Raw genomic sequence first — 111,867 nt, 5'->3', positions numbered from 1 at the left:
AACAACGAGGGCTTCGAGGCCCGCCGTTACGACGAGCAGCTGGAGCGCTACCGTCGCGCCGCCGTGCGCAGCCAGACCACGCTCTCGCTGCTCAACACCGGCCAGCAGATGCTGATCGCCATCAGCCTGGTGGCCATGCTGTGGCGCGCCACGCAGGGCGTGGTGGACGGGCGCATGACGCTGGGTGACCTGGTCATGGTCAATGCCTTCATGATCCAGCTGTACATCCCGCTCAACTTCCTGGGTGTGCTCTACCGCGAGATCAAGCAGAGCCTGGTGGACCTGGAGAAGATGTTCGCCCTGCTGGAGCGCGAGCGCGAGGTGGCCGACGCACCCGGCGCCCGGCCGCTGCGCCATCCGGAGGGCGACGTGCAGTTCGACGACGTGCACTTCGCCTACGAGGCGGCACGGCCCATCCTGCGTGGCCTGAGCTTCACCATCCCGGCCGGCAAAACGGTGGCGGTGGTCGGCCCCTCGGGCGCGGGCAAGTCCACGCTGGCGCGGCTGCTCTACCGCTTCTATGACGTGGATCCGGCCTCGGCCGGCACCGGCGGTGGCGCCATCCGCATCGGCGGGCAGGACATCCGCGAAGTGACCCAGCACAGCCTGCGCGCGGCCATCGGCATCGTGCCGCAGGACACGGTGCTCTTCAACGACACCATCGGCTACAACATCGCCTACGGTCGGCCCGATGCCAGCCAGGCCGAAGTGGAGGCCGCCGCCCGCGCGGCGCGCATTCACGGCTTCATCGCCGCCACGCCCAAGGGTTACGACACCACGGTGGGCGAGCGCGGCCTCAAGCTCTCGGGTGGCGAGAAGCAGCGCGTGGCCATCGCCCGCACGCTGCTCAAGAACCCACCCATCCTGATCTTCGACGAGGCCACCTCGGCACTCGACTCCGCCAACGAGCGCGCCATCCAGGCCGAGCTGGCCAGCGCAGCGCGCGGCAAGACCACGCTGGTGATCGCGCACCGCCTGTCGACGGTGGTCGACGCGCACGAGATCCTGGTGCTCGACGCCGGCCAGTTGGTCGAGCGCGGCACCCATGCCGAGCTGCTGGCGCGCGGCGGCGTGTACGCGCGCATGTGGTCGCTGCAGCAGAACGAGCGCCCGCCCGAGGCCGTGTCCGCCCCGTTGATCGCCTCGCCCGACGGCGCCGCGCAGCCCGCCTGACCCGTTTCTTGCTTCCCTTCGTTTCCATGTCCGCCAAGATCCCCCTTCTCGTCCTCAACCAGCAGACGCCCACGCATGTGCAGCAGATCGGCGCCGTCTACGACCTCGTCTACGCACCCACGCCGGCAGAGCGCGCTGCCGCCATCGCCAGCCGAGGCCGCGACTTCCGCGCCGTGCTCACCATTGGCACCGTGGGCCTGACGCCCCAGGAGGTCGCGGCGATGCCGGCGCTGGAGCTGGTGTGCTGCATGGGCGTGGGCTACGAGGGCCTGCCGATGGACGCGCTGCGGGCGCGCGGCATCGTCACGGCCAACGGCGCCGGCACCAACGACAGCACGGTGGCCGACCATGCCTTCGGCCTGATCCTGGCCATCGTGCGCCGCATCCCGGAGCGCGACCGGCTGTGCCGTGAGGGCGTGTGGCGCGACGTGCTCACCATGCCGCCGCAGCTCGAAGGCCGGCGCCTGGGCATCTTCGGCATGGGCGCGATCGGTGCCAAGCTGGCGCGTCGCGCCGCCGGTTTCGACATGCCGGTGGGCTACCACAACCGCAAGCCGGTCGAAGGCTCGCCACACCGCTACTTCGACGACCTGGCCGAGCTCGCACGCTGGTGCGACGTGCTGGTGTGCGCGGCACCGGGTGGTGCGGCCACGCGGCACAAGGTGAATGCGCAGGTGCTGCAGGCGCTGGGTCCGCAGGGCTACCTGGTCAACGTGGGCCGCGGCAGCCTGGTCGATACCGAGGCGCTGGCCGAGGCCTTGCGCAGTGAGACCATCGCCGGTGCCGCGCTCGACGTGTACGAGAGCGAACCCAGGCGGCCCGAGCCGCTGGTGGGCCTCGCCAACATCGTGCTTTCGCCCCACATGGCCGGCTGGTCGCCCGAGGCCGTGCAATGCAGCGTGGACCGCTTCATGGCCAATGCCGAAGGCCACTTCGCCGGCCGTGGCGTGGTGTCGCCGATCTGAGTGCCTGAATCGCCGAGCACTGCACCCCGCACCCGATTCCTTCGCAGCACCGCCCCATGAACGTCTTCATCGCCGGCTTCCAGCACGAGACCAACACCTTCGCGCCCACCCTGGCCGACTGGGCCGCCTTCGAGGCGGGCTCGGGCTTTCCGGCCTACCGGCGCGGACCGGTGGTCATCGAGGCCTACCGCGGCAAGGCCATCCCCATCGGCGGCTTCATCGAGGCGGCCGAGCGCTGGGGCTGGACGCTCACCGCCTCGGGCTGGGCCGGCGCCAATCCCTCGGCCCACGTCACGCGCGAAGCCTTCGAGCGGATCGCCGGCGACATCGATGCCGATCTGCGCGCGGCCCTGGCCGGGCCGGGCGTCGATGCGGTCTACCTCGACCTGCACGGCGCCGCCGTGGCCCAGCACCTCGACGACCCCGAGGGCGAGTTGCTGGCGCGCATCCGTGCCGTGGTCGGCCCGCGGGTGCCCATCGTCGCCAGCCTGGATCTGCATGCCAACGTGACCCAGGCCATGCTCACGGTGGCCGATGCGCTCGTGGCCTACCGCACCTATCCGCACGTGGACATGAAGGACACCGGCGCCCTGGCGGCCACGCTGCTGGAACGTCGCCTGGCCCGCGGCAGCCGCGAGTCGCTGGCCGTGCGCCGGCTCGACTTCCTGCTGCCGCTCAATGCGCAGAGCACCATGACCGCCCCGGCCGACGCCGTCTACGACGAACTGCTGCACCTGGACGCCGCGCAGGGCACGGTCCTCAGCTTCGCCATGGGCTTTCCGGCGGCGGACATCGCCGAATGCGGCCCGGTGATCTGGGCCCATGGCGAGCAGGCCCAGGCGGCCGTCGACGCGCTCTTCGCGCGCGTGGACCAGCCGCGCAGCCAATGGCGGCTGGACCTGAAGACGCCCGAAGCCGCGGTGACCGAGGCCCTGGCGCTGGCCGCGGACGTCTCGGCACCGGTGGTCATCGCCGATACGCAGGACAACCCTGGCGCCGGGGGCGACAGCAACACCACCGGCATGCTCCATGCGCTGCTGGCCGCGGGCGCAGGCCGGCGCTTTCCGGGCCAGGTGGCGCTGGGCCTGCTGGCCGACCCTGAAGCGGCCGCCGCGGCCCATGCGGCGGGGGAGGGCGCGCAGATTGAGGTGCAACTGGGCCGGCGCGTGCCCACCTGGGGTGGCCAGTTCAGCGATGAGCCGGTGCGCGCGCGGGCCACGGTGCGTGCGCTGCGGGACGGCCATGTGGTCCTCAAGGGGCCGATGGGCATGGGCGGCGAGGTCCGTCTCGGCCCCTGCGCCTGCCTGGAAGTGGAGGGCGTGCTGGTCGGTGTCTGCACGCTCAAGACGCAGATGCTGGACCGCGAGCTCTACCGCTTCCTGGGCATCGAACCCGAGGCGATGAAGCTGCTGGTCAACAAGAGCTCGGTGCACTTCCGCGCCGACTTCGCGCCCATCGCCAGCCACATCCTGGTGGCCAAGGCGCCGGGCCCCATGGCCGCCGACCCGGCCGACCTGCCGTGGACCCAATTGCCTGCCGGCATGTCGCTGCGGCCCTGACGTCGCCGCTTCAGCGCACGAGCACTTGGCGTTGCATGCGCCTCAGCGCGATCAGCCCTGCGCCAGCACCGGTGGCCGCAAGGCCGACCACGGGCACGCCTGGTCGTAGGCATGGCCGAACTGCAGCACCGCGAGGTCCGCATTGGCCGGGCCCGCCAACTGCAGTCCCATCGGCAGACCCTGCGGCCCGAAGCCCGCGCGCACATTGAGTGTGGGCAGCCCGGCCAGCGTGAAGGGCGTGACGATCTCCATCCAGTGGTGGTAGGTCTGGCTCTTCACGCCGGCCACCTCGCCGGGCCACTGCAGGTCGGCATCGAAGGGAAAGACCTGGGCCGTTGGCGCCACCACCGCGTCGAAGCGCTCGAAGAGCCGCACGAAGGCGCGGTAGACGTTCGAGCGCCAGATCGAGGCCTGGTAGAGCGAGCCGGCATCGAGGTGGCGGGCCTGTTCGATCTCCCACAGCGCCTCGGGCTTGATGCGCGCATGGTTGCGCGGGTCGGCCGCCAGCGCGCCCAGCTTGCCGCCCACCAGCAGTTGGCGCAGGCGCAGCCAGGCCTGCCAGTTCTGCTCGCGCGGGACGTCGAGCTGACATGGCTCGACCTCGCAGCCCAGCGTGCGGAACACGCCCAGCGCCCGCTCGCAGGTGGCCATCACGGCCGGGTCCACCGGCAGGTCGGGCCAGAGGCTGCCCAGCCAGCCGATGCGCTTGCCCTTCACCTCGGTGTGCAGGTCGACCGCATCGGCGTCCGGCAGCGCCTGCGGCAGCGAGAGCGGCACGCGGGCATCGACGCCGGCCTGCACGCACAGCAGCCGGGCGGCGTCCTCCACCGTGCGCGCCATGGGGCCTTCGGTGCCCAGCTGCTGGAAGAACAGGTCCTCGTCCGGCGAGCCCGGCACGCGTCCGCGCGAAGGCCGGAAGCCGATCACGTTGTTGAAGGCCGCGGGGTTGCGCAGCGAGCCCATCATGTCGCTGCCGTCGGCCACCGGCAGCATGCCGAGGGCCAGCGCCACGGCCGCGCCGCCGCTGCTGCCCCCGGCCGACTTGCTGTCGTCCCAGGCGTTGCGCGTGGTGCCGAAGACCGTGTTGTAGGTGTGCGAGCCCAGGCCGAACTCGGGTGTGTTGCTCTTGCCGATGACGATGGCGCCCGCGGCCTTCGCGCGGGCCACATGCAGGCTGTCGTGGGGGGCAGGACTTTTCGGCGCCAGTGGCGAGCCCATGGAGGTGGGCAGGCCGGCCGCATGGCTCAGGTCCTTCACCGCGAGGGGAAAGCCATGCATCCAGCCCAGGCGTTCGCCGCGGGCCAGCTGGGCGTCGCGCGCGTCGGCCTCGGCCAGCACGGCGTCGGCATCGCGCAGCGAGACCAGGGCGTTGAAGCGCGGGTTGAGGGCGGCAATGCGGGCGAGCGTGGCCTGCATCAGTTCGCGGCAGGAGATGCTGCGGTCGGCGATGCGGCGCGAGAGGGTGGTGGCATCGAGGGCGAGCAGGTCGGAAGACGTCATGGGCAGGTGAGGAGAGGGCGGGAAAGCAAGGCCGGGGCGCAAGCGTACCCAGGACCATAATCGCGCGCCATGGAAACCAAATGGCTCGAGGACTTCGTGAGCCTCGCCGAGACCCGCAGCTTCAGCCGCTCGGCCCAGTTGCGGCATGTGACCCAGCCGGCCTTCTCGCGCCGCATCCAGGCCCTGGAGAGCTGGGCTGGCACCGACTTGGTGGACCGCAGCAGCTATCCCACGCGGCTCACGGCCGCCGGCCAGACCCTCTACTCCCAGGCGCTGGAGATCCTGCAATCGCTGCAGAGTACCCGGGCCATGCTGCGCGGCCATTCGGCCGTGGCGCAGGACGTGATCGAGTTCGCCGTGCCGCACACGCTGGCCTTCACCTTCTTCCCGAGCTGGGTCACGCGCCTGCGGCAGGAGTTCGGCCCGCTCAAGAGCCGGCTGATCGCCCTGAACGTGCACGACGCCATGATGCGGCTGGTGGAAGGCAACTGCGACCTGCTGATCGCCTACCAGCATCCCTCGCAGCCGCTGCAGCTGGACACGCACCGCTACGAGATGGTCCACCTGGGAGAGGAGGTGGTCGCACCGTGGGTACGGCCCGACGCGGAAGGCCAGCCGCGGCACCGCCTGCCGGGCCAGCCCGGCTGGCCGCTGCCCTACCTGGGCTATGCGCCGGGCGCCTACCTGGGCGGCGTGGTCGACCAGCTACTCAAGTCGTCCTCCGTGCCCATCCACCTGGACCGCGTCTACGAGACCGACATGGCCGAAGGCCTGAAGGTCATGGCCCTCGAAGGCCATGGCATCGCCTTCCTGCCGCAGAGCGCCGTGCGCAACGAGGTGCGCTCGCGCAAGCTGGTTAGCGCCAACGGGCCGGACATGGCGCCGCTGGAGGCCACGATGGAGATCCGCGCCTATCGCGAGCGGCCCGCTGCCCCGGCACGCGGCGGCGACGGCGGCTCTACGCCCAAGCGCGCGGCCGACCTGCTCTGGGCCTACCTGACCAACGCGCAACCGGCCGCCGATTGACCGGTGCGGCGCCTTCACGCAGCGCTGCGTAGCGCATCTGTCCCCGCCTTCAGCGCGCCGGTCGCTGCGAGCCATGCATTTGCGATGCCGTGTATGCATGTCTCCATCACTGATGCACATGGGCCTGCCACAGCTTGGGCATGGAGACTGCTAATCCTTGCAAAGCCCTGACACAGAGGGCGCACGCCTCACTTCGTGGTGCGCAGCGCGCTGTTTTAATGCCCAATGTGGGTGGGTTCTGCACCCTCTTGGTTCGGGTTATCCCGAAAAAGGTGTGTGTCTAGAATTTCGCCCGTCCCCGACCCCTCCCAAGGAACATTCATGAAGAAGCAACTCACGCTCATCGCCATCGCGGCGCTCGCCACCAGCGCAGCGTTCGCGCAGGCCACCGACACCCTGGCCAAGATCAAGGAGCGCGGCGCGGTCAACCTCGGCGTGCGCGATTCGTCCGGCCTGGCCTTCACGCTGGGCGGCGGCAAGTACGTCGGCTTCCACACCGAAATGGCCGAGAACATCATCAAGGACATCGGCAAGGACCTGGGCAAGCCCCTGACCATCAACTACCAGGTCATCACCTCGCAGAACCGCGTGCCGCTGGTGCAGAACGGCACCATCGACTTCGAGTGCGGCTCCACCACCAACAACACCGCGCGTCAGAAGGACGTCGACTTCGCCTACACGACCTACGTGGAAGAAGTCCGCATCCTGACCAAGGCGAATTCGGGCATCAATGGCATCGCCGACCTGAAGGGCAAGACCGTTGCCACGACCACGGGCACCACCTCGGTTCAGACGCTGCGCAAGAACAAGCGCGCCGAAGGCATCGACTTCAAGGAAGTCATGGGCAAGGACCACGCCGACAGCTTCCTGCTGCTCGAATCCGGCCGCGCCGATGCCTTCGTGATGGATGGCTCGATCCTGGCCTCCAATGCCGCCAAGTCGAAGAACCCCAAGGACTTCAAAATCGTCGGCGAAGTGCTGTCGGTCGAGCCGATCGCCTGCATGCTGCCCAAGGGCGATGCCAAGCTGAAGAAGGCTGTCGACGACAGCATCGTCCGCCAGATCAAGGATGGCTCGCTGGCCAAGCTGTACGACAAGTGGTTCATGCAGCCGATCCCGCCGAACAACGTCAACCTGAACATGCCCGCTTCCGAGAGCACCAAGGACGCCTGGGCCCATCCGAACGACAAGCCGATGGAAGCCTACGCCAACAAGTAAGGTCTCTGTCGACCTCAATAGCCAAGCCCGCGCGGCACGCCAGCCGACGCGGGCTTTTCGATGGAATGAGCGCGGGGCCTGACCCGCGGAGGAGGATGGATGCTGAGCCTGGATATGTCGGTTTTCTGCCAGGACACGCTCACCAATGAGGCGGTCGCCAGCTGTTTTGCACACGGGCGCGACCAGACCTATCTGCAGTGGATGCTCAATGCCTGGGGCTGGACCGTGAGCGTCGCGCTCGCGGCCCTGCTGCTGGCGCTGGTGGTCGGCTCGATCATCGGCACCTTGCGTACCCTGCCGGACAGTCCCTGGCTGGTGCGCTTCGGCAATGCGTGGGTGGAGCTGTTCCGCAACATCCCGCTGCTGGTGCAGGTGTTCATCTGGTACTTCGTGCTGCCCAAGATGATTCCGGCGATGCGTGACCTGCCGCCGCTGGTGCTGGTGGTGTGCGCCCTCGGTTTCTTCACCTCGGCGCGGATCGCCGAGCAATTGCGCTCGGGCATCCAGGCGCTGCCGCGCGGTCAGCGCTACGCGGGCATGGCGGTGGGCTTCACCACCTTCCAGTACTACCGCTTCGTGCTGCTGCCGATGGCCTACCGGATCATCATGCCGCCGCTGACCAGCGAGTCGATGAACATCTTCAAGAACTCCTCCGTCGCCTTCGCGGTGTCGATCCCCGAGCTCACGCAGTTCTACCTGCAGGCCGGCGAGGAGACCTCGGCCCAGATCCCGATCTACATCGGGGTCGTCATCCTCTATGTCATCAGCGCCATGCTGATCAACCGCATCATGACCTTCATCGAGCGCAGGATCCGCGTGCCGGGCTTCGTGGCCGCGGGCGGGACGGGAGGCCACTGACATGTTGGGCCTCGACTTTTCCTTCTACAGCTGGAACCTCATCAGCACCTATGTGCTGAAGGGCCTGTACTTCAGCGTGATGCTCACCGTGGTGGCCACGCTGGGCGGCATCTTCTTCGGCACGCTGCTGGCGCTCATGCGGCTGTCGGGCAAGAAGTGGCTGGACTTCCCGGCGGCGGTGTACGTCAACGGCATGCGTTCGGTGCCGCTGGTGATGGTGATCCTGGGCTTCTTCCTGCTGGTGCCTTTCGTCATCGGCCGGCCCATCGGTGCCGAGACCTCGGCCATCGTCACCTTCATCTGCTTCGAGGCCGCCTACTTCTCGGAGATCATGCGCGCCGGCATCCAGTCGATCCCGCGCGGCCAAGTGTTCGCGGGCATGGCGGTGGGCATGACCTACAAGCAGAACATGACACTGGTGATCCTGCCGCAGGCCTTCCGCAACATGCTGCCGGTGCTGCTCACGCAGACCATCATCCTGTTCCAGGACACCTCGCTGGTCTATGCCATCGGCGCCTACGACCTGCTCAAGGGCTTCGAGACGGCGGGCAAGAACTTCGGCCGTCCCGAGGAGGCCTACCTGCTGGCCGCCGTCGTCTATTTCGTCCTCTGCTATTCGCTGTCCTACATGGTCAAGCGACTGCACAAGAAAATCGCCATCATCCGATGAAGGGTTCCAGCCATGGCTGAAAAAATGATCGAAATCAAGAACGTCTCGAAGTGGTACGGTCCCGTCCAGGTGCTGCACGACTGCTCGGTGAGCATCGACAAGGGCGATGTGGTGGTGGTGTGCGGCCCGTCGGGCTCGGGCAAGTCCACGCTGATCAAGACGGTGAACGCGCTGGAGCCGATCCAGAAGGGCGAGATCGTCGTCAACGGCATCAAGGTCAACGACCCCAAGACCAACCTGCCCAAGCTGCGCTCCAAGGTGGGCATGGTGTTCCAGCACTTCGAGCTGTTCCCGCACCTGTCGGTGACCGAGAACCTCACCATCGCGCAGATGAAGGTGCTGGGCCGCAGTGCGGACGAGGCCAAGACCCGCGGCCTCAAGATGCTCGACCGCGTGGGCCTGATGGCGCACAAGGACAAGTTCCCCGGCCAGCTTTCCGGTGGCCAGCAGCAGCGCGTGGCCATCGCCCGCGCGCTGTCGATGGACCCGATCGTCATGCTCTTCGACGAGCCCACCTCGGCGCTCGACCCCGAGATGGTCGGCGAGGTGCTCGACGTGATGGTGAGCCTGGCCAAGGAAGGCATGACCATGATGTGCGTGACCCACGAGATGGGCTTCGCGCGCAAGGTAGCCAGCCGCGTGATCTTCATCGACGTGGGCGGCCGCATCCTCGAGGACTGCTCCAAGGAGGAGTTCTTCGGCCATCCCGAGAACCGCCAGCCGCGCACCAAGGACTTCCTCAACAAGATCCTGCAGCACTGATTTCAGGCTGATACCTCACCGACCGGCCACGCATGTTCCGCTCCAGTCCCTTCGCCTTGCACCGTCCCGCCTCGCGGGCGGGCATGTGCGCGGGCGTCCAGCGGCGCCTGCGCGGCCAGTGCCTGGCCGCACCCTCCTGAGCCCGGCGAGCACGCATCCATCCTCCTCGCCAATCGCATCGCCGGGCTTGCACCCGGCGATTGTTTTTTCAGGAGTCGTGCGATGCCTTTTTCTTCTTCCTCTTCTTCCCTGTCCGCGCCGGCTACGGCCTCGCCGGTGCGTGTGCTGACCGAGCTGGACCATGTGCGTCTCGGCAAATGGCTGCAGGCCCCGTCCGCGGCGGCCGAGGCGTTGCAGGACGTGCTCGACAACGCCGAGCTGGTGCCCTCCGCGCAGGTGGCGCCCGACGTCGTCACGATGCGTTCGCGCCTGCGTGTGGCCGAGGCCGGCGCCTCCGCCGCCCGCGAGATCGCACTGGTCTATCCGGACGAGGCCGATGCGGGCCAGGGCCGCATCTCGGTGCTGTCGCCCGTCGGCACCGCCCTGCTGGGCCTGCGCGCCGGGCAGCAGGCCCGCTGGTGTGCCCCCGACGGCCGCGCGGCCGTGCTGCAGGTGGAGGCCATCACCTTCCAGCCCGAGGCCAGCGGCGAGTTGCTGCGCTGACCCGGCCTGTGCCTGCTTAAGAACCTTCTAAGCGCCCATTCCTAGGATGAACCCATCGCCCTTCGACACCTGTGGTGTCCGGGCGATAGGCCGTGGAAGTGGCTGGTCCCAAGTGACCGGCCATGCCCTCACCCATGTTCTTGCCCCAGGAGTGTCACCATGAAAGTTCTTGCAGCCCTCTCCGTCCTGACCCTGTCGACCCTGGCCGCTTCGGCCGCGATGGCGCAGACGCCGCCTCCGGCACCGGCCGCAGCCGCTCCGGTGCAGGCTGCGGCCACCGCCAAGCCCATCGTCAAGATGCGCTGTTCCGACTACGTCGCGCTCGACGAGACCGTCAAGCCGAAGTTCATCTACTACGTCGTGGGCCACGGCACGCACGGCAAGAAGGACGCGGTGTTCGACGAGGTGGCGGTCGAGAAGATCAAGCCGCAGCTCGACGAATACTGCAAGATCAACCTCACCAAGTCGGCCTACAAGCAGGTGATGGCCAGCAGCATGGCCTCCGACCCCGTGCATGGGGCCGGCATGCACAAGGCCAAGTAAGCCGCCTTACTTCTGCCGCGCCGCGATGGCCTTCTCGGCCTTGTCGACCAGCCCGGCGCCGATGGTGCCCTTCCACTTGGCGTAGACCGGCCGCGTGGCCTTCACGAAGGCGTCCCGCTCGGCCGGCGTGAGCTGGGTCACCGTCACGCCCATGCCGGCGATCTCCTTGAGCAGGGGCTTGTCGGCTTCGGTCAGGCCCTTGCGGGCCAGGGCGATTTCCTGCTTGCCCGCATCGATGGCGGCCTGACGCACGATGGCCTGGTCGGCGGGCGTCCAGCTGGCCCAGATCTCCTTGTTGACCACGAAGATCAGCGGGTCGGCCACGTAGCCCCAGGTGGTCACGTACTTCTGGCCCACGGTGTGCATCTTCAGCACCGTGAACAGGAACAGCGGGTTCTCCTGCCCGTCCACCGCGCCGCTGGCCAGTGCCGGCTGCGCATCGGCCCAGCTCATCTGCGTGGGGTTGGCGCCCAGGGCGCTGAAGGTGTCGGAATAGATGGGTGAACCCACCACGCGCAGCTTCATGCCCTTGAGGTCTTCGGGCGTCTTGATCGGGCGCTTGGAATTGGTCACCTCGCGGAAGCCGTTCTCGCCCCAGGCCAGCGGCACGACGCCGGCCTTGTCCAGGCGCGCGAAGATGTCCTTGCCCACCTCGCCCTGCGTCAGCGCGTCGATGGCCGCGTAGTCGGGCATCAGGAAGGGCATCGAGAAGAGGTTGAGCTCCTTCACCTGCGGCGACCAGTTGATGGTCGAGCCCACGGCCATGTCGATCACGCCCTGGCGCAGCGCGCTGAACTCGCGCGTCTGGTCGCCCTGGATCAGCGACACGCCGGGATAGAGCTTGATGTTGATGCGGCCCTGCGTGCGCTCCTTGACCATGTCCGCCCACAGCTTGCCGGCCATGCCCCAGGGCGTGGGCGGGCCCAGCACCAGGGACATCTTGTACTCGGCCTTGTAGGCGGCCTGCGCGACCGCGCCGGTCGAGAAGGTGGCCAGGGCCACGGCGGCGGCGGCCAGGCCGATGAGGCTGCGGCGGAAGGGTGAGGTCATGCTTCGTCTCCTTGGGTTGTCTTGTCGGTGCACGGGCTCAGTAGCCCAGTTGCTGCGGCAGCCACAGCGCCAGCTGCGGCCAGATGATCACGGCCACCATCACCAGGAACATGGCGAACAGCATCCAGCCCACCCAGCGCACGGTGGACTCCATGCGCACGCCGGCGATGCGGCAGGACACCATCAGGTTCACCGCCAGCGGCGGCGTGAACTGGCCCAGCGCCACCTTGAGCGTGAGCAGCACGCCGAACCACACCGGGTCCCACTTGTAGTGCTGCACGATGGGCCACAGCAGCGGCACGAAGATCAGGAAGATCGACACGCCGTCCAGGAACATGCCCACCGTGATCAGCATGAGGATGACCAGCGACAGCACGCCGTATTCGCCCAGCCCCGAATTGACGATGGCCTTGGCCACCGGGTCGATCACGCCCAGCGTCGAGAGCGAGTAGGCAAAGATCCCCGCCAGCGACACCACGATGAGGATCACGGCCGAGAGCTCGCCCGACTCGCGCAGGATGGGGAACAGGTCGCGGACCGTGATCGTGCGGTGGATCGCCATGCCCACGAAGAGGCCGTAGAACACGGCCACCACGGCCGCCTCGGTGGGTGTGAACCAGCCGGCGCGCATGCCGCCCAGGATCAGCACCGGCGCCGCCAGGCCCCACACCGCCTCGCGCAGGCTCTGCCAGAAGGGTGGGCGGGGCAGCGTGGCCTCCAGCGCGCCCATGTTGTGGCGCCGGGCCATCCACACCGCTGGCACGATCAGCGCCAGACCGGCCAGGATGCCCGGCACCATGCCGGCCGCGAACAGCGCCGGCACCGAGGCGCCCGGCACCAGCACCGAATACACGATGAAGGCCACCGAGGGCGGGATCAGGATGTCGGTGGCCGCCGCCGCGCCGACCACGCTGGCCGAATAGGCCGCCGGGTATCCGGCGCGCGACATGGCCGCGATCATCACGGCCCCCACGGCCGCGGCATTGGCGGGGCCCGAGCCCGAGATGCCGCCCAGGAACATGGCCACCACGATGGCCACCAGCGGCAGCATGCCGGGCCCGCGGCCCACGATGGCGATGGCGAAGTTCACCAGCCGTAGCGCCACGCCCGAACGGTCGAAGATGGAGCCCACCAGCACGAACATCGGAATCGCCAGCAGCGGGTACTTGCCCAGGCCCGCATAGAAGTTCTGGGGTACGGCCAACAGGCCGAACCACTGCGCGTCGGCATTGGCCAGCGCGATGCAGGCCGCGCCGGCCAAGCCCAGCGCCGCGCCGATCGGCACGCCGATCAGCATCATGGCCACGAAGCCGACGAAGAGCAGGGTGGCGATCATGCGTCGCTCCCTTCGCCATTGGCCGAGCGCCGGCCGCGGCGGATGAACAGGCCCACGGCGCGCAGCCCGATGCCGGTGCACACGATGGGCAGCCAGATCGAATACCACCACTGCGGCACGCCGATGCCGGGCGAGGTCTCCTCGAAGCGCCAGTCGTCCCACACCACGCGCACCGACAGCGCGGCGATCAGGAAGAACAGCAGTGCCACCATGGCCGCGCCGAACTGCGCGAGGCGCCGACGGCGGGTCAGGGAGCCGGCCTCGCTGAAGTATTCGATGCGGATGTGCCGGTCGCGCGCCACGGCGGCGCAGCCGCCCACCATGGCCAGCAGGATCATCAGGAAGACCGAGAACTCCTCGGTCCAGGCGAAGGAGGTGTCGGTGAAATAGCGCACCAGCACATTGGCGAAGGTGATGCAGGCCAGCAGGCCCATGATGACCACGGTGGCCCAGTCCTCGATGGCCAGCGGCACCTTCACGGGCTCGTCGGCAGCGGCGATGTCGGGGGGGAGGGGACTGGCGGCGTCCAGCTGGGCGCCGGGCTCGGGGGCGGAGGACATGGCGGGCGGGGGCGGCCAGGCCTTGCGCGGGCCGCACCGGGGGAGAAAAACGAGGTCGGATCGTAGGGGCCGACGTCCCTGGGGCCCATGGGGGCTTTCCATGAACGGCGCGGGCGACACGCACATTGGCGACAGTCGGGCCATGCCCCGCATTGCCCTCATCTCCGACACCCACAACCTGCTGCGTCCCGAAGCGCTCGAATGGCTGCATGGCAGCGACGCCATCGTGCATGCCGGCGACATCTGCGGCGCCGAGGTGCTGCAGACGCTGGACGCCATCGCGCCCACGCTGGCTGTGCGCGGCAACAACGACATCGGCCCCTGGGCCGAGGCGCTGCCCACGCGGCTGGACTGCGAGCTGCATGGCGTGCGGCTGTGCGTGGTTCACGACATCGCCGACCTGGTGGCCCAGCCGCCCGCCATCGGCACGCAGGTGGTGGTCACCGGCCATTCGCACAAGCCGCATGTGGAGATGCGCGGAACGGTGCTCTACGTGAACCCGGGCAGCGCCGGCCCGCGACGCTTCAAGCTGCCGGTGTCCGCGGCCGAGTTGCAGGTGCGAGAGGGGCGGGCTCAGGCGCGGGTCAAGATGCTGTTGGAGGTGTGAGGGTATTCGCAGCCTGCCGAAGCAAGATTGGTGCTTTGAGGCGGGGAGAGTCCAGTACGCCCGGCTCCTGACCGTGTGCGCTTCGGCCTGCCGCGGGACTAATACACATCTTCTAGGAAAAAAAGCGCGGGTTTGGTGCGTGGTCTCTCCCGCACGACCAGACGCCACTAACCTCCAGGTCGCTGTCGGCTGCCCACGCTAGGGGGCCGTTTGGGAGGCCCATCGAATGGTTTTGTCGTGGCGCATGACTTGGCACTTGCGCGCTTGTCTTGTGGCGTTCAGCGCCAGCTCTCGTACTGGGCCATCGCCTGCCCTGCTCTCTGAATGGGGCTCTGACGAGCCGCGTGCACGTGGCGTATTTCGCCGGTTGGCGAGCCTTCTGTTTTATTGCGATGGTGATTTGCTGCGGATGGCCATTGAGGTACGAGTTCGTCGCCTGATTGCGACCGCATGGGTACTGGCAACCGTGGGTCTGTTGACCGGATGTCAGTCATTGGTGCCCCAGGCGCGCACCGAATACAGCGCGGGTATCACGGGCTACAACTTCACGAGCGAGGGCGTCCAGAGCTTCTATGTGCAAGGCATGCGGGGTTCGAACCTGCCGCCCTATGGTGGAGGTGGGGCGACTTCATGCTGCGTGCAATTGCCGTGGCAATGGACGCCGGACCTGAAGGTGAAGGTGGATTGGACGATCGGCCACTACACGCGGCCGTGGGAGCAGAGAAAGGACATGAGCATCGAGCAAGAGAGGGCGTGCTGCTGGACGCAGCGCACCCTGAGCAAAGTTGTGCCGATTCAGCCTTATGAAGCAGAAGGCGGGCGGCTGCAGGTGCTCTTCCTCCCTAACGATGAAATCGAGGTGTGGGTCTCCATGTGGGCTCTTGGTGCACCTCAGCACCCGTCCAGGAGGACCTATCCCACACGACCCTCTCAGAGCGATTAACTCCGCTCTTATGTCATTGCTGGGGGCGACCCCTCGAATAGCAGGAGCTTCGATGGTTGTGTCAAAACCTTCGTCCTGCCTGGCCGGTCAATTCGCTCTTGACTTTGCAGTTGGACCTCAGTCGCCAACGGCTTTTGCGGTCGCGTGGTTCCAACGAGCAGATCACGGGGGCGCGCGGGGCCTTTTGGCGGACCTGCGTTGGCGCGCCACGGTTCTGGTGCTTGCGGTTTTGTTTTTCGGCTTGCTCACCGCCTGTCGGCCGTTAGTGACGCCGGAGCCCGCTAACTACAACTCGGGTATCACAGGCTACAACTTCACGAGCGAGGGCGTCCAGAGCTTCTATGTGCAAGGCATGCGGGGTTCGAACCTGCCGCCCTATGGCGGAGGTGGAGCGACTTCATGCTGCGTGCAGTTGCCGCATCAATGGACGCCGGACCTGAAAGTGAAGGTGGATTGGACGATCGGCCACTACACGCGGCCGTGGGAGCAGAGAAAGGACATGAGCATCGAGCAAGAGAGGGCGTGCTGCTGGACGCAGCGCACGCTGAGCAAGGTTGTGCCGATTCAGCCTTACGGCGCAGAGGGTGGCGGCTTGCAGGTGTTCTTCCTGCCGGACGACCAGCTTGAAGTCTGGGTGTTCGATGCAGGTCCACAGAATCCCCAACATCCTTCCGGCAGGAGCTATCCGAGGCGACCTGCGCACAGCGATTGATCCCGCTTTAGCTCGGAACGCGATCTGCACTTCTCAACTACACGAGCCTGTATGTCTGTCACACCTCTGCCCCTTGCCCAGCCAGCCGATCAACCCTTGAATGTGCAGAGGGGCCTCCATCGCAAATGGCGTTCCCTGCCGCGTGGCTCCACCGATCAGATCCACATGTGCGGGTGCAGCCTTTGGGTACATCTGTGGCGGCGTGCCTCGGTTCTAGTGCTTGCGTTCTTGTCTGTTGGCTTGCTCACTGGCTGTCAGTCATTAGTGACGCCAGCGTCAGCAACTTACGAGTCGAGTGTGTCCGGCTACAACTTCACGAGCGAAGGCGTTCAGGCGTTTTATGTGAATGGTCAATGGGGTTCCAACCTCGCACCTTATGTTGGCGGTGGAGTGGTCTGTTGCGTCCGGCTTCCTATGAAATGGACGCCGGACCTGAAGGTGAAGGTGGACTGGACGATCGGCCACTACACGCGGCCGTGGGAGCAGAGAAAGGACATGAGCATCGAGCAAGAGAGGGCGTGCTGCTGGACGCAGCGCACCCTGAGCAAGGTTGTGCCGATTCAGCCTTATGGCGCTGAGGGTGGCGGGTTGCAGGTGTTCTTCCTGCCTGATGACGAGATTGAAATTTGGGTTAGCGAGTGGGACCTAGGGGCCGATCAGCATCCCTCTGGCAGGCGCTATCCGAGGCGACCTGCGCACAGCGATTGATCCCGCTTTAGCTCGGAACGCGATCTTCACTTCTCAACAACACGAGCCTGTATGTCTGTCACACCTCTGCCTCTCGCCCAGCCAGCCGATCGACCCTTGACTGTGCTGGAAACAATGAAGCGCATCGAGTCCATGCCGTATGCGCCGGATTTCACCAAGCGCCCTGATTGCTCCACGGTGATTCATGTGGGCATCTTCTTCGATGGCACCAACAACAACAAGCAGCGGGACCAGGTGGACGTTCTCGCGCAAACTGGCGATGCGAACAGGTGCAGTCACAGCAACGTTGTAGTGCTGCATGACGCCTTCAAACTTGACCCGGAGAACGGCTACTACCGGTTCTACATTCCGGGCGTGGGAACGCCTTGTCCTGAGGTCAATGAAAGAGCGGAAACGCCTTCCGGAAAATCGCAGGCCACAGGGGGCGATGCGCGCATCAACTGGGCGTTATTGCAGGTGCTGAATGCGATGCATCGCTCCCTAACTCGGCGGGTCATGTTTGAAAACAAGGATTTGACGCGTCACGCGACGACCTATCCCCTGCATGCCGGCCTTGTTCCCCACGCCAACATGGACGGCAAGCGATTGTTCTTTCAGGGCGCTCCCTCCTCGCCTCCCGGTGAGGGCAACTACCCCCCGACCGCCCCGCAGGTTGGAAAGCTGCAGCAGCTTCAGCGAGCCCTGGAGGACCAGGGGCCGCAACGTCGCCTTGCACAAGTCAACCTGCATGTGTTCGGCTTCTCGCGTGGTGCCGCGCAGGCGCGAGCCTTCTGCCACTTCGTTCACCATATCCTGCTGCAGTCCACACCACAGGGCTACACCCTCGCAGGGGTGCCATTGCGCATTGCCTTTCTCGGTCTTTTCGACACCGTCGCCTCCGTGGGGCTGGCGGACTCGTCGCCTTTCTGGCGCGGCCTAGGGGGGTGGGCGAACGGCACGCTGGCCGTTCCGCCGAGCGTGGCGCGGACAGTGCACCTTTGCGCCGCGCACGAGATTCGCATGAACTTTCCGCTCTCCACGGCGCGCGAGGGCGAGGTCTATCCCTCGAACTGCATCGAGCGCGTCTATCCCGGGGCGCATTCGAACGTCGGCGGGGGTTACGACCCGGGCTGCCAGGGCAAGGCGAGTGGATCTCGCGCCAAGCTGCTGTCCCAGGTTCCTCTGCTCGACATGTATCGTCAGGCCATCCTGTCGAGCGTGCCCCTGCAATCAGTCCGGCAGTTGCGCCAGACGGCCAACGGCGATGCCGTGGCCGCAGACCTTGAAGTTCACCCGGATTGCCTGTCGCTCTTCAATGCCTATCGTGCCTATACCGCGGAGGTGAATGGCAGCGTGGAAGATCAATTGAGGGCCCACATGCGCATCTACTGGCGTTGGCGACTGCAGTACATGGGAGCTATCGACCACTTGCCAAGTTATCAGCAGGCAGGCGCTCAAGACAAGATCGACATGTGGGAGAGCGAAGGCGATTTCACCTCGGATGTCTTCAAGGCACTGGCTGCCGAGCGGCTCGAGGCGGACCCGCCGCCAGATAACGGCCGGCCTCTACCGCGTATGTTGCCCGAGCAGCGGGACTTTCTGAAGGTGAGGGCAGACATGCTGCAGCGCCGCGATCGGCCCCTACCACCGGATATCTGCCGATTTTTCGATGAGATGGTGCACGATTCGCATGCGTCCTTCTACATGCTCGGGCCTCTGACGCAAGCGGACCGTCGTGAAAAGATCGCGCAGGTGGCGCGGAAGGTCGACAGTGCCCAGCATCGCCTGCAGGAGCTGGTCAAGCAGGGCCGCATGGCACTGACGCCTGAGCAGATCGAGGCGGCGGCTGTCGAGTCGCTCTCCCAGCTCGAATTGCGTATTCACGCCTACCAGCAGGAACATCCCGGCGAGTACCCCCTGGTCAAGGATGCCGACCGCAAGCAATTGCTCGCAATGGAAGACCTGGTGACCAGCGGCGCGGTGCGCCTGGTCACCAACGATACGCGTCGTGAGCTCGGCGGGCATGTGCGCTATCGGCGGGTGTTCGACAGAAGCTGACTGATGCCCGTGCGGCGATGCTTGCGTGCCGAGACGACGCCTTGCAGCGCTACCGGAAGCCGGTCACTTGTGCGTGCTGCAGGGCCAGTTTCACGCCAGCCCCCGGCTCTTCCGCCAGCCCCTGACCCACCGCGCCCTGGCGTCTACCGCTGCGCGACGCCCGCCTGCGCCAGCATCGCATGCAGCAGCACGTTGCAGCCGGCGGCCAGGTGCTCGGGGCGCGCGTCCTCGATCTCGTTGTGCGAGATGCCGTCCTTGCAGGGCACGAAGATCATGGCGGCCGGCGCCACGCGGGCGACGTAGACCGCGTCGTGGCCGGCGCCGCTCACGATGTCCTGGTGCGGCAGGCCGGCGCGTTCGGCGCCCTCGCGCACGGCCGCCACCAGTTGGGGCGTGAACTGCACGGGCGGGAAGTACACGGTCTGTTCCACCGACACGCTCACGCGCCCCTCGGCCTGCAGCGCGGCGCAGGCGGCGCGCAGGCGTGCGTCCATGCGGCTCAGGCCTTCATCGTCGCCATGGCGCAGGTCCACCGTGAAGGTCACGCGGCCGGGAATGACGTTGCGCGAGTTGGGGTGCACCTGCACATAGCCCACGGTGCCGCGGCCGTGCGGCTGCTCCTCCATGGCGATGGCGACCACCTCCTGCATCAGGCCGGTGGCGGCCTGCAGCGCGTCACGGCGCAGGCGCATGGGGGTGGGGCCGGCATGGGCCTCCTGGCCGGTCACGATCACGTCGTACCAGCGCTGGCCCAGCGCGCCGGTGACCACGCCCAGCGGCACATCGGCGTCTTCGAGCACCGGGCCCTGCTCGATGTGGGCCTCGAAGTAGGCGCCGAAGCGCGGCGCGCCGGCGCTCACGGCGGCCGGTGCCGGTCCGGCGAAGCCGGTGGACGCCAGGGCCTGGGCCACGGAGATGCCGTCGCGGTCACAAGCCGACAGCGCATGGTCGAGCGTGAAGGCATCGGCATACACGCCCGAGCCCATCATCACGGGGACGAAACGCGAGCCTTCCTCGTTGGTCCACACGCACACCTCCAGCGGCGCCACGGTGCGGATGCCGGCATCCTGCAGCGTGCGCAGCACCTCCAGCCCGGCCAGCACGCCATAGTTGCCGTCGAACTTGCCGCCCGTGGGCTGCGTGTCGATGTGGCTGCCGGTGGCCACGGCGGGCCGCGTGGGGTCGCTGCCTTCGCGGCGCACGAAGAGGTTGCCGATGGCATCGACGCGCACGCTGCAGCCCAGCTCCTGCGCCCAGCGCAGGAAGAGCTGGCGGCCCTGCCGGTCGAGGTCGGTGAGAGCCAGGCGGCAGACGCCGCCCTTGTCGGTGGCGCCGATGCGCGCCAGCGTCATCAGCGATTGCCAGAGGCGTTCGCCGTCGATGGCGAGCGGGCGGTCCAGGGTCGGGGTGGCGGTGGTCATGGTGGTTCGGTGGGGCCGCAGGCGTGCTCAGCGTGCGGACAGTTGTTCGGCCAGCGCAACGAGGCTGCGGTCGCTGCCGGCCGGACCCAGCAGCGACAGGCCCAGCGGCGCATCGTCTCGCCGCGCGAGCGGCAGCGACAGCTGCGGGAATCCCGCAAGGCCGGCCAGGCACAGCAGGCGGATCGCGCGGTTGCGGTAGTCCTCCAGCGCCGCGTCGGGGTCGCTGCGCAGCGGCGCGATGTCGGGCATGCAGGGCATCACCAGCACGCCGTCCTCGCCCAGCAGCGCGGCCAGGTGGGCGCGGAAGCGGGTGCGGAAGGCCTGGGCCTCGGCCACCTGCGCATCGGTCACGGCGCGCGAGAAGGCGAAGCGCTCCTTCACGCCCGGGCCCAGGGGCGGGGCAAAGCGTTCGATCAGTGGGCCGTCGGTCATCCAGGCTTCGCGGCCCTGGATGTGGCGGAAGTGCCAGTACATGGCGTCGAAGCTCTCCAGCGCGGCGTCGACCGGCGCGGCGGTGCCGAAGACCTTTTCCACCTGCGCCGTTGCCGGCTGCAGCGCTTCGGCGGCTTCGGGCGTGGCCAGCGCCCAGACGTCGGTGGGCCGCAGCAGGCGGGGCGCGGCGGGCAGCGGGGCCGCGTCGTCGCCGAGCAGCACGTCGGCCACGCGGGCGAAGGTGCCGATGTCGCGCGCGAACCAGCCACAGGTGTCCAGGCTGGGGGCGAGGTCCAGCGCGCCTTCCAGGCTGACACGGCCGTGGGTGGGGCGAAGGCCGACCAGGCCGCAATGATTGGCCGGGGCGCGCACCGAGCCGCCGGTGTCGGTGCCCAGCGCGAAGTCGCACAGGCCGTTGGACACGGCGGAGGCCGAGCCTGATGACGAGCCGCCGCTGATGCGCCCCGGCACCGCGCCGTTGACCGGCGCGCCGAAATGCGCGTTGTCACCGTTCATCGAGAAGGCGAGTTCGTCGGTCACCGTCTTGCCGGCCAAGGCCGCGCCGGCATCGAGCAGCTTCTGCACCGTGGGTGCGGTGCGGGTCTTGATGCCCGACATCGCCAGCACGATGGGGCTGCCGCCGCCGGTGGGGTAGCCCGCGACGTCGAACAGGTCCTTCACCCCGAAGGTCAGGCCCGCCAGCGGCCCGGTGGCGGCATGCGGCACCGGCGTGTCGGGGTAGGGAACGAAGGCGTGGGCGGGATCGTGCAGGGGCATGGAAGACGCGAGGGTTCAGGCGAGTGCGGGCGCGAGGCCGGCGGTCTCGTCGGTGCGGTTGCAGCGGGCGCGGTGGCCCGGGTCGAACTGGACGACGCGCGGCTGGCCGTCCAGGCAGGCCTCGGTGGCCAGCGTGCAGCGGGGCGCGAAGGCGCAGCCCGGCGGCAATGCGGCCAGGTCTGGCGGTGCGCCGGCGATGGTGCCCAGCGGCGTGCCGCGGTCCATGGCGCCATGGGCCCGGCTGCGCAGCAGGGCGATGGTGTAGGGGTGGCGCGGCCGGTGGATCAGCTCGCGCGCCGTGCCTTCCTCCACGATGCGGCCGGCATACATCACGGCGATGCGGTCGGCCACCTCGACGGCGGCGCCGATGTCGTGGGTGACGAAGATGGCGGCCAGGCCCAGGTCGCGCTGCAGCTCGCGCAGCAGCAGCAGGATCTGGATCTGCACCGTGGCGTCGAGTGCGGTGGTGGGCTCGTCGGCCAGCAGCAGCTGCGGGTTGCAGGCCAGGGCCAGCGCGATCATGGCGCGCTGGCGCATGCCGCCGGACATCTCGTGTGGATAGGCGGCCAGCCGCCGCTCGGGGCTGGGGATGCGCACGCGCTCGAACAGGGCCAGCGCACGCGCATGGGCGGCGGCCTTGTCCAGACCTTCGTGACGGCGCAGCGATTCGACGATCTGCGCGCCGACGGGGTAGACCGGGTCGAGCGCCAGCAGGGGCTCCTGGAAGATCATCGACGCCACCTTGCCGCGGTACGCCGACAGTTCGCGGCCCGACATGGCCAGCACGTCGCGCCCTGCCACCTGCACCTGGCCGCCGATGCGGGTGCGCCGCTCGGGATGAAGGCGCAGCAGCGTGCGCAGCGTGACGCTCTTGCCCGAGCCCGACTCGCCGATCAGCGCCACCACCTCGCCGCGGCGCACCTCCAGGCTCACGCCGCTGACGGCCTGCACCGGCTTGCGGCCGCCGGTGAAGGTGACGCTCAGGTCGTGCACGCGGACGAGCGGATGCTGGGTGTCTTGGAGGTCGGTCATGGAACTCATTGGCTTCATGCAGCCAGTGCCGGCGCCAGCGGATGGCCGCTGCCGGCTTCGTGCACCAGACAACGCGCGACGCGCAGCGGCGCCACCGGCAGCAGCACGGGCGCGCGCTGGCTGCACACGGGCGCGGCATGGGCGCAGCGCGGATGGAAGCGGCAACCCGAGGGCGGGTCGATGGGATTGGGCGGGTCGCCGGCCAGCGGCGCCTCCTCGGTGCGGCGGTCCGGGTCCATGGAGGGCATGGAGGACAGCAGCGCCTGCGTGTACGGGTGTGCCGGCTCATCGTAGAGCGCATCGGCCGGGCCGACCTCGGCCACCTGGCCCAGGTACATCACCATCACGCGGTCGCTCATGTAGCGCACCACGTGCAGGTCGTGGCTGATGAAGACATAGGTGAGGCCGAACTCGGCCTTGAGCTGCTGCAGCAGGTTGATGACTTGCGCCTCCACCGACTTGTCCAGCGCCGAGACGGCCTCGTCCAGGATCACCAGCCGCGGCTGCAGCGCCAGCGCGCGGGCGATGTTGACCCGCTGGCGCTGCCCGCCCGACAGCTCATGCGGCCAGCGCTCGGCAAAGCGCGAGGGCTCCAGCCCCACGCGGGCCAGCAGGTCGCGGGCGCGCTCCACCGCCTCGCGTCGGCGCACGCCGTGCACCTGCGGGCCGAAGGCGATGGAGTCCTCGATGGTCAGCCGCGGATTGAGCGAGGCATAGCTGTCCTGGAACACCATCTGCACCTGGCGCCGGAAGTCCTTGAGCGGCAGGTCGCGCGAGCCGACCACGCGTCCGTCGAACACCACCTCGCCGGCCGTCGGCGCGATCAGGTGCATCAGCAGCCGGGCCGTGGTGCTCTTGCCGCAGCCGGATTCGCCCACCACGCCCAGCGTCTCGCCCTTGAGGACCTCGAAGTCCACCCCGTCCACCGCGCGCACCACGCCGCCCGCGCGGCCCAGCAGGTCCTTTTTGAGCGGGAAGTGCTTCTGCAGCCCGCGGATGGTGAGCAGCGGCTGCGCCGGGCCGCCCACGTCGTCGTCGTGCATCGTCATGCCTTGTTGTCCATGGCGGAGCGCAGCCCGTCGGAAAGGAGGTTGAAGGCGATGGAGGTGATGAAGATCATCACGCCCGGCAGCGCCGCCACCAGCGGCTGGGTGTAGATGGCGGTGCGCAGCGTGTTGAGCATCAGGCCCCACTCGGGCTCCGGCGGCTTCACGCCCAGGCCCAGGAAGGACAGGCCCGAGGCCAGGATCATCGACACCGCCACCAGGCTGGTGGCGTACACGAAGATGGGCCCGAGCACATTGCCCAGCACATGCACCCGCACGATGGTGAAGCCGCTGGCGCCCGAGGCGCGCGCCGCCTCCACGTAGTCGCGGCCGCGCACCTGCGTGGTCACCGACTCGGCGACGCGCGCGATCTGCGGGATGAACACGATGGTCAGGGAGATCAGCGAGTTGGTGATGCCCGCGCCCAGCGTGCCCGACAGTGCGATGGCCAGCAGCACCGAGGGAAAGGCATAGAACACGTCGATGGTGCGCATGATGGCCGTGTTGACCAGCCCGCCCGCATAGCCGGCCAGGATGCCGATGCCCGAGCCGACCACGAACGCGCACAGCACCGGCGCGATGCCCATGAACAGCGACAGCCGCGCGCCCACGATCAGGCGCGACAGCAGGTCGCGGCCCAGCTCGTCGCTGCCCAGCGGCAGGCCGGGCGTGCCGACCGGCTTGAGGCGCTTGAACATCGAGGACTGGTACGGGTCGGCCGGCGCGAGCCAGGGGCCGAAGATCGCCATCAGCACCAGAAGCAGCACCACGATGGCGGCGGCCATGGCCACCGGGTCGCGCACGAAGCGCGCACCCACCGAGGCCCAGTAGCCGCGCGTGCGCTGCGCCGGCAGCGGCTGCACGTCGGTGGCAGAGGAAAGAACGGCGGACATCGATCAGCTCCGGGCGATGCGCGGGTCGAGCAGCGTCTGCAGCACGTCCACCGCCAGGTTGAGCAGCACGAAGAACAGCGCCAGCACCAGGATCGTGCCCTGCAGCAGCGGCAGGTCGCGCTGGAAGATCGCGGTGTTGAGCAGGAAGCCCGTGCCGGGCCAGGAGAACACCGTCTCGATCAGGATCGAGCCGCCCAGCAGGTAGCCCAGCTGCAGGCCCATCACCGCCAGCGCGGTGGGCGCTGCGTTCTTGACCACATGGCGGAAGACGCCCAACTGCGTCAGCCCCTTGGCCTTGAGGCCGACGATGAATTCCTGCGCCAGCAGCTCGGCCACCAGCGCCCGCACCGTGCGCGCGATGATGCCCATGGGGATCACCGACATGGTCAGCGCCGGCAGCAGCATGAACTGCACATGGGCCCAGTCCCAGGCCCACTGGTCCGAGCCGCCCGGGCCGGCGCCGGTCGCGGGCAGCCACATCAGCTGCGACGAGAACACGATCACCATCACCATGCCCAGCCAGTAGTGCGGCGTGCTCACGCCCAGCACCGAGAGCAGCGAGGCCAGGCGGTCGATGACGGAGTTGCGGAAGTAGCCGGCGACGAAGCCGAACAGCGAGCCGAGCAGGAAGCCGATGGCCGTGGCCAGCACCGCCAGCCGCAGCGTGTTGACCACGGCGCGCAGCACCTCGCCCGCCACCGGTCGGCTGGTGCCGATGGACAGGCCCAGGTCGCCATGCAGCGCCCGCCACACCCAGCGCACGAACTGCTCGGGCAGCGGCCGGTCGAAGCCGTAGACCGAGCGCAGCTGCGCCTGCAGCTCGGCCGAAGCATCGGCCGGCAGCACCGACACCAGCGGATCGCCCGGTGCGATGTGCACCAGGGCGAAGCACACCAGCGTCACGCCCAGCATGATGGGCACGGTGTAGAGGATGCGTCGGAGCAGGTAGGCGAGCATGGCGGGTTCGTTCAGGCCGTCTCGGTGAAGCGGCTGCGGGCCGTCACTGCATCTTCATCGTCGCGATGTCGATGAACCAGCTCTTGGGTTGCACCACGTTCTGCACCTTGGGCGAAATGGCACGCGGGCCCACGTCGTGCGCGACGAAGAGGAAGGGCGCCTCGTCCACCACGCGGGCATGCAACTCGGCCAGGGCGGCGTCGCGCGACTTGTCGTCGAAGCTGGTGCGGGCCTTCTCGACCAGGGCGTCGGTCTTGGGATCGCTGTAGTAGCCCCAGTTCTGCGCCACCGGCGGCTGCGCCTTGGTGCTCACGAAGCGCACCATGGCGAAGAAGGGGTCCATGGTGGCGGCGCTCACGTTGGTGGCATGGGCACCGTGTGCGCCCGGGTCCTTGGCGCCCAGGCGCCAGCCGGAGAACAGCGTATTCCACTCCACCACGTCGAAGTCGACGTCGAAATAACAGTCCTTCAGGTTCTGCTGGATGAACTCGTTCATGGGCAGCGGCTGCATCTGGCCCGAGCCCGAGGCCGAGGTCTGCACCTTCACCTTTGCCGGCTTGGCGGCCGAGTAGCCGGCCTGTTGCATCAGCTTCTGGCCGGCGGGCACGTCGTACTTGATCTGGAAGGTGGGGTGGCCGCGCCACGGATCGCCCGGCTCGGCGATGCCGGTGGCCTCGACCATCATGCCGCCCAGCAACTCCTTGAGCGCGGCGCGGTTGAGGCACAGGTTGGCGGCCTGGCGCACCTTCAGGTCCTTGAAGGGCGAATCGGGCAGCAGCGAGAACTGCCAGGGCCACAGGTGCGGCTGCAGGTTGGAATACACCTTGAAGCCGCGCTGCTTGATGGTGGCCAGCGCATCGGGCGCGGGCGCCTCGATCCAGTCCACCTGGCCCGACAGCAGCGCGGCGGTGCGCGAGTTGGCCTCGGGCAGCGGCAGCAGCACCACGCGGTCGATCTGCGGGCGGCGGGCGGCGTCCCAGTACTCGGGGTTCTTTACCATCTCCAGCCGTTCGCGTGGTACGAACTTCGAGGCCTTGAAGGGGCCGGTGCCCGACGGGTCGGCGGCGAAGGCGGTCCAGGCCTGCTTGGCGCGCTCGGCCTTGTCGGTCACGCTGGCGGGTACGGCATCGAACTTCTTCTGCCAATGGGCCGGCGAGGCCATGAACAGATTGGTGAGGTTGATCGGCAGGAAGGAATCCGGCTCGCTGGTGGTCAGCTCCACCGTCAGGTCGTCGACCTTGCGGGCGGTGCGCAGTGTCGGCATGCGCGAGGCGGTGACGCCGATCTGGGCCGGGTCGTACTGCGGTGCGGCCTTGTCCAGCACCTTGCCCACGTTCCACACCACGGCGTCGGCATTGAAGGGCGTGCCGTCGTGGAACTTGACGCCGGGGCGCAGCTTGAAGAGCCACTTGGTCTTGTCCTTGGCGTCCACCGCCCACGACACGGCCAGGTCGGGGATCACCACGCTGGGCTTGGTGGCCGAGCTCAGGTCCCACTGCGTGAGGCTGTCGTACATGGGGATGCCGGTGAAGCGGTTGCCTTCGTAGCCCTGGTCGGGCTGGCCCGAGGTGCGCGGGATGTCGGCAGCCGTCATGGCGATGCGCAGCACCTTCTCCTGCGCGTGTGCAGTGCCCAGACCCAGGGCAAGGGTGACGGCCAGCGCGCTGGCGCGCAGTGCGGAGACACGGAAGGACGGACGGGCGGGGCAGGGCATGGAGCGGCCTCGGAAGATGGAAGATGCCCTGGTATTGCAAAGCGCGTGCCTGCCACGCGTGAATCGGTAATAGCTATTTTTGTATCGATAGTCGATATGTGCCGTCGTCCCGGTGCATGGCCGCACCGCGGCGGGTGCGTGATGGGCGGGTGTGGTGCGCGAGGCTCAATGCGGCAGCGCGCTGGCAATGGCGCGTGCGCACTCGATCACCATGGGCGCCAGCTTCTTCTGCGCCGCCTCCAGCGTCCAGCGGCTGGTGGGCGGCGAGACGTGCACGGCGCCATGCGGCCGGCCGCGCCGGTCCACGATGGGTGCGGCGATGCCCATGTCGCCGAGGAACAGTTCCTCGTCGTTGGTCGCATAGCCCAGCTTGCGGCAAGCCGCGATGCGCGCCTGGATGGCGGCGATGCCGGTCAGCGTGGCGGGCGTGCGGGCCACGCGCGTGGAGCCCTGCAGCAGCGCGCGCACCTGCTCATCGGGCAGGCAGCTCATCCACGCTCGGCCGCTGCTGGTGCAGTACATGGGAATACGCATGCCCACGGGGGTGAGCACCGGGATGAACTGCGTGGTCATGCGCTGCGCCACGTAGAGCATGTCGAAGTCCAGCGGTTCGGTCAGACTGGCCGTCTCGCCGCTGGCGCTGGCCAGCTGCGCCAGGTACGGATTGGCCGCCTGCACCAGCGGATGGCTGGCGATGTAGTTGAAGCCGATGTCCATGCTGCGCGCCAGCAGGCGAAAGCGCCGCGTCTGCCCGTCCTTGCCCACGTAGCCCAGCACCTGCAGCGTGTGCACCGTGCGCTGGGCCGAGGCGCGCGTCATGCCAGTGCGCTCGGCGATCTCGGCGAGCGTCATGGTGCGGTGCGCGGCGTCGAAGCTGCACAGCACCGCCAGGCCCTTTTCGAGCGACTGGTTGTAGAGCGGGTCGGCCGCATCGGCGGCCGGTGCGGCTGCGGCGGGGGTGTGGGGGCGTCGGGCGGGCGGTGCCATCGGGGCGGGGCGGAAAGGAACCATCGATTCTGCGCGAGGCAAGGCCCATGCCGGGCCCGATGGGACAATCCCGCGCCATGACCGACACCCTCACGATCACCCGACCCGATGACTGGCACCTGCATGTGCGCGACGGCGCCGCCCTGCGCGACGTGGTGCCGCACACCGCGCGCCAGATGGGCCGCGCGCTGATCATGCCCAACCTGCGCCCGCCGGTGACCACCGCCGAGCAGGCCCTGGCCTACCGCGACCGCATCCTGGCCGCCGTGCCCGCGGGCGAGCAGTTCGAGCCGGTGATGTCGCTCTACCTCACCGACAAGCTGCCGCCCGACGAGATCGCCCGCGCCGCCGCCGCGGGCGTGCGCGCCCTCAAGCTCTACCCGGCCGGCGCCACCACCAACAGCGATGCGGGCGTCACCGACATCCGCAAGACCTACGCCACGCTCGAGGCCATGCAGAAGCATGGCCTGCTGTTGCTGGTGCACGGCGAGGTGACCGATCCGGCCATCGACCTGTTCGACCGCGAGGCCGTCTTCATCGACCGCGTGCTGCGCCCGCTGCGCGCCGACTTCCCCGAACTGCGCATCGTCTTCGAGCACCTGACCACGCGCGAGGGTGCGCATTACGTGCGCGATGAAGGCGGTGCGCACACGGCCGCCACCATCACGGCCCACCACCTGCTCTACAACCGCAATGCCATCTTCACCGGTGGCATCCGGCCGCACTACTACTGCCTGCCCGTGCTCAAGCGCGAGGAGCATCGCCAGGCGCTGGTGCAGGCCGCCACCAGCGGCAGTCCGCGCTTCTTCCTGGGCACCGACAGCGCGCCGCACCCCGCCCACCTGAAGGAGCACGCCACCGGCTGCGCCGGCTGCTATACGGCGCTGTCTGCCATCGAGCTCTATGCCGAGGCCTTCGACAACGCCGGCGCGCTGGACAAGCTGGAAGGCTTCGCCAGCTTCCACGGCCCCGACTTCTACGGCATGCCGCGCAACACCGGCACCATCACCCTGCGCCGCGAGGCCTGGACGCTGCCCGAGACGGTGCCCTTCGGCGAGGCCACGCTCAAGCCGCTGCGCGGTGGCGAGACGGTCGGCTGGAGGCTGGCATGAGCACGGCGCCGCTGTCCGGCGGCAAGGTGATGCTGCTGGTCGACGCGGACAACGTGTCGGCCGACGTCATGGAGCAGGCCGTGCGCAGCGTCATGGCCGAGCATGGCCACCTGCATGTGCGCCGTGCCTACTGCACGGCTGAAGTGGCGCTCAAGCACCAGCAGCTTTTCAAGCGACTGTCGATGCGGCCCATGGTCAACCTCGCGGCCGGCAAGAACAGCACCGACATCGCGCTGGCGGTCGATGCGCTGGATCTTGTGCTCGCCGAGCGGCCGCAGGTGGTGTACCTGGTGTCCTCCGATTCGGACTTCGCGCCGCTGGTGCATCGTCTGCGCGAGAAGGGCTGCCGCGTCTGCGGTATTGGGCAGCAGGGCAAGACGGGCGAGGAGACGCGCGCGGCCTACGACCACTTCGTCGACCTGGTGCACAAGGGCGGCGAGCCGGCTGCCGTGCCCGCGCCCGGCCCGTCGACGACGCAGGCGCGTCCGCCTGCCGCGCGCAAGGCAGCGGCGAAGAAGTCTCCCGCCGCCAAGAAGACGTCGCACCGCGCTGCAGCCACGCTGGCGGCCGATCCTGCGCCTGCGCTGGCGGCTGCACCCGCACCGAACCCCGCGCCGACCCCGGCGCCGGCCAAGAAGAAGGCGACGGCTTCCCCCGCCGCCAAGAAGGTGCAGACGGGCGGCACCCGCACCCGCGGCGAGCGCCCGGTCGAAGCCGCACCGTTGGCCGAGGTGCAAAGCCCCGCCCGCAAGGCGACCTCCGGCCGCGAGGACGCCCTGGTGGACGCCGACGCCATCCTTGGCGCCGTGCCCGCGCTGCGCGGCGGCGCTGAGGTGGCGCTCAACGACGTGGCCCAGGCCCTGCGCGCCGCGCGGGTGCTGGGCAAGAACGCCAGTTCCATCAAGCTCTTCGACAAGCTTCCCGCGGACTTCCAGGTGCTGCACCACCCTGATCGCATCCGCTGGAAGGGCGCGGCCGGCCGTTGAACCCGCTGCCGGCCATCGACTGGACCCACCCGGGGCTGGCCTTCTGGCGCCGTTGGGGCCAGCCTGCGCAGGCCGGCGCCATGGGGACGGTGCACGAGGGGCTGCAGGCGGTGTCGGCCCCGCCCCAGCCCACCTTCGTGCCGCAGTCGGCGCTGCCGCCGGACGAGCCCTACGAAGCCTTCATCCACCGCACCGGCCGCGTGCCGACGCGCGACAACCTGCACGACTTCTTCAACGGCCTGGTCTGGCTGGCCTTTCCACAGGCCAAGCGCCAGATGAACCGGCTGCAGGCGGCGGAGATCGCGGCGCGCGGCATCGGCCCGGTGCGCGGCCGGTTGCGCGATGCCATCACGCTGTTCGACGAGCACGGCGCGGTGTTGCAGGCGCCGCCCGTCCTCTGGGCCGCCCTGCAGGCGCGCGACTGGCGCCGGGCCTTCGTCGACCTGCGGCCGCTGTGGACTGGGGCGCGCCTCACGGTCTTCGGCCATGCGCTGATGGAGAAGCTGGTCGCCGGCCAGAAGTCCGCCACGGCGCACCTGCTGCTGGGCCCGGACCCACACGATCCCTCGCTGCCCGCCGACGACGGATGCCTGTCCGACGCGCTGGCTGCCGACTGGCTCGCGCGCAAGCCCTTCACCCCGCTGCCGGTGGCCGGCGTCCCCGGCTGGCATCCCGGCAACGCGAACTTTTGCTTTTATGATGACTCGGAGGTCTTCCGACCTCGCCGCGCTGCAGACCCAGAACAACCCACAACGGTGCGGCATGCCGTGATGCTTGAAGCGGGCCGGGGGGCCCCCATCTTCACGGCGTCCCTTCCTCCCACGGAGAAACCGACTTGAAACGCATCTTCCTGTTCGTGCTCACGAACGTCCTGGTGGTCGCCGTGCTCGGCGTCGTCGCCAGCCTGCTGGGCGTCAACCGCTACCTGACGTCCAATGGTCTCAACCTCGGCGCGCTGCTCGGCTTCGCGCTCATCATGGGCTTCGGCGGCGCGATCATCTCGCTGCTGATCTCCAAGCCCATGGCCAAGATGAGCGCCGGCGTGCGCATCATCAACGAGCCCCAGTCGCCCGACGAGGCCTGGATCGTCGCCACCGTGCGCAAGTTCGCCGACCAGGCCGGCATCGGCATGCCCGAGGTCGGCATTTTCGAGGGCGAGCCCAACGCCTTCGCGACCGGCGCCTTCAAGAATTCGTCGCTGGTGGCCGTCTCCACCGGCCTGCTGCAGAACATGACGCGCGATGAGGTCGAGGCCGTCATCGGTCACGAGGTGGCGCACGTGGCCAACGGTGACATGGTGACGATGACGCTGATCCAGGGCGTGATGAACACCTTCGTTGTGTTCCTGTCGCGCGTGATCGGCTACTTCGTCGACAGCTTCCTGCGCCGCGGCGACGACCGCGAGAACAGCGGCCCCGGCATCGGCTACATGGTCACGACCATCGTGCTGGACATCGTGCTCGGCTTCGCCGCCGCCATGGTGGTGGCCTGGTTCTCGCGCCAGCGCGAGTTCCGCGCCGATGCCGGCGCCGCCAAGCTGATGGGCCGCAAGCAACCCATGATCAACGCCCTGGCCCGCCTGGGCGGCCTGCCCGCCGGCGAACTGCCCAAGGCGGTCGAGGCCATGGGCATCACCGGCAGCATCGGCAAGCTGTTCGCGACGCACCCGCCGATCGAGGAGCGCATCGCGGCGCTGCAGGCCTCGCAGCAGCAGGCTTGATCGCGGCGCGGCTGCACTGCGGCCGTGGAATGAAGAAAGCGCCCCGCGGGGCGCTTTCTTTCGTCTGGATGTGCGGTGCAGTGCCCGGGGGCGGCACGTGCGCCTAGCCAGCCGCACGTCCTCCGCTCGTGCTTGTCGCTCAGGCCGCGTCGGTTTCGCTGACGGCGGCGTTCGCGGCAGCCGGCGTTCCGTCGACGGCCGCCGCCTTGGGCTGCTTGCCCAGCACCCGGCGGGCTTCGCCCAGATCCATGCCGTACATGGCGGCGAAGGCGTCGACCGTGGGCTGGCCGCTGGCCTCGAAGGCGCGCTGCAGCGCCTCGCGCCGGGCCAGTCGGCGGCCGTGCTCGGTGAAGGCTTCGTCGATCAGGGCCAGGGCATCCGGCTGCGCCACGCGCACCTGCTGCACATAGTCCATGCGCTCCAGGCCGCTGGCGCCAATGGCGTCGGCCAGGCGGGCCACGAGTTGCGGACGCAGGTCCTCCTGCGTGCGGCCCTGCCGGCGCTTGAAGAGTTCGACGATGGCATGGTGCACGTGGTCGGGCGCCAGCTCCTCCACCGGCTGGCCGTCCAGGTCGTGGCGCGGGACGCGGTTGGCGATGGCGTCCAGGTAGCGGGTGGAGCGCGCATGCTGGCCCAGCGCCACCTTCAGCTCGTCGCCCGGCAGCACCTCGGCATGGCGGGCCAGCAGGTCCTCGTAGATGCCGCGCTTGAGCGGCAGGAAGCGCGCGCCGAACAGGTGGGGGTAGAGGCCGGCCAGCGTCTCCAGCAGCGGATGCACCTTGCGGCCGGCGTTGCGCTGGGCCGCGTTCTGGCCCTTGGCCGGGCTCTGGCGCTGTGCCTGCGGCTGGCGCTCGGGCTGGGCGCCGTCGGCGGCGGGTCGGCCCGCACCACCGTTGCCCTGACCACGGCCGCCGCGACGGCGACGCTGGCCGCGTTCGCCACCTTGACCACTTTCGCTGGGCTCGCCGCGTTCGCCCCGTTCGCCCCGTTCGCCTCGCGTGATGCCGGCTTCTGCGGTCGCGCCAGCCTCGGATGCGCCAGCGGCGGTCGTCGGAGCGTCTGCGCCGCCAGCCCCCTGGTCAGGGGCTGGGGCCGATGCTGTGGGGGAAGCTGGCGCGTTCACGGCAGGCGTTTGCGCCGCTGCCGTGGCGGGCCCGGCGCTGGTGTTCAAGGACGCAGCATGCGCGGGCGTGTCGTGGAACGGCGTGTCGTTGTGGTCGTTCATATCGGTCGCAATGGCGCCTGCGCCGGGGCAGGCGTGAAGAAGAGGGTGGAAAAGACTCAGCAGGAGGGGCGCAGCCCGCCCGCCATTTGGCGGGCGATCAGCAGCCGGAAGGGCAGCAGCATGCCGACGCCGACGGCCAGCTTGACCGCCAGATCGCCGACGGCCCAGCTGAGCCACGGATCGGACGTGCCCGCGAAGGCCACGCCCCAGAAGATGGCCGTGTCGAGCACGGCGGCCAGCAGCGTGGCGGCCAGCGGCGCGCGCCACCAGCGTCCGCGCCGCAGGCGGTGGAAGACACCGATGTCCAGCAGCTGCGAGGCGATGAAGGCCAGACCCGAGGCGGCGGCGATGCGCGGCGGCGCGAGCAGCGCCGACATGGCCACCGCCACTGCGAAGCCGACCCAGACCACGCGCCGGGCCAGGGCTGGGCCATGCAGCCGGTTGACCACCTCGCTCACCAGGAAGGCGGCCGGGTAGGTGAAGGCGCCCCAGGTCAGCCAGTCGTTGATCGGGAACTGCACCAGCACGTTCGAGGCAAGCACCACGGCCGCCATGGCGGCGATGGCCGGCGCGAGCGAGCGCCACGGCGTGAAGGCGGTGAGCACATTCATGCCGGCACCCGCTGTGATTCGGCCTCGGCCGCGATGGCCCGCGCCACGGCCTCGGCCACCTTGATGCCGTCCACGCCGGCCGACAGGATCCCGCCCGCATAGCCCGCGCCTTCGCCGGCCGGGTACAGACCGGCCAGGCCCGGGCATTGCAGCGTCTCGCCGTCGCGGGCGATGCGGATGGGCGAGGAGGTGCGCGTCTCCACACCGGTCAGCACCGCGTCGTGCAGGTCGTAGCCGGGCAGCTTGCGGGCGAAGGCCGGGAAGGCCTCGCGCATGGCCTCGATGGCATAGCCGGGCAGGGCCGCATGCAGGTCGCCGGGCAGCACGCCGGGCTTGTAGCTGGGCACCACCTCGCCGAGCGCGGTGGACGGTCGGCCGGCCACGAAGTCGCCCAGCAGCTGGGCCGGCGCGCAGTAGTCGCTGCCGCCGAGCACGAAGGCCTGCGACTCCAGCCGCCGCTGCAGCTCGATGCCCGCCAGCGGATGCGGCTTGCCGCGGGCGGCTTCCTGCAGCTCGGGCGACAGGGGCAGGTGCTGGTAGTCGGTCGGGTAGTCGCGCGGCTCGATGCCCACCACGATGCCCGAGTTGGCATTGCGTTCGGCGCGCGAATACTGGCTCATGCCGTTGGTCACCACGCGGCCGGGTTCGCTGGTGGCGGCCACCACCGTGCCACCGGGGCACATGCAGAAGCTGTAGACGGCTCGGCTGTTGTTGGCATGGTGCACCAGCCGGTACTCGGCTGCGCCCAGCGCCGGATGTCCCGCATGGCGACCCCAGCGGGCGCGGTCGATCAGGCTCTGCGGATGCTCGGCGCGGAAGCCGATGGAAAAAGGCTTGGCCTCGATGGGCGCGCCACGGGTGTGCAGCATGCCGAAGGTGTCGCGGGCGCTGTGGCCCAGGGCGATCACCACGTGGTCGGCGCGCAGCTCGTGCACCTGGCCGCTGGCCTGGTCGATGGCGGTGACGCCGCGCACCCGGCCGCCTTCGACCTGCAGGTCGGTCACGCGGTGCTGGAAGCGGATCTCGCCGCCCAGGGCAATGATCTCGGCGCGCATGGTCTCGACCATCTTCACCAGGCGGAAGGTGCCGATGTGCGGATGCGCCTCCCACAGGATGTCCTCGGGCGCGCCGGCCTTGACGAATTCGTTCAGCACCTTGCGGCCCAGGTGGCGCGGGTCCTTGATCTGGCTGTAGAGCTTGCCGTCGGAGAAGGTGCCGGCGCCGCCCTCGCCGAACTGCACGTTCGACTCCGGATGAAGGTTCTTGCGCCGCCACAGGTCCCAGGTGTCCTGCGTGCGCTCGCGCACGGCCTTGCCGCGTTCCAGGACGATGGGCCGGAAGCCCATCTGCGCCAGCAGCAGCGCCGCGAAGATGCCGCAGGGCCCGAAGCCCACCACGACGGGCCGCAGCCCGCCATCGGGCGCGCGCACTGGCGCCACGTAGCGCATGTCGGGCGCGCTCTGGATGTGGGGGTTCTTGGCGTGGCGCTGCAGCAGCGCAGCCTCGCCGGCCGGATCGGCCAGCGCCACGTCCACGATGTAGACGGTGAGCAGCTCGGCCTTGCGCGCATCGAAGCTGCGCTTGTGCACCGTGTGCGACGCGATGTCGGCAGGCGCGACGCCCAGCGTGGCGGCGATCAGGGCCGGCAGCGCCTCGGGCGCGGGGTCGAGGGGAAGCTTGAGTTCGGAAAGACGGATCATCGGCGCGGGGCCCGTGGTGATCGGGCAGAGGGCGGTGAAGGGCGCGATTGTCGCCGACATGCGATGGCCGGGTGATGCCGTCGCTCGAAGGCCTGCGCATCGGTGGTCGATCAAGGGATGATGGCGGCCCCGTCCCCTTCATCGATGCCCGGTGCGGCAAGGAGCAAACGATGCAGATCAAATGGCTGGAGGATCTGGTCGCGCTGGCGCAGACGCGCAGCTTCACGCGCGCAGCAGAGCTGCGGCATGTCACGCATCCGGCCTTCGGCCGCCGGATCCGCGACCTGGAGCGGTGGGCGGGTGCGCCCCTCGTGGCGCGGGGCGGCTCTCCGGTGACGCTGACGCCGGCCGGAGAAAGGCTTCTGATCCATGCCCGTCAGATGGTGGACGGCCTGGCTGCGGCCCAACGTGAACTCCGAGGTGGCACGAGCGCCGGGCAGCCGGTTTTCACGCTGGGAACCGGCCGCACACTGGCGCGCACCATCGCGGCCGACTGGCTGTGGCGGGTGCGGGGCCTGACCGCCGAGGCGATGGTCCATGTGCGCACGGGGGCGATGGCCGATGCGCTGCATCGGTTGGAGCATGGCGAGATCGACTTCATGCTGAGCTATCACCATCCGCTGATCGCCTTGCGCCTGCGTCCCGCCCAGCACCTCCAGCACACGGTGGCGCACGACCGGCTGGTGGCGGTGTCACGCGCGCAAGCCAGCGGCCAGCCGATGTTTCGCCTGGACGGTAGCCGGCCAGCGCCCTTTCTGGCCTATGCCCGCACGCTGGCGCTGGGCCACCTCGTGTCCGACCACCTGGCCAATCACGCGCAGGCACCTCGGCTGAGGCAGGTCCTCGAGGCCGACTCTGCCGATGCACTGCTGGAGTACGTGCGCAAGGGTCTCGGTGTGGCATGGCTGCCCTGGTCGCTCGCGGTGGGGGCCTGCCAGGAGAAGAAGATCGTGCCGCTGGGGGGCAAGGCGATGGAGATCGGCTTCGAGGTGCGCATGGTTCGCGACAAGCGCCGCCTGTCGGCGCTGGCGGAGCGGTTGTGGGAGGCCGTCGTGCCGGTCTGAGCGGCCTGCTCCGTCCGGATCGCGCGCCCAAAAGGCACGGGGATGTGCCGATTGGGCACGGTCGCGCGGCAGGCCGGCAGAAGAATCCGAGGCTCGACAACAAGACCGGAGACCTCATGCCCCCTCATCGCCGACTTCGGGCGCTGGCGCTGCCCGCCCTTTTCGCCGCACTGCTGCTGCCGACCGCCCAGGCGCAGACCGACCCCTATCCCAACCGGCCCATCACGCTGGTGGTGGGGTATCCGCCCGGGGGAAGCACGGACCTGACCGGCCGGGCGGTCGCGGACCAGTTGGCCAAGGTGCTGGGCGTGCCCGTGGTCGTCGAGAACCTCGGCGGTGCCGGCGGCACCATCGGCGCGCAGAAGGTCGTGCGGGCCACGCCCGACGGCTACACCCTGCTGCTGGGTGCCAACAACGAGATCGCGATCGCGCGGCTCGTCTCGTCCACCGTCAAGTACACCCCCAGCGACTTCACGCCCATCGGGCTGGTGGCCTCGCAGCCGATGGTGCTGGTCGCCTCCGCCTCTAGTGGCATACGCACCGTCGACCAGTTGCTGCAGGCGGTCAAGGCCCGGCCCGGCGACTACAGCTACGGCAGTTCGGGCGTCGGCACGGCGCTGCACCTGGCGGGGGAAATGCTCAAGCAGCAGGCCGGGCTGCAGATGACGCACGTTCCCTACCGCGGCGTCGGGCCGCTGACCACCGATCTGGTCGGCGGCTCGATCGGCCTCGGCGTCTTCGTGCTGTCGAGTGGTTTGCCGCAGATCCGCGGCGGCAAGGTCGTGGCGCTGGGCATCACCGAGAAGAGCCGCTCCGCCGCCGCCCCGGACATCGCGCCGCTCGCCAGCCACCCGGCCTTGAGGGACATGGACATCGGCGTCTGGTTTGCGCTGATGGCGCCGCCTCAATTGCCCGCACCCGTCGCCGCGCGGCTGCGCGCCGCGCTGGCCGAGGCACTGAAAGCGCCCGAGCTTCGCAGGAAGCTGCAGGACAACGGCTCCACGATCGCGGACGACGCCGTGGACATGCCCCGCTTCCTGGACGCTGAGACCGCCAAGTACCAGCGCATCGTCGACTTCGCGAAGATCCGCGAATGAGCGCGGTTCCCTTCGATCTTTCAGCGCCCGAGCTCGGCTCCTGGCGCGCCGGCAACACCGGCGTCGAGGGCGTGTGGCACTTCGATTCCGGCGTGCCGGGCCCCCGCGTCATGGTGAGCGCCCTGGTGCACGGCAACGAGCTGTGCGGGGCCTGGGCGGTGCTCGGCCTGCTGCAGGCCGGCATCCGGCCTGTTCGCGGCGCGCTCACCCTCGCTTGGTGCAACCTCGCGGCGTTCGACCGCTTCGACCCGCGCCAGCACGACGCTTCGCGGTTCGTCGACGAAGACATGAACCGCCAGTGGATGCCCGAGCGGATCGCCGACGGGCGCACGCGCGAACGTCGCCGCGTGGCGGCGCTGCGCCCCTTCGTCGAGGCCTCGGACTGGCTGCTGGACTTGCACTCCATGCACGAGCCCGGCCCCGCGCTGGCGCTGGTCGGCCTGCAGCCGCGCAACCTGGCGCTGGCGCGGCAGATGCGGGCGCCGGCGCATGTGGTGGTGGATGCAGGTCACCAGGACGGTGTGCGCATGCGCGACTTCGGCCGCTTCGGCGCTGCCGATGCGCAGCATCCCGACACCCGTTCCCTGCTCATCGAATGCGGGTTCCATGGCGACCCCGCGAGCGTGGTGGTGGCGCGTGACCAGTGCGTGCGCTTTCTGGACCTGGCCGGCACGCTGCCGCGCGACGCGGCGGCGCCGCTGCTGCGGGGCTGGCGCCAGCCGGATGCGCAGCAGCAGTGGGCCCTGCATGTCACCGGCCCGGTCGTGGCGCGCAGTGAGCGCTTCCGGTTCATCGGCGACTTCGCCGGCCTGCCCCTCGTTCCCGTGGCGGGTACCGTGATCGGTGACAACGAGGGGGAGCTCGTGCGCACCCCCTATGACGATTGCGTGCTGGTCATGCCCACGGCCCGCCAGGCGCGGGCGGGGGTGACCGTGGTGCGCTTCGCCCGCCGCGAGCGCCTGGCGCCGGCCTGACGGACCGGACGGCCACCTGGCGCTCAGGCCGGCAGGAAGCCCTCCACCGACAGGTAGCGCTCGCCGGTGTCGTAGTTGAAGCCCAGCACCACCGCATCGGCCGGCAGCTCGGGCAGCTTCTGGGCGATGGCGGCCAGCGTGGCGCCGGAGGAGATGCCGACCAGCATGCCTTCCTCGCGCGCGCAGCGGCGGGCCATCTCGCGCGCCGGCTCGGCGTCGACCTGGATGATGCCGTCGAGCAGGTCGGTCTTCATGATCTGCGGCACGAAGCCGGCGCCGATGCCCTGGATCGGGTGCGGCGCCGGGCTGCCGCCGGACAGCACGGGCGAGGCCACCGGCTCCACGGCGAAGACCTTGAGCTTCGGCCACTTCTTCTTGAGCACCTGCGCGCAGCCGGTGATGTGGCCGCCGGTGCCCACGCCGGTGATGATGGCGTCGATGCCCTCTGGGAAGTCGGCCGCGATCTCCTCGGCCGTGGTGCGCACGTGCACGTCGACGTTGGCGGGGTTGTTGAACTGCTGCGGCATCCAGGCGCCGGGCGTGCTGGCCACCAGCTCCTCGGCCCGGGCGATGGCGCCTTTCATGCCCTTTTCCTTGGGCGTCAGGTCGAAGCTGGCGCCGTAGGCCAGCATCAGGCGGCGGCGCTCGATGGACATGCTCTCGGGCATCACCAGCACCAGCTTGTAGCCCTTGACGGCCGCCACCATGGCCAGGCCGACGCCGGTGTTGCCGGAGGTGGGCTCGATGATGGTGGCGCCGGGCTTGAGGGCGCCGGACTTCTCGGCGTCCTCGATCATGGCCAGGGCGATGCGGTCCTTGATGGAGCCGCCCGGGTTGCCGCGTTCGGACTTGATCCACACCTGCTGCGTGGCGTTGCCGAAGAGCTTGTTGATGCGCACGTGCGGCGTGCGGCCGATGGTGTCGAGGATGCTGCTGGCTTTCATGGCGTCGTCATCTCCTTGGAAGTTCGGGCGGATGGGAACGGAACGGCCATTGTGGCGAGATTCGGCGGCAGGCTGCTGTCGGCGGCTTTGCCGCCGCGGCGATCACGGATAATCGCGGCCGTGAAGCACGCCAGACCGCCGCTGGTGCAATCGCCGAAAGGCGGCACTGGAGGAACGTCCGGACTGCACAGGGCAGCGCAGGAGCTAACGGCTCCCCATCGTGAGGTGAGGATCAGAGCAACAGAGACGAGCCGATTCAGTTCGGGTGAAACGGGCAATCTCTGCGCGCAGCAATACCAAGTAGGTGAACGTCGAGGCGGCCCGCTGAGTTCACGGGTAGGTAGCATCGAGCCGTCCGGGTGACCGGCGGCCCAGACAGATGGCGGTCACACCGCGGGCAACCGCGGTGCACAGAATCCGGCGTATCGGCGCGCTTCACAACTTACACCCTCACGAAACGCCAGCTTGCTGGCGTTTCGTCTTTGTGGCGGCCGTGGGGCGCGCTAGAAGCGCTCGCTGGCCCGCAGCAGCCGCCACTGTCCCGGTGCCAGTCCTGCCAGCGGCACGCGGCCGATGCGCAGCCGGCGCAGGCCGACCAGCCGCAGTCCCGCGCGGTCGCACAGCTCGGCGACGCGGTGGGCGTCGGCGCCGCCGATCACCAGCCGCAGCCCGGTCGTGCCGCCGCCCTGGCGCGCGAGGCTGGCCGCGGCCGGGCGCAGCGCCGCCAGTTGCGCCGGCTGCGGCTCGCCCTGCACTTCGGCCAGGAACTCGTGCTCCACCAACCCCGCCTCGTCCACCAGCCGGCGCCAGACGCCGCGCACCTGCGTGTGCACGACCAGGCCGCTGGCCGCATCGCCCAGCGCGGCGGCGCAGTGCTGCTGCATGAAGAGGCCCGGCACCGTGGGCGCCTGCGGATGGGCATCGACACGCTGGTCCACGGCCCAGTCCTGGGCATCGGCTGGCACGCCCGCCGGCTTGTGCCACAGCAGCGTGGCCGGAGGAAGGGGGCGCGGCTGCGCGCGTTCGTCGACTTCGACCTGCTGGCCGCGCGTGACGCGCTGCTGCGGCGCCACGGCCGGCTGGCCATCCACGCGCACGGCGCCCTGGGCGATCAGCATTTCGGCATCGCGCCGCGAGCAGCCGCGCAGGGCGGCCACGCGCTTGGCCAGGCGCTCGCCGTCTTCGGGGGCCGGGGGAGCGGAAGCGGCCGCGCTGCGGGCTGCGTCCCTGCGTGGCGGCGCATCGTCCGGCCGGCGCGTGGCGCGCACGCGCGGTGGGCGATCGGGCGGGTTGTTCATTCGGGTGCGAAGCTGGAGGGCTGCGGCGCCGGCTCGGAGGCGCGCACCAGGATGCGCTCGATGTGCGCCTCCAGCGAGCGCGCGGCCACCGGCCACAGGTGGCGCGGCGTGTCGGCGTAGGCCATCTCCAGCCAGTCCTGCGGCGTGCCGCTGGGCTTCTTGCGCATGGCGGCGGCGATCTTCGCCTCGCGCTGCAGCCGGTGGGCCTTGAGCCGGGCGATGGCGGTTCGGGCCGCGCCCAGCACGTAGCCGTGGGCCGGCAGGATGTGCTCGACGTGGAAGGCCGCGCAGGCTTCGTCCAGCCGGTCCAGCGACTCGAGGTAGTCGCTCATGTTGCCGTCCGGCGGATCGATGACGGTGGTGCTGCCGTTGAGGATGTGGTCGCCCGAGAAGAGCAGGCCGTCCTCCTCCAGCACCACGCAGAGGTGGTTGGCCGCATGCCCGGGCGTGTGCAGGACGCGCAGCGTGTGTGCAATGCGCTGGCCGCTGCCGTCGTCGGCCGGGCCGCCTTCGAGCTTGAGGCTCTCGCCGTCCGCCAGGGCGCGGTCGGGCGTGAAGCGCGCGGTGGGCCGGGCGGTGGGCGCCGAGGGCAGGCCGAGGATGGGCGGGCGCCTCTCGCACAGCGCCTGCAGCGGCAGCGCGCCAGGCGAATGGTCCGCGTGCGAATGGGTGCAGACAATGGCGCGGATGTCGCCCTGGGTGGCGCGCCAGAGCCGGCCGATGTGGTCGAAGTCGTTCGGGCCCGGGTCGATCACGATGTAGCCGCTGTCCCGGTCGCCCACGAGGTAGCTGTTGGTGCCGGGGCCGGTCATCACGCTGCCATTGGGCGCCGTGAGGCGCTGCACGTTGTGCAGCAGCGGCACGGGCACCTCGTGCTGCCAGTCGAGCGCATGGCCGATCTGGCCGTCGGGGCAGACCAGGGCCAGCTCGCCGTAGGGCGACTCGTGCTCCATGTAGCGCGCCTCCTCCCCCTTGAGCAGGCCGGCGCGGGGGCAGCTGCTCCACAGCGGCCGCTCGCTGGCGCAGGCTTCGAGCACGGCATGCACGTTGGGAAAGGTGGCCAGCCGCTGCAGCGTGCGGATGGTGGGAAAGATGATGTCGAAGCGGCCGGCGGCATGGCGCTCCAGCGCGTCGGCCGGGCGGACCCAGCTGGGCTCGAATTGCTCGGACTCGTCGGCCTGCGGCGTCTGGCCGGGCGGCATGCGGGCCACCAGAAAGAGCACGTCGAAGCGCTTGGGCAGGTCGCGGTCGGTGATCCAGTGGGCGAAGGCGAACACGCGGTCGGTGGCCAGCCGCAGGCCGCGCTGCGCGCATTGCTGCGCGAAGGGCACGGCCGGCGGCGTGCTGCGGTCCATGGCGGCGACCTCGGCGGCGCTCACGGGGCGGCCATCGGCATGCTCGGCCAGCAGCACGCCCAGTTCCTCGAAGGCCTCGCGCACCGCGGCGATGGCGTGGGTGAGCTGCACCCGGGGCTGGGTGCGACGGCGCAGGGCGATGCGGCGGGTGTCGGTGTCCTCCTCGTCCACGCGCCCGCCGGGGAAGACGTAGGCGCCGGGGGCGAAGCTGGCCGTGGCGGAGCGCCGGGTCATCAGCACCTCCATGCCCAGCTCGGTGTCGCGCAACAGCAGCACGGTGGCGGCCGCCCGTGCAGGGGCCGGTTCGCGCGGGGGATGGAGTTGCTGGGAGAGCCGGGGCATCGCCGCATTATCAGCAGCGCGGTCGATGCGCGCATGGCGGTCGCCGCGGCCTTGTCGGCGCGATGGCATGATGGTCGCTTTGCCCCGAAGCCGGGCGGCGCGCCCCGCTGTCGCCCGGATCGGCCGACGGGCCCCGAGGAGAGCCGGATGGATCTGACCCGCGCCACGGACGCGCCCTGGTTGCTGCGCCGCGTGCGGCCGATGGGGGGCGCTGCAATCGATGTGCTGGTGCAGGCGGGACGGATCGCCGCGGTCGGCCCTGAACTCACCCCCCCCGCCGGCACGCCGGAAGAGGAGGGCGGTGGCGCCCTGCTGCTGCCGGGCCTGGTGGAGTCGCACACCCACCTCGACAAGACGCTCTGGGGCCTGCCCTGGTACCGGAATGCGGTGGGCCACCGGCTGATCGACCGCATCGACAACGAGCGCGGATTCCGCGCCGCCAGCGGCCACGATGCCGCCACGCAGTCGATGCGGCTGGCGCGCGCCTTCCTGGCGGCCGGCACCACGCGGCTGCGCAGCCATGTGGACATCGACACCCAGGCCGGCCTGCGCCACCTGGCGGGCGTGCAGCGCACCGCCGCGGCGCTCGCACCCTGGCTGCAGATCCAGACCGTGGCCTTTCCGCAGTCCGGCCTACTCGGGCGACCGGGCACCGCCGAGCTGCTGGGCGCCGCACTGGCCGAGGGCGCCGATGTGCTGGGCGGCCTGGACCCCTGCGCCATCGACGGCGACCCGGTGCGTTCGCTCGATGTGCTCTTCGGCCTGGCCGAGCGCCATGGCAAGCCGCTGGACATCCACCTGCACGAGCCGGGCGCCATGGGCGCCTTCTCGCTCGGGCTGATCCTGGAGCGCACCGCCGCGCTGGGCATGCAGGGCCGCGTCGCGGTGAGCCATGCGTTCTGCCTGGGCGATCTGCCCGCGGCCGAGGTGCAGGCCCTGCTGGCGCGCCTGGCCGCGCTGGACGTTTCTCTGGTCACCAGTGCGCCGTCCTCGCGGTCCGTGCCGCCGTTGCTGGCCGCCCGTGCCGCCGGCGTGACGGTGGCCGGCGGCAACGATGGCATCCGCGACACCTGGACGCCCTACGGCAGCCCCGACATGCTGGCGCGCGCCATGCAGATCGGCCTGCGCTACAACCTGCGCCGCGATGACGAGATCGAACAGACGCTGGACTGTGTCACCGCCGTGGGCGCGCGGGCCTGCGGCTTCGGGGCGCATGGCCTGGCGCCCGGCTGCCGGGCAGACCTGGTGCTTGTCGAAGCCGAGACGGTGGCCGAAGCGGTGGTGGCCCGGCCGACGCGCCGGCTGGTGGTGGCCGGCGGACGGATCGTCGCCCGCGACGGCCATCTGCTGCCTGGGCTGCCGGGCGAAGAGGCCCCTCCTTCCATGCCGGCGCCGGTCTCGTGACGCCATCCTGCCGCCGATAATCCGCCGATGCGAATCCGCTTCACCAAGATGCAGGGCGCGGGCAACGACTTCGTCGTGCTCGACGAGACCGCCGGCCCCCTGGGCCTGACGCCCGGCCAGTACCGATTCCTCGCCGACCGTCACTTCGGCGTCGGTGCCGACCAGATCCTCAGCGTGCGGCCCTCGCCGGCCGCGGGCGTGGACTTCCAGTACGTCATCCACAACGCCGACGGTGGCGAGGTCGAGCAGTGCGGCAACGGCGCGCGCTGCTTCATGCGCTTCGTGCGCGAGCGCGGCCTGACCGACAAGGACGTGGTGCGGGTACAGACGCTGTCGGGCGTGATCGCGCCGCGCATGAATGGCGACGGCCGTGTCACCGTGGACATGGGCCCGCCGGTTTTCGAGCCGGCCCGCGTGCCCTTCGACACCGCCGGCCTCGATCCGCAGCCCGACGGCGGCTGGCACACCTGGCACCTCGCCCTCTCCACCGAGGCCGACGAGCCCATCGTGGCGGTGGCCGTGCTCTCCATGGGCAATCCGCATGCCGTGCAGCTGGTGGACGACATCGAGACCGCGCCCGTGGCCGAGCAGGGGCCGCGCATCGAGCACCATCCACGCTTTCCGCAGCGGGTCAACGCCGGGTTTTTGCAAGTGGTCGACCGCACCCATGTCCGCCTGCGCGTGTTCGAGCGCGGCGCGGGCGAGACACTGGCCTGCGGCACCGGCGCCTGCGCCGCCGTGGTGGCCGGCATCCGTCTCGGGCAGCTCGACCACCGCGTCGACGTCGAGACCCGCGGCGGCATCCTCACCATCGAATGGGCCGGCGACGAGGCCGATCCGGTGCTGATGACCGGGCCTGCCGTCACCGTCTTCGCAGGCGAGATCGAGGTGCCGGACGAGCTTTGATGCGCTGCACGCGCCTTCGCACTGCCTGACCCTTCTTCATCCTTCCTCTTTCCGGTGCGCCGCCTTGCGCCCGCATCGGCCGACCGACCGCACGCTGCCGCCGCCATGAACCCCATCACCGAAGACGACATCGCCAACTACCTGGCCAACACGCCCGACTTCTTCGAGCGCCACGCCCAGCTGCTGGCCGAGGTGCAGCTGACCAGCCCGCACGGCCAGCGCGCCGTGAGCCTGCAGGAGCGCCAGGCCGAAATGCTGCGCGAGAAGATCAAGGCGCTGGAGCACCGCATCATGGACATGGTGCGCCACGGCACCGAGAACGTGGTGACGGCCGACCGGCTGCAGCGCTGGACGCTGTCGCTGCTCACCTGGCGCGACCTGCGCGGCCTGCCCTGGGAAATCATCAAGGGCCTGCACCAGCAGTTCATGGTGCCGCAAACGGCCATCAAGCTCTGGGACCTGGACCCGGCCTACGCCGCAGAGGGCTACACCCAGGGCGTGAGCGACGACGTGAAGGCCCTGGCCACCTCGCTGACCACGCCCTACATCGGCCTCAACGCGGGCTTCGAGGCCACGGCCTGGCTCAACGAGCCGCAGCAGGCCCAGTCGCTGGCGCTGATCCCGCTGCGCACCGCGGCCGACGCGCCCGCCTTCGGCCTGCTGGTGCTGGCCTCGCCCGATCCGCAGCGCTACAACGCCGAGATGGGCACCGACTTCCTGGAGCGCATCGCGCAGCTGGCGTCGGCCGCCCTTTCCCGTCTGCGCGCTTGAGGCGTCAGACGCGCATCAGAGGATGGCGTCGGGTGGGGCTCATCCTTGCCGTTCTGGGTCTGATGGCTGGCGCGGCGATCCATGTCATGGTGACGCGGCACGGCGCGCACGTGCTGGCCAACCCGCCCGCGAAGGATGCCGACGCGGCCCTGGTGCTGGGCAACCGGGCCTTCATCGACGGCGCGCCCAACCCCTGCCTCGCGTCGCGTGTCGATGCCGCGGTGGCGCTCGCGCAAGCGGGTCGCGTGAAGCTGCTGGTGATGAGCGGCGGCGTGGACCATGAAGATGGCCGCATCGAGGCCGATGCCATGGAGGGTCTGGCCCGCGCGGCGGGCTACACCGGCCCGGTGCTGCGCGAGTCCGCCTCGCAGTCGACACGCGAAAACCTGCGGCTGTCGCGGCCCCTGCTCGAAGCAGCGGGTGTACGGCGCGTGATCGTCGTCACCGAGCCCTCGCACCTCTGGCGTACCCGCCAATTGGCGCGCGGCAGCGGCTTCGAATCTGCCTTCGACGTGCAGTACGCCGCCGCCCCCGCGCCCTGCCGGCGCTGGGACCGCGCCGCGCGCGCATCGCTGCGCGAGGTGGCGGCGGTCGTCAACAATGCCCTCCGTGGTGACTACTGATCCTTCGTCCGCCGCGGACGCCGACCGCGCCCTGGTCGACCGCTACCTCGCCCATGTGCGAGTGGAGCGCCGGCTGGCCGAGCGCACGGTCGAGCTCTATTCGCTGCACCTGGCCGAGCTGCTGCAGCGCGCGGCCGATGCCGGCCTGCCGCTGCAGCGCGTGGCCACCGCCCACATCCGCCGCTGGATGGCCCAGTTGCATGGCGCCGGACGGGCGCCGCGCGGCATCGCGCTGGTGCTGTCGTGCTGGCGCAGCTTCTACCGCTGGCTGGGCCGCGAGGGCCTGATCCCCGGCAACCCGGTGCAGGACGTGCACGCGCCCAAGGCGCCGCGGCCGCTCCCGAAGGCGCTGGGCGTGGACGATGCCGTGCGCCTGGCCGAGCACCAGCAGCCCGAGGCCGATGCCTGGACCGAGGCGCGCGACCGCGCCATCGTCGAGCTGCTCTACGGCTGCGGCCTGCGCGTGAGCGAACTCACGGGGCTGGACCGCGATCCATCCGCCGAAGCGCGCGGCTGGCTCGACCTGCCCTCGGCCGAGGTGCATGTGCTCGGCAAGGGCGGCAAGCGGCGCAGCGTCCCGATGGGCGGCCCGGCCGTGCAGGCCGTGAGCGCCTGGCTGGAACAGCGCGGGCTGCGGCCGGTCGATTCGTCCGCACTCTTCGTCGGCCTGCGCGGGGGCCGCTTCGGACCGCAGGCCGTGTGGCAGATGCTCCGCGCCCGCGGCATCCAGGCGGGCGTGGCGGCGCCGGTGCATCCGCACATGCTGCGCCACTCCTTCGCGAGCCACCTGCTGCAATCCAGCGGCGACCTGCGCGCCGTGCAGGAGCTGCTGGGCCACGCGAGCATCTCCACCACCCAGATCTACACGCGGCTGGACTTCCAGCACCTGGCCCGCATCTACGACGCCGCGCACCCGCGGGCGCATGCGCGCACCGGCCGCGACGACGACAAGAAACCCGACACCCCATGAAAGTCCTGCGCCTCAAGCCCGGCAAGGAGCGCTCGCTCCAGCGCCGCCATCCCTGGATCTTCGACGCCGCCATCGCCAAAGGCGGCGGCGATGCGGGCGAGACGGTGCGCATCGAATCGCACGAGGGCCGCTTTCTGGCCTGGGCGGCGTGCAGCCCGGCCTCCAAGATCCGCGCCCGCGCCTGGAGCTTCGACGAGGGCCAGCGCATCGACGCCGCCTTCTTCGCCGCCCGCTGCCAGGCCGCCGTGCAGGCGCGCGGGCTGTTCGACATCGCCAGCGACGGCCAGCGTCTCGTCCATGGCGAGGCCGACGGCCTGCCCGGGCTGATCGTGGACCGCTACGGCGACACGCTGGTGGCGCAGTTTCTGTCGGCCGGCGTCGAGCGCTGGAAGGCGGTGCTGGCCGATGCGCTGCTGGCCGCCACCGGCCTGACGAAGCTCTACGAACGCTCGGACGCCAGCGGCCGCGGGCGCGAGGGGCTGCCAGCGGTCACCGGCTGGCTGCGCGGCCAAGGCCCGACCGAGATCACCATCCAGGAACACGGCTGGCGCCTGAGCCTGGACGTGGCCACCGGCCACAAGACCGGCTTCTATCTCGACCAGCGCGACAGCCGCCGGCGCTTCTCCGAACTGGCGCGGCACCGGCGCTTCGCCCGCGTGCTGAACTGCTATTGCTACACCGGCGGCTTCACCGTCGCCGCGGCGCACGGGCTGGCGGCGGCGGGTGCGCTGGAAGGCGCGGAACTGGTTTCCGTCGATTCGTCACAGCCGGCGCTGGACCGGGCGCGGGCGCACCTCGCGCTGAATGGCTTCGAGGCGGCCAACGCGCAGTTCCTGGATGCCGACGTCAACCAGACGCTGCGCCGCTTCATCGACGAGGGCCGGCAGTTCGATGCCATCGTTCTCGACCCGCCCAAGTTCGCGCCCACCGTGGCGCATGCGGACCGCGCCGCCCGCGCCTACAAGGACATCAACCGGCTGGCCCTCAAGCTGCTGCCGCCCGGCGGCGTGCTGCTGACCTTCTCGTGCTCGGGCGGCATCGGCGCCGACCTGTTCCACAAGATCGTGGCCTCGGCCGGCATCGACGCGGGGGTGGACGGCTACATCGCCGAACGCCTGGGCGCGGCGCCCGACCATCCCATGACCATCGAATTCCCCGAGGGCGAGTACCTCAAGGGCCTGGTGGTGGTGCGCAAGTAGCCGCACCCGCAAAGAGCGCCGGCCGGCCGAGTTTTTGCGGCCGCCCTAAACTTTCGCCCCTTCCCCGTTTCCATCGTCGTCCCGACATTCCCGGAGCGTTTCCATGGCCCTCATTCCCGCCACCATCCTCACCGGCTTCCTCGGCTCCGGCAAGACCACCCTGCTCAAGCGCGTGCTGACCGAGTCGCACGGCCACAAGATCGCCGTCATCGAGAACGAGTTCGGCGAGGAGAACATCGACTCCGACATCCTGGTCACCGAGTCGAAGGAGCAGATCGTGCAGATGAGCAACGGCTGCGTCTGCTGCACCATCCGCGAGGACCTGCGCGAGGCGCTGCAGCTGCTGGCCGCCAAGCGCCGCAAGGGCTTGCTCGATTTCGATCGCGTGATCATCGAGACCACCGGCCTGGCCGACCCTGGGCCCGTCGCCCAGACCTTCTTCATGGACGACGAGATCGCCGAGAGCTACCTGCTCGACTCCATCGTCACGCTGGTGGACGCCAAGCATGCCGCGCAGCAGCTCAACGACCGCCAGGAGGCGCGCCGCCAGGTAGGTTTCGCCGACCAGATCTTCCTGTCCAAGACCGACCTGGTGAGCGCCGAGGACACCGAGGCGCTGATCCACCGCCTCAAGCACATGAACCCGCGCGCGGCCATCGAAAAGGCGCATTTCGGCGAAGTGGCCATTGCCAAGGTGCTCGACCTGCGCGGCTTCAACCTCAACGCCAAGCTCGACATCGATCCCGACTTCCTAAAGGCGGACGACCACGAGCATCACCATCACGACCATGACCACGAACATGGCGAGCACTGCGACCATCCCTCGCACCAGCACGACCATGGCCACGGCCATCACCACCATGTCGACGACGACGTCAAGAGCTTCGTCTACCGCGCCACGCGGCCCTTCGACCCGGCGCGGCTGGAGGACTTCTTGGGCGCCATCGTCAACATCTACGGCCCGCGCATGCTGCGCTACAAGGGCGTGCTCGACATGAACGGCACCCAACGCAAGGTGATCTTCCAGGGCGTGCACCAGCTCATGGGCAGCGACCTCGGCCCCGAATGGGGCGAGGGCGAGACGCGCGAGAGTCGAATGGTGTTCATCGGCATCGATCTGCCCCGCGACATCCTGGAGCAGGGCCTGGATCAATGCCTGGTGTAGGACGTTCGCGCTAGGCCGATCGCCCTCACCTTTTTGCAGGGTGCTTTCTCTATACAATCGCGCGCCTGTTGCGGTCCGCCACCCTCGGCGCTGCCCGTCAGGCAGGGAAGACCGCAGCCAGTGAAGGAGCCCGCCACGTGAAGAAAACCGCCCCGGCCAGCGCCGGCCTCGATGCCAAGACGCCGGTCGCCGTCGATGCAGTGCCGTCCCCCGATGCGCTGCCTCCGCGGGCGCGTCCTTCGGCCCGGTTGTCGCAATTGACCGTTCCGTCCATGCCTCAGGCGGTGGCCTCCACCGCACCCAAGGCCAGTTTCTCAACGACCATGTCCACGGCCCTCGTTCCCCCGCCCCTCCTGTCCGTCAAGAAGGACCCCAAGCTCGCGAACAACTGGAAGACCAAGCCGGTCGAGGAGCTGACCGATGCCGAAGTCATCGCGATGCCCGACAGCGAGTACATGAACGACACGCAGCTGGCCTTCTTCAAGCTGAAGCTGCAGCAGCTCAAGCAGGGCATCCTCGACAACGCAGGCGAGACGACCGAGCACCTGCGCGAGGACACCGTGGTCGTGCCCGATCCGGCCGACCGCGCCACCATCGAGGAAGAGCACGCCCTGGAGCTGCGCACCCGCGACCGCGAGCGCAAGCTGCTCAAGAAGATCGAGCAGTCCATCGCCCGCATCGACGCTGGCGACTATGGCTACTGCGACGAGACCGGCGAGCCCATCGGCGTCGGCCGCCTGCTGGCCCGCCCGACGGCCACGCTCTCGCTCGAGGCGCAGCAGCGCCGCGAGCTCAAGCAGAAGATGTTCGGCGACTGAGTTCGCACGGCAGGCCGGGCCGGGTCCGGCCTGCGCAGCCCGCCACGCCAGCCTTCACCCACTTTCTCGCAGCACGGGGCATGTCCAAGGACGACGCGGGAGGCCTGTTCTCCAAGGTCGCCAAGTTCGTGCGCAACCCGCTCAAGGACTGGTCCGAGCTCGAAGGCACGCCCGGCGCGGGTGCCTCCGACTTCGGCTACAGCCGGGAGGCGCTCAAGGAGCTCATGGAGCGTCGGCAGCGCAACGACTTCGTGCGCCGGCGCGAGTTCGACATGCTGCGCAAGCTGCGTCAGCGTGGCGGCACCGAAGATCCCGGCAACATCTCCTCGTCGCTGCCCTCCAGCGACCGCATGACCGACCGGCGTGCGCTCACGCTGCGCAAGATCGACGAGATCGAGGCGCAGATGTCTCAGCAGTGGTGGACCTCCGAATCCGCCGCCACCGTCCCCGATGGCGCCGACACGGTGCCGGCCGGTACCCCGGCGGTGGATGCCTCTTTGGCCGAGCACCACGCGCGTGCCTATGCCGACACCGCGCCGGTCGTGCCGACCGATCTGCAGCCGCCGCGTGAGGCCATGGCGCCGGCGGCGCCCGAAGTGCTGCTGCCGTCCTTCTCCACGCACCGGCCGGCGTACACCGCGGCGCCGCGCCTGGCCTTCGACACGCCTCTCGAAGAAGCGGCCGTCCGCTTTGCCCAGGGCGATGACCCCGGTGCCGAAAGCGCGCTGCGGCAGGCCCTGGTGCCCGGCAGCGCCTTTGCCGACCAACTCCAGACCTGGCGCGCCTTGCTCGACTTCTACCGCGCCACGGGCGACGCGGAGCGCTTTGCCGAGGCGGCCGCCCCCTATGCGGAGCGCTTTGGCCTGTCGGCGCCTGCCTGGGTGTCGCTGCGGACGCTGGCGCGGGATGCGCGCACGGGCGAGGTGGCGCAACGCCTGGATGCACGCACGGAGACCGACTGGCAGGCGCCCGCCCGGTTGGACCGCCCGGCCCTGCTGGCGCTCACGCAGGCCCTGTCGCGGGCGAAGGGCAGCGTCTGGCGCCTGGACTGGCGCGGCCTCGGCCAGATCGAGGCAGATGCCGTGCAGCCGCTCACGACGCTGGTCACGCACTGGGCGCTCTCGCCGGTGCAGATGGGTTTCCTGGGCACCGATGAGCTGCTGGCGGTGCTGGCCGCCGCCACCCCGCTGGGCGAGCGCGGCGTCGACGCGGGCTGGTGGAGCCTGCACCTGGCCGTCCTTCGCCTGCTCAATCGCCTGGACGACTTCGAGCTGGTGGCCCTCAACTACTGCATCACCTACGAGATCACGCCGCCCTCGTGGCAGGCGCCGCGCGGCACCGTGGCGGAGATGGGCGACGCGGGGCTGTCCAGCACCCGTGCCGCGCTGGATCCGGCGGCGGCGCGGGGCGCCTTCCTGGCCGGCGAGCTCGCGGGGGCCGACAGCCTGCCCTGGTCCAGGATCGAGGAAGCGCTCGACCGGGCCGGTGCAGGCCCCGAGATCGACTGCGCCGCACTCGTGCGCATGGACCTGGCGGCCGCCGAGGCCCTGCGTGCCCGGCTGGGTGCGCGGCCGGGCCTGCGGCTGCTGGCGGTGCATGGGGTGCTGGCCGAGTTCCTGCGGCTCACCGGGGTGGATCGCTGCGCCGTGGTGGTGCCCCGCGCGGGCTGACGGTCTGGGCCTGGAGTCGGCGGCCAGAGCTGCGCTGACAGAAAAAATCCCGCGCCGCCCTTGTGCAGCCCCGGAACGCCCCCAGGTGGCTGCGATGGAACAATTTCATGGAACCACCATCGTCAGCGTGCGCCGTAGCACGCCGCAGGGCGAGCAGGTCGCCATCGGCGGCGACGGCCAGGTGACGCTGGGCAACATCGTCTTCAAGGGTTCGGCGCGCAAGGTACGCCGGCTCTACCAGGGCAAGGTGATTGCCGGGTTCGCGGGTGCCACGGCCGATGCCTTTACGCTGTTCGAGCGCTTCGAGGCCAAGCTGGAGAAGCACCAGGGCCAACTCTCCCGCGCCGCCATCGAGCTGACCAAGGACTGGCGCACCGACCGCGTCCTGCGGCGCCTGGAGGCGATGCTGGCGGTGGCCGACCGCTCCACCTCGCTCATCATCACCGGCAACGGCGACGTGCTGGAGCCCGAGCAGGGCATCGTGGCCATCGGGTCGGGCGGTGCCTATGCCCACTCGGCGGCCAAGGCACTGATCGAGAACACCGAGCTGTCGGCCGAGGATGTGGTGCGCAAGTCGCTGGAGATCGCCGGCCAGCTGTGCATCTACACCAACATGCACCACACCGTGGAAGTGCTCTGACCCTTGATGGATAGGAACCCGATGTCCGCCATGACCCCCCAGGAAATCGTGTCCGAGCTGGACAACCACATCGTCGGCCAGAAGGAGGCCAAGCGGGCCGTGGCGATCGCGCTGCGCAACCGCTGGCGCCGCCAGCAGGTCGACGAGAAGCTTCGGCCGGAGATCACGCCCAAGAACATCCTCATGATCGGCCCCACCGGCGTGGGCAAGACCGAGATCGCCCGCCGTCTGGCGCGGCTGGCGGATGCGCCTTTCATCAAGGTCGAGGCCACCAAGTTCACCGAGGTGGGCTACGTGGGCAAGGACGTGGATTCGATCATCCGCGACCTGGCCGAGGTCTCGGTCAAGCGCACGCGCGAGGCCGAGGTGGCCAAGGTGCGGGTGCGGGCCGAGGACGCGGCCGAGGAGCGCATCCTCGACGCCCTGCTGCCCGCCGCCCGCGATGCCGAAGGCCGCGCGGTGGCCAGCGACAGCGGAAACGCCACCCGCCAGGCCTTCCGCAAGAAGCTGCGCGAGAAGGAGCTGGACGACAAGGAGATCGAGATCGAGGTGGCCGAGGCCCGGCCGCAGATGGAGATCATGGGCCCTGCCGGCATGGAGGAGATGGCCGAGCAGCTGCGCGGCATGTTCAGCCAACTGGGCCAGGGCCGTCGCAAGACGCGCAAGCTCAAGATCGCCGAGGCGCTGCGCCTGCTCACCGAGGAAGAGGCCGGCAAGCTGCTGAACGAGGAGGAGATCCGTGCCCAGGCGCTGGTCAACGCCGAGCAGAACGGCATCGTCTTCATCGACGAGATCGACAAGGTGGCCACCCGCAGCGAGGCGCAGGGCGCCGACGTCTCCCGCCAGGGCGTGCAGCGCGACCTGCTGCCGCTGGTGGAGGGTACGGCCGTCACCACCAAGTACGGCGTGGTGCGCACCGACCATATCCTGTTCATCGCCAGCGGCGCCTTCCACCTGGCCAAGCCCAGCGACCTGATCCCGGAGCTGCAGGGCCGCCTGCCGATCCGCGTAGAGCTGCAGTCGCTGTCGGTGGCGGATTTCGAAAGCATCCTCACGCAGACCCGTGCCTCGCTGGTCAAGCAGTACGAGGCGCTGCTGGCCACCGAGGGCGTCACGCTGGCCTTCACGCCGGACGGCATCACCCGGCTGGCGACCATCGCCTTCGAAGTGAACGAACGCACCGAGAACATCGGCGCGCGGCGCCTGTCGACCGTGATGGAGCGGCTGCTGGACGAGGTGAGCTTCGACGCGGCCAAGCTTTCGGGCCAAACGGTGAGCATCGATGCCGCCTATGTGGATGCGCGGCTGGACATGCTCAGCAAAGACGAGGACCTGTCGCGTTTCATTCTCTGAGCGCGCGAAAAACTCTTGACAGTTCGACGGCCCGGGGTGGCAACACCCCGGGCCGTTGCCTTTTGATGCAGGCCTGGGCCTACACCAGCTAACGCGGAACTTCCACTGTGGTAGCTAAGTGCTTCATCAGCAAAGAGAAATGAGGGCTGAAGCCGCAGGAAAGTTGTGCTCTAAGTCATTGATTCCATTACAAAAAATACCTCGTAACAGTCGATTGGCGGCAGGTGTTTCCTGCTACAGTGCAAAAAAGTGCAGGAAAGTGGGAAAACGTGGGTTAGGCCCCGTCCTACTCGGCAGTTCGCCGGCCGCTTTTTCGGGAGTTATGGGTTCGTGTTTCAGGGCACGTCATCGCTGAATCTGGATGCCAAGGGGCGGCTGTCGATGCCTGCCCGGTATCTGGACGCCCTGCGCACGGAGGCCGGTGGCCAGATCACCGTCACCCGCAATCCGGACGGCGGTCTGAACCTGTATCCCCGCCCGGTGTGGGAAGAGGCGCGGGCCAGCCTCGCGGCCCTGCCTTCCTCCGAGCAATGGCTCAAGCGCTTCTACCTGGGCAGCGCCTCCGATGTGGAGCTCGACGGTACCGGCCGGGTGCTGATCTCGCCGGAGCTGCGCGAGCTGGCGGGCATCAACCGGGACGTGCTGCTGCTCGGCGTGGGCCACCGCTTCGAGCTGTGGGACAAGGCGGCCTACCAGGCCAAGGAAGCCGCGGAGATGATGGAGAACATCCGCAACTCCGAGGCGGCCCGGATGCTCAAGCTGTGACCCAGATGGCCGCATCCTTCCTCCACACCACCGTGCTGCTCGAAGAGGGCGTTCGCGCCGTGCTCGGCGATGCGCCGGCGCCCGACGGCACCTTCGTCGACGCCACCTTCGGTCGCGGCGGTCATTCGCGGCTGTTGCTGGAGCGGCTGGCGCCAGGCGCCCGCCTCGTGGCCTTCGACAAGGATCCAGAGGCGGTGGCGCAGGCTGGCACCATCGCCGACCCGCGCTTTTCCATCCGGCACCAGGGCTTCACCCACCTGGGGGAGCTGCCACCCGGCAGTGTGGCCGGGGTCCTGATGGACCTCGGCGTCAGCTCCCCCCAGATCGACAACCCCGCCCGGGGTTTTTCTTTTCGTTTGGACGGCCCGCTCGACATGCGCATGGATCCCACGCGCGGCCAGAGCGTGGCCGACTGGCTGGCCACAGCCGAACCACAGCAGATTGCAGAGGTGATCCGTGACTATGGCGAAGAACGGTTTGCTGTTCAGATTGCAAAGGCGATTGCTGCTCGCCGACAAGAACGGGGCGCAATTTCAACCACCGCCGAGCTGGCCGAGCTCGTGGCTGGCACGGTCAAAACCCGCGAGCCGGGCCAGAACCCTGCAACGCGCACATTTCAGGCTCTTCGGATTTTCATCAACGCCGAGCTTGAAGAGCTGCAACAGGCGCTGAGCGCCAGCCTGTCGGTGCTGGCGCCGGGCGGCCGGCTGGCGGTGATCAGCTTCCATTCGCTGGAAGACCGCATCGTCAAGCAGTTCATCGCCGAGCATTCCAAGGAGGTCTACGACCGCCGCGCGCCCTTCGCCGCGCCCAAGCCCATGAGGTTGCGCGCGCTCGAGCGCATCAAGCCCTCGGCCGAGGAAGTGGCGGCCAACCCGCGTGCGCGCAGCGCGATCCTGCGCGTGGCCGAGCGGACCGAGGTGCGGGCATGATCACCCGGTTGAACCTTCTGCTGCTGCTGGCCGTGATCGGCACCGCGCTGCTGCTCGTGCACACCCAGTACCAGTCGCGCCAGCTCTATGGCCAGTACTACCGCGCGCAGGCCGAGGCCCGCACGCTGGAGACCGAGTACGAGCGCCTGCAGGTCGAGCGCCGCGCGCAGGCCACGCCACTGCGCATCGAGACGCTGGTCAAGGACAAGCTCAAGATGCGCACCACCACCCCCGCGATCACGCTGTACGTGCGGGCGGACGGCACGGTGATTCCCGCGGTGCCGCCGGCGCCGCCCGTCGTGCCCGCCGGTGCGCCGGCCGCCGCAGCCAGGAGCACGCGATGAGCCGCGGTCCTTCCGTCCGCTACACGACCAGCCCGCTGCTGGCGAGCAAGACGCCTGTCTGGCGCAGCAAGTTCATCGTGGCCGCCATCGCGCTCGGCTTCGTGGTGCTGGCCGGCCGCGCCGCCTATGTGCAGGTGATCGGGCAGGACTTCTTCCAGCGGCAGGGGGAGGTGCGCTTCACCCGCACCATCGAGCTGCCCGCCAGCCGCGGCCGCATCCTGGACCGCAACGGCCTGATCCTGGCCTCCAGCGTGATCGCCCCCAGCGTGTGGGCCATCCCCGAGGACATCGACCGCAACGATCCCGAGACCCGCACCAAGCTGCGCCGCGTCGCCCAGTTGCTCGGCATGAAGCCGCAGGACCTCGACCAGAAACTGGCCGACGAGGACAAGAGCTTTGTCTGGATCCAGCGCCAGGTCGACGAGCCCATCGCCAAGGAGATCGCGGCGCTGGGTGTCAAGGGCCTCTACCAGACCCGCGAATACAAGCGCCAGTACCCCGAGGGCGAATCCGCCGCGCACGTGGTGGGCTTCACCAACGTCGAGGACCACGGCCAGGAAGGCATCGAGCTCGCCTTCGACAAGGACCTGGGCGGCAAGCCCGGTTCGCAGCGCGTGATCAAGGACCGCCTGGGCCGCGTAGTCGAGGGCGTGGGCGAGCGCGTGCCGCCGCTGGACGGCAAGGACATCCAGCTGTCCATCGACTCCAAGGTGCAGTTCTTCGCCTACCAGAAGCTGCGCGACGCCGTGACCAAGCACCGGGCCAAGGCCGGCAGCGTGGTGGTGCTCGACGCGGTGACCGGCGAGGTGCTGGCGCTGGCCAACTACCCGAGCTACGTGCCCGACAAGCGCCGCAACCTCACCGGCGAGCAACTGCGCAACCGTGCCATCACCGACACCTTCGAGCCCGGCTCGACCATGAAGCCGATCACCGTGGCCATGGCGCTGGAAGCCGGGCGCGTCAAGCCCAGCACCATCATCGACACCACGCCGGGCCGCTACCAGATCGGCGGCTTCACCATCAGCGACACCCACAACTATGGCGTGCTGACGGTGGAGGGCGTGATCCAGAAGTCCAGCAACGTCGGCGCCCTCAAGATCGCGCAGAAGATGAGCCCCAGCGAGATGTGGGAGACCTACACCGCGCTGGGCTACGGCCAGAAGCCGCAGATCACCTTCCCCGGCGCCGCGCCGGGCCGCCTGCGTCCCTGGAAGACCTGGAAGCCCGTCGAGCAGGCCACCATGGCCTACGGCTACGGGCTGTCGGCCTCGCTGCTGCAGATGTGCCATTCGTACACCGCCTTCTCGCACGACGGGAAGGTGCTGCCGCTGACCATGCTCAAGAGCAACGAGGAGCCGCCGGGCGTGCGCGTGTTCTCACCCTCCACCGCGGCGTCTATCCGCAAGATGCTGCAGATGGCCGCCGGCCCCGGCGGCACCGGCCAGCTGGCACAGACCGTGGGCTACTCGGTGGGCGGCAAGTCGGGCACCGCGCGCAAGCAGGTCGGCAAGGGCTACGCAGCGGGCAAGTACCGCGGCTGGTTCACCGGCATGGCGCCCATCGACAAGCCGCGCATCATCGTCGGCGTCATGATCGACGAGCCGAGCGACGGCAACTTCTACGGCGGCACCGTGGCCGGTCCGGTGTTCAGCGAAGTGGTGCAGCAGACGCTGCGCATGATGAACGTCGCGCCCGACCTGGCCGTCAAGCCGCTGGTGCTCACGCAGGGCGTGGACGAGAGCTTCTGATGGCGCTGCACCGTCTCCATTCCCCCGACGAGGCCGCCGCCTGGCTGTCCGCGCGCGTGCGCGGACAGCTGCAGGTGGACAGCCGCGCCGTGGGCGAGGGCGACGGCTTCATCGCCTGGCCCGGTGCCGCCACCGACGGACGGCGCTTCGTGCAGTCGGCATTGGCGCAGGGCGCCGCCGCCTGCCTGGTCGAGGCCGACGGCAGCGAGGCCTACGACTTCGCCGACGAGCCGGCCGTGGCCGCCTACGAGGGCCTGAAGGCCGCCACCGGCCCCATCGCCGCCGCCTGGTGCGGCCGGCCGGCCGACGCCATGACGCTGCTGGCCGTCACGGGCACCAACGGCAAGACCTCCACCGCCTGGTGGCTGGCCCAGGCGCTCGAAGGCAGCGCCTTCGGCCCCTGCGCCGTCGCCGGCACGCTGGGCATCGGCGTGCCACCGGCCGTCGACTACAACGGCCTCACCACCCCCGACCCGGTGACGCTGCACCGCGCGCTGCGCGACCTGGTGGCGCGGGGCGTGAAGGCCTGTGCCATGGAAGCTTCCTCCATCGGCATCGCCGAGCGTCGGCTGGACGGCCTGCACTTCGACGTGGCCGTCTTCACCAACTTCACCCAGGATCACCTGGACTACCACGGCGACATGGCGGCCTACTGGGCGGCCAAGGCCGAGCTGTTCCGCTGGCCGGGCCTGCGCGCGGCCGTGGTCAACATCGACGATGTGCAGGGCGCCCGGCTCGCCGGCGAACTGCTGGATACGGCGCTGGTCGAGCTGTGGACCTGCTCGGCCGTAGGCGCGCCCGCGCGGCTGTCGGCGGTCGAGGCCGGCCACGGTCCGCAGGGCCTGCGCTTCCAGGTGGTGGAGCAGGGCGGCGCCGAGGCCATGGTCTCGACCACGCTGGTGGGCGACTACAACGTGGCCAACCTGCTGGGCGTGATCGGCACGCTGCGCGCGCTCGGCCTGCCGCTGGGCGACGCTGCCGCGGCCTGCGGCCGTCTGGGCAGCGTGCCCGGCCGCATGGACGTGGTCGCTGCCGAGGCCGGCCTCCCGCTGGTGGTGGTCGACTACGCCCATACGCCTGATGCGCTGCAGAAGGCGCTGGCCGCGCTGCGCCCCTTCGCTGAGTCGCGCGGCGGCCGGCTCTGGTGCGTGTTCGGGTGCGGCGGTGACCGCGACCCCGGCAAGCGCCCGCTGATGGGTGCCATCGCCGAGCGGGGTGCCGACCGCGTCGTCGTCACCAGCGACAACCCCCGCAGCGAATCGCCGCAGGCCATCGTCGACCAGATCGTGGCGGGCCTGGCCGCGCCACAGGCTGCGCGCGTGGTGGGGGACCGCACCGCCGCCATCGCTGAGGCCATTGCCCAAGCCGCAGCCCAGGACGTGGTGCTGCTGGCCGGCAAGGGCCATGAGGACTACCAGGAAGTCGCCGGCCGGCGCCTTCCCTTTTCCGACCGCGCCCAGGCGCAGACGGCGCTTGCCGCCAGGAGCCGGTCGGCATGAACGCTTCGATGGAATCTCTGTTCACGCTGTCCGAGGCCGCCGGCTGGGTGCCGGGTGCGCGCGTGGTGGGTGAGGGCAGCCGCGCGGTCGCGCGGGTGCACACCGACTCGCGCACGCTGGCCGCGGGCGACCTCTTCGTCGCGCTGCGCGGCGAGCGCTTCGACGCACACGACTTCCTGCCGCAGGTGCAGGCGCAGGGCGGCATCGCCGCTGTGGCCGAACCGGGCCGTCTGGCGCCGTTGGGCCTGTCGGGCCTCGAAGTGCCCGACACCCTGGTTGCGCTCGGTGCCATCGCCGCCGGTTGGCGCGCCCGCTTCACGCTGCCGCTGGTGGCGGTGACGGGGAGCAACGGCAAGACCACGGTCACGCAGATGGTCGCGTCCATCCTGCGCGCCGCAGCGCCCGGCGCCAGCCTGGCCACGCAGGGCAACTTCAACAACGAGATCGGTCTGCCGCTCACGATGATGCGCCTGCGGCCCGAACATCGCCTGGCCGTGGTCGAGCTGGGCATGAACCATCCGGGCGAGATCGCGCGGCTGGCCGCCATCGCGCGGCCGACGGTGGCGCTGGTCAACAACGCGCAGCGCGAGCACCAGGAATTCATGGCCACCGTCGAGGCGGTTGCCCGCGAGAACGGCTGCGTGCTGCAGGCGTTGGCCGCGGGCGGCACGGCTGTCTTTCCCCATGGCGACGACTACACCGACCTGTGGCGTGGCCTCGTGCCGGCCGGTGCAGGCTGCCTGCTTTTCGGCGAATCGCCTGCGGCCGACGTGTCGCTGGCCGAGGCGGAGTGGGACGGCGAGGCCTGGCGCTTCGCGGCCCGCACGCCCGCCGGCATGGTGCGGGCGCGCCTGGCCATCCCGGGCCGGCACAACCTGCGCAATGCGCTGGCCGCCACGGCCTGTGCGCTGGCGGCCGGCGTGACGGCCGAGGCCATTGGCACCGGCCTGTCGACCTTCGAACCGGTCGGTGGCCGTTCGCGTGCGCAGATCTTGCAGCGTCCCGATGGCAGCCTTCTGACGCTGGTGGACGACAGCTACAACGCCAATCCCGATTCCGTGCGCGCCGCCATCGACGTGCTGGCCGAGCTGCCCGGCCCGCGCCTGCTGGTGCTGGGCGACATGGGCGAGGTCGGGGACCAGGGGCCGCGCTTCCATGCCGAGGTGGGCGACTGGGCCCGCCAGCGCGGCATCGACGCGCTGTTCGCGCTGGGCGATGCCAGCCGTCACGCGGTGGAAGCCTTCGGCGCGGCCGGCCGCCACTTCGAGGCCATCGAGGCCCTCAACGCCGCAGCGCTGGCCCAGGCCGGCGCCGCATCGAGCGTGCTCGTCAAGGGTTCGCGGTTCATGAAGATGGAGCGCGTGGTGCAGGCCCTGGTGGCCGGCGCCGCCGGCTCGAACAACAACAAGGAGCCGGTCATGCCGCATGACACGGACGCCCGCCCATGCTGATGAGCCTGGCCCAATGGCTGCAGACGCTGTCGCCCGAACTCGGTTTCCTGCGCGTCTTCCAGTACCTCACCTTCCGCGCGCTGATGGCCGCGCTCACCGCGCTGGTGGTGGGCCTGGCCGCCGGTCCGGCGGTGATCCGCCGGCTGCGCGCGCTCAAGATCGGCCAGCCGGTGCGCGGCTACGCCATGGAGACGCACCTGGCCAAGAGCGGCACGCCCACCATGGGCGGCGTGCTGGTGCTGTTCGCCATCGCCATCGCCACCCTGCTGTGGTTCGACCTGTCCAACCGCTTCGTCTGGATCGTGCTGTGGGTGACGCTGGGCTTCGGCGCCATCGGCTGGGTGGACGACTGGCGCAAGGTGGTCAACAAGGACCCGGAGGGCATGCGCTCGCGCGAGAAGTACATGTGGCAGTCCATCATCGGCCTGGTGGCGGCGGTGTACCTGCTGTTCTCGATCTCCGAGAGCTCCAACTGGCGCGTGCTCGAGCTGTTCGTCAACTGGACACGCTCGGGCTTCGCGCTCGACTTCCCGCCCAAGACCAATCTGATCGTGCCCTTCTTCAAGGAGATCAGTTATCCGCTGGGTGGCATCGGCTTCGTCATCCTCACGTATCTGGTGATCGTGGGCGCGAGCAACGCGGTGAACCTCACCGACGGCCTGGACGGCCTGGCCATCATGCCGGTGGTGATGGTGGGCTCGGCCCTGGGCGTATTCGCCTATGTCACGGGCAATGCGATGTACTCGCGCTACCTGCTGTTCCCCTCCATTCCGGGCGCGGGCGAGCTGCTGGTGTTCTGCTCGGCCATGGCCGGTGCGGGCCTGGCCTTCCTGTGGTTCAACACCCATCCGGCGCAGGTCTTCATGGGCGATGTCGGCGCGCTGGCGCTGGGCGGCGCGCTCGGCACCGTGGCCGTGATCGTGCGCCAGGAGATCGTGTTCTTCATCATGGGTGGCATCTTCGTGGTCGAGGCGATTTCGGTCATGGCCCAGGTGAGCTGGTTCAAGTACACCAAGCGCAAGTACGGCGAAGGCCGCCGCGTGCTCAAGATGGCGCCGCTGCACCATCACTTCGAGAAGTCCGGCTGGCGCGAGACGCAGGTGGTGGTCCGCTTCTGGATCGTCACCATGCTGCTGTGCCTGGTGGGCCTGTCCACCCTCAAGCTGCGTTGAGCATCGGCCGACCATGAAGCATCTCGCCGACCTGCAAGTGCTGATCCTGGGCCTGGGCGCCTCGGGCCTGGCCATGGCGCGCTGGTGCGCCCGCCATGGTGCGCATGTCACGGTGGCCGACACGCGCGAGGCGCCGCCGCAACTGGCCACGCTGGCCGCTGAGCTGCCGCAGGTGCGCTTCGTCGGTGGGCCGCTCACGGCCGCACTGGTCGAGGGGCAGCCGGTGCGCGCCGTCTACCGCTCGCCGGGCCTGGCGCCCGCCACCATTGCACCGGTGGTCGATGCCGCGCGCGCCATCGGCCTGCCGGTGGGTGGCGAGCTGGACCTGTTCGCGCAGGCGCTGTCGGACCTGCGGGTGGCGCCGGATGCGGCACCCGATGAGGACGACGCGGCGGCAGATGCTGCGCACGATGTGCCCGGCGATGCGGCTGCAGGCGCCATCGCTGTGGCTGCGCCGCCCGCCGACGCGGCAGAGGCGGGCGCGGACATCGCCGTTGAGCCCTCCGGCGACGGCGACGGCGAAGCCGCGGCCCCGGCAGTGCCGTCCGACGACGCCGCCGCGGACGACGAGACGCTCGACGAGACGCCGCCCCCCCTGCCCATCGCACCGCCGCCCGTCCCCGAGCCCGGCTATCGTCCCGCCGTGCTGGCGATCACCGGCACCAACGGCAAGACGACCGTCACCTCGCTCACCGGCCAATTGGTCGAGCGCGCCGGCAAGACCGTGGCCGTGGCCGGCAACATCGGCCCCTCGCTGCTGGATACGCTGTCCGAACGCATGGATGCCGACGCCCTGCCGCAGGTGTGGGTGCTGGAGCTTTCCAGCTTCCAGCTCGATGGCGTGCAGGGCTTCGAGCCCACTGCCGCCGCGGTGCTCAACGTCACCCAGGACCACCTGGACTGGCATGGCGGCATGGAGGCGTATGCCGCCGCCAAGGCGCGCATCTTCGGCCGGACCGGATTGATGGTCCTCAACCGCGACGACGTCCGTGTGATGGGCATGCTGCCGGCGCCAGTCAAGGTGCGGCTGCAGCGGCCGCAGCTGCGCGCCCATGTGACCTTCGGCGCCGACCTGCCGCAGCGTCCTGGCGACTTCGGCATCGAGCGCGCCAACGGCCTGGCCTGGCTGGTGCGTGCCCATGAGGCCGACGAGACCCTCAAGCGTCGTCGCGGCGCCGCCGTGCAGGAAGAGATCCACCTGCAGCGCCTGATGCCCGCCGATGCGCTGCGCATCCGTGGCCAGCACAACGCGCTGAACGCCCTGGCCGCCCTGGCGCTGGCCAGCGCCGCCGGCTGCGCGCTGGCGCCCATGCTCTACGGCCTGCGCGAATACCGTGGCGAGCCGCACCGCGTGGAGCCCATCGCCATCGTGGACGAGGTCGAATACTTCGACGACAGCAAGGGCACCAACGTCGGTGCCACTGCCGCTGCACTGTCGGGCCTGGGCCTGGAGCGCAAGCTGGTCGTCATCCTGGGCGGCGACGGCAAGGGCCAGGACTTCTCGCCGCTGGCGCCGCTGGTGCGCCAGTACGTGCGCGCCGTGGTGCTGATCGGCCGCGACGGCCCGGCCGTCGGCGAGGCCCTGGCCGAGACCGGCGTGCCGCTGCTCGCCGCCGCCACGCTGCCCGAGGCCGTCGGCCTCTGCGCCGACCAGGCCCAGCCCGGCGACGCTGTGCTGCTGTCGCCCGCCTGCGCCAGCCTCGACATGTTCCGCGACTATGCGCACCGGGCGGACGTCTTCCGCGAGGCGGTCGACGCGCTGGCCGACGAGGAGGCCTACGAATGAGCGCCGCCCGGCCGTTCCGCAGGCGCTCGCATCCGCAGTGCGCAGCACGGAGGATTCCAGAATGAGCGCCCGCCTGCCCGCCGCCGCCACGCCCAACGAGGGCGGCAGCCGCTTCTTCGGCTGGTTCCGCCGTGCCGCCAAGAGCGGCATGGATGCCCTGCCCATGCACCTGCCGGTGCGCCTGGGTGGCGCCGACATCGCCCAGACCCGCGCCGCGCCGGTGCGTGTGGCCGGCTTCGACCAGCCGCTGGTGTGGGTCACCATCGCGCTGCTGATGTGGGGCCTGGTGATGGTGTTCTCGGCCTCCATCGCCATGGGCGACAACCCGCGCTTCAACCGCGTCGGCGGCTACAGCGAGTCCTATCACCTGATCCGCCACGCCATCTCGCTGGTGTTCGCCTTCGTCGCCGGGCTGGTGGCCTTCCAGATTCCCATGCGCACCTGGGAGCGCACGGCGCCGTGGCTGTTCGTGGTGGCGCTGCTGCTGCTGGTGATCGTGCTGATCCCGCACGTGGGCATCAACGTCAACGGCGCGCGCCGCTGGCTGCCGCTGGGCTTCATGCGCTTCCAGCCGTCGGAGCTGGCCAAGCTGGCCATGGTCTTCTATGCGGCCAGCTACATGGTGCGCAAGATGGAGATCAAGGAGCGCTTCTTCCGCGCTGTGCTGCCCATGGGCGTGGCCGTCGTGGTGGTGGGCATGCTGCTGCTGGCCGAGCCCGACATGGGCGCCTTCATGGTGATCGCCATCATCGCCATGGGCATCCTGTTCCTGGGCGGCGTGAACGCGCGCATGTTCTTCCTGATCGCCATGCTGGTGGTCGTGGCCTTCGCCACCATGGTGGCGGCCAGCCCGTGGCGGCGCGAGCGCATCTTTGCCTACCTCGACCCCTTCAGCGAGGAGCATGCGCTGGGCAAGGGCTACCAGCTCTCGCATTCGCTGATCGCCATCGGCCGCGGCGAGATTTTCGGCGTCGGCCTGGGCGGCAGCGTCGAGAAGCTGCACTGGCTGCCCGAGGCCCACACCGACTTCCTGCTGGCCGTGATCGGCGAAGAGCTGGGCCTGGTCGGTGTGCTGATCGCCATCGCGCTCTTCCTGTGGCTCACCCGCCGAATCATGCACATCGGCCGCCAGGCCATCGCGCTGGACCGCGTGTTCGCCGGACTGGCCGCGCAGGGCGTGGGCGTGTGGATGGGCTTCCAGACCTTCATCAACATGGGCGTGAACCTGGGCGCGCTGCCCACCAAGGGCCTGACCCTGCCGCTGATGAGCTTCGGCGGCTCGGCCATCCTGATGAACGTGGTGGCGCTCGCGGTGGTGCTTCGCGTTGATTACGAGAACCGTGTGCTGATGAGAGGGGGTCGCGTATGACCGGCGCCCGCACCGCGCTCGTGATGGCCGGCGGCACCGGCGGCCACATCTTCCCGGGCCTCGCCGTGGCCGAAGAACTGCGTGCCCGCGGCTGGCGGGTGCACTGGCTGGGTGCGCCCGGCAGCATGGAAGAGCGTCTGGTGCCGCCGCGCGGCTTCGCCTTCGAGCCGATCCAGTTCGGTGGCGTGCGCGGCAAGGGTCCGCTCACATTGGCGCTGCTCCCGCTGCGGCTGTTGCGCGCCTTCTGGCAGAGCTTCCAGGCCGTGGGCCGCGTCCAGCCCGACGTGGTGGTCGGTCTGGGCGGCTACATCAGCTTTCCGGGCGGCATGATGGGCGTGCTGCGTGGCCGTCCGCTGGTGCTGCACGAGCAGAACTCCGTGGCCGGCCTGGTCAACCGCGTGCTGGCGCGCATCGCCGACCGCTGCTTCAGCGCCTTCCCGAACGTGCTGCCGAATGCGGCCTGGGTCGGCAATCCCCTGCGTGAGCCTTTCCTGTCGCAGGGCGCGCCTGCCGCGCGCTTCGAAGGCCGCAGCGGCCCGCTCAAGCTGCTGGTGGTGGGCGGCAGCCTGGGCGCCAAGGCGCTCAACACCGTGGTGCCGCAGGCACTGGCGCGCATCGCACCGGCAGAGCGGCCCGTGGTGCTGCATCAGAGTGGCGACAAGCAGATCGACGAGCTGCGCGCCAACTACGCTGCCGCCGGCGTCGAAGCCGAGCTGGTGCCCTTCATCGACAACACGGCCGAGGCCTTCGCCGCGGCCGACCTCATCGTGGCGCGCGCCGGCGCCAGCACCGTGACCGAGATCGCCGCGGTCGGTGCCGCCGCGCTCTTCGTTCCTTTCCCCTTCGCGGTCGACGACCACCAGACCACCAATGCCCGCTTCCTCGCGGACGCTGGCGGTGCCTGGCTGGTGCAGCAGACCGATCTGACGCCTGAACTCTTGTCCGACCTGATCCAGAAAACGACGCGCGCCGAGCTGCTCGAGCGCGCGCAGCGCGCACATGCGATGCGCAAGACCGATGCCGTGGCCCAGGTGGCCCTGGCCTGCGAGGAGCTGGTCAAGCCATGAAGCACGCGATCCGTCACATCCATTTCGTCGGCCTGGGTGGCTCGGGCATGAGCGGCATCGCCGAGGTGCTGTTCAACCTGGGCTACGGCGTCTCGGGCTCGGACCTGGCCGACAGCGCCACGTTGCGCCGCCTGGCCGACCTGGGCATCCGCACCTTCGTGGGCCACGACGCCGCCAACATTGCCGGTGCCGACGCGGTCGTGACCTCCACTGCGGTGCAGGCCGACAACCCCGAGGTGGTCGCCGCCCGGGCGAAGAAGATCCCGGTCGTGCCGCGTGCCCTGATGCTGGCCGAGCTGATGCGCCTGCGCAGCGGCATCGCCATCGCTGGAACCCACGGCAAGACCACCACCACCAGCCTGGCCGCCAGCGTGCTGGCCACGGCCGGGCTGGACCCGACCTTCGTCATCGGCGGACGCCTCAACAGCGCCGGCGCCAATGCGCGGCTGGGCCAGGGCGAGTACATCGTGGTCGAGGCCGACGAGTCCGACGCCTCCTTCCTCAACCTGCTGCCCGTGATGGCGGTCGTCACCAACATCGACGCCGACCACATGGACACCTATGGCCACGACTTCGGCCGGCTGCAGAAGGCCTTCGTCGACTTCCTGCACCGCATGCCTTTCTACGGCACGGCCATCCTGTGCGTGGACGATCCGGCCATCCGCCAGATCCTGCCGCAGGTGACGTGCCCGGTGACCAGCTACGGCTTCAGCGAGGATGCGCAGGTGCGCGCCATCGACGTGCGGGCCGTGGGTGCGCAGATGCACTTCACCGCCCAGCGCCGCAACGGCGTGGTGCTGCCGGACCTGCCGGTGGTGCTCAACCTGCCGGGCGAGCACAACGTGCGCAACGCGCTGTCGGTGATCGCCATCGCCGTCGAGCTGGGCCTGCCCGACGAGGCCGTGCAGCGCGGTCTGGCCGAGTTCAAGGGCGTGGGCCGGCGCTTCCAGCGCTATGGCGAGGTGGCTGCCGCGAATGGTGGGCGCTTCACACTGATCGACGACTACGGCCACCACCCGGTCGAGATGGCCGCCACCATCGCGGCCGCGCGCGGCGCCTTTCCGGGCCGGCGGCTGGTGCTGGCCTTCCAGCCGCACCGCTTCACCCGAACGCGCGACTGCTTCGAGGATTTCGTCAAGGTCCTCGGCGGCGCCGACGCGGTACTGCTGACCGAGGTCTATGCCGCCGGCGAGGCGCCCATCGTGGCTGCCGACGGCCGCAGCCTGGCGCGCGCGCTGCGCGTGGCGGGCAAGGTCGAGCCGGTCTTCGTCGACGACGTTCGCGCCTTGCCCCAGGCTGTGCTGGGCAACGCCCGTGATGGCGACGTGGTGCTGTGCATGGGCGCCGGCTCCATCGGTGCCGTGGCCGGCCAGATCGTGGAGCGCTCTCAGCAGCAAGGACAGCCTGCATGAACCCGCAGTTCGTCTTCCCCCCGTTGCCCGACGCCGCCGCCATGGGCCGTGTGGCGGTGCTCTTCGGCGGCCGCTCGGCCGAGCGCGAGGTGTCGTTGATGTCCGGCACCGGCGTGCTGCAGGCGCTGCGTTCGCTGGGCGTGGATGCGCATGCCTTCGACCCCGCCGAGCGCGAGCTGGCCGAACTGCGCCATGAAGGCTTCGACCGCTGCTTCATCGCGCTGCACGGCCGCCACGGCGAGGACGGCACGGTGCAGGGCGCGCTCGAACTGCTGGGCATTCCCTACACCGGCTCGGGCGTGATGGCCTCCAGCGTGGCCATGGACAAGACCATGACCAAGCGCGTGTGGCTGGCCGAGGGCCTGCCCACGCCGCGCCATGTGCTGCTGCACGCCGACGGCCAGGCGCGCGAGCGGGTGCGCGAGGTGCCCGACACCCTGGGCCTGCCGTTGATCGTCAAGCCGCCGCACGAGGGCTCGTCCATCGGCGTCACCAAGGTGCAGGGCTATTCGCAGATGCAGGAGGCCGTGCAGCTGGCCGCGCGCTACGACCCCGAGGTGCTCTGCGAGGAATTCATCGACGGCGATGAGCTGACCTGCGCCGTGCTCGGCACGGGCGCCGGCGCCGTCGCGCTGCCGGTGATCCGCATCGCCGCGCCCGAGGGGGCCTACGACTACCAGAACAAATACTTCACCGACGACGTGAAGTACCACTGCCCGGCGGGCCTGCCCGACGCGCTGGAGGCGCAGGTGCGCCAGCTGGCCATCGCGGCCTACCGCAGCCTGGGTTGCCGCGGCTGGGGCCGGGCCGACTTCATGGTGCGCGCACGCGACCAGCAGCCCTTCCTGCTGGAGATGAACACCTCGCCCGGCATGACCAGCCATTCGCTGGTGCCGATGGCCGCGCGCGCCGCGGGCCTGAGCTATGAGCAGCTGTGCCTGCGCATCCTGGCCCAGGCGGCGCTGGACACCCGGCCCGTCCCCAAGGAAGGTGCCTGACCCATGGCCGACGGCATCGCAGTCCCGCTGGACGTGCGCCTCATGAACCTCACGGCGACCGTCCTGTACGCGCTGTGCGGGCTGATGCTGCTCGCCGCCGGCGGCTGGTGGGTGCTGCGCCAGCCCTTCCTGCCGCTGGGCGTGATCCGTGTGGACGGCGACGTGACGCACAACAACCCGATCACGCTGCGGGCCAACGTGGCGCCGCGACTGGCCGGCAACTTCTTCACCGTGGACCTGCAGCGCGCCCGGGTGGCCTTCGAATCGGTGCCCTGGGTGCGCAAGGCCGTGGTTCGGCGCGAGTTCCCGAACGCGCTGCGTGCCACGCTCACCGAGCATGTGCCGGCCGCGCTGTGGGGCGCCGAGGATGAGTCCCGCATGATCAACACCTACGGCGAGGTCTTCGAGGCCAACACCGACGAGGCCGGCGACGACCTGCCGCGGCTGCAGGGCCCCGACGACCAGGCCAGCCAGGTACTGGGCATGTACCGCGAGCTGGCGCCTGCCTTCGACGGAAGCGGCCTGAAGCTCACCGAGCTGCGGTTGTCCACCCGTGGCGGCTGGCAGGCGGTGCTGGACTCCGGCGCCACCGTGGAGATTGGCCGTGGCACGCCCGAGGAGGTGGTGGCGCGCGTGCGGCGCTTCCTGCTCAGTGCCCGCCATGTGGCCGCGCAATACGGCCGCAGCATCGAATCCATCGAAAGCGCCGACCTGCGCCATGCCGACGCGTACGCAGTGCGCATCCGCGGCGTCACCACCGTCTCGGCCGATGCGCCCGCCGCAGCAGCCGCACGGCGGCGGTAGACCGAACAGACAGACAGAACGAACGAGAGCCCCGAGGGAACACTCACACATCATGGCCAAAGACTACAAGGACCTGGTTGTCGGACTCGACATCGGCACCGCCAAGGTGATGGCGGTGGTGGCCGAAGTGCTGCCGGGCGGCGAGCTCAAGCTCGCCGGCCTGGGCGTGGCACCGTCCAACGGCCTCAAGCGCGGCGTGGTGGTCAACATCGACGCCACCGTGCAGAGCATCCAGCAGGCGCTCAAGGAAGCGGAGCTGATGGCCGACTGCAAGATCGGCCGCGTCTACACCGGCATCACCGGCAGCCACATCCGCGGCATCAACTCCAGCGGCATGGTGGCCGTGAAGGACCGCGAGGTCAGCACCACCGACGTGGCCCGCGTGGTGGAGACGGCGCGCGCCATCAACATCTCCAGCGACCAGCGCCTCTTGCTGGTGGAGCCGCAGGAATTCGTGATCGACGGCCAGGACGTGAAGGAGCCGATCGGCATGAGCGGCATGCGCCTGGAGGCCAAGGTGCACATCGTGACCGGCGCCCAGAGCGCGGCCGAAAACATCATCAAGTGCGTGCGCCGCTGTGGCCTGGAGGTGGACCAGCTGATGCTGAACCCGCTGGCTTCCAGCCTGGCGGTGCTCACCGAGGACGAGCGCGAACTGGGCGTGTGCCTGGTGGACATCGGCGCCGGCACCACCGACGTGGCCATCTTCACCAACGGCGCGATCCGCCACACGGCCGTGATTCCGATCGCAGGCGACCTGATCACCAGCGACATCGCCATGGCGCTGCGCACGCCGACCAAGGACGCCGAGGACATCAAGGTCGAGAACGGCTTCGCCAAGCAGCTGCTGGCCGACCCCGAGACGCAGGTCGAGGTGCCCGGCCTGGGCGACCGCGGCCCGCGCATGCTGAGCAAGCAGGCGCTGGCCGGCGTGATCGAGCCCCGCGTGGAAGAGATCTTCCAGCTGGTGCAGCAGGTGGTGCGCGAGTCGGGCTACGAGGAAGTGCTCTCGTCCGGCGTGGTGCTCACTGGCGGCAGCGCCGTCATGCCGGGCATGGTCGAGCTGGGCGAGGACATCTTCCTCAAGCCGGTGCGCCGCGGCATCCCGAAGTACGCCAGCGCCCTGTCGGACATGGTGGCCCAGCCGCGTGCCGCCACCGTCATGGGCCTGCTCGAAGAGGCCCGGCACGCACGCATGCGCGGCTACAAGGTCGCGCAAAAAAATGGTTCAGTGAAGACGGCTTTCGGCCGATTCAAGGATTTCATCGTGGGGAATTTCTGATGCACCACGCAGCACCTCAACCCCACCTCATCCATTTCAACGAGCGATGGCGACGTACGGGGCCGCCGCCATCGCCGGAAGTGACCGCCGCTTCCACCTTCCGCACCACGCCCCCTACAACAAAGCCAACGTCAGTCAAGCAGCAACTGCAAGGATCCAGGAGTTCATGATGCCCATCGAAATGATCGAAGTCGAAGAGTTCAACCAAGGCACGCAGATCAAGGTGATCGGTGTCGGCGGCGGCGGCGGCAACGCCGTCTCCCACATGATGGAGCGGGGCGTCCAGGGGGTGCAGTTCGTCTGCGCCAACACCGATGCCCAGGCCCTCAACCGCTGCGGCGCGCCGAAGCTGATCCAGCTGGGCAACAACGGCCTGGGTGCCGGCGGCAAGCCCGACAAGGGCCGCGAGGCGGCCGAGGCGGCGGTGGACGAGATCCGCACCGCCATCGACGGCGCCCACATGCTGTTCATCACTGCCGGCATGGGCGGCGGCACCGGCACCGGCGCGGCGCCCGTCATCGCCCGCGTGGCCAAGGAAATGGGCATCCTCACCGTCGGCGTGGTCACCAAGCCCTTCGACTGGGAAGGCGGCAAGCGCATGAACAACGCCGAGTCGGGCCTGTCCGAACTCGAGGCGAATGTCGACTCGCTGATCGTCATCCTGAACGAGAAGCTGCTCGAGGTGCTGGGCGACGAGGTGACGCAGGCCGAGGCCTTCGCGCATGCCAACGACGTGCTGAAGAACGCCGTCGGCGGTATTTCGGAAATCATCAACGAGTACGGCGGCGTGAACGTCGACTTCGAAGACGTGCGCACCGTGATGGGCGAGCCGGGCAAGGCCATGATGGGCACCGCCTCGGCCAACGGCCCGGACCGCGCCCGCATCGCCGCCGAGCAGGCCGTGGCCTGCCCGCTGCTGGAGGGCATCGACCTGTCCGGCGCCAAGGGCGTGCTGGTGCTGGTGACGGCCTCGAAGGCTTCGCTGAAGCTGTCGGAGTCGAAGCTGGCGATGAACACCATCCGCGCCTACGCTTCGCCCGAAGCCAACGTCATCTACGGCGCCGCCTACGACGACAGCCTGGGCGACGACATGCGCGTCACGGTGGTGGCCACCGGCCTGTCGCGCCCGGCCGCCGGCCGTGGCCAGCCCGAGTTGCAGGTCATCCGCACCGGCACCGACAACGTGGCCTTCCAGGTCCCGACCCTCGGCGGCGCGCTGGCCAACGGCGTGGCCGCCGGCGCGGCCGGCCAGGCCAAGTACGACGGCATGGCCGTGCCCAGCGTGTGGCGCACCAACCGCACGATGGCCGCCGCCAAGGTGGATGCGCTGTCGTCGGGCGGGATGGACGATTTCGAGATCCCCGCGTTCCTCCGCCGCCAAGCTGATTGATGGGGCATACGGCTACTGCGCGCCCCGATCTTGCGCCTGCGCTTCTCGCCGTACCCAAGTACGGCTGCGATGCTCGGCGCAACCTCGGGGCGCTCGCTACGCCGTCTGACCCATCAATCGCCTGCGCTTGAATGAAGGCACCGGCAGCCTGCGGCTGCGGTGTGGAGTCCAAGCAGAAGCGCCACGCACCGGGTTCGATGCGTGGCGCTTTCGTTCGTCCTGCTTGTCCGCGGGCGCTTACGCCTCCTTACGGCTATCACGGTCATAGGCCGAAGAGTGGGGTTGGCGCGGGGTGGCCAAAATTACAATCCGCGCCGTGCTGCAACAACGAACCCTCAAGTCCATCACCCGCGCCGTGGGCGTCGGCCTGCACAGCGGCCAGCGTGTGGAGCTGACGCTGCGACCCGCGCCGGCGGACACGGGCATCGTGTTCCGGCGGGTGGATCTGCCCGAGCCGGTGGACATCCCCATGCGGGCCGAGTCGGTGACCGACACCCGCCTGGCGTCCACGGTCTCCACCGGCGGGGCCAAGGTGCAGACGGTGGAGCACATCATGTCGGCCTGCGCCGGCCTGGGGCTCGACAACCTCTACATCGACATCACGGCCGACGAGGTGCCGATCCTCGACGGTTCGGCCTCGTCCTTCGTCTTCCTGCTGCAGAGCGCCGGGATCGAACTGCAGAAGGCGCCGCGCCGCTTCATCCGCGTGCTGCGGCCCGTGGAAGTGCGCGAAGGCGAGGGCGACAACCTCAAGTGGGCGCGCCTGGACCCTTACCACGGCTTCAAGCTGAGCTTCGAGATCGACTTCGACCACCGCGTGGTCAACGCCACCGGCCAGCGCTACGAGTTCGACCTGAGCGTGGGCCAGTACGCCCGCGACATCGCCCGTGCACGCACCTTCGGCTTCACCAAGGAGGTGGAGTACATGCGCAGCAAGGGCCTGGCCCTGGGCGGCGGGCTGGACAATGCCATCGTCATGGACGACCACAAGGTGCTCAATGCCGGTGGTCTCCGCTACGACGACGAGTTCGTCAAGCACAAGATCCTGGACGCCATGGGCGACCTCTACATCGTCGGCAAGCCGCTGCTGGCGGCCTACAGCGCCTTCCGCTCGGGCCATGCGCTCAACAACAAGTTGCTGCGCGAACTGCTGGCCCAGTCCGATGCCTACGAGATCGTGACCTTCGAGGACACCCGCCAGGCCCCCCGCGGCTTCGGCGAGATCGCCCGCGCCTGGTAAGTCGCACCTCGCGATCGCATGCTGCTTTTCCGCTGGGTCATCCTTCTCCTGCTGCTGGTGGCAGGGGTGTGCTTCGCCTTTTATGCGGCCACCGGCCAGATGCGCTACCGGCGCCTGGGCTGGATCGTCTTCAAGTGGACCTTCCTCGCGGCGCTCGGCTTCTTCGCCGTGCTGATCGCCGAGCGCCTAGCCTGACCGGCGCAGGCCGCGCGCGCCTTCATGCCGCAGGCGGCACGCCGTCGTAGGCGTTCTGCAGCAACCGGCGCAGCGCCGCGGCCTCCAGCGGGCGAGGATTCGGGTACTGGTTCTGCATCGCCAGCGCGCAGGCGCGGTCCAGGTCCTCTTCGCGCAAGCCGATCTGCCTGAGGGCCACCGGCGCACCGTGGCGGAGGGCGAGTTCGTACAGCGCCAGCGGCGCGTCGGCCGCACCCAGGGCACGGGCGATGCGCGTCGTGGCCGCGGGTGCGGCCGGCGCGTTGTAGGCCAGCGCATGCGGCAGCACGATGGTGTGGGTCTCGGCATGCGGCAGGTTGAAGCTGCCGCCCAGCGTGTGGCACAGCTTGTGGTGCAGCGCCATGGCGACGCTGCCCAGCACGGTGCCGCACAGCCACGCGCCGTAGAGCGCATCGGCGCGGGCCTGTCGATTGCCGCTGTCGGCATGGATGGCGGGCAGGGCGCGGCCCAGCGCGGCCAGGCCTTCCTCGGCCATCAGCTGCGTCACCGGGTTGGCGTCGTCGGCATACAGGCCCTCGGCCGCATGGGCCATGGCATTGATGCCGCTGACGACCGACAGGCCGACGGGCAGGCCCAGACTGAGCTGCGGGTCGTAGATCACGGTGCGCGGCAGCACGCGCAGGTCGCGGCCGGTGCGCTTCACACCCTCTTCGGTCAGGCCGTAGATGGGTGTCATCTCGGAGCCCGCATAGGTGGTGGGCACGGCCAGGATCGGTAGGCCGGAGTCCAGCGCGATGGCCTTGCCCAGGCCGATGGTGGAGCCGCCGCCCACCGCCACCGCGCAGTCGGCGCCCAGGCGCTGCGCCACGGCGCGGGCCTCGCGCGCGGCCGCCATGGGCACATGCATGACCGCGCCGTCGAACACGCCCGCCGCCCGTTCGCCGAGCAGCCCGGCCACCTGTTCGGCCTGGGCGCGCTGCGGCGGCGTGCACAGCACCAGCGCCTTGCGCGCGCCCAGGGCCTCGACCTCCGCCGCGACCTGTGCCAGCGTGCCGGCGCCGAACAGCACGCGCTGCGCCCGGCTCTCGTAGACGAAGGGCTTCATTCGGCGACGATGTTGCGGGCCTTGATCAGGCGGCCCCAGCGGGCGCTTTCGCTGCGAACGAGCTGGTTCATCGCCTCGCGTGAGCCGGCCACCACCTCGAAGCCGCCCTCGGCCAGGCGCTTGGCCACCTCGGGCTGGCGCAGCGTCGCGGTCACGTCGGCCCCCAGGCGGTCGAGCACCGGCGCCGGCACCTTGGCGGGCGCCACCATGCCGACCCAGGAATAGACCTCGAAGCCCTTGTAGCGCTCGGCCACGGCCGGCACGTCGGGCAGGGCCGCGCTTCGCTGCGGCGAGGTCACGGCCAGGGCGCGGAGCTTGCCGCTCTGCACCTGCGGCAGCACCAGCGGCAGGCTGGCGATCATCGAGTCCACATGGCCGCCCATCAGGTCGGTCATGGCCGGGCCGCCGCCCTTGAAGGGCACGTGCGTGCCCTTGCCGCCGGCGGTTTCGAGGAAGAGCTCGGCCGCCAGGTGGTTGGAGCTGCCGGCGCCCACCGAGGCATAGGAGACGCCATTGCCAGCCTTGGTGGCCGCCACATAGTCCTGCAGCGTCCGGTAGGGCGAACTGGCCGGCACCACCAGCACCATGGGCGAGCGGGCGATGTACGACACACCGGTGAGGTCGCGCTCGGTGGAGTAGGTCAGTCGGGGATAGATGTGCTGCTCGGTGGCGTAGGAGTCGAACACCATCGCCACCGTGTGGCCATCGGGCACGGCCTTGGCCACCAGCGCCATGCCGATGGTGCCGCCGGCACCGCCGCGGTTGTCGACGATCACCTGCTGGCCCAGGCGGGCGGCCAGCGGCTCCTGGATCTGGCGCGCCACCTTGTCGACCGTGCCGCCGGCCGCGAAGGGCACGACGATGGTCACGAGGCGCGAGGGATAGGCCGGCTGTGCCAGCGCCGCACCTGCCGCGAACAGACCGAGGCCGAGTGCGAGGCCCTGGCCGAGGAGGCTGCGGCGGGAGGCGCCGCCGCGCGTTGTCTCTGCTTGGAACATGAGCGATTCCTGGTTCTTGTGGAGTGGGGTAGATGCTATTCTTTGCGTGGCATCTGCAGAATCCGCTGCGTCTGCCAAACGCCTTTGCGAGGTCTGCACAGATGGAATCGATCCGCTTCGCCGAATCCCTGGCCGTCTTCGTCGACGTGGCCGAGGCCGGCAGCTTCTCGGCGGTGGCGCGCCGACGCGGCATGGTGGCCTCGTCGGTGGCACGCCAGATCGGTGCGCTAGAGCAGGACCTGAAGGTGCCGCTCTTCACCCGCTCCACCCGCGCGCTGGTGCCCACCGAGGCGGGCGTGCTGCTTCTGGAGCGGGCGCGCAAGATCCTGCGCGACATGACCGACGCGCGCAGCGAGGTCGTCTCGCTCGACCGCAGCGTGCAGGGCCTGCTGCGCGTGAGCTGCGTGCCGGCCTTCGGCCGCCGCCATGTGGTGCCGCACCTGGGCTCGCTGTTCGAGCGCCATCCTGCGCTGCGTGTGGAGCTGGAGTTGACCGAGCGCCTGGTCGATCCGGTCCTGGAGCGCTTCGACCTCGTGATCCGCATCGGCCCGCAGCCCGACAGCAGCCTGGTGGGCCAGCGCATCGGCAGCCAGCGCTACATCATGGGCGCCTCGCCCGCCTACCTGGCGCGCCACGGGCGGCCCGAACGCTTCGAGGACCTGGCGCATCACCGGCTGATCGACCGCCAGCACAGCACCAGCGCCCGTGGCTGGCGCGAGCTGGACGGCTTCGACTGGAGCCAGCCGCCGCACTTCGTGCTGGAGAGCGACGACTGCGACTCGCGTCGGCATTGCGCGGCGCAGGGCCTGGGCATCGCGCTGATGCCCAACTGGGCCATCGGCGAGGACCTGGCCGCCGGCCGCATCGTCGAGCTCCAGCTCGAAGGCGCGCCCCGTCAGCCGGCCAGCGGCATCTACATGCTGCGGGCGGCGCCGCAGGCCAGCCTCAAGGTGCGGGCCTTCACGGAGCACCTGCTGGAGAGCATCGGCCGCTCTGCCAGCTGGGTGAGCGACACGGCGACTGCGCTGCAATAGGACGAGGTCCGACGCCGAACTCGGTGTCGCCGCTGCCTCGGCGCTCCCGTCCCGCCCTCAGCTCAAGCAACGGGCTGTTCGATGCATGCGTCGGCCCTTCAGCGCGAGCGCCCGCCCTTGTAGAGCCCACTGGCCCGCGGCTGCAGCGTGGTGGCCTCACCGAGCCGGGCGCGCACCCGGCCCACCTGCGCATGGGTGATGGCCAGCCCCAGCGCATCGGCCGCGTCGCTGCCGGGCAGGCCGGGCAACTCCAGCAGCCGGCGCACCATCTCCTGCACCTGCGCCTTGGCCGCACGGCCATGGCCGGCCACCGCCTGCTTCATCTGCGTGGCCGTGTACTCCGCCACCGGCAGGCCGTGGGTCACCAGGGCCGTCAGGCAGGCGCCGCGGGCCTGGCCCAGCAGCAGCGTGGACTGCGGGTTGACGTTGACGAACACGATCTCCACCGACGCCGCATCCGGCTGGTAGCGCTGGCTCAGCTCGCCGATGCCATCGAACAGCACCTTGAGCCGTGCCGGCAGCGCCGTGGTCGCCAGATGCCGCGTGCTGATGGTGCCGCTGGCCACGTAGCGCAGCGCATAGCCGTCCACATCCACCACGCCGAAGCCGGTGGTCTGCAAGCCGGGGTCGATGCCGAGTACGCGCATCGTCCTCATGCGTTGAAGTACCAGCGGACCGAATGGAAGAAGATGGGTGCCGCGAAGCACAGCGCATCCACCCGGTCCAGCAGGCCGTTGGCGCCGGTGATGCCCACGCCCTTGCGGCCCCAATGCGGCACGCCCCGGTCGCGCTTGAGGGCCTTCATCACCAGGTGGCCCATGGAGCCCGCCACGCAGGCCACCAGCGCGGCCACGAAGGCCTGCCAGAAGTGGAAGGGCGTGATGAACGAAAGCAGCGCGCCCACGAAGCTGGCCACGCCCATGCCCACGCCCCAGCTGGCCCAGTTGAAGCTGCGGCTGACATGCGGCGCGATGGGCGCGCGGGGCCGCAGGATCTGCCGCAGCAGGCCGCCGCGGCCGGGCGGCGCCGGTGGGCCGGCCTGGCTGTCGTTGCCCGAGGCGGCCAGGTGCCGATAGATCAGGTGCTGCACAAGCATGCAGGTCTGCACCGTCGCGACCAGGAAGAACACCAGGAAGGCGTTCTTGCCGTCGTAGCCCGGAAACTGCAGCAACAGCAGCGCCGGCACATGCGACAGCCCGTAGACGCAGACCATGATGCCCCACTGCAGCTTTGCATTGCGCTCCAGGAAGTGGTCCGGGTCGTCCGCCAGCGCGGCGGCCGCGGGCAGCGCCAGGAAGGCATAGACCGGGATGAACACCGTGAACAGGTCGAAGCGGGCCGTGCCCACCAGCACGAACTGGATCGGCAGCACTACGAAGAAGGCCAGCAGCAGGCTGCGGTGGTCGCCGCGCCGCGTGGGCGAGAGGGTGATGAACTCGCGCAGCGCCAGGAAGGCGATCAGGCCGAACAGCACCGTGGCCACCGTTTCGCCCAGCGCCCAGCCGATCCAGAAGACGATGACCATCACCCAGGTGGTGCGCAGCAGGGCGCGCAGGTGCACGAGTTCCTCTTCCCAGGCCTCCCCGTGCACGGGGTTGCGGCGCTCGCGCAGGCCGACGAAGAAGAGGGCGGCGCTGACCAGGGCCAGGATGCCGAAGACAAGCAGGAAGAGGGCGGCCACCTGCTCCGAGGGCCCGAGGTTGCGAAGGAAGTTCTCCATGAGGCGCTGTCCTTCCTACACGTCGCGCAGGGCGATCACGGCCTCGCGCGCCCGGTCGAGGAAGGCGCGCCGCTCCTCGCCCGGCTCGATGCGGATCGGCGCGCCGAAGGTCACCGAGCAGAGGATGGGCACGGGCACCACTTCGCCCTTGGGCATCACGCGCTGGACGTTGTCGATCCAGGCCGGCACCAGCACCACCTCCGGGAACATCTGCGCCAGCGTGTAGAGGCCCGACTTGAACTTCTGCGGCACGCCCGTGTGGCCGCGCGTGCCTTCGGGAAAAATGATGATCGAGTCGCCGCTCTTCAGCGCCTCGATCAGCGGCTGCAGCGGCGCCATCGGATCGGGCGGCGCGGCGCCGTCCTCGGCCGGCGCGGGCGTGCCGCCGCGCTCCACATAGATGGCGTTGAAGACTTCGGTGGTGATCCAGCGCTTGAAGGGCGAATTGGCCCAGTAGTCGCGCGCCGCGATGGGCCGGGTGATGCTGCGCAGTTCGCCGGGCAGTGCGGCCCAGATCATGACCAGGTCGATGTGGCTCTGGTGGTTGGCGAAGTAGATGCGCTGCTCGGCCTTGGGCGGGCAGCCCCACCAGCGCGCCTGGGCCCCGGTGAGCAGGCGCGTAACGCCCAGCAGCAGGGCGCCCGTCAGCTTGGCAAGGTACATCGGTCGATGATACGGGTGGGGGTCAGGGCAGCTCGACCGCGCCCATGCGCGCGACGATGGTGGCGGCCCGGCCATTGAGGTAGGGCGAGTAGGGCCGCTTCTCATAGAACTTGGGGCTGGGCAGCATGACGGCCAGCCGCGCGGCCTCACTGGCCGTGAGGCGGTCGGCGCCCTTGCCGAAGTAGTGGCGCGCCGCAGCTTCGGCGCCGAAGACGCCTTCGCCCCATTCCACGCTGTTGAGGTAGATCTCGAGGATGCGGCGCTTGCCCAGGAAGAGCTCCAGCAGCTGCGTCAGCACCAGCTCCTGGCCCTTGCGCAGCAGCGTGCGTTCGCCCGACAGCAGCAGGTTCTTGGCCAGCTGCTGGCTGATGGTGGAGCCGCCGCGCAGCTGCGGCGGGCGGGTGGGCCGGCCCTGCGCGGCGGCACGGGCGGCCCGGCGCGCAGCCAGCTCCTCGGCGCGCGCGTTGCGCTGGCGGGCACGTTCGATGGCCTCCCATTCCACGCCGCCGTGTTCGACGAAGGCGGCATCCTCGCTGGCGATGACGGCGCGCTTGAGCGGATCGGCGATGCGTTCGTAGGGCAACCAGGTCTGGCTCCACTGGGCGCGCGTGCCGTCCTCCCGCGCGAGGCGCCACATCTCCGAGCGCTGGAAGCTGGTGGACTGCGGATCGAGCACCAGCATGAGCGCGATGCGCAGCAGGAAGAACAGCTGCAGCGCCACGCCTGCCAGCAGCAGACAGACCAGCCAGCGACCGAGCGGACGCATCATGCGGGCTTGGCGTCGACCAGGGCGCGCAGCTCGGCCAGCACCGGCGCCGCATCGGGCCGCACGCCGCGCCACACGGCGAACGCCTCGGCCGCCTGCTCGACCAGCATGCCCAGGCCGTCTCGACCGATGGCGCCGTGGGCCTGGGCCCAGCCGATGAAGCCGGCGGCGGCGGGGCCGTACATCATGTCCGCGGCCAGGGCGCCCTCGGCCAGCACGCTGGCCGGCACGGGCACGCCGTCACCCGCCAGGCTGGAGGCGGTGCCGTTGACGACGATGTCGAAGCGGGCATCGCCCAGGCCGTCCAGGCCGGCGGCCTGAAGCTCGCAATCCGTGCCGCGGGCCAGGTGGGCATGCTGCGCCACCAGCGCCTCGGCCTTGGCGGCGGTGCGGTTGGCCACCACCAGGCGCGAAGGCGCCGCCTCGATCAGCGGCCCCATCACGCCGGCCGCCGCGCCACCCGCGCCGATCAGCAGCACCCGCGCGCCCGCCAGCGCGCGGCCGGCATGGCGCACGATGTCGGCCACCAAGCCGGCGCCATCGGTGTTGTCGCCGTGCACATGGCCGTCCTCGTCGAAGCGCAGGGTGTTGACCGCGCCGGCCAGACGGGCGCGCGCGCTCAGCCGCTCGCCGGCCAGCGCGGCGGCGTCGAACTTGCAGGGCACCGTCACATTGCAGCCGCCAGCGCGGTCGCCGGCCTCCTGTGCCTCGCGGCGGAAGTCGGCCACGGCCTGCGCGAAGGCGCCCGGTGCGACCTCGCGGCGTCCGTAGTCCAGCGTCTGGCCGGTGAGTTGGGCGAAGCGGGCGTGGATCCACGGCGAGCGGCTGTGCGCCACCGGGTTGCCCATCACGCAGTAGCGGTCCATGGGGTTCTGATGCGGTCGAAGGAAAAAGACGGGGGCGACTCACTGCGGCGTCGCGGACACCTGGGTCTCCAGCGTCTCGTCGCGGGTGAAGCGGAAGCGCGAGGGCAGGACGATCTGGTCGGCCTGGCGGCGCATGGCGTCGGTGAAGGGGCCGAAGTTGCCCAGGCTGCGCACGATGGCCTGGGCGCGGCGGTCCAAGTCGGCATTGCCGGAGCTTTCCACCAACTCGGTCGCCAGCAGGCGGCCGTCGTGGTTGACGGTGATCAGCAGCGTGAGCTGGCCATAGAGCTTCTGGCCCCGCGCCTCGGGAAAGTTCAGCGTGCCGCGCGCCTCGATGCGCCGGCGCAGCGCATCCACGTAGCCCGCATAGGCCACCTCGCGCGTGGAGGGGCTGATGTAGCGGCGCTTGGGGCGGGCGTTCTCTTCGTTGACACGGCGTTCGATCTCGGCGAGCAGGTCCAGCAGCTGGCGCCGGCGCTCTTCCTGCGCCGTGCTGTCGGCGGTCTGGCCGGTGCGGCTGGGGTCGGGCGCGGGCAGTGCGGCCAGTTGCTTGCGCACGCGGGCCAGCAGCATCTGCTGCTGCTCCTGCAGCGCCTCGATGCGGCGCTGGGCGTCCTGGTCGGAATCGCCGACGGCGCGGAAGGCCGAGGGCGGCAGCGGGCTGGTGGCGCGGCCCCGCTCCAGGTCGCCACCGCCGGCCAGCGTGGCCTGGGCCAGGGCCGCCGGCTTGGCCGGCAGGTCGGTCTGCGAACTGCGGGCGTTGACCAGGATGATCTCCAGCGGCGACTCCTGCAGCACGCGCTCGAAGGCGGCCGGGTCGGCCACGCGCACGCCCAGCACCGCCGCATGCACCAGCACCGACACACCCAGTGCCATGTGCAGCGGAGTCAGGTCGGCCAGGCGCATGGCGAACAAGCGGGCAGGCTCAGGCCGCGGGGGCGGGCGCAGGGGTCTCGGGTTCGGCGTCGTTCACGTCGACGGCGATGGTCAGCGCGCCGGTGGCGGCTTCTTCCTCGTCGGCCTCGGCATCGTCGGCGGCGGGTGAGGCCTCGGCGTCCAGGCGCTCGATCACGCTGCCGTTGACGGCCAGCGCGATCTCGTCGATGTCGCCCAGGCGCAGCCGGATGCGGGCGCCGCGCGGCAGGCCCTGGGCACCGATCACCGGCAGCACCAGCGGCAGCGTGTCGGCGCGGGCCAGCGCCTCGCCGCCGCCGGCGTCGCGCACCAGCGTGGCCTCCAGCTCGCGGATGCCGTGCTGCTGCAGGTACTTGAGCGTCCAGAAGCGCTCCATGCCGGACTGGTAGGCGTTGTAGGTCGAGTACGCCGCGTCGAAGCCGGAGAGGATGGAGAACAGTCCCGCGTCCTTGGGCTTGAAGGGCGCGGCGAGCGCGGCCGTCTTGCCGTGGCGCGCGGCGGCAATGATCTGCCACTGGTTGACCAGGTCGGTGTAGCGGCGCAGCGGCGAGGTGCTCCACGCGTAGCTCTTCACGCCCAGGCCAGCATGCGGCAGCGCCTTGGTGCCCATGCGCACCTTGATGCCGGGCGCCAGGCTGGCTTGGCTGCGGTAGAGCGCGGGCACGCCCAGCTCGCCCAGCCAGCCGCCCCAGCTGCTGTTGGCCAGGATCATGGCCTCGGAGACGATCAGGTCCAGCGGCGCGCCGCGGCGGCGGGTCGTGATCTGCACGGTCTCGCTGCCGTCGGGCTCGGGTCGGTCCTCGTGGCCGACCAGGCGGAAGTTGTAGTCGGGGCGGTTGAAGCTCTCGGGCTTGCCGCGCACCACTTCGCGCTGCGCCTTCAGCGCCTTGGCCAGGCGGAACAGGAAGGCCAGCGGCGCATGCAGGCGCTGCGCCTCGTCGGGGCCGCCGGTGGCGGCGGGCGCCTCCAGCCAGGCTTCGTCGATCACGGCGTCGAGCTGGTCGTGCCGCAGGTTGGCGACCACCGGCACGCGCTCGATCTTCGTCTCGATGCCCTGCAGCGCCAGCGTGGCCTCGTCGAAGCGGGCATAGAGCGAAACCGCCGGGCGCGGCGCGCCTTCGAGCAGGGTGTAGGTCTGCACCACCGCGTCGGGCAGCATGGTGATCTTGTGGCCCGGCATGTAGACTGTGGACATGCGCCCGCGCGCCACCTGGTCCAGCGCATCGCCGGGGGCGAGCGCCAGGCCGGGCGCCGCGATGTGTACCCCGACGGTCACGGTGCCGCTGCCCAGGCCCTGCACCGACAGCGCATCGTCGATCTCGGTGGTCTGCGAGTCGTCGATGGAGAAGGCCTCGACGCCCTCGGCCAGCGGCAGGTCGTCGGCCACCGCAGGCGCCGTGAGTGCGGCCGGAAAGCCCGTGCCCTTGGGGAAGTTCTCGAACAGGAAGCGCTTCCAATGGAACTGGTAGGACGAGTCGATGGCGCCGGCGGTGGTCAGCAGCTCCAGCGGCGGGCGCTGGGCGGTGCGGGCGGCCTCGACGACGGCCTTGTACTCGGGCGCGTTCTTGTCGGGCTTGAAGAGGATGCGGTAGAGCTGCTCGCGGATCGGCGCCGGGCAGCGGCCGGCCACCAGCTCGGCCGACCATTCGCCGATCTGCGCCTGCACGGCCTTCTTCTTTTCGATGGCGGCCAGGGCCTGCTGCACGATCTCGGCCGGCGCCTTGCGGAAGCGCCCCTTGCCACTGCGGCGAAAGTAGTGCGGCGCGTCGAACAACGCGAAGAGAGCGGCGGCCTGCTGTGCCAGCGTGGGCTTGTCGCTGAAATAGTCGGCCGCGAGTTCGGCGAAGCCGAATTCCTCGTCGGACGCGAATTCCCAGGCCAGGTCCAGGTCCATCGTGGCGGCCAGCGCGCGCGCCTCGGCGATCAGCTCGGCGGGCGCCGGCTTGTCGAAACGCAGCACGATGTTCGCGCCCTTGACCTTGACGCGCTTGCCGCTTTCCAGCTCCACCTGCGCCGACGCTTCGGCCTCGGACAGCACACGGCCGCCGAGGTACTTGCCGGCTTCTTCGAACAACACAAACATCCGGCGATTGTCACACGCGCCCCGCGGCGCGCCGGGCACGCGACGGGCTCAGGCCGGCTGCAGGAAGGCGATCACGGCGTCCAGGTGGGCCGTCTCGAAATCGGACAGCGCATGGTCGCCGCCCTCGACCACGCGCAGCAGGCTGCCGGGGTAGCGCGCCGTCATCTCGCGCCAGTCCAGCACCTCGTCGCCCTTGGCGATCACGGCCATCAGGCGCTCCGGATGCCGCAGCGCGCCGGCCTGCAGGGCGCGCAGCTCGTCGATGTACTCGGGGCGAAAGAAGAAATGCGCCTCCGGGTCGTGCCAGGCGGTCTGCTCGCCGATGTACTTCGCGAGGTCGCGCGCAGGATCGACGGCCGGGTTGACCAGCACCGCGCGGCAGCCGGTGCGCGCCGCCAGCCAGGTCGCGTAGAAGCCGCCGAGCGAGGAGCCGACCACGGCCATGCTGTCGCCGGGCCAGTCGGCGGTGCCCTGCGCGATCAGTTCCGCCGCCGCGTGCGGCGAGGGCGGCAGCTGCGGGCACCACCAGTGCACCGCCGGATGCCGCGCCGCCATCCGCGCCGCCATCAGCCGCGCCTTGGCCGATTGCGGCGACGAGCGAAAGCCATGCAGGTAGAGCAGGTGGGTGGTCGACATTTGCCGCACTGTAGCGGGGCACGCGGATAATCGCGCGCCTCATGTCTGCCGTCTTCCAGCGCCCCTCGCTCCTGCGCCGCATCGCGCCTGTGTTCCAGGGCTTCGACGTCCTGCTGGTGCTCGCGCTGGTGGTGCTGGCCTCGACCGGCATGGTGGCCATGTATTCCTCAGGCTACGACAGCGGCACCCGGTTCTCCGACCATGGCCGCAACATGCTGCTGGCGGCCGGCATCATGTTCCTCGTGGCCCAGGTGCCGCCGCAGCGGCTGATGAGCCTGGCGGTGCCCCTGTATGCGTTCGGCGTCACGCTGCTGGTGGCGGTGGCGCTGTTCGGCGTCACCAAGAAGGGCGCCACGCGTTGGCTGAACGTGGGCGTGGTGATCCAGCCCAGCGAGATCCTGAAGATCGCCATGCCGATGATGCTGGCTTGGTGGTTCCAGCGGCGCGAAGGCCAGTTGCGGCCGCTGGATTTCGTGGTCTCCTTCGTGCTGCTCGCGGTTCCGGTCGGCCTGATCATGAAGCAGCCCGATCTGGGCACCTCGCTGCTGGTGCTGGCGGCCGGGCTGTCGGTGATCTTCTTCGCCGGCCTGCCCTGGAAGCTGATCGTGCCGCCGGTGATCATCATCGCCATCGCCGTGACGCTGATCGTCTGGTACGAGCCGCAGCTGTGCGCCGATGGCGTCGACTGGCGCATCCTGCACGAGTACCAGCGCCAGCGGGTGTGCACGCTGCTCGATCCCTTCCGAGACCCGCTGGGCAAGGGCTTCCACATCATCCAGGGCATGATCGCCATCGGCTCCGGCGGGCTGGGCGGCAAGGGTTTCATGCAGGGCACGCAGACGCACCTGGAGTTCATTCCCGAGCGCACCACCGATTTCATCTTTGCCGCCTATTCCGAGGAGTTCGGCCTGGCCGGCAACCTTTTCCTGATCTGCGGCTTCATCTTCCTGATCTTCCGCGGCCTGGCCATCGCCTCGTCGGCACCGACGCTGTTCTCGCGGCTGCTGGCCGGTGCGGTGACGATGATCTTCTTCACCTATGCCTTCGTGAACATGGGCATGGTCAGCGGCATCCTGCCGGTGGTGGGCGTGCCGCTGCCCTTCGTCAGCTATGGCGGCACGGCCATGGTGACGCTGGGGTTGGGGCTGGGCATCCTGATGTCGATCGCGCGCTCGCGGCGCCTGATGCAGACCTGATCTTCCGGTCGTCGCGCCAGGCCTGTCGCATCTGGCGAGCGCTTGCGCCGTCGGTCCCTCGCCCCGACCCGGTTCTACGCGTCCCGACCCGTCAGCCGCAGCCGCGCGCGCAGCGTTGGCATTGCCCCTGATCCCCGGCCTGCCGATCCCCGAGGACGGGGGCAGCGTCCGGAGGCGCGAGCAATAATCTGCCGATGATCTCCCGCGAACCCACCCTCGAGCGCCTGGCCACGGCGCAGCAGCTTTTGCTCACGCCCTTCGGGCTCGACGAGACGCACCTGGCGAGGGCCCTGGCCGAGATCCGCGCGCACAAGGTGGACGACGCGGACCTGTACTTCCAGTACACCCGCGCCGAGGGCTGGAGCCTGGAGGAAGGCATCGTCAAGACGGGCAGCTTCTCCATCGACCAGGGCGTGGGCGTGCGCGCAGTGAGCGGCGAGAAGACCGCCTTCGCCTATTCCGACGACATCTCCGAGGCCTCGCTCCTCGACGCGGCTCGCACCGTGCGTGCCATCGCCGCGGCCGGCAAGTCGGGCCGCGTCAAGGCGCCGGCCCGCAAGGTGGCGCCCAGTCGCCAGCTCTACGGCGGCATCGACCCCATCGCCACACTCGACAGCACGGCCAAGGTGGCGCTGCTCGAAAAGGTCGAGAAGCTGGCCCGCAGCCGCGACCCGCGCATCGCGCAGGTCATGGCGGGCCTGGCGAGCGAATACGACGTGGTTTTGGTGGCGCGTGCGGACGGCACGCTGGCCGCCGACGTGCGCCCGCTGGTGCGCCTGTCGGTCACGGTCATTGCGGAACACAACGGCCGCCGCGAGATCGGCTCCGGCGGCGGCGGCGGCCGCTTCGGCCTGGCCTACTTCGGCGACGAGCAGATCGCCGAGTACGTGGACCATGCCGTCAATTCGGCCCTGACCAACCTCGAATCGCGCCCGGCCCCGGCTGGCGAGATGGTCGTGGTGCTCGGCCCCGGCTGGCCCGGCATCCTGCTGCACGAGGCGGTGGGCCACGGCCTGGAAGGCGACTTCAACCGCAAGGGCTCCAGCGCCTTCAGCGGTCGCATCGGCCAGCGCGTGGCGGCCAAGGGCGTGACGGTGCTGGACGACGGCACCATCGCCGACCGCCGCGGCTCGCTCAACGTGGACGACGAGGGCAACCCCAGCCAGCGCAACGTGCTGATCGAGGACGGCATCCTCAAGGGCTACATCCAGGATTCGCTCAACGCCCGCCTGATGGGCGTGGCGCCCACCGGCAATGGTCGGCGCGAGAGCTATGCGCACCTGCCCATGCCGCGCATGACCAACACCTACATGCTGGGCGGCGACCGCCACCCGGACGAGATCGTCGCCAGCATCGACAAAGGCCTGTACGCCACCAACTTCGGCGGCGGCCAGGTCGACATCACCAGCGGCAAGTTCGTGTTCTCGGCCAGCGAGGCCTGGTGGGTCGAGAAGGGCAAACTTCTCTACCCGGTCAAGGGCGCGACCATCGTGGGCAACGGCCCGGACGCACTGACGCGCGTGAGCATGATCGGCAACGACATGAAGCTGGACACCGGCGTGGGCACCTGCGGCAAGGAGGGCCAGAGCGTGCCCGTGGGCGTGGGCCAGCCCACGCTGCGCATCGACCGCCTCACCGTCGGTGGCACGGCCTGAGCATAAATACAGCTTGGCAGCCGTTTTTTACGTGCTAGAGTCGCGCTCCATGTTCGCTCAACGCGCTTATTACCTTGCCTACTTTTGGTTCCCGGACTCCGGCGGACGAGAGGCGCGCGCGTAAACGCAACAACCCCACCCCTCAAAAACCGCCGGTGCCACAAGCCCGGCGGTTTTTTTTGTCCCCCCGTTTTCCGTCACACATCAACCCACAAGAAGGATCGTTCCCATGAACAGCAGCAATGCCACCGCCAACCCCTGGTATGCGCCCGTCGAGAAAACCAGCCAGACCGACGACGAACGCATCAAGGACATCAACGTGCTGCCCCCTCCGGAACACCTCATCCGCTTCTTCCCCATCCATGGCACGGCCGTCGAGAAGCTGATCACCGACACCCGCCGCAACATCCACAACATCATGGCCGGCCAGGACGACCGGCTGCTGGTGGTGATGGGGCCGTGTTCCATCCATGACCCCGCCGCGGCGCTCGACTACGCCCGCCGCCTGAAGGCCGAGCGCGAAAAGTACGCCGACTCGCTGGAGATCGTGATGCGCGTGTACTTCGAGAAGCCGCGCACCACCGTCGGCTGGAAGGGCCTGATCAACGACCCGTACCTGGACGAGAGCTACCGCATCGACGAGGGCCTGCGCATCGCCCGTCAATTGCTCATCGACATCAACCGCCTGGGCCTGCCGGCGGGCAGCGAGTTCCTGGACGTGATCTCGCCCCAGTACATCGGTGACCTGATCGCCTGGGGCGCCATCGGCGCGCGCACCACCGAGAGCCAGGTGCACCGCGAACTGGCCTCGGGCCTGTCGGCGCCCATCGGCTTCAAGAACGGCACGGACGGCAACATCCGCATCGCCACCGACGCCATCCAGGCGGCGGCGCGCGGCCACCACTTCCTGTCGGTGCACAAGAACGGCCAGGTCGCCATCGTGCAGACCAACGGCAACAAGGACTGCCACGTGATCCTGCGTGGCGGCAAGGCGCCCAACTACGACGCCGCCAGCGTCGAGACCGCCTGCCGCGACCTGGAGGCCGCCGGCCTGCCGCCCACGCTGATGGTGGACTGCAGCCATGCCAACAGCAGCAAGCAGCACCAGAAGCAGGTCGAGGTGGCGCGCGACATCGCCGACCAGATCGCGGGCGGCAGCCGCAAGGTCTTTGGCGTGATGGTGGAAAGCCACATCCAGGCCGGCGCGCAGAAGTTCTCGCCGGGCAAGGATGTGCCGTCGGCGCTGGAATACGGCAAGAGCATCACCGATGCCTGCCTGGGCTGGGACGATTCGCGCGGCCTGCTGGATGTGCTGTCGCAGGCGGTGAAGAAGCGTCGCGGTTGAATCAGATGAAGGAAGCCAGCGCGGGCCAGTGGTGTCGCACGGCGGCGGCCACCTCGCCCTGGGCGTCCATCAGCGTGAAGTCGGCGAAGTCGAAACCCGGCGCGACGGCGCAGGCGACCAGGGTGTAGTCTCCGACGCTGTGCGTGGCCACGGGCTGTGCCGCCTGCCACTGGCCGGCGGGCACCACGTGCTGGGGGCGGCCGCCGTGGACGTCCACCGGGGCCAGGCGCACATGGGCCGGCGCCGTGCGGAAGGCGGCGTCGGCGGTCCACAGGGTGAGCGGCACGCCCTCCAGATGCACCCAGAGTTCGTCCGACAGTACCTGGTGCCAGCGGGAGTGCTGGCCGGCCTCCAGCAGGAAGTAGATGCTGGTCAGTGCCGCACGTGGTCCCCGGTGGTCGGCGGGCTGCACCGGGGTCGGTGCGCGGAACACCTCGCGGTACCAACCGCCCTCGGGATGGGGCTGCAGTTGCAGCGTCTCGATCAGCTGCCGGGCGCGCGATGTGGTTTGGGCCATGGTGGGTTCTCCGGCGGTCAGGCTGCCTGCAATGCGGCGATCAGCTTGCCATGGATGCCGCCGAAGCCGCCATTGCTCATGCACACCAGATGGTCGCCCGGTCGCGCAGCGGCGGCCACAGCCTCGACCAGGCTGCCGACGTTGTCGAAGCAGGCCGCGCGTTCGGCCATCGGCGCGAGCGCGCCGGCCACGTCCCAGTCCAGGCCGGCCGTGTGGCAGAAGGCGAGGGCGGCATCGCGCAGGCTGTCCGGCAACTGGGCGGCCATGGTGCCGAGCTTCATGGTGTTGCTGCGTGGCTCGAAGATCGCCACGATGCGCTCGCCCTGGCGCCCGTCGGCGTCCAGCCGCTGGCGCAGGCCGTCCAGCGTGGTCTGGATGGCGGTCGGATGGTGGGCGAAATCGTCGTAGACGCGGATCGGCTCGCCGCCCGGCCGCACCACCTCGCCGCGCAATTCCATGCGGCGACGGACATTGCGGAAGCGGCAGAGCGCCTCGGCGGCCTGCGCCGGCGCCACGCCCACATGTTCGGCGGCGGCGATGGCGGCCAGCGCGTTGGCCTGGTTGTGCTGGCCGCTCAGCGTCCACTCGACGCGGCCGACCACCTCGTCGCCGCGCAGCACGTCGAAGGCATGGGCGGCGCCGCGGGCGCGCCACTGTGCCTCTGGCGCCTCGCCGAAGCGGGTCACCTCGCTCCAGCAGCCCTGGGCCAGCACCCGCTTCAGGCTCTGTTCGCCCGCGTGGACGACCAATCGGCCGATGGAGGGCACGGTTCGCACCAAGTGGTGGAATTGCCGCTCGATGGCCGCCAGGTTGTCGAAGATGTCGGCGTGGTCGAACTCCAGGTTGTTCAGCACCGCCGTGCGCGGCCGGTAGTGGACGAACTTGCTGCGCTTGTCGAAGAAGGCGGTGTCGTACTCGTCGGCTTCGATGACGAAGGGGGCTGGATGGCTCGCTCGCGCCGCGGAAGCGACGGCCGCTTCTTCCATGCCCGTCGAGGCGAGGGCTTCGGCAGCCCCGCGACCCAGGCGCGCGGAAACGCCGAAGTCCAGCGGCACGCCGCCCACCAGGAAGCCGGGCTGCAGGCCTGCCTGCTCCAGCACCCAGGTCAGCATCGAGGTGGTCGTGGTCTTGCCGTGGGTGCCGGCCACGGCCAGCACATGGCGGCCCTGCAGCACATGCTCGGCCAGCCACTGCGGGCCGCTGGTGTAGGGCGCGCCGGCGTCCAGGATCGCTTCCATCAGCGGGAACTTGGGACGGCCATCGGCGAGCCGCGCACGGGAGACGACATTGCCGATCACGAACATGTCGGGCGCGAGCGCCAACTGGTCCGCGCCATAGCCTTCGATCAATTCGATGCCGAGCTCGCGCAACTGGGTGCTCATCGGCGGATAGACGCCCGCATCACAGCCGGTGACGCGGTGGCCGGCCTCGCGGGCCAGGGCGGCCAGGCCACCCATGAAGGTGCCGCAGATGCCGAGGATGTGAATATGCATCGGCGGATTCTAGGAAGAGCCGCAGGGCCGTCCGCCCCGGGGGCGGCCTCGCGGCGGCACAATGCGCCGATGGACTCCGCCAAGCGCGACATCGCTGCCGCCGCTGCCCGCCTCATCGTGGAGGAGGGGCTCGAATACGGCCCTGCCAAGCGCCGTGCCCTGCGCGATCTCGGCCTGCCGCAACGCACGGCCCTGCCCGGCAATGACGAGGTCGAGGAAGAGGTGCGCGACTACATCCGCATCTTTTGCGCCGACACCCAGCCGGCCGAGTTGCAGGCGCTGCGACGGCTGGCGCTCGAATGGATGGAGCACATGGCGGCCTTCAGGCCGCATCTCGGGGGTTCTGTCTGGCACGGGACTGCCACCCGCCTGAGCGACATCTATATCCAGTTGTTCTGCGATGACTCCAAGTCGGCGGAGATCGCGCTCATCGACCACCGCGTCGAGTACGAGCCCCGTACCGTGACAGGCTTCCATGGCGAGAGCGTCGAGGCGCTCAGCGTCCATGCCCGCAGCCGCGAACTGGGCACCGAAGTGGGGGTGCACCTGATGATCTACGACCTGGACGACCTGCGCGGTGCCTTGCGGCCCGACAGCCAGGGGCGCACACCCCGCGGCGATCTGGCGTCGGTCCGGCGCTTGGTGGAGGAAGGGCAATGACGGCCAACCGTCGGCAGTGGCTGGCGTATGGCGGTGCCTCCGCGGTGGCCGCCTGCGCGGGCTTGGCACTGTGGCGGCATCGTGAACAGCCGCAGTCCGGCGTGTCGGCAGCGGGGGAGGTCCCGGACGCGCTGTGGTCGCTGCGTCTTCCGCGGCCCGGCGGTGGCGAGTTGGCCCTGGCGGCGCTGCGTGGCAAGCCGACGCTGGTCAATTTCTGGGCGACCTGGTGTCCCCCCTGTGTCGAGGAGATGCCGCTGCTCGACCGCTTCCACCGCGAAAACACGGCCAATGGCTGGCACGTGGTCGGCATCGCCGTCGATCGCGCGGAGCCGGTGGACAAGTTCCTGGCGCGGCTTCCAGTGGGTTTCCCGATCGGCATCGCAGGCGCGCAGGCCCTGTCGCTGGTCAAGGCCCTGGGCAATGACAGCGGCGGCCTGCCCTTCACGCTCGTGCTCGATTCGGGCGGTGCCGTGCGCGACCGTAGAATGGGCAAGGTCGAGCCGGCGGATCTGCAGGCTTGGCAGCGCGCAGTGGTTCACGGCTAGAATCCGCGACCTTCTCGGCAGATGGCGTCAAAACGCCGACGTACGCCGACTTTCAAGCAAGTTCGATAGACGGCCTCCGCGGCCGGCGCTGGAGAATCATGGATCTGCGCAAACTCAAGACACTGATCGACCTGGTGTCTGAATCCAATATTTCCGAACTCGAGATCACCGAAGCCGAAGGCAAGGTGCGCATCGTCAAGGCGGGCGAAGCCGCCCCCGTTCAGTATGTCCAGGCGGCCATGCCCGCGGCAGCGGCGCCTGCCGTCATGGCGGCTGCCCCGGCAGCGCAGGCTGCGGCGCCGGCCGCTGCGTCCGCAGAGGCGGCGCCCTCGGGCCATGTGGTGAAGTCGCCCATGGTCGGCACGTTCTACCGCTCCTCCAGTCCCGGCGCCGCCGCGTTCGTGGAGGTCGGCTCCCAGGTGAAGGAGGGCGACACCCTCTGCATCATCGAGGCGATGAAGATCCTCAACGAGATCGAGGCCGACAAGTCGGGCACCGTCAAGCAGATCCTCGGCGAGAACGGCCAGGCCGTCGAATACGGCCAGCCGCTGTTCATCATCGAGTGAGACGCTGAATGTTCAAGAAGATCCTCGTTGCCAACCGGGGCGAGATCGCTTTGCGGATCCAGCGCGCCTGCAGCGAACTGGGCATCAAGGCGGTCATGGTGTATTCCGAGGCCGACCGCGAGGCCAAGTACGTCAAGCTGGCCGAAGAGGCCGTATGCATCGGCCCGGCGCCCTCGTCGCAGAGCTACCTCAACATGCCGGCCATCATCTCGGCCGCCGAGGTCACGGACGCCGAGGCCATCCACCCCGGCTACGGCTTCCTCTCGGAAAACGCCAACTTCGCCGAACGGGTGGAGCAGAGCGGCTTCCAGTTCATCGGCCCCACGCCTGAGTCGATCCGCATCATGGGCGACAAGGTGTCGGCCAAGCAGGCCATGATCAAGGCCGGCGTGCCCTGCGTGCCCGGCTCGGACGGCGAGCTGTCGGACGATGCGACGGCCAACAAGCGCATCGCCCGCGCCATCGGCTATCCGGTGATCATCAAGGCCGCGGGCGGTGGCGGTGGCCGCGGCATGCGCGTGGTGCACACCGAAGCCGCGCTGGTCAATGCGATCCAGATGACCAAGGCCGAGGCGGCCGCGGCCTTCAACAATCCGGCGGTTTACATGGAGAAGTTCCTCCAGAACCCGCGGCACATCGAGATCCAGATCCTCGCGGACAAGCACAAGAACGCCGTCTACCTGGGCGAGCGTGACTGCTCCATGCAGCGCCGCCACCAGAAGGTGATCGAGGAGTCGCCGGCCCCCGGCATTCCGCGCAAGCTGATCGAAAAGATCGGCGAGCGCTGCGCCGCCGCCTGCAAGAAGATCGGCTACCGCGGTGCCGGCACCTTCGAGTTCCTGTACGAGAACGGCGAGTTCTACTTCATCGAGATGAACACCCGCGTGCAGGTGGAGCATCCGGTGACGGAGCTGGTGACCGGCATCGACATCGTGAAGACGCAGATCATGGTCGCCGCCGGCGAGAAGCTGCCCTTCACCCAGCGCCAGATCCAGCTCAAGGGCCATGCCATCGAGTGCCGGATCAACGCCGAAGACCCGTACAAGTTCACGCCGTCGCCGGGCCGCATCACCATGTGGCATCCGCCGGGTGGTCCCGGCGTGCGCGTCGATTCGCACGTCTACACCAACTACTTCGTGCCGCCCAACTACGACTCGATGATCGGCAAGCTGATCGTCTACGGCGACACGCGCGAGCAGGCCATGGCCCGCATGCGCACGGCGCTCAACGAGACGGTGGTCGAAGGCATCCTGACCAACATCCCGCTGCACCGCGAGCTGATGGTGGACGCCAAGTTCATGGCCGGCGGCACCAACATCCACTATCTGGAAGAGTGGATGGCCGCCCACAAGCGCTAGTCGGCGCGCGGCCCTGGGCGGGGCGACCCGCACCGGCGATACTTTGTGAAGACTTGCGCCGCGGCCCGGCCTTCCGGTCCGCGGCGCGTTCGTTATGGGGCCGCGCGGCATGGGCGCGCGGCCCGTTGAGGAAAGGCGATTCATGTTCGAACTGCGGCTCTTGGCGCCCGAAGACCGGGTCGAGGTGGTGGGTGATGCGCTCGATGCGCTCGATGCCCTCTCCGTCTCGGTGGAGGACGCCGATGCCCACACCGAGGCCGAGCAGGCCCTGTTCGGCGAGCCCGGCATGCCGCCGCCGCGCGAAGGCTGGCAGCGCTCGCGCGTGGTGGCCCTCTTCGACACCCGCGCCAAGGCCGACGAGGCGGCGGCGCTGCTGCAGGCGCAGGACTTCTTCGAAGGCTGCAGCCTGGCAGGCATCGCCGAAGTGCCCGAGCAGGATTGGGTGCGGCTGACCCAGTCGCAGTTTGCGCCGGTGGAGATCACCGAGAGCTTCTGGATCGTCCCGACCTGGCATGAGCCGCCCGCGCAGGCCGTGCAGGTGATCCGCCTCGATCCGGGTCTGGCGTTCGGCACAGGCACCCATCCGACCACGCGCATGTGCCTGCGCTGGATCGCGACCCAGCCGGCCGACGTGCTGGGTTCGCGCGTGCTCGACTACGGTTGCGGCTCGGGCATCCTGGCCATCGGCGCCGCGAAGTTCGGCGCCACCGAGATCGATGCCGTCGACATCGACGAAGCGGCTGTGGAATCGACCCGCCTCAACGCCGATGCCAATGCCGTCGAGCTCTCGCCCGGCCTGCCCGAGCGGGCCCAGGGCGAATACGACACCGTGCTTGCCAACATCCTGGCCACACCCCTCAAGGTGCTGGCGCCGCTGCTCTGCGCCCACGTGCGACCGGGCGGCCACCTGGTGCTGGCCGGCATCCTGTCGCGGCAGGCCGACGAGCTGAAGGAGGCCTATGCGCCCTGGATCGCGCTCGAGGTCGCCGACACCGAAGACGGCTGGATCCTGATGACCGGCCGCCGCGCGGCATGAGTCTCGTCACCCGCTGTCCGTCCTGCACGACCGCCTTCAAGGTGGTGCGCGACCAGTTGCGGCTGTCCGACGGATGGGTGCGCTGTGGCCGGTGCGGCGAGGTGTTCGATGCGCAGTCCGACCTGCGCGAGCAGTTGCCCGACGGTCGTTGGGTGGTGTTGGCGGCGCCCGCCTCCGAGGGCGCATGGCCTGTCGCGGAGCCGGGGGCTGCGGCGGGGGTGGGCGACGCGGAGTCGGCCTCTGCGATGCGGGACGGAGAGAGTGAGCCGGTGGATGACGATGTGCCCGGCGCAGCGTCGCCCTCGCTGTCTGCCAACACTTCGCCGACCGCCCAACCCTGGCCCTCCGTCGACTGGCTCGATCTGTCTGCAGGTGGTGCGACATCTGCGCCCCCGGCGGCCGAACGTGTCGAGCCCCGGATGCCCGCGCCCGACCTGCTGGATCTGGCGCAGCCCGAAGACAGGGCGGCGTCGACGCAGGATGCCCAGGCGCCGTCGGCGTCCTCCGCGCTCTCGGCCATCCCCGGGCGCCCGGCGGCCGATGCGGCGCAGGTCGGCCGCGTCCTGCGCCGCGGTCGCGCATGGGTGAATGCCGAGCCCACCGCGCTCGCCGCCTTCCTGCGGCCCGGGCGCGCTGCGGTGCCGCCGCGCCCGGCCCCCCTCGAGCCCTCGCTGGAGGCGGATCCGCCGCCGGCCCCGGTCATCCCCGCGCCGGATGCGGGCCTTGACCGCCCTTCGCCAGGCGCCGACGTCGACGAAGCGCCTGGGCAGGCGCCCCCGCCGTTGGTCGAAGAGTCCCCGACGGCGGAGTCGACCCCGCCGTCGTCCGATCTGCCGAGGGACGATGAGCCCGCCGCCCGGGACGACTTGGCGGCGCCGCCGTTCACCCCTCTGCGCCCCAGCTTCCTGGACACGCCGGATGCGCCAGAAGAAGGTGAGGCGCCGCGTCGCCGCCGCTTCTGGCTGTGGTCGCTGGCTGCAGCGGGCCTGCTGATCGTGCTGGGCGCGCAGGTGATGCGGCATGAGCGCGACCAGTGGGCGCTGTCCCGGCCAGCCTTGCTGCCGTTGCTGACGGCCGTGTGCCAGGCGACCGCCTGCACGATCGAGGCACCACGCCGCATCGACGACATCCGCGTGGATGGCTCCACGCTGATGCGCGACGGCGCCGAGGGCCGCTACCGGCTGGTCTTCACGCTGCGCAATGCGGCGCCGGTGGCCGTGGCCATGCCGGCAATCGAGCTGTCCTTGCTCGACGGCTCCGAACGCCCGGTGCTGCGGCGCGTCGTCCAGTCGGTCGAGATGGCGCGTGCCGCCGTATTGCCGGGCCGTGCCGAAGAGGAAGTCGCGCTGGCGCTCGAGTTGCACGCGGCGGCCGGCCGGCCACTGCCTTCCGTGGTGGGCCACAGCGTGCTCGCCTTCTATCCCTGAGGCCGACGGTCACACCGTGCCCGCGGCTTCGCCTTGTCTCCCACCGCTTCTGCAGGATTGATCCCGCCATGGCTTCCGTGATCTGCGGCTCGCTCGCATTCGACACCATCATGACCTTCGAGGGCCGCTTCGCCGAGCAGATCCTGCCCGACCAGCTGCACATCCTGAACGTGTCCTTCCTGGTGCCCGGCCTGCGCCGGGACTTCGGCGGGTGCGCCGGCAACATTGCCTACAGCCTGAATGCGCTGGGCGGCCGCGCCCTGCCCATGGCGGCCGTGGGCAGCGATGGCGCCGACTACGTGCAGCGCCTGAAGGAACTGGGTGTGGGCACCGAATTCATCCTGCAGCTGGACGACAGCTACACCGCGCAGGCCATGATCATGACCGACCGCGACAACAACCAGATCACGGCCTTCCACCCGGGTGCGATGCAGCAGGCCCACCTCAACCGCATCGAGGCACGCGAGGACATCCGCCTGGGCATCATTGCGCCCGACGGCCGCGAGGCGATGCTGCAGCATGCCGCGCAGTTCAAGGCTGCCGGCATTCCCTTCGTGTTCGATCCGGGTCAGGGTCTGCCGATGTTCGACGGCAAGGACCTGGCCCACTTCATCGATCAGGCGGACTGGGTCGTGGTCAACGACTACGAGGGCCGCATGCTCAGCGAGCGCACGGGCTGGAGCACGGCCGAGATCTCGCGCCGTGTGCGCGGCATGGTGGTCACGCTGGGCGCCGAGGGCTGCGACGTGTGGGTCGGCGGCGAGGCCACGCGCGTGGCGCCCGTGACGCCCGAGGCCGTGGTCGATCCCACCGGCTGCGGCGACGCCTGGCGCGGCGGCCTGCTCTATGGCCTGGAACAGGGCTGGGACCTGGTGCGCTGCGCCGAACTGGGCAACCGCCTGGGCGCCCTCAAGATCGCACAGCGCGGCCCGCAGAACTACCAGGTCGACCGCGCCGCCCTGGGCCTGTGAGCGTGCATACGGCGCAATAAAAAAACCCGGCGCCTTGCGGTCGCCGGGTTCTGGCTTCGAAGGCCGCTCTCGCGGCGCTTCGTTCAGCCTCAGGGCTTGCTGGCCGTGGGGAAGGGCCAGGCGGCCTGCGGGCTCAGCGTGGTCTGTGCTGCAGGGGCTGCAGCGGCAGGCGCGGGCGCAGCCGCAGGGGCAGGCGCTTTCGCAGGGGCAGGCTTTTTGGCGGCGGCCTTCTTGGCAGCGGCCTTCTTGGCGGGGGCCTTGGGGGCCGCAGCCGTCTTGGCCGCCGTCGTCTTCTTGGCGGCGACCTTCTTGGCCGGTGCAGCCTTCTTGGCGGCGACCTTCTTCGCAGGTGCTGCTGCCTTCTTGGCGGCGACCTTCTTCGCCGGCGCTGCGGCCTTCTTGGCGGGCGCAGCCTTCTTCGCCGCGACCTTCTTGGCCGGTGCAGCCTTCTTGGCCGCAACCTTCTTCGCCGGCGCCGCCTTCTTGGCGGGTGCAGCCTTCTTCGCTGCGACCTTCTTGGCCGGTGCCGCCTTCTTGGCCGCAACCTTCTTCGCCGGTGCGGCAGCCTTCTTGGCCGGAGCCGCCTTCTTCGCTGCGACCTTCTTGGCCGGAGCGGCCTTCTTTGCAGCGACCTTCTTGGCCGGAGCCTTCTTTGCAGTTGCCATTTCTTTCTCCTTGATCAAGTTGGAAATCAACCTTCGAATTGCACGGGCCGCCCGTGTGCCTGCGGCCAGCGATCCGTGACGTCGGGGCACACCCCGCCACCACGAATGGGAAAGCCCCGGACGCCGCACTCTGGGGTGCGTCTGGCGTCCGGGGCGGGTCTCAGATCCATTCGTCCTTCAGGAAAGAGGCGTGCTCAGTCCCATGAGAGCGCGCCACCCGACTGGTATTCGATCACGCGGGTTTCGAAGAAATTGCGCTCTTTCTTCAGGTCGATCATTTCGCTCATCCAGGGGAACGGGTTCTCTTCGTTCGGGAAGAGCGCTTCCAGGCCGATCTGCGTGGCACGCCGGTTGGCGATGTAGCGCAGGTAGCCCTTGAACATGGAGGCATTCATGCCGAGCACGCCGCGGGGCATGGTGTCTTCAGCATAGCGGTATTCGAGCTCGACCGCCTTCTGGAACAGGGCCTTGATCTCGGCCTTGAACTCGGGCGTCCATAGATGCGGATTCTCGAGCTTGAGCTGGTTGATCAGGTCGATACCGAAGTTGCAGTGCATCGACTCGTCGCGCAGGATGTACTGGTACTGCTCGGCGGCACCGGTCATCTTGTTCTGGCGTCCGAGCGCGAGGATCTGCGTGAAGCCGACGTAGAAGAAGAGGCCTTCCATCAGGCAGGCGAAGACGATCAGCGACTTGAGCAGCGTCTGGTCGGTCTCGGGCGTGCCGGTCTTGAAGTTCGGATCCATGATCGCGTCGATGAACGGGATCAGGAACTCGTCCTTGTCGCGGATCGACTGGACTTCGTTGTAGGCGTTGAAGATCTCGGACTCGTCCAGGCCCAGCGACTCCACGATGTACTGGTAGGCGTGGGTATGGATCGCTTCCTCGAAGGCCTGGCGCAGCAGGAACTGGCGGCATTCGGGCGCGGTGATGTGCCGGTAGGTGCCCAGCACGATGTTGTTGGCGGCCAGCGAATCGGCGGTGACGAAGAAGCCGAGGTTGCGCTTGACGATGCGGCGTTCGTCCTCGGTCAGGCCGTTCGGGTCTTTCCAGAGGGCGATGTCGCGGTTCATGTTGACCTCCTGCGGCATCCAGTGATTGGCGCAGGTGGCGAGGTACTTCTCCCAGGCCCACTTGTACTTGAAGGGCACCAGCTGGTTGACGTCGGTCTGGCCGTTGATGATGCGCTTGTCGGCGGCATTCACGCGGCGCGCGGCGGCAGTCGTGGCAGCGACGGGTTGAGCGCCAGCAGGTGCGCTGAAGCTGTGCGTAGCCAGCGCGGGCTGTGCAAAGGAAGCGGGGGAAGAAGGGGATGCCGTCGGCCGGCCTGCGGCCATGTCCGATGCATTCGACAGTGCGCCCGAATTGGAGGGCTTGACTTCGTCGTCCCAGGTCAACATAGAAAAATCCAATGCTCAATTATCAGAGCAACGACATGCGCTTGAAAAGTTCTTCGGCTGTGTCGTTGCTGAATTTTGTTGTGCCTGGGCATCGGGTCTGTCGTCCGATGCCCCGACATGACGGCATGCGTTCCTGCTTTGCGCAGGAACGCATGCATCAGTGCGCGATGCGCGCAGCGATCACTGGCAGGCTTCGCAGCCCGGATCGTCGATGGCGCAGAACTTGATGTCGGTGGCGGGCACCGCGTTCATCTGCGCTTGCGCCGCGGCGGCTGCGGCTTCGAGTGCGCTGGGCGCGCTGGCTGCAGCAGCGGGCTGCATGGCCATGGACGAGCTGCCACCGGAGGACACGGCATTCAGGCGGCTCGATTGCACGGTCGACTTCTCGGCGTGCGTGGCGCTGATGGTGCGCAGGTAGTAGGTGGTCTTGAGGCCGCGCGTCCAGGCCAGCGTGTAGGTGTCGTGCAGCTTCTTGCCCGAGGCACCGGCCATGTAGATGTTCAGGCTCTGGGCCTGGTCGATCCACTTCTGGCGACGCGCGGCGGCTTCGACCAGCCACTGCGGCTCGACCTCGAAGGCCGTGGCGTACAGCGCCTTCACGTCCTGCGGTACGCGGTCAATGGGGCGCAGCGAGCCGTCGAAGTGCTTGAGGTCCATGACCATCACGTCGTCCCACAGGCCCAGGCGCTTGAGGTCACGCACCAGGTAGTGGTTGATGACGGTGAATTCGCCCGACAGGTTGGACTTGACCGACAGGTTGCCGAAGCAGGGCTCGATGGACGCGTCCACGCCGATGATGTTGGAGATGGTCGCCGTGGGCGCGATGGCCACGCAGTTGGAGTTGCGCATGCCGTCCTGCTTGATCTTGGCGCGCAGGGCGTCCCAATCCAGGGTGCGCGAGCGGTCCACCTCGACATAGCCGCCGCGGGCCTTCTCCAGCAGATCGAGCGAGTCGATCGGCAGGATGCCCTTGTCCCACAGCGAGCCCTTGAAGCTGCTGTAGCGGCCGCGCTCGGCGGCCAGCTCGGTCGAGGCCCAGTAGGCGTAGTAGCAGATCGCTTCCATCGACTTGTCGGCGAAGTCGACGGCCTGCTCGCTGGCGTAGGGAATGCGCAGTTCGTACAGCGCGTCCTGGAAGCCCATCAGGCCCAGGCCCACCGGGCGGTGGCGCAGGTTCGAGTCGCGGGCCTTTTTGACGGCGTAGTAGTTGATGTCGATGACGTTGTCGAGCATGCGCATGGCGACCGAGATGGTCTTCTTGAGCTTCTCGTGGTCGACGCCGCCGTCCTTCAAATGCTGCAGCAGGTTGACCGAGCCCAGGTTGCAGACGGCCGTCTCGGTGTCGCTGGTGTTGAGCGTGATCTCGGTGCAGAGGTTGGACGAGTGCACCACGCCGGCATGCTGCTGCGGCGAGCGCACGTTGCAGGCGTCCTTGAAGGTGATCCAGGGATGGCCGGTCTCGAACAGCATCGAGAGCATCTTGCGCCACAGGTCGGTGGCCGGCACCGTCTTGGCGGGCTTGATCTCGCCGCGCGCGGCCCTCTCTTCGTAGGCGACGTAGGCGCGCTCGAAGTCGGCGCCGAACAGGTCGTGCAGGTCGGGCACGGAGGAGGGCGAGAACAGCGTCCAGGTGCCCTTCTCCATCACGCGGCGCATGAACAGATCGGGGATCCAGTTGGCCGTGTTCATGTCGTGGGTGCGGCGGCGGTCGTCACCCGTGTTCTTGCGCAGCTCCAGGAACTCTTCGATGTCCAGGTGCCAGGTCTCCAGGTAGGTGCAGACCGCGCCCTTGCGCTTGCCGCCCTGGTTGACGGCCACGGCCGTGTCGTTGACCACCTTGAGGAAGGGCACGACGCCCTGCGATTCGCCGTTGGTGCCCTTGATGTGCGAGCCCAGGGCGCGCACGCGGGTCCAGTCGTTGCCCAGGCCGCCGGCGAACTTCGACAGCAGCGCGTTCTCCTTGATCGACTCGTAGATGCCATCCAGGTCGTCGGGCACGGTGGTCAGGTAGCAGGACGAGAGCTGCGAGCGCAGCGTGCCGCTGTTGAACAGCGTGGGCGTGGACGACATGAAGTCGAACGAGGACAGCACCTCGTAGAACTCGATGGCGCGCGCCTCGCGGTCGATCTCGCCCAGCGCCAGTCCCATGGCCACGCGCATGAAGAAGGCCTGCGGCAGCTCGATGCGGCTCTTGCGCACGTGCAAAAAGTAGCGGTCGTACAGGGTCTGCAGGCCGAGGTAGTCGAACTTCAGGTCACGGTCGGCCTTGAGCGCGGCGCCCAGGCGGGCCAGGTCGTACTGCAGCAGCTTCTCGTCGAGCAGCTCGTTCTCCACGCCCTTCTTGATGAACTGCGGGAAGTAGTCGGCGTATGCAGCACTCATCTCGGCCTGTGCCACTTCGCGGCCCAGCACTTCCTTGACGATGGTGTGCAGCAGCAGGCGCGCGGTGGCGTAGGTGTAGTCGGGATCCTTCTCGATCAGCGTGCGGGCAGCCAGGATCGAGGCCTTGTAGACCTCGTCCAGCGGCACGCCGTCGTACAAGTTGCGCATGGTCTCGGCCACGATGGGCTCGGCCTTCACGCCATCGCCCAGGCCCACGCAGGCCGACTGCAGCAGCGACTGCAGGGCGCCCATGTCCAGCGGGACGCGCTCGCCGCCGTCCAGCACATGCAGTTGCGGCGCGGCGGCCGCAGCCGTCTGCTCGACCTGCTTGGAGCGCTCTTGCGCACGGCGCTCGCGATACAGCACGTAGGCGCGGGCGACTTCCTGGTAGCCGCCGCGCATCAGGCCGAGCTCGACCTGGTCCTGCACGTCCTCGATGTGGAAGGTGCCGCCGCCCGGGCGCGAACGTACCAGCGCGCGGACCACGGCCTGCGTCAGGCCCTCGACCGTCTCGCGCACGCTGGCCGAGGCCGCGCCCTGCGTCCCATGCACCGCCAGGAAGGCCTTCATCATCGCCACGGTGATCTTTTCGGGCGCGAAGGGCACCACGGCGCCATTGCGGCGGATGATCTGGTAGTGGGCGAGTGCGGGGGCCGTCGTGCCCGCCACGTCGCGACCGGCGGGCATCGTCGGCAGGGGCTGGGCGGAGGTGGCGGGTGAGTTCAAGGCAGTCTGCATGCGGTTCCTCTTGAGGGGGCTTGGTGTTCGTCGATCAGGGCGCGGTGGGCAGGGATCGATGCCGCCGCGTCGATGGAGGGGCACTATATCTGGTGTCCCGAGGGGGGCCAATGCACTACCGGTAGTGTTTGGTCGGGCTGCCGGGTCAAGCTTGACTTCCGGTGAAACCCCAGGATGCCGCGCCGGAGCCAAGCAGCAGTAGGTGCCTTCGTGGCCGAGGCCGCAACGATGGGGCTTGGCGGGCGATTTGGCGCGCAAACCCGCATGAACAGGGGCTTGGCGACGTCCGGCCATCCGGCCCGCCCCGGAGCGCTGGCGCCATCGCTCCCCGGGGTCCGATTGAAAAATTTAAGGAGCGGCCGGGAAGGCGATGGCGGTGCCCGCCAACTGCCGCGCCAAGCGGGCCCAGTCGAAGCCCGGCCCCGGGTCGTATTTGCGGCCGGGAGCGATGTGTTCGTGGCCAGCGATGTGGGCAATCGGATAGCGGGCCGACAGCGCCCGCGCGAGCTGGGCCAGGGTCTCGTACTGCGCGTCCTCGAAACGCTCGCCTTCCAGGCCTTCCAGTTCCACGCCGACCGAATCGTCATTGCAGTTGGCGCGACCCCGCCACTGCGAGACGCCCGCATGCCAGGCCCGGTCGTCCGCGCTGACGAACTGCCAGAGTTTGCCATCGCGACGGATGTAGAAGTGCGCCGAGACCTCCAGACCCCGGATCTGCGCGAAGTAGGGATGCGCGTCCCAGTCCAGTTGGTTGGTGAAGAGCTGCTGGACCTCCTCGCCGCCGTAGCGCCCGGGCGGCAGGCTGATGGAGTGCACCACCAGGAGATCGATGCAGGCCCCGGCCGGACGGGGGCCGAAGTTGGGAGAGTCCAGCCGGCGCGCCGCCCGCAGCCAGCCACCGTCCCAGGGGGCGGCGCCGGGCTCAGTCATCGTCGCCATGCGGCACCGCGATGCCCAGGCGCGCGATGCGGTAGCGGATCTGGCGCAGGCTCAGGCCCAGGCGCGCGGCGGCGGCGGTGCGGTTGTAGTTGGCCTCGCGCAGCGCGCGCTCGACGATGCCGCGTTCCTGGTCGTCGAGGTACTGCTGCAGGTCGGCGGGCACGGGGGGGTCTCCCACGACTGCCGGTGATCGGGTGGGCGCGGCCTCCGGCACGGGAATGGCCGTCACGGTGCCCGGCGCTGGCATGGCAAAGAGCGGCATGGACAGGTCCTGCAGACCGTTGCCGTCCGCGGCTTCGACGTCCAGCTGCAGCGTGTCGCCCTCGCTCAGGGCGACGGCCCGGTGCAGCAGGTTCTCCAGTTCGCGCACGTTGCCGCGCAGCGGATGCGATTCGAGCTTGAGCAGCACCTGCATCGTCATCCTCGGCACCGGCTGGCCGCTTTCCTCGGCGATGCGCGCCAGCAGGGCGGTGCACAGGGCCGACAGGTCTTCCCGGCGCTCGCGCAGCGGCGGCAGCCGCACTTCGATCACGTTGAGGCGGTAGAACAGATCCTGTCGGAAGCGGCCCGCCAGCACCTCGGCCTGCAGGTCCTTGTGCGTGGCGCTGACGATGCGCACGTCCACCGGTTCCTCCTGCGTGCTGCCGATGGGGCGCACGCAGCGTTCCTGGATGGCCCGCAGCAGCTTGGACTGCATGGCCAGCGGCAGGTCGCCGATCTCGTCGAGGAAGAGCGTGCCGCCGCGCGCCGCCTGGAAGTAGCCGTCGCGGTCCTGCATCGCGCCGGTGTAGGAGCCCTTGCGCGCGCCGAAGAACTCGGCTTCGAGGAGTGTTTCGGGAATGGCCCCGCAATTGACGGCGACAAAGGGGCCGCCCGCCCTTTGGCTGCAGGCGTGCAGCGCGCGCGCCACCAGTTCCTTGCCCGTGCCCGATTCGCCGTGGATCAGCACCGGCGCCATGCCGCGTGCCACACGCACGATGCGGGCCTTGACTGCGCGCATGGCGTCCGACTCGCCCACCAGGCGCGCCAGCGCGGCGCGGGCCGCGGGCGCAACGCCTGCCTCGGCCGGCGCTTCTTCGGCCGGCACGACCGGCGCGGACTCGCATGGCGACGCGGCACGCGCCGGTGTGCCGCCCGGGCGCTCCTGCACGGCCGAGGCCACCACGCTGCGGAACTGCTTCAGGTCCACCGGCTTGGTCAGGTAGTCGAATGCGCCGGCCTTGAGCGCCTCGACGGCGTTCTCGGCCGAGCCGTAGGCGGTCATCACGACGCAGCGTTCGCTGCGCTGGTGGCGGGCGATGCGCTGCAGCAGCTCCAGGCCGAGGCCGTCGGGCAGCCGCATGTCGGTGATCACGGCATCGAAGCGGTTGGCCTGCAGGTGCTGCCACGCCTCCTCCACGCTGCTGGCCGCTTCGACCAGGTAGCCCTCGCGCAGCAGGGTCAGCTCGTAGAGGGTGCGCAGGTCGGGCTCGTCGTCCACGACGAGGATCTGCGCCGGCGGCGATGCGGGAGAACTGCTCACCGAGCTATTGTGGCAAAGCGCCCGCCTGCGCTGGCGCGAAGCTCAGCAGGAAGGCATTGCCGGCAGGCACGTCGGGTGCGGGACGCAGGCGTTCGTAGCGGATGGTGGCCCCATGGCGCTCGCACAGCTCGCGGCAGATGAACAGGCCCAGCCCGCTGGATCGGCTCTCGGAGGAGAAGAAGGGCTCGAACAGGTGGCGTTCCACGCCCTGCTCCAGAGGCGCGCCATCGCTCCAGACGGCCAGGGTGGGCCGGCCGTCGCCCGCGGCGAAGGTGTGGACGCGGATGGATTCCTCGCCCGGCCCTGCATAGCGGGCGGCGTTGTCCAGAAGGTTGACCAGGATGCGCCGCAGGTGCTCCTCGTTGAAGCGCACCGCCGGCAGACTTTCCACCAGGCGCAGGGCCGGCTGCGCGCGGCCGCTCTGGCGGCTCCATTCGTCGACCATGGTGTAGACGCTGGCGGCCAGGGGCAGGGCCGTTCCCTGGCCCAGGTCGCTGCCCTGCTGGCGCACGCGCGCGACGTCCAGCACCTCGTCGACGATGCGGCCGAGCCGGCGTGCGTTCTGCTGCACCATGGCATTGAGGCGCTGCTGGGCCGGCTCGGTCAGATCCTCCTCCAGCAGGGCGCTGGCCTGCGTGATGGCGGCCAGCGGATTGCGGATCTCGTGCGCGACGGCCGCCGACATGCGGCCCATTGCGGCCATCTTCTCGGTGCGGATGCGGGCTTCCAGCTGCCGCAGGTCCTGCAGGAACATCACGCAGAAGCCGCGGTCGCGGGCGCCGTCCACGGCCGTCAGCCGGGTGCGCACCCGCAGCTCGCGCGGCGTGGCCTGGGGCTGGGCGATCGGCAGGTCGGCACCGAGGTCGGCCCTGTCCTCGAAGGTGCGCTGCGCCAGGCCGGCCAGCGGCTGCCACGCCGGATGGGCCATCAGGGAGCGCGGCAGCGAGCCTCGGTCCAGCCCGCCCCCCAGCAGGGCATCGGCGGCCGGGTTGGCCGTGTGCACGCGGCCGGCCTCGTCCACCACCAGCACGCCTTCGGCCAGCGCCTCGATCACGAGGGCATTGATCTGCGCCTGCAACTGGGCCGAATCCTGGCTGCGGCTGGCGCGGGCCTCCTCGCGGGCCAGCCGCAGCGCCAGTTGGTGGGCCAGCAGCGACAGCACGAACAGGCCCGTGCCGGTCAGTGCGGCCTGGAGCAAACGGCCGGGCCCATCGGGGCCTGCCGCCAGCTGGAAGCGCAGCGCCTCGGCCAGCATCAGCAGCGTGGCGGCCGAGGTGGTGGCCAGCCCGACCACCAGGCCCCCGGCCACGGCCGCCATGAGCACCGGAAGGGCCAGCAAGGGCGTGTAGTTGACCGTGGTGCCGGTCTGCAGCGCCTGAAGCAGTGCGAACACGCCCACGTCGAGGCCGATGCACAGCAGCCAGGTCATGCCCAGCCGCCGCAGCGGCAGGCGCGCGGGCGTACGCAGCCGGTCGGCCAGGGTGAAGGCGGCGTAGAGGGCCGTGATGGCCAGGGTCGGCGCGTGCGTGGACTGGCCCAGGGCGAAGGCAATGCCCTGCAGCGCCAGCAGCAGCAGCCCCACGGCCGGTCTGGCCGTCATGAAGCCGCGCCATATCCGCTGCAGGGCCTGGCTGCGCTCGGTGCGGGTTTCCAGCGCGGACCAGTCCGTGTTTGACGACGGAAAGTCCGTGTCCGGTGTCATGGCTCCGCGGCGTTGCGGTGCCGGTCGCTGCAATAGATGCCGTGGCGGCCGGGCACGGCGTCGGCGGCCGGCAGGTGCAGGCCGCAATGGGCGCAGCGCACCATCCGCTGTGGCCCCCGGACGGCCGGCCGGGCGTTGGGCCGGGGCGGCGGGGCGGCGTCCAGTTCTTCCTGGCGATTACGTCGCCAGATCCAGATGGCCACGGCCACCACAAGGGTCACGAGCAGGAATTTCATCAGGCGACGGGCCGGTGCAGCACCACTTCGAGCACGAAGCGCGAGCCCACGTAGGCCAGCAGCAGCAGCACGGCCCCCGCGTAGAGCACGCGCTTGGCCGTGCGGCCCCGCCAGCCGAAGCGGCTGCGGCCGGCCAGCAGGATGGCGAAGCTCAGCCAGGCCAGCAGCGAGAACACCGTCTTGTGGTCCCACTTCCAGGCGCGCACCTGGGGCCCGTAGAGCGTCTCGCTGAACAACAGGCCCGCCAGCAGCGTGGCCGACAGCAGCACGAAGCCGGCCGTGACGAAGCGGAAGGTCAGGCGCTCCAGCGTCAGTAGCGGCAGGCCCGCATGCGGATCGGCCGCCTGGCGGATGCGCCGCTCTGCCCGCGTCATGAGCCAGGCATGCACCACGGCCGCGCCGAAGAGCCCGTAGCTGGCGATGCCGAGTGCCAGATGCAGCGGCAGCCAGGGCGAGGCATTCATGTGCAGCGGCGAACCGGGAAAGGCCGCGGCCAGCAGTGCCGCCAGCGCGCCCAGTCCCGCCAGCACGCGGCGCACCGTCAGGCCGGGGAAGAGCCGGCTTTCCACCGCATAGACCGTCATCACCAGCCAGGCCGTGATCGACAGCGCCGGTGCGAAGCCGAAGCGCGGCGTGCCGGGCAGCAGGCCGGTGGCCAGCGCTGCCGCGTGCAGCAGCCACGCGATGGCGACGACGGCCTGGGTGGCGCTGCGGTTGAGCTTGTGGGAGAAGGCGGCGGCCACGCCGTAGGCCGCGGCCGTGGCGATGCCCAGGGCCACGCTGAGTGGGGAGGGGCTCGCTAGAATCATCCGCTGAGTTTAGCCTTTGGGCCCCAGCGGACGGGGCCCGCCGGACACCCCGCCGTGCCCGCCCCGGACTCGGCCGCCGCCGCGGCGCCGCCGCTTCCTTCCCCAGCCTTCTTCCCCTCCCATCCATGGCCACCGCCCTCACCGACAAGTTCTCCCGCCTCGTCAAGCAGATGAGCGGGCAGGCGCGCATCACCGAAACCAACGTGCAGGACATGATGCGCGAGGTGCGCATGGCGCTGCTCGAGGCCGACGTGGCGCTGCCGGTGGTGCGCGACTTCGTCAACCGCGTCAAGGACAAGGCGATGGGCGAGGAGGTGATGGGCTCCCTCAAGCCCGGCCAGGCGCTGGTGGGCATCGTCAACCGCGAATTGGCAGCCACGATGGGGGAGGGCGTCTCGGACATCAACCTCAACGCCCAGCCGCCGGCCGTGGTGCTCATGGCCGGCCTGCAGGGCGCCGGCAAGACCACCACCACCGCCAAGCTGGCCAAGCACCTGATCGAGAAGCGCAAGAAGAAGGTGCTGACCGTCTCGGGCGACGTCTACCGCCCCGCGGCCATCGAGCAGCTCAAGACGGTGACGAAGCAGGCGGGCGCCGAGTGGTTCCCCAGCACGCCCGACCAGAAGCCGCTGGACATCGCCCGCGCCGCGCTCGACTACGCCAAGCGGCACTACTTCGACGTGCTGCTGGTCGACACCGCCGGCCGCCTGGCCATCGACGAAGTGCTGATGGAGGAAATCAAGACGCTGCACGGCGCCTTGAGTCCGGTCGAGACCCTGTTCGTCGTCGACGCCATGCAGGGCCAGGACGCGGCCAACACCGCCAAGGCCTTCAAGGACGCGCTGCCGCTGACCGGCATCATCCTGACCAAGATGGACGGCGACTCGCGCGGCGGTGCGGCGCTGTCGGTGCGGCAGATCACGGGCGTGCCCATCAAGTTCGCCGGCACCAGCGAGAAGATCGACGGGCTGGAGGTCTTCGACGCCGAGCGCCATGCCGGCCGCATCCTGGGCATGGGCGACATCGTGGCGCTGGTCGAGCAGGTCTCGGCCGGTGTCGACATGGAGGCGGCCAAGAAGCTCGCCACCAAGGTCAAGAGCGGCCACTTCGACCTGGAAGACTTCCTGGCCCAGTTGCAGCAGATGAAGCAGATGGGCGGCCTCTCCAGCTTCATGGACAAGCTGCCGACGCAACTGGCCGCCAAGGCCAGCGAGGCCGACCTGACGCGCGCCGAGCGCGACATCCGCCGCAAGGAAGGCATCATCCACAGCATGACGCCCGCTGAACGCCGCAAGCCCGAACTCATCAAGGCCAGCCGCAAGAAGCGCATCGCCACTGGCGCGGGCGTGCAGGTTCAGGAGGTCAACCGCCTGCTCAACGAGTTCGAGCAGATGCAGGGCATGATGAAGAAGATGAAGGGCGGCGGCCTCATGAAGATGATGAAGCGCCTGGGCGGCATGAAGGGCATGCCCGGGATGCCGGGCATGGGCGGGCCTGGCGGGCCCAAGCTGCCGTTCTGACACGCGGAGCGGGCCGCCAGGTCATGCAGTCCGGTTGACCCGAGGCCGTTCGGGCTGAGCCTGTCGAAGCCTCGGCGCAAGCCCTTCGACCCATCGATCCTTCGGTAAGACGCGCACCGCTCTCCCAAAAAAACGCCCGCGAATTTCGCGGGCGTTTTGTTTTGGCGAGGCGCCGGACTCAGGCGGCCTTCAGGGCCAGCCGGTCCGCGTGGGCCCACGCGCGGCGCAGCACGGCGGGCGAGCGGGACTCCTCAGGGATCAGCAGGTAGTGACGCTCGCGCATCACACCGCCGACATCGATGCGGCTGGTCAGCACAGCCATGGGAATGGCCAGCAGCAGCGGCAGGCCGACGGGCATGAGCCACACCAGCGCGCTCGCATCGATCAGGGCCACGCCGCAGGCCAGCACAGCCACCAGACCACTCATCGGCGCCAGGCGGTTGAAAGCCTCGCTCCACGGCACGGCGGCCGCTTCCCGCGGGGGCGACTTCCACTCCAGCTTGAGGCCGGTCAGGGCGACGATCACGAACAGCGAGTGGGCCAGCATGCGCACGGGTGCCTGCACGATGGCCATGACGCTTTCCAGCGCGGCGCTCTTGAACAGGCTGAACGCACCGCCGAAGTTCTTCTGCTCACCGCGCATGAACACCGCGGCCACGCCCAGGATGCGGGGCAGGAACAGCAGGCACAGCGTCCAGATCCACAGGCCGGCCAGCTCCATGGGCAGCACGGCCCAGTCCTGGACCAGGCGCGAGCCGGTCAGCCACAGGGCGGTGCCCAGGGTCATGAAGGCCAGCCACATCGGGGCGGACACATACGCCATCGTGCCGGTCACGAACATGGCGCGGTGCACGGGGTGGATGCCGGGCTCGGCCATCAGGCGGGCGTTCTGCAGGTTGCCCTGGCACCAGCGGCGGTCACGCTGCAACTCGGCCAGCAGGTCCGGCGGTTGCTGCTCGTAGCTGCCGACCAGGTCGGACACCAGCCAGACGTGGTAGCCGGCGCGGCGCATCAGGGCGGCCTCGACGAAGTCGTGGCTCATGATGCCGCCGGACATGCCGCCCGTGCCCTTGATCGGGGCCAGGGCGCAGTGCTCCATGAAGGGCGCGACGCGGATGATGGCGTTGTGGCCCCAGTAGTGCGATTCGCCCAGCTGCCAGAACTGCATGCCCAGGGTGAACAGGCGGCCGGTCACACGGCTGGCGAACTGCTGCGCGCGCGCATGCAGCGTCACGTGTCCGATGGCCTGCGTGGCGGTCTGGATGATCCCGGCGGTGGGATTGGCTTCCATCAGCTTGACCATGCTGGTCAGGCAGTCGCCGCTCATGACGCTGTCGGCATCGAGCACGACCATGTAGCGGTAGTCCTTGCCCCAGCGGCGGCAGAAGTCGGCCACATTGCCGGCCTTGCGGTGCGTGCGGCGGGTGCGCAGGCGGTAGTACACCTCGACCTGCGGCTTGTTCGGGCTGTCGGCGAAGGACTGGGCCAGGGCGGCGCGCAGTTCTTCCCACGCGGCACGTTCGGCCTTGGCGATCTCGGGGTTGTAGCTGTCGGACAGCACGAACACGTCGAACTGCTGCGCATGGCCGGTGTTGGCCACCGATTCGCAGGTGGCGCGCAGGCCGGCGAACACCGTGGCCACGTCCTCATTGCAGATCGGCATGATGATGGCGGTGCGGGCCTCCGGGTTCATCGGATGGTCGGCAACCTGTTTGGCCGACAGCGCGTACTTGTCGCCACGCACAGACACGTAGAAACCCATCAGCGCGGTCACGAAGCCGGTGACCACCCAGCCGGATAGCAGGCCATACAGTGCGATCTGGCCGTATTCCAGGAAGGCGTTGTCGTAGTCGGGCTGCACCTGGGCAAACAGGGCCGAGGCCAGCACGGTGCTGAACAGGGCCAGCATCGTGAAGGTCAGGCGACGGCGCTTGGCGGCGCGCTCCCAGGGCTGGACCGGACCGGCAGGCTGGGCGGCCGCGGTGGCACGACCCGCGCCCATCTTGAGCAGGAGGGCGGTGCCGATGCTGTTCCAGAAACCGCGCCACGGACGGGGCGTCATGGAACCGCGGTTGATCGGCGGCGCAGTGACGGCATTGGGATGGCGTTCCTCGCGGGCCGCAGGGCGGCGCGGCTGGAACTGCTCGGGCGTCAGGACCTTCAGGTGCGAAAACTCGTTCGGTTTCATGGCGAGGCCTTACCAGTGCTGGAAATTCGAAATGGGGGTCTCACCGATGGCGGGGAGGCGCTTGAAGACGCAGTCCGCGCTGGCGCTGGCGGCGAGCGCCGGCGCATGGGCCTGGCTCCGCGCCGAGCGGGCGCGCGCCGTCTGCGCGGTCTTGCGACGCAGGGCGTCACGCTGCGGACGCAGGATGACAGGGGGGGTGGTGAGGAGGGTCATGCAGGCTATAGGGCAATCCCCATGCCAGCACAACTTAGTTCTTGAAAATCAGCGAGTTACAGCGATTTTCTCGGCCGATTCTTGGCGTTTTCGGCCGTCACGGCCGTAAAAGCCCCGAATCTGTCGCCACAGCCCGACAACTCGCCGAGGGGTGGCGGTCAATCCTTTTCAAATCAACGACTTAGCCCTGTCGCTCGTCGGCGACAGGCTCCGAAGCGCCAGCGACACCGTCGTTCTTGAAGTGGCCTGGCGTGAGCTCGTGCTTCTGAAGCAACCGATAGAACTCGGTGCGGTTGCGGTCGGCCAAGCGCGCGGCATCGGCCACGTTGCCGTCCGTCAGCTTGAGCAGTCCGACCAGGTAGTCGCGCTCGAAGCGCTGTTTGGCCTCGGCGTAGGTCTGCACTTCCACGGTCGGCACTCGAAGCGCCCGCTGCACCAGCGCCAGCGGAATGAGCGGCGAGCTGGACAG

At 69.5% G+C, this 111,867-nt stretch carries 104 protein-coding genes and 1 other RNA gene (2 of these 105 running past the window's edge); 64 read left to right on the top strand and 41 right to left on the bottom strand.

Translation table 11 applies throughout. From position 1 onward, the window contains the following. The 3 genes in view from DFR41_RS00765 to DFR41_RS00755 are tightly spaced (at most 56 nt apart) and all read left to right on the top strand, a layout consistent with a single transcriptional unit that may run on beyond the window. Positions 1-1,173 carry the 3' portion of an ABCB family ABC transporter ATP-binding protein/permease gene (locus tag DFR41_RS00765; protein WP_114801365.1) on the top strand. It extends 717 nt beyond the left edge of the window, so only the last 1,173 of its 1,890 coding nucleotides appear in the window; its start codon lies off the left edge, out of view; the stop codon is at positions 1,171-1,173. Between the two features lie 26 nt (positions 1,174-1,199). Beyond that, a complete protein-coding gene (locus DFR41_RS00760; protein ID WP_114801364.1) occupies positions 1,200-2,138 on the top strand; it encodes a 2-hydroxyacid dehydrogenase in 939 nt (312 codons plus the stop codon). A gap of 56 nt (positions 2,139-2,194) precedes the next feature. Next, a complete protein-coding gene (locus tag DFR41_RS00755) occupies positions 2,195-3,697 on the top strand; it encodes a M81 family metallopeptidase (RefSeq protein WP_114801363.1) in 1,503 nt (500 codons plus the stop codon). A 51-nt stretch (positions 3,698-3,748) separates the two neighbouring features. Here DFR41_RS00755 and DFR41_RS00750 read toward each other — a convergent pair whose 3' ends face one another. After that, complete coding sequence (locus tag DFR41_RS00750) at positions 3,749-5,197, bottom strand: amidase (RefSeq protein WP_114801362.1); 1,449 nt, start codon at positions 5,195-5,197, stop codon at positions 3,749-3,751. Positions 5,198-5,266: 69 nt separating this feature from the next. Between DFR41_RS00750 and DFR41_RS00745 the strand changes: the two genes are divergently transcribed. The 7 genes from DFR41_RS00745 (at position 5,267) to DFR41_RS00715 (ending at position 10,937) form a co-directional block, all read left to right on the top strand. Next, positions 5,267-6,223 (top strand): LysR substrate-binding domain-containing protein, encoded by a 957-nt coding sequence (locus tag DFR41_RS00745; protein ID WP_017758516.1) that lies wholly within the window; start codon positions 5,267-5,269, stop codon positions 6,221-6,223. A 321-nt stretch (positions 6,224-6,544) separates the two neighbouring features. Further along, positions 6,545-7,441 (top strand): transporter substrate-binding domain-containing protein, encoded by an 897-nt coding sequence (locus DFR41_RS00740; protein WP_017758517.1) that lies wholly within the window; start codon positions 6,545-6,547, stop codon positions 7,439-7,441. A gap of 102 nt (positions 7,442-7,543) precedes the next feature. Then, positions 7,544-8,299, top strand: coding sequence for an amino acid ABC transporter permease (locus DFR41_RS00735; protein WP_043114669.1), 756 nt, complete (start codon positions 7,544-7,546; stop codon positions 8,297-8,299). Position 8,300: 1 nt separating this feature from the next. After that, positions 8,301-8,969 carry an amino acid ABC transporter permease gene (locus DFR41_RS00730; RefSeq protein ID WP_017758519.1) on the top strand — a complete coding sequence of 223 codons (669 nt, stop codon included), beginning with the start codon at positions 8,301-8,303 and terminating at the stop codon, positions 8,967-8,969. Between the two features lie 24 nt (positions 8,970-8,993). Continuing rightward, complete coding sequence (locus tag DFR41_RS00725) at positions 8,994-9,731, top strand: amino acid ABC transporter ATP-binding protein (RefSeq protein ID WP_017758520.1); 738 nt, start codon at positions 8,994-8,996, stop codon at positions 9,729-9,731. Positions 9,732-9,953: 222 nt separating this feature from the next. Next, positions 9,954-10,394, top strand: coding sequence for a nucleoside diphosphate kinase regulator (gene rnk / locus DFR41_RS00720; protein ID WP_114801361.1), 441 nt, complete (start codon positions 9,954-9,956; stop codon positions 10,392-10,394). A gap of 159 nt (positions 10,395-10,553) precedes the next feature. Continuing rightward, the gene (locus tag DFR41_RS00715; RefSeq protein WP_114801360.1) at positions 10,554-10,937 is read left to right on the top strand and encodes an HdeA/HdeB family chaperone; all 384 of its coding nucleotides are present in this window, start codon (positions 10,554-10,556) and stop codon (positions 10,935-10,937) included. A 6-nt stretch (positions 10,938-10,943) separates the two neighbouring features. Here DFR41_RS00715 and DFR41_RS00710 read toward each other — a convergent pair whose 3' ends face one another. From DFR41_RS00710 to DFR41_RS00700, 3 genes are read right to left on the bottom strand one after another with little or no spacing between them, the layout of a single operon-like run. Further along, a complete protein-coding gene (locus DFR41_RS00710) occupies positions 10,944-11,987 on the bottom strand; it encodes a DctP family TRAP transporter solute-binding subunit (protein ID WP_017759522.1) in 1,044 nt (347 codons plus the stop codon). Positions 11,988-12,024: 37 nt separating this feature from the next. After that, positions 12,025-13,323, bottom strand: a complete 1,299-nt coding sequence (locus DFR41_RS00705) for a TRAP transporter large permease (protein ID WP_114801359.1) — start codon at positions 13,321-13,323, stop codon at positions 12,025-12,027. After that, positions 13,320-13,883, bottom strand: a complete 564-nt coding sequence (locus tag DFR41_RS00700) for a TRAP transporter small permease (protein ID WP_017759520.1) — start codon at positions 13,881-13,883, stop codon at positions 13,320-13,322. Before DFR41_RS00700 ends, DFR41_RS00705 begins: the two co-directional genes overlap by 4 nt. A gap of 142 nt (positions 13,884-14,025) precedes the next feature. Between DFR41_RS00700 and DFR41_RS00695 the strand changes: the two genes are divergently transcribed. From DFR41_RS00695 to DFR41_RS00675, 5 genes are all read left to right on the top strand, one after another. Further along, complete coding sequence (locus DFR41_RS00695; protein WP_043114676.1) at positions 14,026-14,490, top strand: metallophosphoesterase family protein; 465 nt, start codon at positions 14,026-14,028, stop codon at positions 14,488-14,490. A gap of 367 nt (positions 14,491-14,857) precedes the next feature. After that, entirely contained in the window at positions 14,858-15,433 is a 576-nt protein-coding gene (gene tli1a, locus DFR41_RS00690) for a Tli1a family immunity protein (protein WP_244917609.1), read from the top strand. 52 nt (positions 15,434-15,485) lie between these two features. Next, on the top strand, positions 15,486-16,145 hold the full coding sequence (gene tli1a / locus DFR41_RS00685) for a Tli1a family immunity protein (protein ID WP_170159293.1): 660 nt from the start codon (positions 15,486-15,488) through the stop codon (positions 16,143-16,145). A 51-nt stretch (positions 16,146-16,196) separates the two neighbouring features. Further along, positions 16,197-16,853 carry a Tli1a family immunity protein gene (gene tli1a / locus DFR41_RS28295; protein ID WP_114801357.1) on the top strand — a complete coding sequence of 219 codons (657 nt, stop codon included), beginning with the start codon at positions 16,197-16,199 and terminating at the stop codon, positions 16,851-16,853. Between the two features lie 102 nt (positions 16,854-16,955). Continuing rightward, positions 16,956-18,890, top strand: a complete 1,935-nt coding sequence (locus DFR41_RS00675; RefSeq protein ID WP_244917665.1) for a T6SS phospholipase effector Tle1-like catalytic domain-containing protein — start codon at positions 16,956-16,958, stop codon at positions 18,888-18,890. Positions 18,891-19,033: 143 nt separating this feature from the next. Here the strand turns inward: DFR41_RS00675 and DFR41_RS00670 are convergent, their stop codons facing one another. From DFR41_RS00670 to DFR41_RS00635, 8 genes are all read right to left on the bottom strand, one after another. Further along, positions 19,034-20,311, bottom strand: coding sequence for a Zn-dependent hydrolase (locus DFR41_RS00670; protein WP_114801355.1), 1,278 nt, complete (start codon positions 20,309-20,311; stop codon positions 19,034-19,036). 27 nt (positions 20,312-20,338) lie between these two features. Beyond that, positions 20,339-21,520, bottom strand: coding sequence for an amidase (locus DFR41_RS00665; RefSeq protein ID WP_114801354.1), 1,182 nt, complete (start codon positions 21,518-21,520; stop codon positions 20,339-20,341). Between the two features lie 15 nt (positions 21,521-21,535). Then, the gene (locus tag DFR41_RS00660; protein ID WP_114801353.1) at positions 21,536-22,552 is read right to left on the bottom strand and encodes an ABC transporter ATP-binding protein; all 1,017 of its coding nucleotides are present in this window, start codon (positions 22,550-22,552) and stop codon (positions 21,536-21,538) included. A 14-nt stretch (positions 22,553-22,566) separates the two neighbouring features. Then, positions 22,567-23,601 carry an ABC transporter ATP-binding protein gene (locus DFR41_RS00655; RefSeq protein ID WP_211322534.1) on the bottom strand — a complete coding sequence of 345 codons (1,035 nt, stop codon included), beginning with the start codon at positions 23,599-23,601 and terminating at the stop codon, positions 22,567-22,569. Continuing rightward, positions 23,598-24,491: an ABC transporter permease gene (locus DFR41_RS00650; RefSeq protein WP_017756846.1), complete on the bottom strand. Its 894-nt coding sequence runs from the start codon at positions 24,489-24,491 to the stop codon at positions 23,598-23,600. Before DFR41_RS00650 ends, DFR41_RS00655 begins: the two co-directional genes overlap by 4 nt. Before the next feature lie 3 nt (positions 24,492-24,494). After that, complete coding sequence (locus DFR41_RS00645) at positions 24,495-25,448, bottom strand: ABC transporter permease (protein ID WP_114801351.1); 954 nt, start codon at positions 25,446-25,448, stop codon at positions 24,495-24,497. Positions 25,449-25,491: 43 nt separating this feature from the next. Further along, the gene (locus DFR41_RS00640) at positions 25,492-27,162 is read right to left on the bottom strand and encodes an ABC transporter substrate-binding protein (RefSeq protein WP_114801350.1); all 1,671 of its coding nucleotides are present in this window, start codon (positions 27,160-27,162) and stop codon (positions 25,492-25,494) included. 165 nt (positions 27,163-27,327) lie between these two features. After that, positions 27,328-28,149, bottom strand: coding sequence for an IclR family transcriptional regulator (locus DFR41_RS00635; RefSeq protein ID WP_017759202.1), 822 nt, complete (start codon positions 28,147-28,149; stop codon positions 27,328-27,330). 77 nt (positions 28,150-28,226) lie between these two features. Between DFR41_RS00635 and pyrC the strand changes: the two genes are divergently transcribed. From pyrC to htpX, 4 genes are read left to right on the top strand one after another with little or no spacing between them, the layout of a single operon-like run. Further along, positions 28,227-29,261: a dihydroorotase gene (gene pyrC, locus DFR41_RS00630; RefSeq protein WP_114802124.1), complete on the top strand. Its 1,035-nt coding sequence runs from the start codon at positions 28,227-28,229 to the stop codon at positions 29,259-29,261. Next, positions 29,258-30,247: an NYN domain-containing protein gene (locus DFR41_RS00625; RefSeq protein ID WP_114801349.1), complete on the top strand. Its 990-nt coding sequence runs from the start codon at positions 29,258-29,260 to the stop codon at positions 30,245-30,247. The genes pyrC and DFR41_RS00625 overlap by 4 nt, the downstream gene beginning before the upstream one ends. After that, positions 30,244-31,086 (top strand): DUF3025 domain-containing protein, encoded by an 843-nt coding sequence (locus DFR41_RS00620; RefSeq protein WP_244917608.1) that lies wholly within the window; start codon positions 30,244-30,246, stop codon positions 31,084-31,086. Before DFR41_RS00625 ends, DFR41_RS00620 begins: the two co-directional genes overlap by 4 nt. After that, a complete protein-coding gene (htpX, locus tag DFR41_RS00615; RefSeq protein WP_114801348.1) occupies positions 31,083-31,967 on the top strand; it encodes a protease HtpX in 885 nt (294 codons plus the stop codon). The genes DFR41_RS00620 and htpX overlap by 4 nt, the downstream gene beginning before the upstream one ends. Before the next feature lie 139 nt (positions 31,968-32,106). On the opposite strand, the gene DFR41_RS00610 is transcribed toward htpX, so the two are convergent. Genes DFR41_RS00610 through DFR41_RS00600 form a run of 3 tightly spaced genes read right to left on the bottom strand, consistent with a single transcriptional unit; the run spans position 32,107 to position 35,503 of the window. After that, positions 32,107-33,192, bottom strand: a complete 1,086-nt coding sequence (locus DFR41_RS00610; protein WP_114801347.1) for a ProQ/FINO family protein — start codon at positions 33,190-33,192, stop codon at positions 32,107-32,109. Positions 33,193-33,248: 56 nt separating this feature from the next. Further along, entirely contained in the window at positions 33,249-33,803 is a 555-nt protein-coding gene (locus tag DFR41_RS00605) for a VUT family protein (RefSeq protein WP_114801346.1), read from the bottom strand. Next, positions 33,800-35,503: an NAD(P)/FAD-dependent oxidoreductase gene (locus tag DFR41_RS00600; protein ID WP_114802122.1), complete on the bottom strand. Its 1,704-nt coding sequence runs from the start codon at positions 35,501-35,503 to the stop codon at positions 33,800-33,802. Before DFR41_RS00600 ends, DFR41_RS00605 begins: the two co-directional genes overlap by 4 nt. Before the next feature lie 170 nt (positions 35,504-35,673). On the opposite strand from DFR41_RS00600, the gene DFR41_RS00595 reads away from it, so the two are divergent. The 3 genes from DFR41_RS00595 to DFR41_RS00585 all read left to right on the top strand — a co-directional run bounded on the left by DFR41_RS00595 (position 35,674) and on the right by DFR41_RS00585 (position 38,638). After that, complete coding sequence (locus DFR41_RS00595; protein WP_017758618.1) at positions 35,674-36,567, top strand: LysR family transcriptional regulator; 894 nt, start codon at positions 35,674-35,676, stop codon at positions 36,565-36,567. A gap of 116 nt (positions 36,568-36,683) precedes the next feature. After that, on the top strand, positions 36,684-37,664 hold the full coding sequence (locus DFR41_RS00590) for a Bug family tripartite tricarboxylate transporter substrate binding protein (protein WP_017758617.1): 981 nt from the start codon (positions 36,684-36,686) through the stop codon (positions 37,662-37,664). Next, positions 37,661-38,638 carry a M14 family metallopeptidase gene (locus DFR41_RS00585; protein WP_114801345.1) on the top strand — a complete coding sequence of 326 codons (978 nt, stop codon included), beginning with the start codon at positions 37,661-37,663 and terminating at the stop codon, positions 38,636-38,638. The genes DFR41_RS00590 and DFR41_RS00585 overlap by 4 nt, the downstream gene beginning before the upstream one ends. A 23-nt stretch (positions 38,639-38,661) precedes the next feature. On the opposite strand, the gene cysK is transcribed toward DFR41_RS00585, so the two are convergent. After that, the gene (gene cysK / locus DFR41_RS00580; RefSeq protein ID WP_114801344.1) at positions 38,662-39,582 is read right to left on the bottom strand and encodes a cysteine synthase A; all 921 of its coding nucleotides are present in this window, start codon (positions 39,580-39,582) and stop codon (positions 38,662-38,664) included. Between the two features lie 122 nt (positions 39,583-39,704). On the opposite strand from cysK, the gene rnpB reads away from it, so the two are divergent. Next, positions 39,705-40,023, top strand: an RNA gene (gene rnpB, locus DFR41_RS00575) — RNase P RNA component class A. 62 nt (positions 40,024-40,085) lie between these two features. Here rnpB and DFR41_RS00570 read toward each other — a convergent pair. After that, positions 40,086-40,880, bottom strand: coding sequence for a S4 domain-containing protein (locus DFR41_RS00570; RefSeq protein ID WP_114801343.1), 795 nt, complete (start codon positions 40,878-40,880; stop codon positions 40,086-40,088). Then, positions 40,877-42,577: an MBL fold metallo-hydrolase gene (locus DFR41_RS00565; RefSeq protein WP_114801342.1), complete on the bottom strand. Its 1,701-nt coding sequence runs from the start codon at positions 42,575-42,577 to the stop codon at positions 40,877-40,879. The genes DFR41_RS00570 and DFR41_RS00565 overlap by 4 nt, the downstream gene beginning before the upstream one ends. A gap of 147 nt (positions 42,578-42,724) precedes the next feature. Here DFR41_RS00565 and DFR41_RS00560 point away from each other — a divergent pair, with 147 nt between their 5' ends. The 28 genes from DFR41_RS00560 to DFR41_RS27605 all read left to right on the top strand — a co-directional run bounded on the left by DFR41_RS00560 (position 42,725) and on the right by DFR41_RS27605 (position 73,550). Next, a complete protein-coding gene (locus DFR41_RS00560; protein ID WP_114801341.1) occupies positions 42,725-43,981 on the top strand; it encodes an amidohydrolase family protein in 1,257 nt (418 codons plus the stop codon). A gap of 27 nt (positions 43,982-44,008) precedes the next feature. Further along, positions 44,009-44,887 carry a diaminopimelate epimerase gene (gene dapF / locus DFR41_RS00555; RefSeq protein WP_114801340.1) on the top strand — a complete coding sequence of 293 codons (879 nt, stop codon included), beginning with the start codon at positions 44,009-44,011 and terminating at the stop codon, positions 44,885-44,887. A 105-nt stretch (positions 44,888-44,992) separates the two neighbouring features. Continuing rightward, positions 44,993-45,658, top strand: a complete 666-nt coding sequence (locus tag DFR41_RS00550) for a DUF484 family protein (protein ID WP_114801339.1) — start codon at positions 44,993-44,995, stop codon at positions 45,656-45,658. 32 nt (positions 45,659-45,690) lie between these two features. Further along, on the top strand, positions 45,691-46,281 hold the full coding sequence (locus DFR41_RS00545) for a YdcF family protein (protein ID WP_244917607.1): 591 nt from the start codon (positions 45,691-45,693) through the stop codon (positions 46,279-46,281). Then, a complete protein-coding gene (locus DFR41_RS00540; protein WP_114801337.1) occupies positions 46,259-47,251 on the top strand; it encodes a tyrosine recombinase XerC in 993 nt (330 codons plus the stop codon). The genes DFR41_RS00545 and DFR41_RS00540 overlap by 23 nt, the downstream gene beginning before the upstream one ends. After that, a complete protein-coding gene (locus tag DFR41_RS00535; RefSeq protein WP_114801336.1) occupies positions 47,248-48,450 on the top strand; it encodes a class I SAM-dependent rRNA methyltransferase in 1,203 nt (400 codons plus the stop codon). The genes DFR41_RS00540 and DFR41_RS00535 overlap by 4 nt, the downstream gene beginning before the upstream one ends. Positions 48,451-48,553: 103 nt before the next feature. Further along, positions 48,554-49,615, top strand: a complete 1,062-nt coding sequence (locus tag DFR41_RS00530) for a CobW family GTP-binding protein (RefSeq protein WP_114801335.1) — start codon at positions 48,554-48,556, stop codon at positions 49,613-49,615. Between the two features lie 200 nt (positions 49,616-49,815). After that, a complete protein-coding gene (gene dksA, locus DFR41_RS00525; protein ID WP_043117155.1) occupies positions 49,816-50,433 on the top strand; it encodes an RNA polymerase-binding protein DksA in 618 nt (205 codons plus the stop codon). Positions 50,434-50,513: 80 nt separating this feature from the next. Next, a complete protein-coding gene (locus DFR41_RS00520) occupies positions 50,514-52,103 on the top strand; it encodes a hypothetical protein (protein WP_114801334.1) in 1,590 nt (529 codons plus the stop codon). Between the two features lie 94 nt (positions 52,104-52,197). Continuing rightward, a complete protein-coding gene (hslV, locus tag DFR41_RS00515; protein ID WP_017757354.1) occupies positions 52,198-52,743 on the top strand; it encodes an ATP-dependent protease subunit HslV in 546 nt (181 codons plus the stop codon). Positions 52,744-52,764: 21 nt separating this feature from the next. Then, positions 52,765-54,096: an ATP-dependent protease ATPase subunit HslU gene (gene hslU / locus DFR41_RS00510; RefSeq protein WP_114801333.1), complete on the top strand. Its 1,332-nt coding sequence runs from the start codon at positions 52,765-52,767 to the stop codon at positions 54,094-54,096. A gap of 330 nt (positions 54,097-54,426) precedes the next feature. Beyond that, positions 54,427-54,861, top strand: coding sequence for a division/cell wall cluster transcriptional repressor MraZ (gene mraZ / locus DFR41_RS00505; protein ID WP_017757356.1), 435 nt, complete (start codon positions 54,427-54,429; stop codon positions 54,859-54,861). Between the two features lie 5 nt (positions 54,862-54,866). After that, positions 54,867-55,793 (top strand): 16S rRNA (cytosine(1402)-N(4))-methyltransferase RsmH, encoded by a 927-nt coding sequence (rsmH, locus tag DFR41_RS00500; protein ID WP_114802120.1) that lies wholly within the window; start codon positions 54,867-54,869, stop codon positions 55,791-55,793. Continuing rightward, entirely contained in the window at positions 55,793-56,137 is a 345-nt protein-coding gene (gene ftsL, locus DFR41_RS00495) for a cell division protein FtsL (protein WP_043117825.1), read from the top strand. Before rsmH ends, ftsL begins: the two co-directional genes overlap by 1 nt. Beyond that, positions 56,134-57,885: a peptidoglycan D,D-transpeptidase FtsI family protein gene (locus DFR41_RS00490; RefSeq protein ID WP_114801332.1), complete on the top strand. Its 1,752-nt coding sequence runs from the start codon at positions 56,134-56,136 to the stop codon at positions 57,883-57,885. Before ftsL ends, DFR41_RS00490 begins: the two co-directional genes overlap by 4 nt. Next, a complete protein-coding gene (locus DFR41_RS00485) occupies positions 57,885-59,384 on the top strand; it encodes a UDP-N-acetylmuramoyl-L-alanyl-D-glutamate--2,6-diaminopimelate ligase (RefSeq protein WP_114801331.1) in 1,500 nt (499 codons plus the stop codon). The genes DFR41_RS00490 and DFR41_RS00485 overlap by 1 nt, the downstream gene beginning before the upstream one ends. Beyond that, positions 59,381-60,835 (top strand): UDP-N-acetylmuramoyl-tripeptide--D-alanyl-D-alanine ligase, encoded by a 1,455-nt coding sequence (locus DFR41_RS00480; RefSeq protein ID WP_244917606.1) that lies wholly within the window; start codon positions 59,381-59,383, stop codon positions 60,833-60,835. Before DFR41_RS00485 ends, DFR41_RS00480 begins: the two co-directional genes overlap by 4 nt. Further along, the gene (gene mraY, locus DFR41_RS00475) at positions 60,829-62,007 is read left to right on the top strand and encodes a phospho-N-acetylmuramoyl-pentapeptide-transferase (RefSeq protein WP_114801330.1); all 1,179 of its coding nucleotides are present in this window, start codon (positions 60,829-60,831) and stop codon (positions 62,005-62,007) included. Before DFR41_RS00480 ends, mraY begins: the two co-directional genes overlap by 7 nt. 13 nt (positions 62,008-62,020) lie before the next feature. Continuing rightward, a complete protein-coding gene (gene murD, locus DFR41_RS00470; protein ID WP_114801329.1) occupies positions 62,021-63,793 on the top strand; it encodes a UDP-N-acetylmuramoyl-L-alanine--D-glutamate ligase in 1,773 nt (590 codons plus the stop codon). 61 nt (positions 63,794-63,854) lie between these two features. Beyond that, positions 63,855-65,162, top strand: coding sequence for a putative lipid II flippase FtsW (gene ftsW, locus DFR41_RS00465; protein ID WP_017761377.1), 1,308 nt, complete (start codon positions 63,855-63,857; stop codon positions 65,160-65,162). Then, the gene (gene murG, locus DFR41_RS00460; RefSeq protein WP_114801328.1) at positions 65,159-66,229 is read left to right on the top strand and encodes an undecaprenyldiphospho-muramoylpentapeptide beta-N-acetylglucosaminyltransferase; all 1,071 of its coding nucleotides are present in this window, start codon (positions 65,159-65,161) and stop codon (positions 66,227-66,229) included. The genes ftsW and murG overlap by 4 nt, the downstream gene beginning before the upstream one ends. Then, entirely contained in the window at positions 66,226-67,641 is a 1,416-nt protein-coding gene (gene murC, locus DFR41_RS00455; protein ID WP_114801327.1) for a UDP-N-acetylmuramate--L-alanine ligase, read from the top strand. Before murG ends, murC begins: the two co-directional genes overlap by 4 nt. After that, on the top strand, positions 67,638-68,639 hold the full coding sequence (locus DFR41_RS00450; protein ID WP_244917605.1) for a D-alanine--D-alanine ligase: 1,002 nt from the start codon (positions 67,638-67,640) through the stop codon (positions 68,637-68,639). The genes murC and DFR41_RS00450 overlap by 4 nt, the downstream gene beginning before the upstream one ends. Before the next feature lie 3 nt (positions 68,640-68,642). After that, complete coding sequence (locus DFR41_RS00445; protein ID WP_017759903.1) at positions 68,643-69,443, top strand: cell division protein FtsQ/DivIB; 801 nt, start codon at positions 68,643-68,645, stop codon at positions 69,441-69,443. A gap of 52 nt (positions 69,444-69,495) precedes the next feature. Then, a complete protein-coding gene (gene ftsA / locus DFR41_RS00440) occupies positions 69,496-70,725 on the top strand; it encodes a cell division protein FtsA (RefSeq protein WP_017759904.1) in 1,230 nt (409 codons plus the stop codon). 169 nt (positions 70,726-70,894) lie between these two features. Then, complete coding sequence (ftsZ, locus tag DFR41_RS00435) at positions 70,895-72,115, top strand: cell division protein FtsZ (RefSeq protein ID WP_043117752.1); 1,221 nt, start codon at positions 70,895-70,897, stop codon at positions 72,113-72,115. Between the two features lie 316 nt (positions 72,116-72,431). Next, on the top strand, positions 72,432-73,355 hold the full coding sequence (gene lpxC / locus DFR41_RS00430) for a UDP-3-O-acyl-N-acetylglucosamine deacetylase (RefSeq protein ID WP_043117747.1): 924 nt from the start codon (positions 72,432-72,434) through the stop codon (positions 73,353-73,355). An 18-nt stretch (positions 73,356-73,373) separates the two neighbouring features. Continuing rightward, complete coding sequence (locus tag DFR41_RS27605) at positions 73,374-73,550, top strand: hypothetical protein (protein ID WP_017759907.1); 177 nt, start codon at positions 73,374-73,376, stop codon at positions 73,548-73,550. A 22-nt stretch (positions 73,551-73,572) separates the two neighbouring features. On the opposite strand, the gene DFR41_RS00425 is transcribed toward DFR41_RS27605, so the two are convergent. Together DFR41_RS00425 and DFR41_RS00420 are read right to left on the bottom strand one after the other, a co-directional pair. Further along, positions 73,573-74,634, bottom strand: a complete 1,062-nt coding sequence (locus tag DFR41_RS00425) for a maleylacetate reductase (protein ID WP_114801326.1) — start codon at positions 74,632-74,634, stop codon at positions 73,573-73,575. Then, positions 74,631-75,632, bottom strand: a complete 1,002-nt coding sequence (locus tag DFR41_RS00420; RefSeq protein ID WP_114801325.1) for a tripartite tricarboxylate transporter substrate binding protein — start codon at positions 75,630-75,632, stop codon at positions 74,631-74,633. The genes DFR41_RS00425 and DFR41_RS00420 overlap by 4 nt, the downstream gene beginning before the upstream one ends. A gap of 101 nt (positions 75,633-75,733) precedes the next feature. Between DFR41_RS00420 and DFR41_RS00415 the strand changes: the two genes are divergently transcribed. Next, entirely contained in the window at positions 75,734-76,666 is a 933-nt protein-coding gene (locus tag DFR41_RS00415) for a LysR family transcriptional regulator (RefSeq protein WP_017761558.1), read from the top strand. A 98-nt stretch (positions 76,667-76,764) separates the two neighbouring features. Here the strand turns inward: DFR41_RS00415 and ruvC are convergent, their stop codons facing one another. Genes ruvC through DFR41_RS00375 form a run of 8 tightly spaced genes read right to left on the bottom strand, consistent with a single transcriptional unit; the run spans position 76,765 to position 84,315 of the window. Further along, entirely contained in the window at positions 76,765-77,313 is a 549-nt protein-coding gene (gene ruvC, locus DFR41_RS00410) for a crossover junction endodeoxyribonuclease RuvC (RefSeq protein WP_017761557.1), read from the bottom strand. A 5-nt stretch (positions 77,314-77,318) separates the two neighbouring features. Then, positions 77,319-78,386: a phosphatidate cytidylyltransferase gene (locus tag DFR41_RS00405; RefSeq protein WP_017761556.1), complete on the bottom strand. Its 1,068-nt coding sequence runs from the start codon at positions 78,384-78,386 to the stop codon at positions 77,319-77,321. Positions 78,387-78,401: 15 nt separating this feature from the next. After that, on the bottom strand, positions 78,402-79,049 hold the full coding sequence (locus tag DFR41_RS00400) for a lysophospholipid acyltransferase family protein (RefSeq protein WP_017761555.1): 648 nt from the start codon (positions 79,047-79,049) through the stop codon (positions 78,402-78,404). 22 nt (positions 79,050-79,071) lie between these two features. Further along, complete coding sequence (mtgA, locus tag DFR41_RS00395) at positions 79,072-79,815, bottom strand: monofunctional biosynthetic peptidoglycan transglycosylase (protein ID WP_114802117.1); 744 nt, start codon at positions 79,813-79,815, stop codon at positions 79,072-79,074. Then, the gene (aroE, locus tag DFR41_RS00390; RefSeq protein ID WP_114801324.1) at positions 79,815-80,681 is read right to left on the bottom strand and encodes a shikimate dehydrogenase; all 867 of its coding nucleotides are present in this window, start codon (positions 80,679-80,681) and stop codon (positions 79,815-79,817) included. The genes mtgA and aroE overlap by 1 nt, the downstream gene beginning before the upstream one ends. A 39-nt stretch (positions 80,682-80,720) precedes the next feature. Next, positions 80,721-81,587: an energy transducer TonB gene (locus DFR41_RS00385; RefSeq protein WP_114802116.1), complete on the bottom strand. Its 867-nt coding sequence runs from the start codon at positions 81,585-81,587 to the stop codon at positions 80,721-80,723. Positions 81,588-81,606: 19 nt separating this feature from the next. Beyond that, on the bottom strand, positions 81,607-83,679 hold the full coding sequence (locus DFR41_RS00380) for a ribonuclease catalytic domain-containing protein (protein ID WP_114801323.1): 2,073 nt from the start codon (positions 83,677-83,679) through the stop codon (positions 81,607-81,609). Positions 83,680-83,727: 48 nt separating this feature from the next. Continuing rightward, positions 83,728-84,315, bottom strand: coding sequence for a YqiA/YcfP family alpha/beta fold hydrolase (locus DFR41_RS00375; protein ID WP_017760159.1), 588 nt, complete (start codon positions 84,313-84,315; stop codon positions 83,728-83,730). Positions 84,316-84,356: 41 nt separating this feature from the next. On the opposite strand from DFR41_RS00375, the gene rodA reads away from it, so the two are divergent. The 3 genes from rodA to DFR41_RS00360 all read left to right on the top strand — a co-directional run bounded on the left by rodA (position 84,357) and on the right by DFR41_RS00360 (position 88,511). Next, on the top strand, positions 84,357-85,511 hold the full coding sequence (gene rodA / locus DFR41_RS00370) for a rod shape-determining protein RodA (RefSeq protein ID WP_017760158.1): 1,155 nt from the start codon (positions 84,357-84,359) through the stop codon (positions 85,509-85,511). Positions 85,512-85,705: 194 nt separating this feature from the next. Next, the gene (gene tldD, locus DFR41_RS00365; protein ID WP_114801322.1) at positions 85,706-87,166 is read left to right on the top strand and encodes a metalloprotease TldD; all 1,461 of its coding nucleotides are present in this window, start codon (positions 85,706-85,708) and stop codon (positions 87,164-87,166) included. A gap of 229 nt (positions 87,167-87,395) precedes the next feature. Next, positions 87,396-88,511 carry a 3-deoxy-7-phosphoheptulonate synthase gene (locus DFR41_RS00360; RefSeq protein WP_017759077.1) on the top strand — a complete coding sequence of 372 codons (1,116 nt, stop codon included), beginning with the start codon at positions 87,396-87,398 and terminating at the stop codon, positions 88,509-88,511. 1 nt (position 88,512) lies between these two features. Here the strand turns inward: DFR41_RS00360 and DFR41_RS00355 are convergent, their stop codons facing one another. Together DFR41_RS00355 and mpl are read right to left on the bottom strand one after the other, a co-directional pair. Beyond that, positions 88,513-89,028, bottom strand: a complete 516-nt coding sequence (locus tag DFR41_RS00355) for a cupin domain-containing protein (protein WP_017759076.1) — start codon at positions 89,026-89,028, stop codon at positions 88,513-88,515. A gap of 17 nt (positions 89,029-89,045) precedes the next feature. Continuing rightward, positions 89,046-90,521: a UDP-N-acetylmuramate:L-alanyl-gamma-D-glutamyl-meso-diaminopimelate ligase gene (gene mpl, locus DFR41_RS00350; protein ID WP_114801321.1), complete on the bottom strand. Its 1,476-nt coding sequence runs from the start codon at positions 90,519-90,521 to the stop codon at positions 89,046-89,048. A 69-nt stretch (positions 90,522-90,590) separates the two neighbouring features. Here mpl and DFR41_RS00345 point away from each other — a divergent pair, with 69 nt between their 5' ends. The 7 genes from DFR41_RS00345 to DFR41_RS00315 all read left to right on the top strand — a co-directional run bounded on the left by DFR41_RS00345 (position 90,591) and on the right by DFR41_RS00315 (position 97,084). Continuing rightward, positions 90,591-91,181, top strand: a complete 591-nt coding sequence (locus DFR41_RS00345; RefSeq protein ID WP_017759074.1) for a hypothetical protein — start codon at positions 90,591-90,593, stop codon at positions 91,179-91,181. Then, positions 91,178-91,726 carry a TlpA family protein disulfide reductase gene (locus DFR41_RS00340; RefSeq protein WP_114801320.1) on the top strand — a complete coding sequence of 183 codons (549 nt, stop codon included), beginning with the start codon at positions 91,178-91,180 and terminating at the stop codon, positions 91,724-91,726. The genes DFR41_RS00345 and DFR41_RS00340 overlap by 4 nt, the downstream gene beginning before the upstream one ends. Before the next feature lie 98 nt (positions 91,727-91,824). Further along, positions 91,825-92,292: an acetyl-CoA carboxylase biotin carboxyl carrier protein gene (gene accB, locus DFR41_RS00335; protein WP_017759072.1), complete on the top strand. Its 468-nt coding sequence runs from the start codon at positions 91,825-91,827 to the stop codon at positions 92,290-92,292. Positions 92,293-92,300: 8 nt separating this feature from the next. Next, positions 92,301-93,650, top strand: coding sequence for an acetyl-CoA carboxylase biotin carboxylase subunit (accC, locus tag DFR41_RS00330; RefSeq protein ID WP_017759071.1), 1,350 nt, complete (start codon positions 92,301-92,303; stop codon positions 93,648-93,650). Between the two features lie 142 nt (positions 93,651-93,792). Beyond that, positions 93,793-94,686: a 50S ribosomal protein L11 methyltransferase gene (gene prmA / locus DFR41_RS00325; protein ID WP_017759070.1), complete on the top strand. Its 894-nt coding sequence runs from the start codon at positions 93,793-93,795 to the stop codon at positions 94,684-94,686. Next, positions 94,683-96,113, top strand: a complete 1,431-nt coding sequence (locus tag DFR41_RS00320) for a DUF3426 domain-containing protein (protein WP_114801319.1) — start codon at positions 94,683-94,685, stop codon at positions 96,111-96,113. Before prmA ends, DFR41_RS00320 begins: the two co-directional genes overlap by 4 nt. Positions 96,114-96,181: 68 nt before the next feature. Then, positions 96,182-97,084 carry a carbohydrate kinase family protein gene (locus tag DFR41_RS00315; protein WP_017758056.1) on the top strand — a complete coding sequence of 301 codons (903 nt, stop codon included), beginning with the start codon at positions 96,182-96,184 and terminating at the stop codon, positions 97,082-97,084. 89 nt (positions 97,085-97,173) lie between these two features. Here DFR41_RS00315 and DFR41_RS00310 read toward each other — a convergent pair whose 3' ends face one another. Both DFR41_RS00310 and DFR41_RS00305 read right to left on the bottom strand, forming a co-directional pair. After that, complete coding sequence (locus DFR41_RS00310; RefSeq protein WP_114801318.1) at positions 97,174-97,749, bottom strand: histone; 576 nt, start codon at positions 97,747-97,749, stop codon at positions 97,174-97,176. 194 nt (positions 97,750-97,943) lie between these two features. Then, a complete protein-coding gene (locus DFR41_RS00305; RefSeq protein ID WP_114801317.1) occupies positions 97,944-99,149 on the bottom strand; it encodes a ribonucleotide-diphosphate reductase subunit beta in 1,206 nt (401 codons plus the stop codon). Here DFR41_RS00305 and DFR41_RS27600 point away from each other — a divergent pair. After that, positions 99,085-99,270 (top strand): hypothetical protein, encoded by a 186-nt coding sequence (locus DFR41_RS27600; RefSeq protein ID WP_170159288.1) that lies wholly within the window; start codon positions 99,085-99,087, stop codon positions 99,268-99,270. The genes DFR41_RS00305 and DFR41_RS27600 overlap by 65 nt on opposite strands. Before the next feature lie 59 nt (positions 99,271-99,329). On the opposite strand, the gene DFR41_RS00300 is transcribed toward DFR41_RS27600, so the two are convergent. From DFR41_RS00300 to DFR41_RS00275, 6 genes are all read right to left on the bottom strand, one after another. Next, positions 99,330-102,269, bottom strand: coding sequence for a ribonucleoside-diphosphate reductase subunit alpha (locus DFR41_RS00300; RefSeq protein WP_114801316.1), 2,940 nt, complete (start codon positions 102,267-102,269; stop codon positions 99,330-99,332). Between the two features lie 348 nt (positions 102,270-102,617). Beyond that, positions 102,618-103,208, bottom strand: coding sequence for a 1,6-anhydro-N-acetylmuramyl-L-alanine amidase AmpD (gene ampD / locus DFR41_RS00295; RefSeq protein ID WP_114802115.1), 591 nt, complete (start codon positions 103,206-103,208; stop codon positions 102,618-102,620). Further along, positions 103,192-104,730 carry a sigma-54-dependent transcriptional regulator gene (locus DFR41_RS00290; RefSeq protein WP_017757346.1) on the bottom strand — a complete coding sequence of 513 codons (1,539 nt, stop codon included), beginning with the start codon at positions 104,728-104,730 and terminating at the stop codon, positions 103,192-103,194. Before DFR41_RS00290 ends, ampD begins: the two co-directional genes overlap by 17 nt. A gap of 4 nt (positions 104,731-104,734) precedes the next feature. Continuing rightward, positions 104,735-106,432, bottom strand: a complete 1,698-nt coding sequence (locus tag DFR41_RS00285) for a sensor histidine kinase (RefSeq protein WP_114801315.1) — start codon at positions 106,430-106,432, stop codon at positions 104,735-104,737. Further along, complete coding sequence (locus DFR41_RS00280; protein WP_017757348.1) at positions 106,429-106,668, bottom strand: PP0621 family protein; 240 nt, start codon at positions 106,666-106,668, stop codon at positions 106,429-106,431. The genes DFR41_RS00285 and DFR41_RS00280 overlap by 4 nt, the downstream gene beginning before the upstream one ends. Further along, the gene (locus DFR41_RS00275; RefSeq protein ID WP_043116104.1) at positions 106,668-107,477 is read right to left on the bottom strand and encodes a cytochrome C assembly family protein; all 810 of its coding nucleotides are present in this window, start codon (positions 107,475-107,477) and stop codon (positions 106,668-106,670) included. Before DFR41_RS00275 ends, DFR41_RS00280 begins: the two co-directional genes overlap by 1 nt. A gap of 125 nt (positions 107,478-107,602) precedes the next feature. On the opposite strand from DFR41_RS00275, the gene ffh reads away from it, so the two are divergent. Beyond that, positions 107,603-108,997 (top strand): signal recognition particle protein, encoded by a 1,395-nt coding sequence (ffh, locus tag DFR41_RS00270; protein WP_114801314.1) that lies wholly within the window; start codon positions 107,603-107,605, stop codon positions 108,995-108,997. A gap of 178 nt (positions 108,998-109,175) precedes the next feature. Here the strand turns inward: ffh and mdoH are convergent, their stop codons facing one another. From mdoH to DFR41_RS00255, 3 genes are all read right to left on the bottom strand, one after another. After that, the gene (mdoH, locus tag DFR41_RS00265) at positions 109,176-111,185 is read right to left on the bottom strand and encodes a glucans biosynthesis glucosyltransferase MdoH (protein ID WP_114801313.1); all 2,010 of its coding nucleotides are present in this window, start codon (positions 111,183-111,185) and stop codon (positions 109,176-109,178) included. Positions 111,186-111,194: 9 nt separating this feature from the next. After that, positions 111,195-111,398, bottom strand: a complete 204-nt coding sequence (locus DFR41_RS00260; protein ID WP_114801312.1) for a hypothetical protein — start codon at positions 111,396-111,398, stop codon at positions 111,195-111,197. Positions 111,399-111,579: 181 nt separating this feature from the next. Further along, positions 111,580-111,867 carry the end of a sigma 54-interacting transcriptional regulator gene (locus DFR41_RS00255; RefSeq protein ID WP_114801311.1) on the bottom strand. The gene runs 1,131 nt beyond the window's last position, so only the last 288 of its 1,419 coding nucleotides appear in the window; the start codon falls outside the window, past its right edge — the gene reads right to left on this strand; it ends in the stop codon at positions 111,580-111,582.

Origin of the sequence: Pseudacidovorax intermedius (assembly GCF_003350475.1) — a bacterium.
GTDB lineage: Bacteria > Pseudomonadota > Gammaproteobacteria > Burkholderiales > Burkholderiaceae_C > Xenophilus > Xenophilus intermedius.
This window is presented reverse-complemented; position numbering and strand designations above follow the sequence as displayed.

Excerpts from the sequence above, each read along its gene's own strand:
- DFR41_RS00760 (WP_114801364.1), top strand. The coding sequence starts at position 1,200 with ATGTCCGCCAAGATCCCCCTTCTCGTCCTCAACCAGCAGACGCCCACG.
- DFR41_RS00755 (WP_114801363.1), top strand. The coding sequence starts at position 2,195 with ATGAACGTCTTCATCGCCGGCTTCCAGCACGAGACCAACACCTTCGCG.
- DFR41_RS00750 (WP_114801362.1), bottom strand. The coding sequence starts at position 5,197 with ATGACGTCTTCCGACCTGCTCGCCCTCGATGCCACCACCCTCTCGCGC.
- DFR41_RS00745 (WP_017758516.1), top strand. The coding sequence starts at position 5,267 with ATGGAAACCAAATGGCTCGAGGACTTCGTGAGCCTCGCCGAGACCCGC.
- DFR41_RS00740 (WP_017758517.1), top strand. The coding sequence starts at position 6,545 with ATGAAGAAGCAACTCACGCTCATCGCCATCGCGGCGCTCGCCACCAGC.
- DFR41_RS00730 (WP_017758519.1), top strand. The coding sequence starts at position 8,301 with ATGTTGGGCCTCGACTTTTCCTTCTACAGCTGGAACCTCATCAGCACC.
- DFR41_RS00725 (WP_017758520.1), top strand. The coding sequence starts at position 8,994 with ATGATCGAAATCAAGAACGTCTCGAAGTGGTACGGTCCCGTCCAGGTG.
- rnk (WP_114801361.1), top strand. The coding sequence starts at position 9,954 with ATGCCTTTTTCTTCTTCCTCTTCTTCCCTGTCCGCGCCGGCTACGGCC.
- DFR41_RS00715 (WP_114801360.1), top strand. The coding sequence starts at position 10,554 with ATGAAAGTTCTTGCAGCCCTCTCCGTCCTGACCCTGTCGACCCTGGCC.
- DFR41_RS00710 (WP_017759522.1), bottom strand. The coding sequence starts at position 11,987 with ATGACCTCACCCTTCCGCCGCAGCCTCATCGGCCTGGCCGCCGCCGCC.
- DFR41_RS00705 (WP_114801359.1), bottom strand. The coding sequence starts at position 13,323 with ATGATCGCCACCCTGCTCTTCGTCGGCTTCGTGGCCATGATGCTGATC.
- DFR41_RS00700 (WP_017759520.1), bottom strand. The coding sequence starts at position 13,883 with ATGTCCTCCGCCCCCGAGCCCGGCGCCCAGCTGGACGCCGCCAGTCCC.
- DFR41_RS00695 (WP_043114676.1), top strand. The coding sequence starts at position 14,026 with ATGCCCCGCATTGCCCTCATCTCCGACACCCACAACCTGCTGCGTCCC.
- tli1a (WP_170159293.1), top strand. The coding sequence starts at position 15,486 with ATGGTTGTGTCAAAACCTTCGTCCTGCCTGGCCGGTCAATTCGCTCTT.
- tli1a (WP_114801357.1), top strand. The coding sequence starts at position 16,197 with ATGTCTGTCACACCTCTGCCCCTTGCCCAGCCAGCCGATCAACCCTTG.
- DFR41_RS00670 (WP_114801355.1), bottom strand. The coding sequence starts at position 20,311 with ATGACCACCGCCACCCCGACCCTGGACCGCCCGCTCGCCATCGACGGC.
- DFR41_RS00665 (WP_114801354.1), bottom strand. The coding sequence starts at position 21,520 with ATGCCCCTGCACGATCCCGCCCACGCCTTCGTTCCCTACCCCGACACG.
- DFR41_RS00660 (WP_114801353.1), bottom strand. The coding sequence starts at position 22,552 with ATGACCGACCTCCAAGACACCCAGCATCCGCTCGTCCGCGTGCACGAC.
- DFR41_RS00655 (WP_211322534.1), bottom strand. The coding sequence starts at position 23,601 with ATGACGATGCACGACGACGACGTGGGCGGCCCGGCGCAGCCGCTGCTC.
- DFR41_RS00650 (WP_017756846.1), bottom strand. The coding sequence starts at position 24,491 with ATGTCCGCCGTTCTTTCCTCTGCCACCGACGTGCAGCCGCTGCCGGCG.
- DFR41_RS00645 (WP_114801351.1), bottom strand. The coding sequence starts at position 25,448 with ATGCTCGCCTACCTGCTCCGACGCATCCTCTACACCGTGCCCATCATG.
- DFR41_RS00640 (WP_114801350.1), bottom strand. The coding sequence starts at position 27,162 with ATGCCCTGCCCCGCCCGTCCGTCCTTCCGTGTCTCCGCACTGCGCGCC.
- DFR41_RS00635 (WP_017759202.1), bottom strand. The coding sequence starts at position 28,149 with ATGGCACCGCCCGCCCGACGCCCCCACACCCCCGCCGCAGCCGCACCG.
- pyrC (WP_114802124.1), top strand. The coding sequence starts at position 28,227 with ATGACCGACACCCTCACGATCACCCGACCCGATGACTGGCACCTGCAT.
- DFR41_RS00625 (WP_114801349.1), top strand. The coding sequence starts at position 29,258 with ATGAGCACGGCGCCGCTGTCCGGCGGCAAGGTGATGCTGCTGGTCGAC.
- DFR41_RS00610 (WP_114801347.1), bottom strand. The coding sequence starts at position 33,192 with ATGAACGACCACAACGACACGCCGTTCCACGACACGCCCGCGCATGCT.
- DFR41_RS00605 (WP_114801346.1), bottom strand. The coding sequence starts at position 33,803 with ATGAATGTGCTCACCGCCTTCACGCCGTGGCGCTCGCTCGCGCCGGCC.
- DFR41_RS00600 (WP_114802122.1), bottom strand. The coding sequence starts at position 35,503 with ATGATCCGTCTTTCCGAACTCAAGCTTCCCCTCGACCCCGCGCCCGAG.
- DFR41_RS00595 (WP_017758618.1), top strand. The coding sequence starts at position 35,674 with ATGCAGATCAAATGGCTGGAGGATCTGGTCGCGCTGGCGCAGACGCGC.
- DFR41_RS00590 (WP_017758617.1), top strand. The coding sequence starts at position 36,684 with ATGCCCCCTCATCGCCGACTTCGGGCGCTGGCGCTGCCCGCCCTTTTC.
- DFR41_RS00585 (WP_114801345.1), top strand. The coding sequence starts at position 37,661 with ATGAGCGCGGTTCCCTTCGATCTTTCAGCGCCCGAGCTCGGCTCCTGG.
- cysK (WP_114801344.1), bottom strand. The coding sequence starts at position 39,582 with ATGAAAGCCAGCAGCATCCTCGACACCATCGGCCGCACGCCGCACGTG.
- DFR41_RS00570 (WP_114801343.1), bottom strand. The coding sequence starts at position 40,880 with ATGAACAACCCGCCCGATCGCCCACCGCGCGTGCGCGCCACGCGCCGG.
- DFR41_RS00565 (WP_114801342.1), bottom strand. The coding sequence starts at position 42,577 with ATGCCCCGGCTCTCCCAGCAACTCCATCCCCCGCGCGAACCGGCCCCT.
- DFR41_RS00560 (WP_114801341.1), top strand. The coding sequence starts at position 42,725 with ATGGATCTGACCCGCGCCACGGACGCGCCCTGGTTGCTGCGCCGCGTG.
- dapF (WP_114801340.1), top strand. The coding sequence starts at position 44,009 with ATGCGAATCCGCTTCACCAAGATGCAGGGCGCGGGCAACGACTTCGTC.
- DFR41_RS00550 (WP_114801339.1), top strand. The coding sequence starts at position 44,993 with ATGAACCCCATCACCGAAGACGACATCGCCAACTACCTGGCCAACACG.
- DFR41_RS00540 (WP_114801337.1), top strand. The coding sequence starts at position 46,259 with ATGCCCTCCGTGGTGACTACTGATCCTTCGTCCGCCGCGGACGCCGAC.
- DFR41_RS00535 (WP_114801336.1), top strand. The coding sequence starts at position 47,248 with ATGAAAGTCCTGCGCCTCAAGCCCGGCAAGGAGCGCTCGCTCCAGCGC.
- DFR41_RS00530 (WP_114801335.1), top strand. The coding sequence starts at position 48,554 with ATGGCCCTCATTCCCGCCACCATCCTCACCGGCTTCCTCGGCTCCGGC.
- DFR41_RS00520 (WP_114801334.1), top strand. The coding sequence starts at position 50,514 with ATGTCCAAGGACGACGCGGGAGGCCTGTTCTCCAAGGTCGCCAAGTTC.
- hslV (WP_017757354.1), top strand. The coding sequence starts at position 52,198 with ATGGAACAATTTCATGGAACCACCATCGTCAGCGTGCGCCGTAGCACG.
- hslU (WP_114801333.1), top strand. The coding sequence starts at position 52,765 with ATGTCCGCCATGACCCCCCAGGAAATCGTGTCCGAGCTGGACAACCAC.
- rsmH (WP_114802120.1), top strand. The coding sequence starts at position 54,867 with ATGGCCGCATCCTTCCTCCACACCACCGTGCTGCTCGAAGAGGGCGTT.
- DFR41_RS00490 (WP_114801332.1), top strand. The coding sequence starts at position 56,134 with ATGAGCCGCGGTCCTTCCGTCCGCTACACGACCAGCCCGCTGCTGGCG.
- DFR41_RS00485 (WP_114801331.1), top strand. The coding sequence starts at position 57,885 with ATGGCGCTGCACCGTCTCCATTCCCCCGACGAGGCCGCCGCCTGGCTG.
- DFR41_RS00480 (WP_244917606.1), top strand. The coding sequence starts at position 59,381 with ATGAACGCTTCGATGGAATCTCTGTTCACGCTGTCCGAGGCCGCCGGC.
- mraY (WP_114801330.1), top strand. The coding sequence starts at position 60,829 with ATGCTGATGAGCCTGGCCCAATGGCTGCAGACGCTGTCGCCCGAACTC.
- murD (WP_114801329.1), top strand. The coding sequence starts at position 62,021 with ATGAAGCATCTCGCCGACCTGCAAGTGCTGATCCTGGGCCTGGGCGCC.
- ftsW (WP_017761377.1), top strand. The coding sequence starts at position 63,855 with ATGAGCGCCCGCCTGCCCGCCGCCGCCACGCCCAACGAGGGCGGCAGC.
- murG (WP_114801328.1), top strand. The coding sequence starts at position 65,159 with ATGACCGGCGCCCGCACCGCGCTCGTGATGGCCGGCGGCACCGGCGGC.
- murC (WP_114801327.1), top strand. The coding sequence starts at position 66,226 with ATGAAGCACGCGATCCGTCACATCCATTTCGTCGGCCTGGGTGGCTCG.
- DFR41_RS00450 (WP_244917605.1), top strand. The coding sequence starts at position 67,638 with ATGAACCCGCAGTTCGTCTTCCCCCCGTTGCCCGACGCCGCCGCCATG.
- DFR41_RS00445 (WP_017759903.1), top strand. The coding sequence starts at position 68,643 with ATGGCCGACGGCATCGCAGTCCCGCTGGACGTGCGCCTCATGAACCTC.
- ftsA (WP_017759904.1), top strand. The coding sequence starts at position 69,496 with ATGGCCAAAGACTACAAGGACCTGGTTGTCGGACTCGACATCGGCACC.
- ftsZ (WP_043117752.1), top strand. The coding sequence starts at position 70,895 with ATGCCCATCGAAATGATCGAAGTCGAAGAGTTCAACCAAGGCACGCAG.
- DFR41_RS27605 (WP_017759907.1), top strand. The coding sequence starts at position 73,374 with ATGCTGCTTTTCCGCTGGGTCATCCTTCTCCTGCTGCTGGTGGCAGGG.
- DFR41_RS00425 (WP_114801326.1), bottom strand. The coding sequence starts at position 74,634 with ATGAAGCCCTTCGTCTACGAGAGCCGGGCGCAGCGCGTGCTGTTCGGC.
- DFR41_RS00420 (WP_114801325.1), bottom strand. The coding sequence starts at position 75,632 with ATGTTCCAAGCAGAGACAACGCGCGGCGGCGCCTCCCGCCGCAGCCTC.
- DFR41_RS00415 (WP_017761558.1), top strand. The coding sequence starts at position 75,734 with ATGGAATCGATCCGCTTCGCCGAATCCCTGGCCGTCTTCGTCGACGTG.
- ruvC (WP_017761557.1), bottom strand. The coding sequence starts at position 77,313 with ATGCGCGTACTCGGCATCGACCCCGGCTTGCAGACCACCGGCTTCGGC.
- DFR41_RS00405 (WP_017761556.1), bottom strand. The coding sequence starts at position 78,386 with ATGGAGAACTTCCTTCGCAACCTCGGGCCCTCGGAGCAGGTGGCCGCC.
- DFR41_RS00400 (WP_017761555.1), bottom strand. The coding sequence starts at position 79,049 with ATGTACCTTGCCAAGCTGACGGGCGCCCTGCTGCTGGGCGTTACGCGC.
- mtgA (WP_114802117.1), bottom strand. The coding sequence starts at position 79,815 with ATGCGTCCGCTCGGTCGCTGGCTGGTCTGTCTGCTGCTGGCAGGCGTG.
- aroE (WP_114801324.1), bottom strand. The coding sequence starts at position 80,681 with ATGGACCGCTACTGCGTGATGGGCAACCCGGTGGCGCACAGCCGCTCG.
- DFR41_RS00385 (WP_114802116.1), bottom strand. The coding sequence starts at position 81,587 with ATGCGCCTGGCCGACCTGACTCCGCTGCACATGGCACTGGGTGTGTCG.
- DFR41_RS00380 (WP_114801323.1), bottom strand. The coding sequence starts at position 83,679 with ATGTTTGTGTTGTTCGAAGAAGCCGGCAAGTACCTCGGCGGCCGTGTG.
- DFR41_RS00375 (WP_017760159.1), bottom strand. The coding sequence starts at position 84,315 with ATGTCGACCACCCACCTGCTCTACCTGCATGGCTTTCGCTCGTCGCCG.
- rodA (WP_017760158.1), top strand. The coding sequence starts at position 84,357 with ATGTCTGCCGTCTTCCAGCGCCCCTCGCTCCTGCGCCGCATCGCGCCT.
- tldD (WP_114801322.1), top strand. The coding sequence starts at position 85,706 with ATGATCTCCCGCGAACCCACCCTCGAGCGCCTGGCCACGGCGCAGCAG.
- DFR41_RS00360 (WP_017759077.1), top strand. The coding sequence starts at position 87,396 with ATGAACAGCAGCAATGCCACCGCCAACCCCTGGTATGCGCCCGTCGAG.
- DFR41_RS00355 (WP_017759076.1), bottom strand. The coding sequence starts at position 89,028 with ATGGCCCAAACCACATCGCGCGCCCGGCAGCTGATCGAGACGCTGCAA.
- mpl (WP_114801321.1), bottom strand. The coding sequence starts at position 90,521 with ATGCATATTCACATCCTCGGCATCTGCGGCACCTTCATGGGTGGCCTG.
- DFR41_RS00345 (WP_017759074.1), top strand. The coding sequence starts at position 90,591 with ATGGACTCCGCCAAGCGCGACATCGCTGCCGCCGCTGCCCGCCTCATC.
- DFR41_RS00340 (WP_114801320.1), top strand. The coding sequence starts at position 91,178 with ATGACGGCCAACCGTCGGCAGTGGCTGGCGTATGGCGGTGCCTCCGCG.
- accB (WP_017759072.1), top strand. The coding sequence starts at position 91,825 with ATGGATCTGCGCAAACTCAAGACACTGATCGACCTGGTGTCTGAATCC.
- accC (WP_017759071.1), top strand. The coding sequence starts at position 92,301 with ATGTTCAAGAAGATCCTCGTTGCCAACCGGGGCGAGATCGCTTTGCGG.
- prmA (WP_017759070.1), top strand. The coding sequence starts at position 93,793 with ATGTTCGAACTGCGGCTCTTGGCGCCCGAAGACCGGGTCGAGGTGGTG.
- DFR41_RS00320 (WP_114801319.1), top strand. The coding sequence starts at position 94,683 with ATGAGTCTCGTCACCCGCTGTCCGTCCTGCACGACCGCCTTCAAGGTG.
- DFR41_RS00315 (WP_017758056.1), top strand. The coding sequence starts at position 96,182 with ATGGCTTCCGTGATCTGCGGCTCGCTCGCATTCGACACCATCATGACC.
- DFR41_RS00310 (WP_114801318.1), bottom strand. The coding sequence starts at position 97,749 with ATGGCAACTGCAAAGAAGGCTCCGGCCAAGAAGGTCGCTGCAAAGAAG.
- DFR41_RS27600 (WP_170159288.1), top strand. The coding sequence starts at position 99,085 with ATGTCCGATGCATTCGACAGTGCGCCCGAATTGGAGGGCTTGACTTCG.
- DFR41_RS00305 (WP_114801317.1), bottom strand. The coding sequence starts at position 99,149 with ATGTTGACCTGGGACGACGAAGTCAAGCCCTCCAATTCGGGCGCACTG.
- DFR41_RS00300 (WP_114801316.1), bottom strand. The coding sequence starts at position 102,269 with ATGCAGACTGCCTTGAACTCACCCGCCACCTCCGCCCAGCCCCTGCCG.
- ampD (WP_114802115.1), bottom strand. The coding sequence starts at position 103,208 with ATGGCGACGATGACTGAGCCCGGCGCCGCCCCCTGGGACGGTGGCTGG.
- DFR41_RS00285 (WP_114801315.1), bottom strand. The coding sequence starts at position 106,432 with ATGACACCGGACACGGACTTTCCGTCGTCAAACACGGACTGGTCCGCG.
- DFR41_RS00280 (WP_017757348.1), bottom strand. The coding sequence starts at position 106,668 with ATGAAATTCCTGCTCGTGACCCTTGTGGTGGCCGTGGCCATCTGGATC.
- DFR41_RS00275 (WP_043116104.1), bottom strand. The coding sequence starts at position 107,477 with ATGATTCTAGCGAGCCCCTCCCCACTCAGCGTGGCCCTGGGCATCGCC.
- ffh (WP_114801314.1), top strand. The coding sequence starts at position 107,603 with ATGGCCACCGCCCTCACCGACAAGTTCTCCCGCCTCGTCAAGCAGATG.
- mdoH (WP_114801313.1), bottom strand. The coding sequence starts at position 111,185 with ATGAAACCGAACGAGTTTTCGCACCTGAAGGTCCTGACGCCCGAGCAG.
- DFR41_RS00260 (WP_114801312.1), bottom strand. The coding sequence starts at position 111,398 with ATGACCCTCCTCACCACCCCCCCTGTCATCCTGCGTCCGCAGCGTGAC.